Source organism: Vibrio sp. MMG023, from assembly GCF_021654215.1.
GTDB lineage: Bacteria > Pseudomonadota > Gammaproteobacteria > Enterobacterales > Vibrionaceae > Vibrio > Vibrio jasicida.
Genome location: NZ_JAKFZP010000002.1, coordinates 862,489 through 976,062 on the forward strand (window position 1 = coordinate 862,489; position 113,574 = coordinate 976,062).

Genomic DNA, 113,574 nt, shown 5'->3' on the forward strand with positions numbered 1-113,574 from the left:
AAGTGATGCGCTTTGACGAGACGCTTTCCGAAGCACTAATCAAAGGCGCATCCGTTCATGAATTAGAAAAACTTGCTATCAAAAACGGCATGCACACCTTACAAATGTCCGGTATAGAAAAACTCAAACAAGGCATCACCAGCTTTAGCGAATTGCAACGCGTTCTCTACTTCTGATCTTTACGTTTATTAGGCAATCATCGACTCTATGAAAACTAACGCCCCACAACTTAAAAGTTTCCGCTGGAAAGGCACGAACAGCTCAGGGAAGAAAACCTCCGGACAAGTGTTAGCCATGACAGAAATTGAAGTGCGAGAACGCCTGGATGCTCAACACATTAAAATTAAGAAGCTTAAGAAAAGCAGTATTTCTTTTATCACGAAACTGAGTCATCGAGTCAAAGGCAAAGACATTACGGTATTTACCCGTCAAATCGCTACCATGTTAATGACCGGCGTTCCCATCGTTCAAGCTCTGAAGCTTGTCTCAGAAAACCATAGAAAAGCTGAGATGAAATCAATACTGATGAGCGTAACACGAGCAGTAGAAGCAGGTACGCCAATGTCCAAAGCCATGCGCACCGCCAGCACGCATTTTGATCCACTCTATACTGATTTAATCGCAACCGGTGAGCAGTCAGGTAACTTACCTCAGGTATTTGAACGTCTTGCGACTTACCGAGAAAAAAGCGAACAATTGAAAGCAAAAGTTATCAAAGCACTCATCTATCCTGCGATGGTAGTTTTGGTCGCGCTAGGGGTCTCCTACCTCATGCTCACCAAAGTGATACCTGAGTTCGAAAAGATGTTTGTTGGCTTTGGCGCCGACCTGCCTGCATTTACTCAAATGGTCTTAAATCTTTCGGCATGGACACAAAATTGGGGGCCTTTTATTGGGCTCAGTGCATTAAGCTTATTTATTTCCTCCCGTATCATGGCTAAACGTTCGGATTCTTTCCGATTATTGTTGGCTCGATCGAGCTTAAGATTTCCGATACTCGGCCCCGTCTTATCCAAAGCAGCGATTGCGAAATTCAGCCGTACTCTTGCAACCAGTTTTACCGCCGGTATCCCCATTTTGACAAGCTTAAAAACCACCTCTAAAACATCCGGTAATATGCATTATCAACTTGCCATCGAAGAGGTCTACCGAGATACCGCAGCGGGTATGCCAATGTACATCGCAATGCGCAATTGCAACGTATTCCCAGAATTGGTGCTGCAAATGGTAATGATCGGTGAAGAATCCGGACGTTTAGACGATATGCTCAATAAAATTGCCGCGATCTATGAGTTTGAAGTGGATAACACCGTCGACAATCTGAGTAAAATTTTAGAGCCGTTGATCATTGTTTTTCTTGGGGTCGTCGTTGGCGGATTGGTCACAGCAATGTACTTACCAATCTTTAACTTAATGAGCGTATTGGGATAGAATGTTGCTTTAGCAAATTAATCCCATCAAAACAGCACTTTGCTATTTGATTCATCGTTCAAGAGACAGATATGGAAGTATTCCAGTACTACCCATGGCTATTCGTTGTATTTGCCACAATTTTTGGTTTGATCGTGGGTAGTTTCCTCAACGTGGTTATTTACCGCTTACCCAAGATCATGGAACTAGAATGGCGACGCGAGTGCGCTGAATCATTCCCTGAATACAAAATTGAAGCACCGAAAGAAACACTGACCTTAAGTGTCCCTCGTTCTTCCTGCCAACAGTGTGGAACGCCGATCCGCATTCGTGACAACATTCCTGTCATTAGCTGGCTGCTTCTGAAAGGCAAGTGCCATAACTGTAAATCCTCGATTAGTGCTCGCTACCCTCTCATCGAATTGCTTACTGCTTTTGGTTCGGGTTTTATCGCGTTTCACTTCGGTTTTAGTTACTTCACTGTTGCGCTGGTTTTCTTTACCTTTGTATTGATTGCCGCCACGTTTATCGACCTCGATACTATGTTGCTACCAGACCAACTAACGCTGCCATTAATGTGGGCAGGTATTGCACTTGCATTGTCTGGCGTTAGTCCTGTTAACCTACAAGACGCCATCATTGGCGCGATGGCTGGTTACTTGTGCCTTTGGAGTGTTTACTGGGTATTTAAGCTTCTGACTGGCAAAGAAGGCATGGGCTATGGTGACTTCAAACTGCTTGCTGCCCTTGGTGCATGGTTAGGCTGGCAATCACTGCCGATGATCATTTTACTGTCGTCGGTTGTGGGCGTTATTTTCGGCCTGATACAACTGCGTTTACAAAAACAGGGTATCGAAAAAGCGTTCCCCTTTGGCCCTTACCTTGCGATTGCAGGTTGGGTGAGCCTTATTTGGGGTAACCAGATTCTAAACTGGTACTTCACGTCGATTCTAGGAGTGTAAATGGCTTTTGTTATTGGCCTAACAGGCGGCATTGCAAGCGGTAAAACCACCGTTGCAAACTTATTCAAACAGCAATTCAAAATAGACGTTGTTGACGCGGATATTGTAGCCCGCGAAGTCGTAGAACCGGGCTCTACTGGGCTCAATGCGATCATTGAACATTTTGGTATTGATATTGTACGAGAAGACCAAAGCCTTGATAGAGCAAAATTAAGAGAGCAAATTTTCTCTAATCCGGACGAGAAAGCGTGGCTAAACGCCCTACTACATCCGATGATCCGCGAAAAAATGATCGAAGATTTAGAGCAAGTGGAGTCCGAGTATGCGCTACTGGTTGTCCCGCTCTTAATCGAAAACAAGCTTGATAGCCTGTGTGATCGAGTGCTTGTGGTTGATGTTGAACCGGAAACTCAAATCGCAAGAACGGTAAAACGTGATAATGTAAGTGAAGATCAAGCTCGTGCTATCTTAGCCTCACAAGCAACACAAGCGCAAAGACTCGCGATTGCGAATGATGTGGTGAGAAATAACCCAGATGACCCTGATCTTTTGCTTCAAATCACAGATTTACACGAAAAGTACCTAGCCATGTGTAAGAAAAATCTGCGAAAATAGGAATGAAACTCACCAAGGCTTATGTCGATGACCACGCACAAATTTGAACATCCGTTAAATGAGAAAACTCGCATCTATCTGAGAGTTGAGTCTTTGCTGCGTCAGGCTCACCTAGCCTCTGGTTTTGCCGATAATCACCAATATCAGTTGTTCTTCCGTGCGCTTTTCGACATGGTTGAAATCTTTGAGCAGATTCAATTGAAAAGTGAGTTGGCAAAAGATCTTGAGAAACAACGTTTGGCCTACCGAAATTGGCTGAACGTTGAAGGCGTCGATCAGCAAGCGTTAAGTGAGCTACTCAAAGAGATCGATGTGGTTCATAGCCAACTGATGACTGCTGAACGTTTCGGCCAAGCGTTGAAAGAAGATCGTTTTTTAAGCTCAATTCGCCAGCGCTTTAATCTTCCTGGTGGTTCTTGCTGTTTTGATTTGCCAGCCTTGCATTATTGGTTACACCTTCCTATCGAACGCAAAAAGCACGATGCAGCCCAATGGCAAGAGAGCTTAAAGCCGTTGTCCGATGCACTCGCTTTGTGGCTAAAACTGACTCGCGAAACAGGCCACTTTAAAGCACAAATTGCTCGTGCTGGCTTCTTCCAAAGCGACGCTGATGAAGCGAATATTCTTCGTTTACACATCCCTATGGAATATGGCGTCTATCCGATGATTTCGGGGCATAAGAACCGCTTTGCGATTAAGTTTATGTCATTTGAAAGCGGACAAGCTTGCACGCAAGACGTTGAGTTTGAACTCGCGGTTTGTAGCTAAAACCAACGCACACTATTATTTCTATACCCCCTTTGACACCTCAACATAATGGGACTCTTTAATCATGTCTAAAATTACTATCGTGCCATGCCCACAATGCGGTGCAGACGTAGAATGGGGAGAGCAAAGCCCTCACCGCCCTTTTTGTAGCAAGAAATGCCAAATGATTGATTTTGGTGAATGGGCTGACGAAGAAAACGCCATTGCTGGCGCACCGGATATGTCGGACAGCGATGGATGGTCTGAAGACCAGTACTAAAGAATTGAGAGGCTAGAGTCGAGAAACGAGAACTCTACACTTCGAGAATAGAGAGAGGGGTTGATGTGGAACATCAGCCCTTTTTATTTTTCGGGATTCGGTTCATTTTGTCTTTCTAGGGACAAGCTCTGCCAACAACCTTTCAAGGCCATACTTCTTGCACTAGCTCTTCAACAACACCTCTCGGTTCCTAAAGCGAAAAGCTCTCGAATCTCGTAGCGTTCCCGATTCTCGAGGGACAACGTCCGCTCCCTAAACCCAGCGTCTTTTTCCACGCATAAAAAAACGGAGCCCAATTGGGCTCCGTTTACTATGAGAACGCTAGTTATAGCATTACTTCTTAGCAAGTTTCTCTTTGATACGAGCAGACTTACCAGAACGCTCACGTAGGTAGTACAACTTGGCACGACGTACTGCACCACGGCGTTTAACTTCGATGCTATCAACGATTGGAGAGTGTGTTTGGAACGTACGCTCAACACCTTCACCGTTAGAGATCTTACGTACAGTGAAAGCAGAGTGTAGACCACGGTTACGGATTGCGATTACAACGCCTTCGAAAGCCTGTAGACGCTCACGCTCACCTTCTTTAACTTTAACCTGAACTACAACAGTGTCACCTGGTGCAAATTTAGGCAGGTCTGATTTCATTTGCTCTTCTTCAAGAGCTTTGATGATGTTACTCATTTTTTAAATTCCTAGAATAAACTGATACTAAATAAATTAGGTTACTTTGCGTTATGTTCAGTAATGAACTCAGCAAGTAATTGTTCCTGTTCGTCAGTCAGAGCTAGGTTTTCCAGGAGCTCTGGTCTTCTTAGCCAAGTTCGGCCCAGCGACTGTTTTAGTCGCCATTGACGAATATCCTTATGGTTGCCTGACATCAGTACCGCTGGCACTTCTTTATCATCCAACATTTCAGGACGCGTATAGTGAGGGCAATCTAACAAACCATTTGCAAAAGAATCCTCTTCTGCTGACGCAAAATCGCCTAGTACACCCGGAACAAACCGAGAGACTGAATCGATCAGTGTCATGGCTGGTATTTCACCACCCGTCATCACAAAATCTCCAATCGACCATTCTTCGTCGACTTCAGATTGAATGATACGCTCATCTACCCCTTCGTAACGGCCACAAATCAGAAGTAAATTCTCATTCGTTGCCAGTTCTTCTACTCCCTTTTGGTCGAGCTTGCGACCTTGAGGAGAAAGGTAAATGACTTTCGTCTTACCCGGTGAGGCTGCTTTCGCGGTATGAATGGCATCGCGCAAAGGCTGAACCATCATTAACATACCAGGACCACCACCGTAAGGTCGGTCATCGACAGTGCGATGTTTGTCGTGAGTGAAATCGCGAGGATTCCAAGTCTCAATTGACAAAAGACCTTTTTTAACCGCTTGACCTGTTACTCCAAATTCAGTAACAGAACGGAACATTTCAGGAAAAAGGCTAATAACGCCAACCCACATGTTTATCTCGCTCTGTAGTTTTGGAGATTAGAATCCAGGATCCCAGTCAACTTCGATCCGTTGAGCTGTGCGATCAACTTTAATGATCACTTGCTCTTCAAGGAACGGGATTAATCGTTCCTTCTGCCCGAAAGCATCTTTTAGATTTGCTTTAACAACCAGAACATCGTTTGAGCCAGTTTCTAGAATGTCATTAACGACACCCAGATCGTAACCTTTAGTGGTTACCACTTGCATCCCAAACAATTCACGCCAGTAGAATTCTTCTTCTGACAATTCAGGTAGTACCGCAGGGTCAATAGCAATTTCAAAGTTGGTCATCAGCTGCGCGTCTTCACGAACGTCCAACCCTGCTAGCTTGCATACATAGCCTTGACCATGACGCTTCCAGCTTTCTACTTTGTACTCAACCCACGTACCCTTTTGGTTAACAAACCAAGGGCTGTAATCGAAAATGCTTTCAGCATTGTCTGTGTAGGAAAAAACTTTAAGCCAACCACGAATGCCGTAAGTAGCACCAAACTTGCCTACAACAATCTTCTCGTTGCTCATCGTTTCTTTACCTTTCATCGACATAAACTAGTTTCTACTTCTTAAAAGAATTAAGCCGCTTTTTGAGCGTCTTTAACTAGCTTAGCAACGCGGTCAGATAGAGACGCGCCTTGACCAACCCAATGGTTAACGCGGTCTAGGTCTAGACGTAGACCTTCTTCTTGACCTTTAGCAGTTGGGTTGAAGAAACCAACTTTCTCGATGAAACGGCCAGTTGCAGCGTTGCGGCTGTCCGCTACTACGATTTGATAAAATGGACGCTTTTTAGCGCCGTGACGTGCCAAACGAATGGTTACCATGTCGTCCTCTTTGCTTTCTCAAAAATAAAATTAACCCCAATAATCATCCATAAAGCTGAACAATCTGGGGTCTCGTGCCAAAATAAAGCTCCGGAATTTTACTCTTATCCCGAAGCAATGCAAGGTATTTAGTTACTTTTTCACCAACATAAATTGAAATTCAAGTTTGTGATGTAGCTAACACCCTGAAACTAAAGTCTAGGCAATCGTTTAACGACCAAATGGATTGAAGCCACCGCCTCCACCCATACCTCCGCCCATCATGCCTTGCATGTTGCGCATCATGCCTTTCATGCCGCCCTTTTGCATTTTCTTCATCATCTTTTGCATTTGGGTAAACTGCTTAAGCAGACGGTTTACGTCTTGTACCTGAACACCCGAACCTGCTGCGATACGTTTTTTACGTGAGCCTTTGATGATTTCCGGGCGTTGACGTTCTTTCATTGTCATTGAGCTGATGATCGCTTCCATTTGCTTGAACATCTTGTCATCAACTTTGTCTTTCACGTCTGACGGCAATTGAGACATACCTGGCAATTTGTCTAGCATGCCCATCATGCCACCCATGTTTTGCATTTGACCTAGCTGCTCACGGAAGTCTTCAAGGTCAAAACCTTTCTTCTCTTTGAACTTTTTCGCTAGTTTTTCTGCTTTGTCTTGATCGACATTGCGTTGTAGGTCTTCAATCAGTGACAGTACATCACCCATGCCTAGAATACGCGATGCAATACGATCTGGGTGGAATGGTTCTAGTGCGTCAGTTTTTTCACCCACACCGAGGAATTTAATTGGCTTACCCGTGATATGACGAACCGATAGCGCCGCACCACCACGTGCATCACCATCCACTTTAGTCAGAATCACACCGGTTAGCGGTAGCGCATCACCGAATGCTTTCGCTGTGTTCGCCGCATCTTGACCTGTCATTGCATCAACAACGAACAGTGTCTCGACCGGGTTAATAGCAGAGTGAAGATCTTTAATCTCACCCATCATTTCTTCATCGATAGCCAAACGACCTGCGGTATCGACAATAAGCACGTCATAGAATTTCTTCTTCGCGTGGTCGATCGCGGCATTCGCAATATCAAGTGGTTTTTGATCCGGTGACGATGGGAAGAAGTCGACGCCGATGTCTGATGCTAGAGTTTCTAGCTGTTTGATTGCCGCAGGACGGTAAACGTCGGCTGACACAACCAAGACTTTCTTCTTATCACGCTCTTTTAGAAGCTTAGAAAGCTTACCTACCGATGTGGTTTTACCCGCACCTTGTAGGCCCGCCATTAAAAGAACGGCTGGCGGCTGCGCTGCTAGATTTAGGGCTTCGTTAGATTCACCCATTACACCTTCAAGCTCTGCTTGAACGATCTTGATGAATTCCTGACCCGGAGTCAGCGATTTAGAAACTTCTACGCCCACCGCTTTTTCTTTAACGCGGTTAACAAACTCACGCACAACAGGAAGGGCAACGTCCGCTTCCAAAAGCGCCATGCGCACTTCACGTAGGGTTTCTTTAATGTTGTCTTCGGTCAGACGACCTTTGCCACTGATATTTTTCAGCGTTTTGGATAATCGATCCGTTAAATTCTCAAACATCTTTGTCTCTTCGCTAAAATGGCGATTAATTAGTGTGAGTATACCTTAGCCAACGTCACAGTCATACCCGAACACTGCTCTTATCATTAACTTGAGGGCTAACTTGTTAATTTCAATATCTCATCTCTCGTGATTGATGAAGGATCTACCGTAGCCCCAAAGAGTAATGCAAGGTATAATTTTTAGCATCGTGCACAATAACTCTTAGGATTCATGGATAGCTTAATTGCCATCGCGGCCGCCATACTTTACGTTTTGGCGATAGCGACCATCATACCTGGACTCTCTCAGCAGTCTGGAATCAAAGTCAAAACCGTATTTGCCAGTGCGGCATGTGCGCTTGTTTTTCATGCTTGGATTCTGAGTGACCTGATATTTGACGGCTCAGGGCAAAACCTCAGTATTCTTAATGTTGCTTCGCTAATAAGTTTTATTATTTCTTTGGTCATGAGTGTGGCAATGCTTAAGAATCGCTTATGGTTCTTGTTGCCTGTGGTATACAGTTTTGCTGCTATCAATTTATCTGCAGCAACGTTTTTACCAAGCACATTTATTAGACATTTAGAAAACGACCCTAAGTTACTTATTCACATATCGTTCGCACTCTTCTCTTACGCCACGTTGACCATTGGTGCACTCTACGCACTCCAGTTAGCTTGGCTTGATCACAAGCTTAAAACGAAAAAATCACTCGCAATCAATCCAAACTTACCGCCACTCATGATGGTGGAGCGTCAGCTATTCAAAATTATCTTGATTGGTAACTTGTTGCTCACGGCAACGCTGATTACTGGTTTTGTGTTTGTACAAGACATGTTTGCTCAAGGTAAAGCCCACAAGGGAATTCTTTCTTTCATCGCATGGATTGTGTACTCAATTCTGCTTTGGGGTCACTACCGTAAAGGGTGGCGAGGCAAAAAAGTGACTTGGTTTGCGGTTGCAGGTGCGACTTTGTTGACCTTGGCGTACTTTGGTAGTCGCTTCGTGAAAGAGATCATCTTAAGTTGATACTTTCCATCGATTAAATGCAATTAATAAGGAGCCTTGTGCTCCTTATCCTTTATATTGCCGAGCAAATAAAATAGAGTACCCCTTATTCCATTGACTTCATGACCTAGCTCGGTCATAAATTAACCAAACACATAAAAGGAACTGCTGCGTTTTGGACGACATATCTACGGGTATCTTATTTGCGCTACTCGCGTGTCTTATCGTCATATCAGGTTACTTCTCCGGTTCAGAAACAGGGATGATGTCTTTGAACCGTTACCGCTTAAAGCACTTAGCCAATAATGGGCATAAAGGGGCGAAGCGAGTCGAAAAGCTTCTCGACCGCCCAGATCGCCTTATTGGCCTGATCCTTATCGGCAACAACCTCGTCAATATCCTCGCTTCCGCTATCGCAACCATTTTAGGTATGCGTTTGTATGGCGATTTAGGAGTCGCAATTGCAACTGGTGCTCTCACTATGGTGGTGCTGGTTTTTGCAGAGGTGACACCGAAAACTATCGCATCGCTCTATCCGGAGCGCGTCTCTTATGCGAGCAGCATCCTTCTTACTATTTTAATGAAGGTACTGTCACCACTCGTCATGTTGGTGAACTTTATTACTAACGGCTTTATCCGTTTACTCGGCGTAAAAGCCGATCACACCACAGAAGACCACCTTAGCTCAGAAGAGTTGCGTACCGTGGTAAATGAAGCTGGCGGCCTCATTCCTCGTCGTCACCAAGACATGCTGGTGTCTATTTTGGACCTAGAACACGTCACAGTGAATGACATCATGGTGCCTCGTAATGAGATCACTGGCATCGACATCAATGACGACTGGAAATCTATCGTTCGTCAGCTGACTCACTCTCCTCATGGCCGTATTGTGCTGTACCGTGACCAGATTGATGAAGTGGTTGGTATGCTGCGTCTGCGTGAAGCTTATCGCTTAATGCTAGAGAAGAACGAGTTCAACAAAGAGACACTGCTACGCGCAGCCGATGAGGTGTACTACATTCCTGAAGGCACGCCACTGAACGTACAGATGTTGAAGTTTCAACGTAATAAACAGCGTATCGGTTTGATTGTCGATGAGTATGGCGACATTAACGGACTAGTGACGTTAGAAGATATTCTGGAAGAGATCGTCGGTGAGTTTACCACCTCAATCGCACCGAGCTTGTCCGAAGAGATCACACCGCAAGGTGATGGTAGCTTCTTAATTGAGGGCAGTGCAAATATTCGAGACATCAACAAAGGTTTGAAGTGGAAACTGCCAACTGACGGACCAAGAACCCTCAATGGCTTGATCCTTGAACATCTGGAAGATATTCCTCAAAGCCATTTGAGTGTGCAAGTTTCTGGGCACCCAATGGAAATTGTTCAAGTAGAAGAGAACCGTATCAAGCTTGTAAAAGTGTATCCAAAGCTGAAGAAAAACAGCTAAGGGTGAACAAAATATCACGCCTTAAATCGCAAAGAAAAAGAGCCTGACACTGTCAGGCTCTTATGTTTTCAGCTATCTGAACGAAAAGCTAAGTTAGTCGATACGTAGCTCTTTCAGCATTGATTCTGGTAGTGCCAGCTCATCATTCTTATTCACCGCAACCCCCGCTTCTAGAATGTTCTTTGCAATTTGCTTCGCTTCATCCAGAGAGTGCATTGCCGCTGTACCACATTGGTACTCGTTCAGCTCAGGGATCTTGTTTTGGTTTTCTACTTTTAATACGTCTTCCATTGCTGCAATCCAAGCGTCAGCCACTTGCTGCTCTGAAGGCGTACCGATTAGACTCATGTAAAAACCTGTACGACAGCCCATTGGTGAAATATCAATAATCTCAACACTTTCACCATTTAGATGATTGCGCATAAAGCCCGCATACAGGTGCTCTAGCGTGTGAATTCCTCGTTCAGAAAGGATGTCTTTGTTCGGGGCAGTAAAGCGCAAGTCGAATACCGTGATGGTATCCCCTTTAGGGGTTTGCATCGTTTTAGCCACTCGTACTGCAGGTGCATTCATGCGAGTGTGGTCTACGGTAAAACTGTCTAATAAAGGCATTACATCTCTCCTGATTGTAACGACCAATACTCAAGAGTATTGGCATTGATTTCTATTCATTCCCCCAGTCCAAATGAATTCGTTAGGGGGTTAAAAGAACCAGCTGCTGTTGTCTTCTAGTTCCTGACGACATTGCTTCAGCTGCCAGCCATAAGTCTTTGCGGTTTGCTCAACGCGTCTTGCAACCTTTAACAAGCTTGGCTTGCTATTATAGGTTCCGCGCTTATATCCACCACGTCCTTCATGATAAGCAAGGTACTGCTTGTAAGGATCCCACAATGAGATGCCTAATTGACGACGAGTCTCATGGGTATACCAACCGACAAACATCATTGAGTCGTCGAAGTTAGTACGTGAACCACCTTGACCCGTCGCATCTTGAAAATCTTCCCAAGCAGGGTCTTGAGCTTGAGCATAACCGTAAGCGCTACTTACGCGCCCCCATGGAATAAAGCCGAGAACGTAATCCTTTGGTGGTCGAGCGTCATGACGAAAGCTACTTTCTTGCTTGATGATCGCCATCGCCACGTTTATCGGCGTACCCCACTCTTCTTCCATGTCTTTGGCATCTTCATACCAACCAGATTTTTCTCGGAATATTTCACATAGGTTGTCTTGTTGCTTTGGGGGCGCTGTCGCACAACCGGCTAACATTACGCTTCCAAGCACAGACACCACTAACGGCTTAATGTCCAATCCCTGCCCTTACTGCTGATTATTGTTTTAGATAAGCAAAGTAATCTTCTAAGAAGTCATCAAAGGATAACGTGTCACTTTGCTCTGCTTGTTTTTGTTTCTCTACCGATGTCGCGACTTCAGTTTCCATCGCATCTGCCGAGTATTGCTCATAGCTATGTGCTAGATTTTCTTCGCGGAACTTCATACCAAGCGCACACCCCACTTTACCCAAACCGCCGTGCTCTTTGGTCAGCTCAAGCAATTGACCAGAGATAGTAAGCTCAGGCTCATCAATCCAAGACTCCAGTTTGTCGCAAACCGCTTGGTACGCATTACCACCAGTCGCGGTGTCCATTTCAACCGCAATCTGACGAAGGTCAGCGAACACACGATGAGCCCAATCTTGCAGAGATAAACGTTCGCCTTGGCAGCCGATTTGCAGCATCAAGCCTTTCTCGCGGCCAGAAACAATGACTTTGTTCCAGTTGTCACGCCAGCATTCTAGCTCGCAGTTATCCATAGGGTCAGAGTCAGAAAGCGCTGCCCATGTTAGGAATAGGTCCAAGAATCGAACTTGTTCCTCACTCACGCCAACCGCACTGAATGGGTTTACGTCTAAAGAACGGACTTCAATGTATTCAACACCCGCTCGTGTCAGAGCTTCAGATGGTTTTTCACCACTTTGCGTGACACGCTTAGGACGAATTGGAGCGTATAGCTCGTTCTCAATTTGCAGAATGTTTGAGTTCAATTGACGGTATTCGCCATCCACTTTCACACCAATCTCTGCAAACTCATCCGATGGACGACGAATAGCGTCACTTAAGCCTTCAAGATACTGTTCAATGCTGTTAAAGCCAATCTTAAGCACGCTTTGCGCGCTGTTGGTGTAACCGAGATCACTCAGACGCAGAGAGGTTGCTTTTGGTAAGAAAAGCGTCCCGCCAATTTTCTCAAATGGCAGGTCAGTTTCACGTCCTTGAATGAACGAACCACACAATGCTGGTGACGCACCAAAGAAATACGGGATCATCCAACCAAAGCGATAGTAATTACGGATTAGAGCAAAGTACGCTGCGGATTTTGTTTCTTGACGAGCTTCTTCATCTTGCTCTCCATGTAGTGCATCCCAGAACGATTCAGGGAAAGAGAAGTTGAAGTGCACCCCCGAGATAATTTGCATTAAGCTACCGTAGCGGCGTTTTAAACCTTCACGGTAAAGCGTTTTCATTTTTGCTGAGTTTGATGAGCCATATTGAGCTAGCTGAATATCATCTTCAGTGCCTACATAACATGGCATCGAAAGTGGCCACATTTTCTCTTCACCCATTTTGGTTTGAGTGAAGTGATGGATGTCTTTCAACTGCCCGATCAATTCAGGGATATCATGTGATACAGGCGTAATGAATTCCAGTAGAGATTCTGAAAAGTCTGTCGTGATCCATTTGTTTGTGAACGCTGAGCCCAAACCCTCTGGATGAGGTGTTGTTGCTAGGTGTCCATCCTGACGATAGCGCAAAGTTTCTCGCTCAACACCGCGTCCAAACTGCTTAAATACTTCTGGGTTTGATGCAACTTGTTTTAGTCGCGCAGCAAAATCAGTCAAAATGAGGTTCGCTTATATTGGGAGCAGGACACTCGCCAAGCGTGGCAAGTGAAAGCTAAGTTATTGATATATAATCCATCTAGATAAATAACCCATCAAAAAGTCATTTATCTAGTTAGAAACGAATAGCGGAGAGTCTCCTCTCCGCTATTAAATGTGTACTCTATCGAATGATTTCAAGCTCTTCCACGTCTTTCCCTAACTTTTCTAGTTGAGGGCGAAGGGATTTTGCATCCCCGACAACCACGATTTGATAGTCGTTCGGGTCAAACCATTTTTCGGCTAGAGCGTTGAGAGTCTGCTTATCAACTTTCTCAACAATAGCGTTTCGTTGCTGTAAATAGTCTTTATCTAAGTCGTATTTCAAAATATCACTGATGAGTTTCGCTTTCTGTGTTGGCGTCTCATATTTCAGCGCATCTTTTTGACCGACCGCTTGGCGCATAAATTTCAATTCATCGTCAGTCATGCCCGATTGTGAGAACTCGTTCAACTCATTCTCCATCTCGATAATAGACGCAACTGTTGAATCCGCACGCACTTGTGCAGTGAAAACAACCGAGCCAGTTTCCGCATTACCGGAGAAATAACCATAAGCACCATAAGTGTAGCCTTTGTCTTCACGAAGGTTTTGGTTGATACGGCTATTGAAGTTACCCGCCAGATTAAAGTTCGCTAGCTGACCTAGGTAAAAATCACCAGTCGCATCGTAAGGCATACCTTGGCGTACGAGCATCACGACACTTTGTGGCGCTCCAGGCTTATCCACTAGGTGAATTTGTTGCTTACCCAAAGGGGTTACTTTTTGCGGAGAATACAACGGTGCAGCTTCTGCTTTCCAGTTAGACCAAAACGTCAGTTGTTTTTCTACGTCTGCTTTATTGATATCGCCCACCGCAATGATCTGCGCTCCTTGCGGTGTATAGTGCTTCGCATAGAAGTCTCGAACATCGTCTAGTGTTAGCGCCTTTACTCCGGCCTTGGTGCCTTCTTTTGGACGAGCAAAAGCTGAATCACCGTACAAAACTTGGCGGCTGGCTTGCGCGGCCATCCAGCTTGGTTTTTGATGTTCGTAAACTAAGCCTTCTAACGCTTGCATTTTCACTCGTTCAAAGTCTTCTTCTTTAAATGCAGGCGACAACAACATCTCTTCAACAATCTTGAGTGTTGGTGCTAGGTTTTTCTCTAGTGAGGACACACTGATGTCAGTCGTATAGCCCGTCGCATCAACAGAGATAACACTACCTAATTTATCAAGCTCAGCTTGAATCTCTTCCACACTGTGTTGCGTTGTGCCTTCTTGCAGCATCGCAGCGGTCAACTGTGCCAGACCTTCCTTGCCTTCTTCAACAAAACGCGTCCCTGCCGGGAGACTGAACTGCATCATCATGGTTGGCGTTTCATTGCTCACCGTACCAAGTAACTCTGAACCATTATTGAAATGGATGTCGTAAAGCTTGGGCATGGTTGCTTCGACTGGAGCACCAACCGGAGGCTGAACAGAACGATCGAAGTTGTCAGTCGCACGACGGTAGGCTAACTGGTCATCCGTGATCTTTTGATATTCAGGTAATGTGCGTTTTGGGGTGACAAATGTAGCAGGTTTCACTGCCAATTCTGTTTTCCCTCTTGGCACCACACTCAAAGTAACTTTGTTCTTCCCTTGGATAAAGTCGCTGTAAGCTTTTTCTACTGATTCTGGTGTTACTGCACGGATCTGCTCAAGCTGTTTCTCAATTAAATCAGGCTGGCCAAAGAACGTTTGGTTGGAAGCAAGTTGCGTCACCTTGCCTTTAACGCTTTCCAGTGCAAAGATCGCATTCGCTTCTTCTTGACCTTTTAGTTGGTCAAGACGGTCTTTTGTCACGCCATCTTTCGCAAACTTGTTCAGCGATACCATTAATTCATCATAAAGCTTTGACAGGTCCCCTTTGTCACCAGAATCGCCCATCGCGTAAACATAGAAGTTACAAGACAGCTCAGCACAATCATGGAATGCACCCGCATCCACTGCTTTTTGTGTCTTCACTAAATCTTGGTAGAGCACACTGTTGGTGCCGCTGCCTAATACGCTAGAAAGTGTGTCTAACGAAGTTTGGCTTGCTTCACCGCTGTAAGTGGTTGGCCAAGCAATCATTACCATTGGCTGTTGGATTCGGTCCTCCAGCGTGATGAACTTACTCTCTGCCAGCTTCGCTGGTTGTTTCGGCGCATTATCGACCTCAGGGCCGCGAGGGATAGAGCCAAAGTATTTGTTCACCCACTCAAGCGTCTGTTCAACATCAATATCGCCACCAATAGTCACCACAGCATTGTTTGGACCGTACCAACGCAAGAAGAAGGCTTTCAGATCGTTCACGTCAACACGATCGAGATCTTCCACATAGCCAATGGTTTGCCATGAATATGGATGACCTTCAGGATAAAGCGCTTCAGCCATACGCTCCCAAATCAAACCATACGGACGGTTGTCGTAGCGCTGGGCTCGTTCATTTTTTACTGTTGAGCGCTGGATCTCGAACTTGTGTTGCGAAACGGCATCAAGCAAAAAGCCCATGCGGTCCGATTCTAACCACAGCATTTTCTCAAGTTGGTTAGCTGGGACAGTTTCAAAGTAGTTAGTGCGATCACGGTTAGTTGTACCATTTAAAGTACCACCCGCTTCAGTAATGATCTTAAAGTGTTGCTGGTCACCAACGTTCTCTGAACCTTGAAACATCATGTGTTCGAAGAAGTGAGCAAAACCAGATTTACCAATTTCTTCTCGTGCAGAACCAACATGGTATGTCACATCAACGTGCACAAGTGGATCGGAATCCTCTGGTGCCAGAATCACCGTTAAACCGTTGTCTAGTTGATACTTCTGGTATGGAATTTTAACTTTGCCTTCTTCTGCTTTCGACGCTTCGACGAAAGTAACCCCATCAGGCAATGATGATACTGGGGCGTTTGATGCACAGCCCGTGATCACCAACAGTGAGCACGCGCTTACCCAAAACATTCTCATGCGCTTTCCTTAAAATAAACCGAGATAGATGGCGGCTAACAAGGAGTACCTTGCTGCTTTGCCTAAAAATATCAAAACCATACACGGCAGAAATTTCATCCTTAACCATCCTGCCGCTAAACATAGCGGGTCACCTATCACTGGTAACCAGCTAAAGAACAATCCCCAATATCCATACTTGGACAGCCATTTAAGTGCCGTATGGCCGTGTTTTTCATCTTTTGTCTTATTTGGAATCCAAAGCCCAAGCCAATAGTTGGTCAATCCACCAAGCGTGTTACCAATCGTGGCGACAATAATGATGGAAGTAGCGGAATACTGGTTTAACGAGAGGGTCGCGATCAATCCAGCTTCAGAGCCCCCCGGCAAGAGGGTAGCGCTAAGAAATCCAGTAATGAACAACACCCATAATGCGGAGTCAGAAAACCATAGTGCTAAATTTTCAAAGGCTGCATTAAATGCCTCTAGCATGTCATATCAAGCAATATCTTGCCTCGTGTCCGTCCGGATTCAACTTGTCGGTGGGCATCCACAACCTCGTTCATCGGATAAACATGTTGAATTTCTGTTTTTAGCAGACCAACCCCCACCATATAAAGTAAGGTGTCGAGCTGCTCACGATCCGGCTCCACCAGCATGCCACTGGCATCAAAACCAAGCAGTTTTGCTTTCTCACAAATCAACTCAGCCGTTATGGTCGGAACGGTGATCACTCGGGCGTTATCAGTCAAACATTTCAGAGCATCTAAAGCGGCGTCACCACCGACAAGATCGATCAACACATCCACATCTTCAACACGTTCTGACACTGGCGCAAATTGATAGTTCACTGCATGTGCTCCCAGCGTCGCGAGGTAGTCTAAATTCCGCTCACTGCAGGTGGTAAAGACTTCGGCTTTGGTTGCTACGGCGATTTGTACCGCTATGTGGCCAACACCACCTGCACCAGCGAGAATCAACACTCGGTCGCCTTCAGTAACATTAGCCTTGCTTAATGCTTGAGCCGCCGTTTGCCCTGCCAGAGGAAGTGCAGCCGCAGCTTCTAAAGTCACTGAATTGGGAATACGGCTGAGAGCTGACTCAGGAACACAAAGGTATTGGCTGTAACCACCACCACGAGCTGGAAATCCAATGAAACCAGCAACCTCGTCCCCGACTTCAAAACGTGATGTCCCTTCCCCACAAGACGCCACTTTGCCAGAAACGTCATACCCCGGAACCCAAGGAAGGTTATCTTTATTTTGTGCGGCCGCCCAACCTAACCCCGCGCGCGTTTTCACGTCGATAGGATTAATGCCTGAATAGGCGACTTTTATGAGGATTTCACCCTTTTGAGGTGAGGGTGTTGGTGCGGTTTGAATGGCGAGAACGTCTGCATCGCCAAACTTAGTAATCACTATCTGTTTGTGTTCCATAGCCCATTCCCTGCGAGAAAACAAAAAGGGATGCGAAAGCATCCCTTTGACTATAAACCATTTTGTTTACCGAAGTTAATCGTCAATTTGTAAATTGGTGGATAATTCTATGTCGTAGCGTATCCACCAAAAATCGAACAAGACGATTAGCCTACTAGCGCTAACAAGATACCAGCCGCGACTGCGGAGCCAAGTACACCGGCTACGTTTGGCCCCATCGCATGCATCAACAGGAAGTTTTGTGGGTTCGCTTCTAAGCCAACTTTGTTCACAACACGAGCTGCCATTGGTACCGCTGAAACACCCGCAGCACCGATAAGTGGGTTGATGTCTTCTTTCGAGAACTTGTTGAGAAGCTTCGCCATCAGAACACCTGCACCAGTACCGATACTGAATGCCACTGCGCCTAAACCCAGAATGCCAAGTGTTTCTAGATTCAAAAACTGTTCAGCTTGCAGTTTAGAGCCGACACCAAGACCTAAGAAGATGGTCACGATGTTGATCAGCTCGTTTTGAGCGGTTTTGGATAAACGATCCACTACACCCGCTTCGCGCATCAAATTGCCTAAACAGAACATACCAACCAAAGGTGTAGCCGATGGCAGGAATAGAATTGTCATCAGCAACACAGCAAGTGGGAACAGTACTTTTTCCCACTTACCGACATGACGCAGTTGAGCCATCTTAATTTGACGCTCTTCTTTGGTCGTAAGTGCTTTCATGATCGGAGGCTGAATAATCGGCACCAACGCCATGTAGCTGTATGCCGCAACGGCAATCGCACCAAGTAGGTCCGGAGACAGTTTACTTGCTAAGAAAATCGCCGTAGGTCCATCTGCACCACCAATGATGGCGATAGACGATGCATCAGCCATGGAGAATTCCATACCAGGAACGTAGTTAAGTAAAATCGCGCCAAATAGTGTCGCAAAAATACCAAACTGAGCAGCGGCCCCTAACCACAACGTTTTCGGGTTCGCAATTAAGGCACCAAAGTCCGTCATCGCACCGACACCCATGAAGATCAAGAGTGGGAAGACACCTGATTCGATCCCGATGTAATACACGTAGTAAAGCAAGCCACCTGGGTCAGTAAAGCCTGCATTTGGAATGTTAGCCAAGATGGCACCAAAACCAATAGGCAATAGCAACAATGGCTCAAAGCCTTTTTTGATCGCCAAAAACAGCAGCGCACAACCAACCAACATCATACAGATTTGGCCGAACTCAAAGTTCGCGATCCCTGTTTCTGACCATAAGGTCATCAATCCGTCCATGATACTCCCTTATGCTAAGCTCAGAAGCGGTGAACCAACAGTAACGGCATCACCTTCTTTCACATTCAGCTCTTGCACTACGCCACCACGAGCCGCGCGAACTTCGGTTTCCATCTTCATCGCTTCTAAGATAAGCAGAACATCCCCTTCAGCCACTTCAGCGCCTGGCTGAACATTCACTTTAAAGATGTTACCGGCAAGCGGTGCCGGTACTGCTTCCGCAGAAGTATTTGCTGGAGCTACGGGAGCACTTGGTTGTACTGGAGCTGCTGAAACATTTGGAGTAACAGACGCCAGCTGTCCTTGTGGACCGACTTCCACTTCGTACACTTGGCCATCCACACGAACGCTATAAGTCTCAACACCACCGGTTGCTACTGGCGCTACCGGAGCTGCTGGTTTCGCTGACTCTAGCGTTGGAGCAGGTTCAAACGCATCTGGGTTGTCACGGTTCTTAAGGAATTTGAGACCAACTTGAGGGAACAAAGCATACGTCAATACATCATCCACACGCTCACTTGCCAACTTGATACCATCAGACTGTGCTTTCTCCATCAAATCGACAGTAAGCGTCTCCATTTCAGGTTTCAATAGATCAGCAGGACGACACGTGATCGCCTCTTTTCCATCAAGAACTTTTGCTTGCAGATCGGCGTTCAATGCGGCAGGTGCTGCACCGTATTCACCTTTTAATAAGCCTGCGGTTTCTTTCGTGATGCTCTTATAACGTTCACCTGTCAGCACGTTAATAACGGCTTGGGTGCCGACGATCTGTGAGGTTGGTGTTACTAGGGGAATAAAACCAAGATCTTCACGCACGCGTGGGATCTCTTCCAGAACTTCATCAAGACGGTCTGCCGCCCCTTGTTCTTTAAGTTGGCCTTCCATGTTGGTTAACATGCCACCAGGAACCTGAGCAATGAGGATACGAGAATCCACCCCTTTCAATTGCCCTTCCCATTTCGCGTACTTCTTACGCACTTCACGGAAGTAAGCCGCAATAGGCTCAATTTGGTCCAGTTTTAAGTTGGTATCACGCTCTGTACCTTGCAACATCGCTACCACAGTTTCTGTCGGCGTATGGCCATAAGTACAACTCATTGAAGAGATCGCGGTATCAAGGATATCAATTCCGGCTTCTACGGCCTTTACAGCAGTCGCGGTTGATAACCCCGTCGTTGCATGACAGTGAAGCGCTAGTGGCACATCACAGGATGCTTTGATGCGAGTGATCAGCTCTTCTGCTTCATAAGGCTTGAGCAAACCAGACATGTCTTTGATACACAGAGAGTGACAACCGAGATCTTCTAAGCGTTTTGCTAAATCCACCCACGTCTCTGTGTTATGCACTGGGCTGGTCGTGTAAGACAGCGTACCCTGAGCATGTGCACCAACATCCACAGCAGCCTTAACAGCCGTTTGAAAGTTTCGTACGTCATTCATTGCGTCGAAAATACGGAACACATCCATTCCGTTAACGTGTGCACGCTCAACAAACTTCTCTACTACGTCATCAGCATAATGGCGGTATCCTAAAAGGTTTTGACCACGAAGTAGCATTTGCATCGGCGTGTTTGGCATTGCTTTTTTTAACTCACGTAGACGCTCCCATGGGTCTTCTCCCAGAAATCGAATACAAGAATCAAAAGTTGCGCCACCCCAGGTCTCTAATGACCAGTAACCAACTTTGTCCAATTCCGCTGCGATAGGCAGCATATCTTCGATACGCATACGCGTAGCAAACAGTGATTGATGGGCGTCACGAAGGACCACATCCGTAATAGCTAGTGGTTTAGACATGCTCTTAAACTCCTTTTTAATCCTATCTTTCGGCTACTTCGCGACAGAGGCGCGATGTTTATGAATCGCCGCCGAAATCGCCGCCACTACTTGTGGACTAACAGCTGAAGAGGTTGATTGAACGTTGGTGCGTGTTTTTGGTGCTGCGATCGGCTCAGGTACTTCTTCTGGTACCAATCTCGACAAAAGCCGAACGAGATAAACTAGAATGGTGAGGAAAATAAATACGACCGCCATCCCTGTTAGCATCAGGGTGGCCGCATCTACTAGCAGGCTTCCTATATTCGTCATGTTGCTTCCTTTCTTTGTCATCCTGACAATGCGCAGGACTCTAATAGCGTCAAATCCCGACCAATGGATTATCTCGATTGGTTAAATTTTGTCAATTTTGTTTAAGGAAGCTTTTAATTAATCTTTAATATTGATTATTTATTCACTACCCAGATCACAATTCGAGAGAAAATCATCGTTGAACATAAGAATGTTTAACTTATAACCACACTAAATTAAAGTGATTATAAAAACTGCGATTGGTATTTCAAAAAATCAATCTAAATGAAGGCAGAAAATAAAATAAAAACAGAAACCTATATCGATTTAACCAAATTAAAACAACTGATTTACAATTTATTTCTTAAGTAATCACACCAAAAGTAAAATGCGAATAAGGTGATACGAGCAAAGGTTTGCCCCTCGGGTTGTTAAACTAGCCGCTCTTGAATGAGCTTATGATTATTTACGCATTCTTTTTTGAGTACTTATTGTGCAGTTACCCCCCCGTTCATCCGCACTATCTTGATAGCATCATGACGGCAATGTACATCCAGTTTCTTGTACAACTTATAGATATGGCTTTTCACCGTACTCTCTGACAAAAACAACTGTGAAGCGATCTGCTGGTTTGATATTCCATAAGCCAGCAACTCTAAAATTTGCCTCTCACGACTGGTTAGCGAATCATGTTGGCATTCCATCGAAACATTCGAGTGTCTGTAGTTGTTGATTAACGTTTCTAAATACACCCTTGGTAACCACAATCCTCCTTGAAATATATATTCCACACTCTCGCTTATGTGGGACACAGAAGCACTTTGTAGCAAAATGCCTTTAAGTAGCTTCCATCGCAACAATTCATTTTCAACGCTCTCGCTTGGTACGTTATGAATCATTAGCGGCCAACCGAATAAATCGAAATCCGGGAGCAAACCTCTGGATTCAAGTCGCCTCATAAAGTCATAGTCAATAAACACAAGATCGATGCTCATGGTATGACTGCGAAAGACGGCCTCTTCTGGTAAACACGTTCTGACTTTTACATCAGGTGCGATTGATAATTGCCCCTCTATTAAACTGGTTTGAAGATTATTCTCCGCTAGAAGGAGAAGATGCTTGGTTCCCATAGTATCCACCACTGTTTGCTGACACCTTTACTACCTACCTCCATGTGCCAGTGTTTTCTGATCACCACATTGATGATCAATAAAATTATCAATAGAGAAAATATAGCAGTTCAGGCTGACTTTACGGGCACACCTACGACGTAAAATAACCAAAAGGATTGAGCATTTTTAAATGTAGAGACGACACCTTTCCACCCAACCTAATTTAACTGCTTGTTCTTACTGACACCTTCAATTCAGGGGTCTAAACATCGACTTAACCGCTGGAATTTTAGGCTGAGTCATCTGATGAGCAAAAACCTACTTTTTCAGCCTTATTAGTCAGATATTTTCATACTTGAAGCACCCTAATGAGAGCTATTCTCACTAAGTTGATGATAAAAATTAGCTTTTATCAGTAAGCCAACTAGCTTCTATTCTTCATTTTACTCACTACTGATAGTTTTCTCATTCATAAGAAACGCCCCCAAAAACCCTTACCTATAATTCTCTCGCTTCCGCAGTTAAGGAGGCAGCAAGAAGTTTACGTGCAGTCATTTTTAATTAGGAAATATCAGGAAATGGAGTAATCAACATGACTCTTAACAAAACAGGGCTTGCTATCGCAATGTCAGCGATTCTTTTTAGTGGTTCAGTATTAGCTGCTAACGGTATTGATGATGGCGATGACAATAAGCAATGGACGAACAGCGCAAACACGGCAACACAAACCACTACACAAACGAACAGCAGCACAAATGACGCCAGCAGTGCTGATGCAAATACAAATCGTAGTTACAACAACAACAGTACGAATAATGCGAACGACAGTTCTGATTCAAGCATGAACACGACTCGGAGTAACAACGACAACAGTGATAACAGCGACAGTAGCAATGCAAGTACTAACGGTAGCTACAATAACAGTAGTACCAATAATGCGAATGACAATTCAGATTCAAGCATGAACACCACGCGTAGTAACAACGACAACAGTGACCACAACGCGAGCACCAACCAAAGCAATAATGACAACAGCAGTAGCTATGCGAACGATAACTCCAACTCAAGTACGAATGGCAGTTACAACGACAACAGCGATAACCGTGACCAAGCAGACTACCGAGATCAATCAGATAACCGTGACCAAAGCGATAGCAGCGACAACAGCAGTAGTTACGCAAACGACAACTCTGATTCCAGCATGAACACTACACGTAGTAATAACGACAATAGTGATTCAAGCACAACCACTCGTCGTAGTAACAACGATAACAGTGATTCAAGCGTTAATGACAGCAACAACGACAATAGTGACAACCGTAGTTACGCTGACAATAACTCGGACAATCGTGATCAAAGTGATAATCGTGATCAAAGCGATAACCGAAGCTACGCGAACGACAACAGCGATAGCAGCACAAACGATAGCTACAACGACAACAGTGACTCAAGCACAACTAACACGGACAGCTTCAACCAAATCAACATGGATACAGATATGGTCGTAGCAAACTCGGAAGTGATGGGGCAAGTTCACTCAGCATCGGTCACTTACGATGCAGGAGAGAAAGACGCAAAAGTGAAAGTTGAAAACGTGAATAACCTTGGCGGTTTAGATAGTGCTGCGGGTATTACAACTGTGGCACAAAATGCCGGAGCGAACTCACTGATTCAACAGTCTGTTGCTACCAATGCCAGTGTGTTTACCGGTGGTGAGTAAAGGAAGCTAGGAGAAAGCGATGCGTTTGGCACTGTGTACCTTGGGTATGATAGTTGCTTTTTCCGCACACGCAGAAGACATAACGTTATCTGATGAAAGTGTCAGTCTAGAAACAATGAATGAAGCAAGAGGTGGCCAGAATGTTGAGCTAGACCTTGTTTATGCAGAATCAGATGTAGATGGCATTTCTTCAGATAACGTAGCGACCAATACCGTGAGCGGAAACAACATACTCTCACCAGGAGCGTTCGCAGACAGTTCAGGGATATCGAGCGTGATTCAGAATACTGGTAACAACGTTCTAATCCAGAACTCAACCGTCGTTAACCTGACACTCAAGTAAATATTGATATGAAAGTTTGGCAAAACTTACCTTGGCTGTTGCTGGCTCTGTCAGCTTCAGCCAATTCATTGGAGTTTCTCCCTCATCGGGGACATTTTTCTGTGCCTGTTAAAAGCTACAAAGAAATCGTATTTGGTGATGTATTTCGTCAACAGTATGATTTCAGTTGTGGTTCAGCAGCACTGGCCTCTCTATTGACCTATCACTATCAAACCCCTTCGTCAGAACAAGATATTTTTAAAAGCATGTACGACAAGGGAGATAAAAAGAAGATCAAAGAGAAAGGCTTTTCACTACTAGACATGAAAGTTTACCTCGATTCCATTGGACTTAACTCAGACGGCTTTCAAGTAGGATTAGAAAAGATTCGCAATGTAGGGGTCCCAGGGATCACACTCGTCAATTTTGATGGTTACATGCACTTCGTGGTGATCAGAGGAATGAACGCAGACTCCGTGATCTTAGGTGATCCATCTCGGGGCACCATGATCATGAAATACGAAGAGTTCCAGAAATACTATCAAGGGATTGTGCTTCTAATCCGTAACGAAGCTGAAGTTGGTCGATCTGGTTTTATTACTGACGATAAGTTTGCTATTTATCATTCCTCTCCCCTAGAAAGCGGTGTGCAAAGAGATTCTCTCGGTGTGTTTAGCATTACGCTCCCCGTCGCTGGAGAGAACTAGATGAGGTGTGGTTATGAGGCTACCTAAGTGGATTCTGACATGCAGTGTTTTGACTTCGACACTTTCTCTAGCGAATGAAGTGGATCTAACGGGGTTAACCCCACTTCCACCGAATTCGTTATCCGAACTTCGTGGTGGCTTTCAAGTCACTGACGATTACATCATCAACATCGGATTAAGTATTACCACCACAATCAATGGACAAGATATCCTAAATACCACCATTGCCAATTTAGTTATTGAGAATGGCCACCTTACCAATATTAGCGGCAGCAATAGCTCAGATGGTCTAGGTAACCCTCTCGATCAAGGCATCGTCAACATCATTCAATTTGGCGAAGGCAACTTTATAAGTGATAACCGCGCAAACTCACCAGATGTGACGAACCCGAATCAACCAAATATCATTAGCTCAGAGTTCATCAATTCCAGCATCATCAACATCATTCAAAACACCACAGATAACAGTGTGATTGGTTTAAGTACACTGGTCGACATCGATGCGCAAGTGAGTGGCGTAATGCAACAAATTCGTGCAAACCAGCAACTAGAAGACGCACTGTTGAATCACCTCCAATAATTGCCCACAATAAGCGCTTGTACAAAAAGGGGCTGTCATCACAACAACCCTTAAATTCCTCTGTATTCATCTACTACAGATTAAATGGCACACGAATCGTTAATTGAAAATCTGGGGTATCTTCGGTTAATCCAGCTTGCGCACTTACGTTGAGCGATGCTCTAGGGCTAAAGGCATAATTAACACCGAACGTCAGTGCATCCAATTGAAGTAACTTCGCGTCATCAGCCGAGCTGCCGTTCACTTTACTTTTCAAAATCGTTTTGTGGCTTAACCCTAACGAAAAAGACAAGTCTGGATTGACGGCAAAGCCCATCCCTCCCGCTAACGCAATGGTATCACCAAGATCAACGTCTGCTTTGGTATCTCCAACAGTAACATTCTCTTCCAAGTTATAGATGTAGCTCAGGCTTGCATACAGCACCGCTGGGTCTGTTGGATAGATCATTGAAATGTTGGGTTCAAAACTCCAAAAACCAGATCCCGTCGGCACATCACTAAAGGAATTGCTGCCTTCGTCTATAGAAACATCGTAAGGCGAACGCCCAGTATCGGATTTGACTCTTAAACCACCGACCCAATAAGGTGCACTATCAAAATTAAACTGGTGGCGAATCGCAAGCTCAACATCTCCCATCCCGCCACCATCGATTGTTGTATTGACCACGTCAGCATTCGAACCGTCCTGAATAGGGCGCGTTGCAATCTGGTCGTTTCGATAAACGTAGGGCAGCCGAACCTCCAATTCCGTAGCGTTGGTCAAACCATAGCGAGCGGTTAAGCCAACCGTAACTGTAGTTCTATCAGCATCACTGACCTCAATTCGTCCCACGATCAATGTTGGTAACACGGTATAACCAACCACAGAGACTTTATTTGAAGAGTTTTGCGTGTAGCTGAGTGATGTGTCGAATGACCACTGTCCTCGCGGCGTGAGCACTCCTGGGCGGTCTATAACATCACTGACGGTCTGAGCCCGTTGAGGAATATCATCGCCTTCCGAGCTATTTGCGGTTTGAGCTACACATACCAACCCAAGAGTGCAGCCAATCAGAGTCTTCCCTAACATCGAGTAATCCTTTCTTGTGGCGGTTATAAACGATTAGGTTAGATCTGAAGGTTTAGCAATGAGTTGATGGCAAGAAGTCGCACAATCTTAAAACAGAAACGCTGGAATGACTGAGGACAGTACCGATAAGAAAGGGGCCAGTTCTCAGATACAAAAAAGCCCCGCATAAGCGAGGCTTTTTCTAAAGAGTGGCGCGTCCTGGAGGATTCGAACCTCCGACCGCCTGGTTCGTAGCCAGGTACTCTATCCAGCTGAGCTAAGGACGCACGGTTTTTGATATCAGTATTCCCAATATCAGGAGTTCACTAGGAAACCCTAAAGAGTGGCGCGTCCTGGAGGATTCGAACCTCCGACCGCCTGGTTCGTAGCCAGGTACTCTATCCAGCTGAGCTAAGGACGCGCAGTTTTCGATATCGGTATTCCCAATATCAGGAGTTCACTAAGGAAACCCTAAAGAGTGGCGCGTCCTGGAGGATTCGAACCTCCGACCGCCTGGTTCGTAGCCAGGTACTCTATCCAGCTGAGCTAAGGACGCACGGTTTTCGATATCGGTATTCCCAATATCAGGAGTTCACTAGGAAACCCTAAAGAGTGGCGCGTCCTGGAGGATTCGAACCTCCGACCGCCTGGTTCGTAGCCAGGTACTCTATCCAGCTGAGCTAAGGACGCGCAGTTTTCGATATCGGTATTCCCAATATCAGGAGTTCACTAAAGAAACCCTAAAGAGTGGCGCGTCCTGGAGGATTCGAACCTCCGACCGCCTGGTTCGTAGCCAGGTACTCTATCCAGCTGAGCTAAGGACGCGCAGTTTTCGATATCGGTATTTCCAATATCAGGAGTTCACTAAAGAAACCCTAAAGAGTGGCGCGTCCTGGAGGATTCGAACCTCCGACCGCCTGGTTCGTAGCCAGGTACTCTATCCAGCTGAGCTAAGGACGCGCAATAATCTTTATTTTACTTTGTATAACCCGTTTATCAAACGAATTATTAAATAGTGGCGCGTCCTGGAGGATTCGAACCTCCGACCGCCTGGTTCGTAGCCAGGTACTCTATCCAGCTGAGCTAAGGACGCGCAATTCTTCTTGCTAGGAAGGTGTGAAGTACATCACATTTCATTTCTTACGAAACAAAAAAAAGGCCAACGGGCCAGTCAATGAATGGCGGTGAAGGAGGGATTCGAACCCTCGATACGGGATAAACCGTATACTCCCTTAGCAGGGGAGCGCCTTCAGCCTCTCGGCCACCTCACCGTTTTCATTGTTATATCTCAAAAGAGATATGGCGCGTCCTGGAGGATTCGAACCTCCGACCGCCTGGTTCGTAGCCAGGTACTCTATCCAGCTGAGCTAAGGACGCACTTTTTGTTGATAAATCAACGTTGCAAGAATGGCGGTGAAGGAGGGATTCGAACCCTCGATACGGGATAAACCGTATACTCCCTTAGCAGGGGAGCGCCTTCAGCCTCTCGGCCACCTCACCGTCTTGCGGAGGCACATATTACGTTTTACCGAAAATATGTCAAACACTTTCTTTGAAAAAAAACGCAAAAATCGCTTAACCGATGCGGATTTAATCAAAGTGATTATTAAACAAACTTTATCACTCTATTATGATGAAAAAAAGAGAATCTTCTCTTAAAAAATGACATTTATCTAAAACTAAAAAGGCCAGCCCAATGGCTAGCCTTTTTCATTCAAACTAAGCTCTATAAATAGGAGCAGCTTAGTAGTTACCAGAAGCAACGTTACCATTGCCTTTTTCAGCTTGAATGCGCATGTAGATTTCTTCACGGTGAACTGAAACCTCTTTCGGAGCGTTAACGCCGATACGTACTTGGTTACCTTTTACACCTAGTACAGTTACAGTCACTTCATCACCAATCATCAGTGTTTCGCCTACGCGGCGAGTCAAAATTAGCATTCTTTGCTCCTTGAGTAATCTCTAAATTTTCTTGCTACAAAGCTATTATCCAACAAAAGTTATATTTTCGTAAACTACCTTGTTACGGAAAATTAGCCTAAAAAGGCATGTTTTTGCTGAATGCTTAATGCTTCACTCGATCTAATGTAAGCATCATGGAGAATATTTGCTGCTGTATCCACACACTCTGGTGGTAAGACTAGCATCATAGTGAGTGCATTCGTTGAGCAGAAATTAATTGCAATATCTTGCTGTGCCAACAAATCGCATGCGTGCTCAACCATTCCATTGGCTTCAAGCCCCACTGCGGTCAACAGGCTTACTACTTCACTATTACGGATTTTATCGCTGAACACCAGATCCAACTTGGCACATGCATCTTGTTTTATCATGATACCTGTTCGTTCTGTTTCCTCGATCACATTCCAAATGTCGATGCCTAACATCTGACATTGCTTTGCGACACTAGACAGGTGGTCACTGTCGACTTCAATTATGGCAAGGTCACGTTGAATCGCTATACCGGAAACGGCTTGCTTACCCGCCTCCCCTTTCACCAAACTGCCTTCATTAATATCGAAGGTCGAAAGCACACGTAGTGGCACATTATTCTTCCATGCGTATTGCACAGAAGGTAGATGCAGTACCTTCGCTCCTCGGCTCGCCATCGCTTCCATAGAAGGAAAATCGATAACGTCCAATTTCTGAGCGTTTTTCACTACACGAGGGTCACAAGTATATATACCATCAACGTCGGTAAAGATTTGGCACTCATCAGCACTTAACGCGCCTGCAAGTGTCACTGCGCTCGTATCAGAGCCACCTCGACCTAATGTGGTGATATCCCCATTTTCATTCACACCTTGGAAACCTGCCACGATAACGATTTGATCTTGCTTAAGTAAGTCAAAGATCGTAGAAGTGTCAATGTGCTTAATCGTCGCGTCATTGTGTTGATTGTCCGTCACAATGTTCGCTTGTGCTCCGGTAAGTGAGCGAGCAGCATAACCCAATTTATTAAGGGTCATTGCCAGTAGTGCCATCGACACTTGCTCACCAGCAGAGAGCAAAACATCAAGTTCTCGAGCTGTTGGAACGCTATCTATTTGGTTAGCTAGATCCATCAATCGATTTGTTTCGCCTGACATTGCAGACACAACAACGACAACTTGATTACCATCATCTTTCGCCTTAATGATGTGTTCAGCGACTTGGTGGATTCTCTCAATTGAACCCACAGAAGTTCCGCCAAACTTTTGCACGATAAGGGGCTTTTTCACCAGTCTTCACCTTCCCAAGACCAAAGTCTCATTAGGACCACTTCATATTCTATTGATTGCAAAATTATATAAGCGGTAGTTACAACAAAAACCAAGTGACGTAAATGACCTGGTTAAAATACGGTCAATTAAACCACTTGGTTACTATAAAAAAATTACGCTCAATCAAATAACTTTGATTGAGCGTAAAGGATGTTAAAAGCTTATAAGCGCTCTTCTAGCCATGGCTGTACTGATTGAATCGCTTCTGGTAGTGCAGATACATCTGTACCACCAGCTTGCGCCATATCAGGACGACCACCGCCTTTACCGCCAACTTGCTCAGCAACCATCTTAACTAGGTCACCTGCTTTCACTTTACCGATAAGGTCTTTGGTTACGCCTGCAATCAGACCGATCTTGTCATCGTTCACGTTAGCAAGAAGGATTACACCGCTACCTACTTGGTTCTTGATGTCATCAACCATAGTACGTAGGTTCTTGTTATCTGCGCCTTCTAGAGCAGCAATCAGTACTTTAGTACCGTTGATATCCTGAACTTTACCCATGATGTTTGCGCTTTCTGCCGCAGCCATCTTGTCTTTCAGTTTCTGGATTTCTTTCTCTAGAGATTTTGCTTTCTGCGCTGATTCAGCCAGTTTCTCTTCGTACTTAGCCGCTTGAGCTTCGATTGCGTCTAGCGCACCTTCACCCGTTACCGCTTCGATACGACGGATACCTGCTGCGATACCACCTTCAGATGTGATCTTGAATAGACCGATGTCACCTGTGTTTGAAGCGTGGATACCACCACAAAGTTCAGTAGAAAAGTCACCCATAGACAGTACACGTACTTCGTCGTCGTACTTCTCGCCGAACAACGCCATTGCGCCTTTCTTCTTAGCAGACTCGATATCCATCACGTTAGTTTCAATCGTGTGGTTGCGACGAATTTGAGCATTTACTAGACGCTCAACTTCTTTTAGCTCAGCTGCCGTTACCGCTTCTAAGTGTGAGAAGTCGAAACGTAGGCTATCCGCTTTTACTAGAGAGCCTTTCTGCGTTACGTGCTCACCAAGTAATTGGCGAAGTGCAGCATGCAGCAAGTGCGTTGCTGAGTGGTTTAGAGAGATTGCAGCGCGACGCTCTGCGTCAACGATAGTGGCAACTTCATCACCTTTTGCTAGAACGCCTTCAGCCATTACACCGTGGTGTGCGATTGCGTTACCTAGTTTTTGAGTGTCTTCAACACGGAATACACCAGCTTCAGTACGGATCTCACCAGCGTCACCACACTGACCGCCTGACTCTGCGTAGAATGGTGTTTCACCAAGCACGATGATTGCTTTGTCGCCAGCAGATAGAGATTCTACTTCGTTGCCTTCAACGAACATCGCCGCTACAGAGCTAGAGCCTTTAGTACCTGTGTAACCACAGAATTCTGTTTGCGTATCAACTTTGATTGCTGCGTTGTAGTCAGTACCGAAGTTACCAGCTTCACGCGCACGTTGACGCTGCTCTTCCATCGCTTTCTCGAAACCTTCTTCGTCGATTGCAAACTCACGTTCACGTGCAACGTCATTAGTTAAGTCAGCTGGGAAGCCGTAAGTATCGTAAAGTTTAAATACGGTTTCGCCGTCTAGTACTTTACCGTCCGTTCCTTGCGAAGAAATGTTATCTAGTGCTTCGTTTAGAATCGCCATACCGCGCTCAAGTGTACGACCGAAGTTTTCTTCTTCGATACGCAGTACTTTTTCAACCACAGCTTGTTGACGCTTCAGCTCTTCACCAGCCGTACCCATGATTTCCGCTAGTACACCAACCAGTTTGTGGAAGAATGCACCTTGTGCGCCCAGCTTGTTACCGTGACGAACTGCACGACGGATGATACGACGTAGAACGTAACCACGACCTTCGTTTGAAGGCATAACGCCATCAACGATCAGGAATGAACATGAACGGATGTGGTCAGCGATAACGCGTAGCGATTGGTTTGATAGATCTTCGTAGCCAATCACTTCAGCAGCAGCTTTAATAAGAGCTTGGAATACATCGATTTCGTAGTTTGAGTGAACGCCTTGCATGATTGCAGAGATACGTTCGATACCCATACCAGTATCTACCGATGGCTTTGGTAGCGGTTCCATAGTGCCGTCTGCGTGACGGTTGAACTGCATGAATACGTTGTTCCAGATCTCGATGAAACGGTCACCATCTTCTTCAGGTGTGCCAGGACGGCCACCCCAGATGTGCTCACCGTGATCGTAGAAGATTTCAGTACATGGACCACAAGGACCTGTGTCACCCATTTGCCAGAAGTTATCTGACTCGTATGGTTTACCACCTTTCTTGTCGCCGATGCGAATAATGCGGTCTGCTGGAACACCTACTTTTTGGTTCCAGATATCGAATGCTTCGTCGTCTGTCTCGTAAACGGTTACAAGTAGACGGTCTGCTGGCAGCTTAAGGGTTACTGTTAGGAATTCCCAAGCGAACGCAATAGCGTCTTCTTTGAAGTAATCGCCAAAGCTGAAGTTGCCTAGCATTTCAAAGAATGTGTGGTGACGAGCAGTGAAGCCAACGTTTTCCAGGTCGTTGTGTTTACCACCAGCACGTACACAACGTTGAGCCGTAGTCGCTCGAGTGTAGGCTCGTTTTTCTAAGCCTAAGAAACAATCTTTAAATTGGTTCATACCCGCGTTTGTGAACAGCAGGGTTGGGTCGTTATGTGGAACTAACGATGAACTTTCTACGATTTGGTGTCCTTTGCTCTCAAAGAACTTGAGGAACGCGTTACGAACCTCATCAGTGCTCATGTACATGCAGCTCTTCCTGAAAATAGTCGAGTTAGAATTTTGCCGTATTGTAGATCATGCAATCAGCTACGACTAGTTTTCTTGCGGAAAAGAGGCATTAGAGGAAAAAATTTGAAGCAAAACAAAAAACAGTGTGAGCTACTGACCGCTAATCTTCGTAATCAAAGCTCAGCGCATAGCTGATTTGGTCAAAACTATAGCCACGATATTGCATAAATCGCACCTGTTTAGCGTATTCTTTCTGGTCTTTGGCTTTCATTCCTTTGAATTTCTTCTCAGCCGCCGTTCTTGCCAGTTCAAACCAGTCTTGTGGTTCCTCTTCCATCGCTGTTTCAATGATAGATTCAGCCACGCGTTTTTGATTCAACTCCTGTCGAATTCTCCTTTCACCATGCCCTTTATAAACGTGTTGACGAATCTGACTTTTGGCATAACGCAGGTCATCTAAGTAATTGTGGTCGAGGCAAAAGTTGATGGCCACTTCGATATCGGCCTCTTCATAACCTTTTAGAGCCAGCTTTTGATAGAGCTCGTATTGTCCATGATCACGACGGCTTAGTAGCTGAATCGCCGCTTCTTTGCTCGACAACGTCGGAGCTTGACGCTTTTGGTACATGATGATCCTAAAACTATTTTTGCTGTACAGACTCTAAAACAATCGTAGTAAATAACTGCTCACTCTAGCTTGTTGCTGTGCCAGTTCTGCTCACCTACTTACTGGGATTGATATTAATCTGCCCTTTATTTTTAACGGTTTTGATTTCAGCAGATACAACAAAGCCCCGCATCGCAGGGCTTTGTTAGATATTAATTGAAGAAAAGATTAAAACTCTTCTTCTTGCTCTGATTTTTCACCGGTTTCTGGCGCTTCAGGTAAAGCAGGAGAAAGTAGCATTTCACGTAGCTTAGCATCGATAGTCTTTGCCACTTCGGTGTGCTCACGTAGGTAGTTACAAGCGTTCGCTTTACCTTGACCGATCTTATCGCCTTGGTAGCTGTACCATGCACCCGCTTTTTCTACTAGCTTGTGCTTAACGCCTAGGTCGACTAATTCACCTTCACGATTGAAGCCTTGGCCATACATGATTTGCGTATTCGCTTCTTTAAACGGTGCAGCAATCTTGTTTTTAACCACTTTAATGCGCGTTTCGTTACCCACAACTTCATCGCCTTCTTTGATTGCGCCAGTACGGCGGATATCTAGACGAACAGAAGCGTAGAATTTAAGAGCGTTACCACCAGTAGTGGTTTCAGGGTTACCGAACATCACACCAATCTTCATACGAATTTGGTTGATGAAGATACACATACAGTTAGACTGCTTTAGGTTACCTGTAAGCTTACGCATTGCTTGAGAAAGCATACGAGCTTGAAGACCCATGTGGCTGTCGCCCATTTCGCCTTCAATTTCAGCCTTTGGAGTAAGTGCCGCAACAGAGTCGACAACCATGACGTCGATAGCACCAGAACGTGCAAGTGCGTCACAAATCTCAAGAGCTTGCTCACCCGTATCAGGCTGAGAAACAAGTAGAGCATCGATATCAACACCTAGTTTCTTCGCGTATACAGGATCTAGCGCGTGCTCCGCATCGATAAATGCACAAGTTTTGCCTTCACGTTGCGCTGCTGCAATAAGCTCTAGAGTTAGCGTTGTTTTACCTGAAGATTCTGGACCGTAAACTTCTACGATACGACCCATTGGCAGACCACCAGCACCCAAAGCGATATCAAGAGAAAGAGAACCCGTTGAGATGGTTTCTACGTCCATTGCGCGGTTATCACCAAGGCGCATGATAGAGCCTTTACCGAATTGCTTTTCAATTTGACCTAGCGCAGCGGCGAGCGCTTTCTGTTTGTTCTCGTCCATTACTTTCTCCGATTTATTCATCTTCTTTGGGCGATGAATCATAATTCATTTTTCTTGAGCAGAAGAACTGCTCATCAATGAAAGTCATTATACTGTTGATTCATACAGTGTCTATACCTGTATGAAAAAAATTTGGCAGACCTAAACCTACTATTTGCTCCAGCCCTTATCAAAACTGGGCTACGACAATTAAAGAAATTCTAGATCAAATACTGATGCAGTTGAGTCAGTGCATGCTCAATCGCTTTTTTGCGAACTTGCGCACGATCACCAGTAAAATGCATGGTTTCCACTTGCTGCCAATTCTGATTATCTGCAAAGGCAAAACAAACCGTCCCAACAGGCTTTTCTTCGCTTCCACCGCTAGGGCCTGCTATGCCACTTATCGAGACTCCAATAGTTGCATTTGAATGATTTAGGGCGCCCAGCACCATTTCAATCACGACTGGCTCACTCACAGCACCGTGCGCTTCTAATGTTGAAGCTTGTACACCAAGCATTTCCATTTTAGCTTCATTGCTGTAGGTCACAAATGCGCGGTCTAGCCAAGCAGAGCTACCTGCAATATCAGTGATTGCTGTTGCAACCCCACCTCCAGTGCAAGATTCTGCCGTCGTTAAAATATGCCCATGCTTAGCCAATAATGCCCCTAAATCGGCACTCAATTTTGTTGCTCTTTCCATAGCCAAAAATGCCCTTTGTCTCTTTTTACTTGATAGGGATTCACGTATCCTAAGCCGCTACGGAAATAAACAAAAGTACTTACCTGTGAAAGCTGAACAAAAACACACTCCGATGATGCAGCAATACCTCAAGCTAAAGGCTGAGAATCCTGAAATCTTGCTGTTTTACCGCATGGGCGACTTCTACGAACTCTTCTACGACGATGCAAAACGCGCATCTCAATTGCTTGATATTTCGTTGACTAAACGCGGTGCATCGGCAGGTGAACCTATCCCAATGGCTGGCGTTCCATTCCACGCCGTTGAAGGTTATCTAGCCAAACTTGTTCAGCTTGGTGAGTCTGTTGCGATTTGTGAACAGATTGGCGATCCTGCAACAAGCAAAGGTCCGGTTGAACGTAAAGTAGTACGCATCGTCACGCCAGGTACTGTGACCGACGAAGCTCTGCTATCTGAGCGTATCGATAACCTGATTGCAGCAATCTATCAGCACAATGGTAAATTTGGTTACGCGACATTGGATGTAACTTCTGGACGCTTCCAATTGGTTGAGCCTGAAACCGAAGAAGCGATGGCAGCAGAACTTCAACGTACGGCCCCACGAGAGCTACTTTTCCCTGAAGATTTTGAGGCCGTTCACCTCATGTCTAACCGTAATGGTAACCGCCGCCGCCCTGTTTGGGAGTTTGAGCTCGATACTGCGAAGCAACAGCTTAACCAACAATTTGGCACTCGTGACTTAGTCGGCTTTGGTGTTGAACACGCATCACTTGGTTTGTGCGCCGCTGGCTGTTTGATTCAATATGTAAAGGACACTCAACGTACTGCCCTGCCACACATTCGTTCACTCACCTACGACAGACAAGATCACTCTGTGATTCTTGACGCAGCGACTCGTCGCAACCTTGAGCTAACACAAAACCTATCAGGTGGCACTGATAACACGCTTGCGGAAGTCTTAGATCATTGTGCGACCGCAATGGGCAGTCGTATGCTCAAGCGCTGGTTACACCAACCAATGCGCTGTATTGATACCTTAAACAATCGCTTAGATGCGATCAGCGAAATCAAAGATCAAAGCTTGTTCACCGACATTCAACCAATTTTCAAACAAATTGGTGATATTGAGCGTATTTTGGCTCGCTTAGCACTTCGTTCTGCTCGTCCTCGCGATATGGCTCGACTGCGTTACGCAATGCAACAACTCCCAGAATTGGAAAGTGTAACGTCTTCTCTGGCGCATCCTTACCTAATTAAATTGGCTCAATTTGCCGCGCCAATTGATGATGTCTGTGATCTGCTAGAACGTGCAATCAAAGAAAATCCACCAGTGGTTATTCGCGAGGGTGGTGTGATTGCAGAGGGCTACAACGCTGAGCTTGATGAATGGCGTAAACTCGCAGATGGCGCAACCGAGTATCTAGAAAAGCTCGAAGCAGACGAACGTGAGCGCCACGGTATTGATACACTAAAAGTAGGCTACAACGCCGTACACGGTTTCTTTATTCAGGTTAGTCGTGGCCAAAGCCACTTGGTTCCACCACATTATGTGCGTCGACAAACACTGAAAAATGCAGAACGCTACATCATTCCAGAGTTGAAAGAGCATGAAGACAAGGTTCTAAACTCTAAGTCAAAAGCGTTAGCAGTAGAGAAGAAACTGTGGGAAGAGCTGTTTGATTTATTGATGCCAAACCTTGAGAAAATGCAAAACCTTGCGTCAGCGATTTCTCAGTTGGACGTTTTACAAAACCTTGCCGAACGTGCAGACACGTTAGATTACTGTCGCCCGACTCTAGATAAAGAAGCCGGTATCAGTATTCAAGCAGGCCGCCACCCTGTTGTGGAACAAGTAACCAGTGAACCATTTATTGCTAACCCAATAGAGTTAAGCTCAGACCGTAAGATGCTTATCATCACTGGTCCAAACATGGGTGGTAAATCGACCTACATGCGCCAAACTGCGTTGATTGCTTTGATGGCTCACATTGGTTCATACGTACCAGCCGAATCAGCTCATATCGGATCTTTGGATCGTATATTTACTCGTATTGGCGCATCCGATGACCTTGCTTCCGGGCGCTCTACCTTCATGGTAGAAATGACCGAAACAGCGAATATTCTTCATAATGCGACTCAAAACAGCTTGGTGTTAATGGATGAGATCGGCCGCGGTACCAGTACTTATGATGGTCTTTCTTTAGCATGGGCAAGTGCAGAATGGCTAGCCACACAAATAGGCGCAATGACCCTGTTTGCAACGCACTATTTTGAGTTGACTGAACTGCCAAACCAACTGCCAAATCTTGCCAACGTCCACCTAGATGCAGTAGAGCACGGTGACAGCATTGCCTTTATGCACGCAGTCCAAGAAGGTGCAGCAAGCAAGTCTTACGGCCTTGCCGTTGCTGGGTTGGCTGGAGTTCCAAAACCCGTGATCAAGAATGCGCGCAACAAACTGTCTCAGCTTGAGCAATTAGGTCAAGATAATGACTCTCCACGACCAAGTGCTGTCGATGTGGCAAACCAACTAAGCTTGATCCCAGAGCCAAGCGATGTAGAGCAAGCACTGTCGAATATTGATCCTGACGATCTAACGCCACGTCAGGCATTGGAAGAGCTTTACCGCTTGAGGAAGATGCTCTAATCTGACGCATCTTCAATAAAACGCAAAAAGGCTATGGTTTCCCATAGCCTTTTGTTTATTCTAAATTCACCTTTAAAGCAGGGCTGTCCTAGTCGACTTCCACGTTGAACAGGTTTTCCATGTTCAAACCTTGCTTAATCAAGATTTCGCGCAATCGACGTAAACCTTCAACTTGAATCTGACGTACACGTTCACGTGTTAGACCAATCTCACGTCCCACTTCCTCAAGCGTTGATGGCTCGTAGCCAAGTAAACCAAAACGACGAGCAAGCACTTCTTTCTGTTTTGGATTTAGCTCTTCTAGCCAGTCAATCAACGAGGATTTGATGTCATCGTCTTGAGTGGATACTTCGGGATCCGAATTGTTTGCATCAGGAATTATATCCAGTAGCGCTTTCTCGCCATCACCACCGATAGGTGTATCGACAGAGCTGATACGCTCGTTAAGGCGAAGCATTTTACTTACGTCTTCAACTGGAATATCTAGCTGAGCTGCAATTTCTTCTGCCGTTGGTTCATGGTCGAGCTTCTGAGAAAGTTCACGTGCGGTACGCAGATAAATGTTTAGCTCTTTAACCACATGAATTGGCAAACGAATGGTGCGAGTTTGGTTCATCAACGCACGCTCAATCGTTTGGCGAATCCACCACGTTGCGTAGGTTGAAAAACGGAAACCTCGTTCAGGATCAAACTTCTCAACCGCACGGATCAAGCCCAGATTGCCTTCTTCGATAAGATCAAGAAGTGCTAAACCGCGATTGCTGTAACGACGAGAGATCTTCACGACAAGACGTAAATTACTTTCGATCATTCGCTTACGGGCAGCTTCATCGCCACGTAATGCTCTACGAGCGTAAAGTACTTCTTCTTCTGCTGTGAGTAGTGGTGAAAAGCCAATTTCGCCTAAGTACAGTTGTGTCGCATCTAGACTTTTATTGCTCGCATCAAACTCTTCGCGAGCTGTTGCTTTGATTTTTTTAGATGTTTTTTCAAGTTCAGGACTTCCGCTTCCTGTCGTTGCGTTGTCATATTCGAACTCTTCAACTTTGGTGACTGTGTTGCTGATACTCATAACGCCTCCCCCTGGCGAGTTAGCAAACATAACAACTCAATATGTCGCTAAATGATGTCGCAAGTTGTTATTCAAAGTTTTAAGGTAAATATCGTTTTGGATTTACGGATTTACCTTGATAGCGAATTTCAAAGTGGAGCTTAACTGACTTAGAACCAGAACTACCCATGGTAGCGATTTTTTGTCCGCTCTTGACACTTTGTCCTTCTGATACCAGCAATCTGTCATTGTGTGCGTATGCGCTTAAATAATTGTCGTTATGCTTCACTATAATTAGGTTGCCATAACCTCGTAGCGCATTACCTGAGTACACAACAGTGCCGGCCGCGGTTGAAACGATAGGCTGACCACGCTGTCCTGCGATGTCTATGCCTTTATTTCCTTGTTCTCCCGCTGAGAAGTTCTTGATTACTCTCCCTTTTGTTGGCCACAACCACTTTGATACTTTATCGTTTTTCGCCGCAGTTACTGGTGGTTTCGGTTTAACATTCTGATTACCTTTTGACCCAACATACTCCTTTGGTTTGGATTGTTCAACCTTCTTTGGCGGCTGTTTTTGTGCAACTTTAGGCGTAGTGGTCGCAGGCTTTTGAGTAGAGCTTTTACTTGAATTTGACGGCTTTGACGCTGTTGATGTTTTAGTCACTGGCGCTGGTTTTGTCGCAACCACTGGAGGAACAACGGGTTCCACTTTATGACCATATTTTGGAGCAACATATTTCGGTGCCCAAAGTTTTAATCGTTGACCAGGGAAAATCGTATAGGGTGCGTTAAGTTCATTGTAACGAACAAGATCATTTACATTCTTATCTGTGACATAAGCTATGAAATAAAGTGTATCTCCTTTCTTTACTTCATAATAACTGCCTCTATAACTGCCTCGTTCAACACTAGAATAGTCTTTATTTAAGCTAGAAACAGGCGCAGGCGAATGAGCCGCGCAACCGACAAGTCCCGCGGCTATCAAGCAGCTAATACCAAAACGACGTAAGAACCTATTCACCTGATCTTTAACCCTTAAGCTAAATCGCCTGCAACTAATGGCACAAATCTTACCATTTCTACCACGGTAGAAAGGAATTGTTCACCCTTGCGTTCAATTTTCAACAATTGTTGCTCATCCTCACCAACAGGTATGATCATCTTACCGCCCTCTTTCAGCTGAGATAAAAGTGCTTGGGGAACACTTTCCGCAGCCGCAGTGACAATAATCGCATCGAACGGACCTTTCGCTTCCCATCCGAGCCAGCCGTCACCATGTTTGGTAGAGACATTATAAATATCCAGTTGTTTCAAGCGACGCTTAGCGTCCCATTGCAAAGACTTGATGCGTTCAACGGAATAAACATGATCAACGATTTGAGCAAGTACAGCCGTTTGATAACCTGATCCTGTTCCTATCTCAAGCACATTGCTGCTTTGTTTGAGATCGAGCAATTCTGTCATTTTCGCAACAATGTAAGGCTGAGAAATAGTTTGCCCCTGACCAATCGGTAACGCATTGTTATCGTACGCTTGGTGCATCATTGCCTGTGAGACAAAACTCTCACGCGGCAAACAGTACACGGCATCCAATACGCGTTGATCACTGATGCCACTGGAGATAAGAAACGCTATCAACCTGTCAGCATGTGGGTTACTCATTACTTCTCTTCCTTTAACCAACTGTCCATCGCACGCAAAGACTCATGAGCAGTGAGGTCAACTTGCAGTGGGGTGATTGAAACTCGACCATGCTCAATCGCATAAAAATCGGTGCCCTCTCCAGCATCTTGCTCTTTACCCGGAGGACCTAACCAATATATATCATGCCCACGTGGGTCCTGTTGCTTGATCATATTCTCGGCATGATGACGGGCGCCTAAACGTGTCACTTCAATCTCACCTAATTGTTCTAGTGGTAAATCAGGAACATTGACGTTCAGTAAGCGGTTAGTCGGGATCGGCCTAACCAAATGCTGCTCAACTAGCTGACGGGCAATTTTTGCCGCAGCTGCAAAGTTCTGTTTACCCACCAACGAAAAAGCAACAGATTGAACGCCAAGAAAGTGCCCTTCCATCGCAGCGGCAACCGTACCTGAATATAAGACATCATCGCCAAGGTTCGCGCCATGATTGATCCCAGTGAGAACTAAGTCAGGTAAATCGCCTTTCATCAATTCATTCAATGCAAAGTGAACACAATCTGTCGGGGTGCCTTGCACAGAGAAGGTGTTGGGTGCGATCTCATTTACTCTCAGAGGCTGCTCTAACGTCAGTGAGTTCGAAGCACCAGACCGGTTTCGATCTGGTGCCACAATCGTCACCTCAGCAATACTTTTTAGCTCATCAGCAAGCGCATGAATTCCTTGAGCATGAACGCCGTCGTCATTGCTGAGCAGTACTCTTAATGGCTTCGCGTTTGGTGAATCCATTTCCATTAATATTCTCTTTCTACTTTTTCCTCGATAATCAACTCGCGTACGATAGAGGTCGCAAACGAACCGGCATCTAGCGAGAAGGTCAACGTAATATTGTTGCCATCCACCGTCCAAGCTAAGTCTTGAGGTTTAAGTGCAATATCACGACGGTCGTGACGCATACGATTCCCACGAATTAATGCCATTAAATCGGGTTCTTCATCCAAAAAAGGCTGCTCCAAGGCTAATGCATCTGTTTGAGTTGGAAGTGCATTGTCTCCAGCTAGCGCTGCAGTAATAACTACTTCGCCCTGAGCAAATTGTGCCTGTAGATCAGCAATGTTGCTTGCATCAATCAACTGAGTACCAGAAGTTGTCTTCGCCACATCACCGTCGATGAACTTGTCAAACACGCCTTGCTCTAATCGAGCTGAAACGATGCGGTTGAAGATCCACGAACGAGCCGCCGACAAATACATGCTGCGCTTGTTTTGGTTACGAGTACGTACGTTCTCGCGCCCCCATCGACGTGCTTCTTCAAGGTTGTTGCCATCGTTACCAAAACGCTGACTACCAAAGTAGTTCGGCACGCCAACTTGTTTCACTTTTTCAAGGCGTTGCTCAACATCCGCTACATCTGTCACTTCAGACAAAGTAACCACGAACTCGTTCCCTACTAGGTCACCAGGGCGTAGTTTTTTATTGTGACGATCTGTTGCCAGAATTTCGATACTTGGGTATTGCGCCAAAAATGCTGAAAAATCTGGTGTTTCACCTTTCGGTAAATGAACACTTAGCCATTGTTCAGTCACAGCGTGACGGTCTTTAAGACCCGCCCAGCTAACGTCTTTCGACTTAACGCCACAGGCTTTTGCTAGCTCATTAGCAACAAAGCTGGTGTTCTCGCCCGTTTTACGGATACGAACCATTAAATGCTCGCCTTCACCCGTAAAGGCAAAACCTAAGTCTTCGCGAACCTGAAAGTGTTCTGGTTGCGCTTTGATTTTTGCTGATGCTACAGGCTTACCCGTAAGGTAAGCCAATGAAGATAAAATGTCTGACATGATGTTTTTCCACTGCTAACGCAGCATTGAGGAGCAAATTGCTAGGTTATTGCTTAAAGAGAAGTACAACTGCTTCCGTTGCAATGCCTTCTTTGCGTCCAGTAAAACCGAGACGCTCTGTCGTCGTCGCCTTTACGTTTATATTACTGATATCGGTTTCCAAGTCTTCAGCAATCGTGGCACACATTGCGTCGATATGTGGCGCCATTTTAGGCGCTTGTGCCATGATGGTGATGTCAGCGTTTCCTAATCGATAGCCTTGTTCTTTCACCCTGCGATAAACATCTTTAAGCAGTTCGCGGCTATCAGCCCCTTTCCACTTATCATCGGTATCTGGGAAGTGACGGCCAATATCTCCGGCAGCAATCGCACCAAGCAGTGCATCGCTCAATGCATGAAGTGCCACATCACCATCTGAGTGGGCAATCAACCCTTGTTCGTAAGGAACAGCGACACCACCGATAATCACAGGGCCTTCACCACCAAATTTGTGTACATCGAAACCATGACCAATTCGAATCATTTTCTATCCTTTGTTTACTCGCCGTGCTCACGGCTTAGGTAAAACTCGGCTAACGCGAGGTCTTCTGGCTGAGTAATTTTTATGTTATTCGCATTACCTTGAACCAAAGCCGGTGTTTCACCTAACCATTCCAAAGCCGAAGCTTCATCAGTAATGGTTGCACCTTGTTCTAATGCGTCAGTCAGTGCTCGTGTTAATTGTTGAGTTTTAAACATTTGTGGGGTAAGTGCATGCCACAATGCTTCTCTATCTACCGTATGATCGATATCTTGTGCCACGTTTGCTCGCTTCATTGTGTCTCTCACTTGAGAGGCAAGGATGCCACCTGTTGGGTGTGCGCTACAAACGTCGATCAAATGGTCAATATCGGATGTGAGAACACATGGTCTTGCTGCGTCGTGAACTAAAACCCACTCGCTCTCAAGATGTGTTCTTACATAGTTTAGCCCTGAAAGCACAGAATCCGCCCTTTCTTTGCCACCAGACACGCAAATCACGTCTGGGTGCTGAGCAATGTTCAATTCAGGGTAATAAGGGTCGCCATCGGTAATTGCGATCACGACTTTAGAGATCCTCGGATGAGAAAGCAGCTTCTCTACTGTGTGCTCTAATACCGCTTTTCCGTCAATTAAGAGATATTGCTTAGGGCGATCAGCCTTCATACGGCTACCAACACCGGCCGCAGGTACAATCGCAACATGAGATGAAAACAACTTTGGCATGTTATTGCTCGTCCTCGTCAATAATACGATAGAAAGTCTCGCCATCTTTGACCAAACCTAACTCATGACGCGCACGTTCTTCAATCGCATCAAGACCTTGTCTCAGGTCATCAATTTCTGCGAACATCTCATTATTACGAGCTTGCAGCTTGCTGTTCACTTGTTGCTGCACTTCAATTTCATCTTCTACTGTGTAGTAGTCAGTCACCCCGTTTTTGCCAAACCATAGGGTATATTGGAGCCAGCCAAACAGTAACGTAAGGGCTAAAACAAAGATTCGCATATCGCTGCTAACATTCTGTACCGGAAGGGATTAGATAAGGTGACATATATAGCATAAATGCGTGGTTGGCTCTAGGGCAGAAAAAGAGACTCACACGCTCCTTACAGGAAAAAAGCAGCAAAATGAAACAAAGAGATTTCCGACTCCCTCCTTCGTCGTTCTAGGGAATGACAAATGAACGTGAACGACAGACATCAAAAAGCAAAGTTAGCTCCCGCCTATCTAAGCGATGCGTTTACGTATCTCAGATACAAAAACGCCCCGCAAATGCGAGGCGTATTTTTAAAGCGTTAAGCTAATAATTTAGAAACCTAAATTATTGACCTTTAACTTCTTTAAGACCGTTGAAAGGAGCGCGCTCACCTAGAGCTTCCTCGATACGGATAAGTTGGTTGTACTTAGCAACACGGTCAGAACGGCTCATAGAACCAGTTTTGATTTGACCTGCAGCTGTACCTACCGCTAGATCAGCGATAGTTGCATCTTCAGTTTCGCCAGAACGGTGAGAGATTACTGCTGTGTAACCAGCGTCTTTAGCCATCTTGATTGCAGCTAGAGTCTCAGTTAGAGAACCGATTTGGTTGAACTTGATAAGGATAGAGTTAGCTACGCCTTTCTCGATACCTTCAGCAAGGATCTTAGTGTTAGTAACGAATAGATCGTCACCTACTAGTTGAAGCTTGTCACCTAGTAGTTCAGTTTGGTGCTTGAAGCCAGCCCAATCAGACTCGTCTAGACCGTCTTCGATAGAAACGATTGGGAATTGGTTAGCTAGCTCAGCTAGGTAGTGGTTGAACTCTTCAGAAGTGAAAGTTTTACCTTCGCCTTTCATGTTGTAGATGCCAGCTTCTTTGTCGAAGAACTCAGATGCAGCACAGTCCATAGCTAGAGTAACGTCTTTACCTAGTTCGTAACCAGCAGCTGCAACAGCTTCTGCGATAACTTCTAGAGCTTCAGCGTTAGACTTAAGGTTAGGAGCGAAACCACCTTCGTCACCAACTGCAGTGCTGTAGCCTTTAGACTTAAGAACTTTAGCTAGGTTGTGGAATACTTCAGCACCGATACGTAGACCTTCTTTAAGAGTCTTAGCACCAACTGGTTGGATCATGAACTCTTGGATGTCAACGTTGTTATCTGCGTGCTCACCACCGTTGATGATGTTCATCATTGGTAGAGGCATAGAGAACTGACCAGCTGTACCGTTTAGCTCAGCGATGTGCTCGTATAGAGGCATGCCTTTAGCAGCAGCTGCTGCTTTAGCGTTTGCTAGAGAAACAGCTAGGATAGCGTTCGCACCGAATTTAGATTTGTTTTCAGTACCGTCTAGGTCGATCATTACTGCATCGATTGCAGCTTGATCTTTCGCGTCTTTACCAACTAGAGCTTCAGCGATTGGGCCGTTTACAGCTTCGATAGCTTTAAGAACACCTTTACCTAGGAAACGTGCTTTGTCGCCGTCACGTAGCTCAAGAGCTTCGCGAGAACCAGTAGATGCGCCAGATGGAGCAGCAGCCATACCTACGAAACCGCCTTCTAGGTGTACTTCAGCTTCTACAGTTGGGTTACCACGTGAATCGATGATTTCACGACCTAGAACTTTAACGATCTTAGACATTGAATGTTTCCTTCTCGTTGAATATATAATGTCAAAATTAAAGGCAGCAACACAGCTTACGTTACTGCCTGTATTCCTTACTTACTTCTCGAAATCGCCACGCTGGTATTCGCCAGCTGCTTTCACGAAACCTGCGAACAATGGGTGACCATCACGCGGTGTTGATGTGAACTCTGGGTGGAATTGAGCCGCTACGAACCATGGGTGAGCTGGGTTCTCAATTACTTCTACCAGTTTCTTGTCTGCTGACAAGCCAGATACTTTAAGGCCTGCTTTTTCGATTTGCGGACGAAGATTGTTGTTCACTTCATAACGGTGACGGTGACGCTCATGAATTGTCGCGTTGCCGTATAGTTCACGAGCTTTCGTACCTTTTTCTAGGTGACATAGCTGTGAACCAAGACGCATAGTACCACCAAGATCAGACTTCTCGGTACGTTCTTCAACTTTACCTTCGCCATCAACCCACTCTGTGATTAAACCTACCACAGGGTACTTCGTCTCTTTGTTAAATTCTGTTGAATGTGCACCTTCCATACCCGCTACGTTACGCGCGTATTCGATCAGTGCCACTTGCATGCCTAGACAGATACCTAGATACGGAACGTTGTTTTCACGAGCGTATTGAGCTGCGCGAATCTTACCTTCGATACCACGGTCACCGAAACCGCCAGGAACAAGGATTGCGTCTAGACCTTCTAGGATCTCAACACCTTTGTTCTCTACATCTTGAGAATCAACGTACTGAATCTTAACGCTCAGACGGTTCTTAAGACCAGCATGTTTCAACGCTTCGTTTACTGATTTGTATGCATCTGGTAGTTCAATGTACTTACCAACCATACCAATCGTCACTTCTGCCGTTGGGTTAGCTTCTTCGTAAATTACTTGTTCCCACTCAGACAGGTTAGCTTCTGGCGCATTGATGCCAAAGCGAGCACAAACAAGATCGTCTAGACCTTGAGCTTTGATTAGCTGAGGGATCTTGTAGATAGAATCTACATCTTTCATTGAGATAACTGCTTTTTCTTGTACGTTACAGAAAAGAGCAATTTTCTTACGTTCGTTAGCAGGGATCATACGATCGCTACGACAAACTAGAATATCTGGTTGGATGCCGATAGATAGCAGCTCTTTAACAGAGTGCTGAGTTGGCTTAGTTTTCACTTCGCCCGCAGCAGCTAGGTAAGGAACTAGCGTTAGGTGCATGAACATTGCGCGTTCACGGCCTAGTTCTACAGCAAGCTGACGAATAGCTTCCATAAATGGTAGTGATTCGATATCACCTACCGTACCACCGACTTCAACGATAGCAACATCATGGCCTTCAGAACCTGCGATTACGCGGTCTTTGATAGCGTTAGTGATGTGAGGGATAACCTGAATGGTTGCACCTAGGTAATCGCCGCGACGTTCTTTACGTAGTACGTCTGCATAAACACGACCTGCAGTGAAGTTGTTACGCTTAGTCATCTTGGTGCGGATGAAACGCTCGTAGTGACCAAGGTCAAGGTCAGTCTCTGCGCCATCTTCCGTAACGAACACTTCACCGTGTTGAGTTGGGCTCATTGTGCCTGGATCAACGTTGATGTAAGGGTCAAGCTTCATCATAGTCACTTTAAGACCACGAGCTTCTAGAATAGCGGCAAGAGATGCTGCTGCAATACCTTTACCTAGAGAGGATACAACCCCGCCAGTAACAAAAATGTAATTTGTCGTCATGTTTAACCTGAAATTGGTTGAATGAGGGAAATGGAGTGCTTCTGGACGGGACGTAAATATACCAGAAGCTCCTTAACGCCACAACGTGAAATCTATCACACCGGAATTTTTTATTTTTTGCTTCAAATCAAAGTCGAGTATTCATGCAATTTCAGCTTTGCTCTTCTCGTTTCACTTCATCCCACATCGAATCGAGTTCATCTAGAGTAAAGTCTGTGAGTTGCTTACCGTGCGCTGCAACTTTAGTTTCCACGCCTTTAAAGCGTCTTGAGAACTTTAGATTTGCTTTGGCCAAAGCGACTTCAGGGTCTTTGCCTAAGTGACGAGATAGGTTGACGGTCGCAAATAATAAGTCCCCCAACTCAAGCTCTACCTTGGTTTCATCGGGGTTGACTTGAAGCGCCTCTTCCATCACTTCTTCAATTTCCTCTTGTACCTTCCCGACTACAGGACCCAGAGAGTCCCAATCAAAACCATATTTAGCGCATTTCTTTTGAATTTTTGTAGCACGAGAAAGCGCAGGTAGAGAGTTCGGTATTGAGTCTAGAATACTTTCCTCAGCTTTGCCTACTTGTGCTTTTTCTTTGGCTTTTTCCGCTTCCCAATTAGCGGTAATTTCTTCATCAGATTCAAACTCAACATCAGAAAAAACATGAGGATGACGACGAGTCAGTTTTTCATTCACGGTTTCGACGACGTCAGAAAAATCAAACAGCCCCTGTTCTTTTGCCATTTGGCTGTAGAAAATCACTTGGAACAATAAGTCACCCAACTCTTCTTGTAAGTTCGGCCAATCACGGTTTTGAATCGCATCCACCACTTCATAAGTTTCTTCAATGGTGTGCGGAACAATGGTGTCGAAGGTCTGCTTTAAGTCCCATGGGCAACCGCCGTCTGGGTCACGCAACTTCGCCATGATTTGTTCTAACTGTTCAATTGGATGACTCATTTTCTCTGTTCCTTTAAACCTTTCTATCTAAAGAAAAAGGTGAGCAGCCAAAACCACTCACCTTTAATTTGTTTTCTAACTATTTTTACTAAGTAGTTGGTTCTTCTGGCAAGGCAGCAAACTTATGAGGCCCATGAGCATAGCTTGTCTATGAGATGGGGCTGGGCCGGCATTCCGGATATAAGTGCAGCTAACGCCGCTAGAAAGCCAAATACGACGTAAAAATTAGCCTAAGCGTTTCACCGACATGACATCCTTAATCTGCTCAACACGTTTCGAAACTCGTGAGAACACTTCAAGGTTGGTCACTTCAAGGTCAAAGTCCATTATCGACATTTGCGTGCGGTAATCGACGCGGCTCTTCATACTGGTGACTTTGATTTTCTCGTTCGCAAACAGAGTTGTGATGTCTTTAAGTAGACCGCCACGCTCCATTGCTTCAACACGAACCGTCAAGATGTAAGAACCGACAAAGCCGCTGCCCCAGACGGTATCGATGATACGTTCTGGTGCGTGATGGCGAAGCTCCTCTAGTTGCTCACAGTCACTGCGGTGGACCGAAATACCGCGACCTTGGGTGATGTAACCGGCAATCTCATCACCTGGGATCGGCTGACAACAACGCGCTAGGTGTGTCATTAGGTTATCGACACCTTCAACTACGACTGCATCTTTCTTCGGACGACTTTGTGCTGGCGCGCGATTTTCTGCTTCTTGCAGTTTTTCTAGCGCTTGTTGGTCTTCCTCTTCGGCGGTTGGTTTGTTTACCAAGGCGTTGATGTGGTTGATGATTTGGTTGATACGCAAGTCACCACTACCAATACCAACATACAATTCATCGGCACTATTAACGTTAAAGCGTTTCAGCGCGTAGTTATCAGCATCTTTCAGTGTCGCGCCGATTTTCGCCAGTTCGTGCTCTAGAATTTCACGACCCGCTTCTAGGTTCTTCTCACGACTTTGCTTGCGGAACCATGCGTTGATCTTCGCACGCGCTCGGCTTGACGTCACAAAGCCAAGCGATGGGTTTAACCAGTCTCGTGAAGGGTTTGGTTCTTTCTGGGTGATGATTTCCACCTGATCGCCCATTTGCAGTTTATGGGTGAACGGTACGATACGACCTGCCACTTTAGCACCGATACAACGATGCCCTACTTCTGAGTGAATGTGGTAAGCGAAGTCTAATGGGGTTGCGCCCATCGGTAGGTCGACGACATCACCACGTGGGGTAAAGGCATACACGCGGTCGTCAAATACCTGACTACGCAGCTCGTCCAACATCTCGCCAGAGTCGGACATTTCTTCTTGCCAGTCGAGTAGCTTACGTAGCCACGTGATCTTCTCATCGTAACCGCTGCGGCTGCTTGCGCCTTCTTTGTATTTCCAGTGCGCTGCAACACCCAGCTCCGAGTCTTCGTGCATCTCTTTAGTACGAATCTGGATCTCGATGGTCTTGCCTTCAGGGCCAAGAATCACGGTATGGATAGACTGGTAACCGTTTGGTTTCGGGTTCGCAACGTAATCGTCGAACTCACTTGGTAAGTGTTTGTATTTGGTGTGAACCACACCCAGAGCGGCATAACAGTCTTGAAGTTTGTCAGCGATGATACGTACCGCACGTACGTCAAACAATTCATCAAACGCCAGACTCTTCTTCTGCATTTTACGCCAAATGCTGTAGATGTGCTTTGGACGACCACTGACTTCTGCGTTGATGCCGCATACGGTCATTTCTTGGGTAAGGTCGTCGACAAAGTCTTTGATGTATTGTTCACGGACAATACGACGCTCAGCCAATTGCTTCGCGATTTGCTTGTAGGTTTCTGGTTGTTGGTAGCGGAAAGCGTAATCTTCGATTTCCCATTTCAGCTGACCAATACCAAGGCGGTTTGCCAGAGGCGCATAAATGTTTGCACACTCTTTTGCCGCAGCGCGACGCACTTCGTCCGGCGCTTTTTTTACTTCAATCAGGTTGCAGATACGTTCCGCCAGCTTAATGACGACGCAGCGGAAATCATCCACCATGGCCAACAACATACGACGAACGTTATCCACTTGAGACGAGGCAGCACCACCATCCATTGTTACATTCAGTTGACCAATTGCCGCCATTTCGTCGACGCCATCGATCAGCTTAATGATTTCTTTGCTGTATTTTTCCTCAAGGAGTTCTCTATCAAAAGCACCGCTTGAGACCAAAGGAAACAGTTGCGCCGCGACAAGTGTCGCTTTGTCCATCGACAAGGTGATCAAAATTTCGATCATCTCTCGTCCACGCCACAACAAAAGCTCCGCCTGCTCGTGGTTCGCCAAAATCGACTGGCAATCACGATACACTTCAATTAAGCGTTTCGCTGTGTTCTTCTCTTGCCCTAGGCTAGCCACCCAGGTTTCGAGTTCAAACTGTTCATCTTGGTTTAAATGCGCGCTTCTTACCGCAACCATCTCATCATCCTAATTATTATATTTGTGTGGTTTGACTAACACCATCCAGGTTAGTTCTTATGCCAAGCCTTAAACGTTGGCTTATTGACCACCCACCACGTGTAAGTGATCAACAAAGTCCCAATTATCAGGACTTTTCAAACAGCGCCATCGATTCTAGATGGCTGGTATGAGGGAACATGTCCAGCATACCTAATTTGGTCAATTGGTAGCCTTGCTCCAGCAAGCTCTGACTATCCCTTGCAAGGGTAGCAGGATTACACGAAACATAAACTACACGCTGTGCGCCAAGCGCAGAAACTTGATCGATGATCCCACTCGCGCCTGCACGTGCCGGATCAAGCAGCACTTTGTCGAATTGTTCAGCCGCCCAAACTTGCCCTTCAAAATCCTGCTCAAGGTTAGCGTGATAAAACTGTGCGTTATTGATTTGGTTCAAGGATGCATTATTTGCTGCCTTTTCTACCATTTCTGCCACACCTTCTACGCCAACCACATGTTTTGCACGTTTTGCAATTGGCAAACTGAAGTTACCTAGACCACAGAACAAATCTAACACTCGCTCGTCACTTTGTGGGTCTAACCACGCCACTGCCTGAGCGACCATTTTCTGGTTCACCGCTTGGTTCACTTGAATAAAGTTGTTTGGCGTGAATGGTACGGTGACACCGGCTTCTTGATAGAAAGGCACTTCACCTTCAATCAAATCAAGTTGATCCGTTTCTGGCATCAGGTAGAGCGATGCATGATGACGCTTCGCCAATTCCACCAAAGTGTTAGTTTCTTTTTCAGTCAGTTTGCTTAGGTGGCGCAATGTAATACAAGGACCATTGTCGCCTAAGACCAACTCTACGTGACCCAATTGCTCTGGCTTCTTAAACGCTTTTAGCGTCGAGTAGATTTCTGGCAGTAACACATTCAACTCAGGTGCAAGCACGGGACAGTCCGTCACTTGTGCGATTTGCTTACTTTGTTTCTTACGGAAACCAAAGTGCAGCTGACGGGTCTTTTTATCCACAAATAAGCTCACGCGAGCACGGCGACGGTAGCCATGAGAGTCACCCAACACAGGTGCATCCAACTCGATATCACTGCCGGCAAATTTTCTCATCAACTGACGAAGCGTGTGCTGCTTATGCGTCAATTGTTGGTCATAGTTCAAATGCTGAAGGTCACAACCACCACATTCATGGTAATGCGGACAAAAGGCGTCAACGCGTGTTTCACTCGGTTTAAGGATTTTAATCAACTTACCACGAGCGAATTTGCTCTTTTCTTCCACCAATTGGGTTACCACTTCCTCACCCGGTAGCGCACCATCAATAAACAATGGTTTCTTCTTGAGGTAAGCAATGCCTGCGCCGTGGTGATCCAAACGCTCCACTTGTACCGCTTGGTGACGAGTATTTAATTGCGTTTTCTTTTTAGGTTGAAAGATACGTGCCATGCTCTGTGCCTGATTTGTGTCTAATTGCTCTACGGCTTCACTATTCTTGGTTGCAGCCGTTGTGTGATTCGAGTGACTTGATTATGCTTACCGTTTATCCGGTGACGTCACTTCTTTACTCAAGGCTTTATCGCGCGCTTGAGAAATAATGCGTTATTTTCCCATATCCAGACTCCGATGTAATTAGATAACATGACCAGATATGGCTTACGAGCACGTGTAATTACACTAACTCTCGCTCCCACACTCATTATTGGTTTATTACTGAGCGGCTTTTTCTCATTTAACCGCTACCAAGACCTCGAAAAACAAGTCATCACGACAGGTAATAGCATTATCGAACCACTTGCTATTGCCAGCGAAACGCACCTTCTTTCTGAAAGTCGTGAAGCCGTCCGTCGCCTGATCAGCTACGCCCACCGTAAAAACTCGAAATTGGTTCGTAGTATCGCGGTGTTTGATGAAAACCATGAGCTTTTTGTCACCTCTAACTTCCACCCAAATTTTGAAGCGCTGATGTTCCCGAAGGACAAACCGATTCCTCAATTAGGGAACTCAGAAATCTTCGAGAACTCGCTTATTCTGCGTGTGCCGATTCTATCAGAAGGCCATTATCTTTCTGAGCTTTCAAATGAGAATCAGGGAACAAAAGCCATTGGCTACATCGCGGTGGAAATGGATCTTTCGTCACTTCGTTTGCAGCAGTACCAAGAGGTCTTCTCAGCATTCTTGGTGTTGATTCTCGGCCTTGGTCTCGCGAGCGTGTTCGCCTCTCGCCTCATGCATGACGTTACCCAGCCGATCACCCACATGAAGAACGTTGTGGACCGAATTCGTCGTGGCCACCTTGACGTGCGTATCGAAGGCAAAATGCACGGTGAGTTGGACCAACTGAAAAACGGCATCAACGCCATGGCGGTCTCGTTGTCGGAATACCACGTTGAGATGCAGCACAGTATAGACCAAGCGACATCGGACTTGCGTGAAACCCTCGAACAGCTAGAAATTCAGAACGTAGAGTTAGACATCGCGAAGAAACGCGCGCAAGAAGCGGCGCGAGTGAAATCTGAATTCTTAGCCAATATGTCACACGAGCTTCGTACGCCACTGAACGGTGTGATTGGCTTTACGCGTCAGATGCTTAAAACTCAGTTGTCGAACAGCCAAACGGATTACTTGCAAACCATTGAGAAGTCGGCAAACAACCTACTCAACATCATCAACGACATCCTCGACTTCTCGAAACTGGAAGCGGGTAAGCTAGCCCTAGAAAACATTCCATTTGAATTCAGAGAAAGCTTGGAAGAAGTTATTAACTTACAAGCGACCAGCGCACATGAGAAAGGATTGGAGATCACCCTAAAAGTGGATCCGAAGATTCCGCCAGGCTTGGTCGGTGACCCACTGCGTATCCAGCAAATCCTTACTAACTTGGTCGGTAACTCGATCAAATTTACCGAGCGCGGCAACATCGACATCAGTGTTGAAATGCGTTCCCAATCCAGTGATTCCATTGAACTGCAATTTATGGTTCGCGATACGGGCATTGGTATTTCGGAGCGCCAACAAGCACAATTGTTCCAAGCCTTTAGCCAAGCAGATGCAAGTATTTCACGCCGATACGGCGGTACTGGTTTAGGTCTGGTTATCACCCAAAAACTGGTTAGCCAAATGGGCGGCGAAATCAGCTTAACCAGCCGTCTCCACCAAGGTTCTACCTTCTGGTTTACGCTGCGCCTACATTCAACAGAAATGCCAATGAGCGATCTAATTGAAGTAGAACTGCTATCTGGTAAGCAGCTGCTGCTGGTTGAACCAAACATGCAAGCAGCATCAGTGACTCAACAAGTCTTGAGTCAAGAAGGCATTCTAGTGACCTACCGCTCATCGCTACCAGAGAACGATGAACACTACGACTACGTATTGTTGAACTTGGGCGCAAACCAAACTTACGACGACCAATCCGTCTCAGCGTGGATTGAACAGGCGAAGCGTATGGCTCCAAGTGTCATCATGGGTACGCCAAGTACGGAGCTAGCATTAGCAGACCAAGTGATGAACGATCATCAGATCCAATGTCTGACCAAGCCATTATCGCGTCGTAAACTGCTACAGAGCCTGATCACTGACCATATAGAAATGCCTCCGGTTGCCCTGCCTCCGGTTGAACCTGTAGAGAGCGAAAGACTGCCATTAACTGTGCTTGCGGTTGATGATAACCCTGCCAACTTGAAGCTGATCTCCGCGCTATTGAGAGAGCGTGTCGAAACAGTAACGGCATGCAGCAACGGTCAACAAGCAGTGAACCTCGCAACAGAGAAGAAATACGATCTGATCTTCATGGACATTCAAATGCCATTGATGGACGGCGTGACCGCTTGTCAGTACATTAAAGAGCTAGAGCTGAACAAAGACACCCCTGTAATTGCAGTGACCGCACACGCAATGGCTGGTGAGCGTGACCGACTGCTGGCAGCGGGAATGGATGATTACCTAACCAAGCCAATTGAGGAACATGTGTTGCAACAGGTTTTGGTTCATTGGAACCCAAATACTTGTACTGACAGTGTCGATAAGATCGCACCATCTTACGTGGAACCTGCAGTGGAAGTTGCACCACCAGCGCCGGAAAAACCGCAGCAAGATATGATCATCGACTGGCAAGCGGCCTTAAAACAAAGCGCAAACAAAGAAGACCTAGCGAAGGACATGCTGCGCATGTTGATCGACTTTATTCCAGAAGTGGAAGAAGTGGTCGATCAAGCCATAGAGCAAGAAGACTTTTCGCGTGATGACCTTATCCATGTGGTGCATAAACTTCACGGCAGTAGCTCTTACTGTGGCGTACCGAGGTTGAAGTCACTGTGTGCAACCTTGGAACAGGCGCTACGTTCAGGAGCGAGTATTGAAGACATCGAACCGGAAATGTTCGAACTGCAAGATGAGATGATTAAAGTCACCACGACGGCGAAGTTCTATCTTGAGCAGTAGAGAATAATTCGGGAAATCAAAACAATAAAAAAGCCAGAGCATCGACTCTGGCTTTTTCGTATTCGGTTATTAATCCGTAATCAGACAAATTAGGATTCAAAAATCACCGTCGCGACCGCGTAATGACGCTCATCAGAAATCGATAGATGAACATGATTCACCCCCATCGACTCGGCGATTTGCTTTGCCACGCCAGAAAGCGTCAGCATCGGTTTACCGAACTCATCATTCGAAACGGTAAAGTCATGGAAGGTCACGCCTTTCGCAATGCCCGTGCCTAGCGCTTTTGATGCTGCTTCTTTTACCGCGAAGCGCTTTGCTAGATAACGACCTTTTTGTTTCAGTTCGTCAAATTTTGCCATTTCTTGAACCGAGAGAATGCGCTTTGCAAATGGCTCACCACTACGTTCTAGTGCTTTCTCTATTCGCCCAATCTCGGCGATATCGGTTCCTAATCCTAAAATTGCCATGATTGAAACGGATTACTTACGTGCAGCGACCATCAGGGCTTTCATTTCTGCCACTGATTTTTCTAGGCCATCAAATACCGCACGACCGATGATCGAGTGACCAATATTCAGTTCGTAAATTTCAGGCAATGCAGCGATTGGCGCAACGTTGTGGTAAGTCAGACCGTGACCAGCATTAACGATGATACCTAGGTCATCAGCGTAGCTTGCACCTGCAGCAATCTTCTTAAGCTCGTCTTGTTGGTCTTCCTCAGTCTCCGCATCCGCATAGTGACCAGTGTGAAGTTCGATATACGGTGCACCACATGCTTTTGCCGCATCGATCTGTTGACGGTCAGCATCAATAAATAGAGAGACTTTGATGCCCGCTTCCGTCAGTTTTTGCGTTGCCGCTTTCACTTTCTCAAGCTGACCTACAACGTCAAGACCACCTTCTGTTGTCAACTCTTCACGTTTTTCAGGAACCAGACACACGAATTCAGGCTTAGTCTGTAGTGCAATCTCAACCATCTCGTCTGTTACTGCCATTTCAAGGTTCATACGAGTTTGAATGGTCTCACGTAGAATACGCACGTCACGATCTAGAATGTGGCGACGGTCTTCACGCAGGTGAATAGTAATACCGTCTGCGCCAGCACGCTCTGCGATCTCAGCAGCATGAACTGGATCTGGGTATTTAGTACCACGCGCATTACGTAGAGTGGCAATATGGTCGATATTAACGCCTAAATAGATTGAGCTCATTTTCCATTACTCCGTGCTCTGTATGTCTGAATGAATAATTCACGACTTTTTAAAGGTTTGCCGCCAAGATACGGCTTTAAGGCCATACGTGTAAAGCGTTTCGCCGCTTTTAATTGCTCTTTAGTGACGAATCGCCGTTCACTAATCGCAATCAATTCATTCCCCAAAAAAGTGAGGTTATCTCGCCTTACTGATGCGGTGAATCCTTTTTGTTCGCGATAGCGGTAAGTCATGTCAGGATCAACGGGTTCACCAGTACCAGCACAATGCAAAAAATCGACGCCATACCCCATAGAAGACAGCAGGGCCAATTCAAAACGACGCAAGCCCGGTTCAGGGTTATCACTCTGAGCTAGTTCCGTTAGTGCATGCAGATAATCATGAAACAGCGCAGGCATCGGCACTTCTGCCATCAACACCCTTCCAATCAATTCATTTACGTACATGGCGGAGTAAAGGTTTATTCCTGTCAAAGGCAAACCTAAGCTGATGGGCTCTGCTTGACGTAACGTCTTCATCGAGCCTTTCCCTGACCATTTCAGCAATAAAGGGGTAAAGGGCTGCAATGCGCCTTTAAGATTGGAGCGTTTACCGCGGGCACCTTTTGCCATCAATGTAATTCGACCATACTCCTCGCTGAATACATCAAGGATTAAGCTCGATTCACTGTAAGGGCGTCGATGCAATACAAAGCAGCGTTGAAAGCCTTCTGAAGACTGGTTGCTCATCTCGTCAGTGTGCCTAAGAAGTGTGAATAAAAAATAAGGAGCCAATTGGCTCCTTATTCTAATCGATATTTAGTTTTTATCGATGTTGGAACGAAGTGTCTTCGTTACCAAACTTACAAGCAACCAAACTTATAGGTCGTCGATGTAACCAAGTGAACGCAATGCACGTTCGTCGTCTGCCCAACCAGATTTCACTTTTACCCAAGTCTCTAGGTAAACCTTACGGCCGAACAACTCTTCCATATCTAAGCGCGCTTCACGACCAATGGTCTTGATCTTCTCACCGCCTTTACCAATGACCATTTTCTTTTGACCGTTACGTTCAACAAGAATTAAGGCATTGATGTGGAAGCCATCATTTTCTGGGTTGTAGTCAAAACGTTCAATTTCAACCGTTACCGAGTAAGGCAATTCTTCACCAGTAAAACGCATCAGCTTTTCACGCACGATTTCAGACGCCATGAAACGCTGAGAACGGTCTGTTACGTATTCTTCAGGGAAGTGATGCGTTGCTTCTGGCAAGTGATCGCGAACGTGCTTACGTAGTACGTCGATGTTCTTGCCTTGTTTCGCAGAGATTGGCACAACGTCAACAAAATCCATTTTCTTAGACATGTCGGCCATGTGCATCATCACTTCGTTACGATCTTGCACGTTGTCTACCTTGTTCACACAAAGTACTACAGGGAAGTTCGACTTTTGAAGCTTAGTCAGCACCATCTCGTCGTCTTTGGTCCAGTGCGTACCATCAACCAAGAAGAATACTAGGTTTACATCACTGAGCGATGAGTTCGCCGCACGGTTCATCAAACGGTTGATCGCACGCTTCTCTTCAATGTGAAGTCCAGGTGTATCTACGTAGATCGCTTGGTAATCGCCGTCAGTGTCCACACCCATGATGCGGTGACGAGTCGTTTGCGGTTTACGAGATGTAATCGAAATCTTCTGACCAAGAATTTTGTTTAGAAGCGTCGATTTACCAACGTTTGGGCGACCAACAATCGCAATAAAGCCACAGTGCTGGTTTTCTGGTGAACTTACTTCACCGTTTGATGCAAAAAATGCATCGATATCGAATTCGTTATCAGCCATTTGTTAATTGCTCAAGTGCTGTTTCAGCAGCCGCTTGTTCTGCCTTGCGGCGGCTGGTGCCTTTACCAATGACAGGCTTATCCACACCTGCTACGTCACACTCAACCGTGAACTCTTGGTTGTGCGCTTCACCTTTAATATTAGTCACTGTGTAGACAGGCAGTGGTTTTCTTCTGCCTTGCAGGAACTCTTGTAGGCGAGTTTTTGGATCTTTTTGTGATACGCCAGGCTTGATGGCTTCAAGACGCGAGTTGTACCAGCTCAGTACAATACCGCGCACGGCTTCAATATCACTATCAAGGTAAATCGCACCAATAATGGCTTCTACCGCATCGGCTAGAATAGAGTCTCGGCGGAATCCGCCACTCTTCAATTCACCTGGACCTAATTTTAAATAATCTCCTAGATCGAATTCACGACCCAGTTCCGCCAATGTGTGCCCACGTACCAAAGTAGCGCGCATACGGCTCATGTCACCTTCGTTCACTTTCGGGAAACGATGGTACAGATCATCAGCGATGACAAAACTTAAAATTGAATCGCCCAGAAACTCAAGACGTTCATTATGCTTACTGTTGGCGCTGCGGTGAGTCAGCGCCAAGTTGATAAGCCCAGCATCCTTAAATTGGTAGCCGAGCTTTCTCTCTAGTTTATCAATTGGAGAATTCATACTCTCTCGATATGTAATGGTTAGTGAATACCACCGACGCGGTTAAAACGCACACCAGTTGGAATCCATGAAGGTAGAACGCTGTCTGCGCCACGATCAAACTCGAAGCTAATCCAAATCGCGACAGCTTTACCGACTAAGTTTGCTTCTGGAACAAAGCCCCAGTAACGGCTATCAGCACTGTTATCACGGTTATCACCCATAACAAAGTACTGACCTTGTGGTACAACCCATTCGTTAACTCCTGGACGTGGCTGGTAGTTCTGCACACGGTCACGAGCTAATGGGTTAACCAAGATTTGGTGTTCCACTTCACCCAGTTTTTCATTCATCTGAATCAGAGGAATACCGTTTTGGATGAACGGACTTTCTTCAACATTGCTCAATTTAACTGGCTTACAAACCGAATCACCTTGCGATTGAATACACACTTGCTTGTCACTTGAGTAACGAACCGTATCGCCAGGTAAGCCAACAACACGTTTAATGTAGTCAATATTTGGTTGAGGTGGGTATTTGAATACCACAATATCACCACGCTCTGGTTTGCCAGTTTCCACTAGCTGATGACGCCAAACAGGATCTTTCAATCCGTAAGCGTATTTCTCCACCAGAATAAAGTCGCCCACTAGTAGGGTAGGCATCATTGAGCCTGAAGGAATTTGGAACGGTTCATAGATAAAAGAACGCAATACAAGAACGAATGCAATTACAGGGAAAATAGACACGCTATTCTCAATCCACCATGGCTGACGTTCTACTTTCTGTAGTGTTACCGCGTCCAGGCCATTAGCTGTCTGTGCTTGAATCTCTTCTACTTTCGCTTGACGTTTTTTTGCAAACACCAGCTTTTCCAGTAGCCAAACTACGCCAGTTACCAAAGTCACGATAACTAGAATCAGTGAGAATGTATTCGCCATTAAATTCCCTTATCTAAAAATACGAAAGTGAAAGAGCCGAAACCCTTTCACTTATTTTACTATCTAACGTCTTATGACAGACAAGAGTAAGAGATAGTTCAACTCTAGTCTTTACCAACGTGAAGAATCGCTAGGAACGCTTCTTGAGGCAGCTCTACGTTACCGATCTGCTTCATACGTTTCTTACCTTCTTTCTGTTTCTTCAGAAGTTTCTTCTTACGACTCACGTCACCACCGTAACATTTCGCGATTACGTTTTTACGTAGCTGTTTCACAGTAGAACGCGCAATGATGTGGTTACCGATTGCCGCTTGGATCGCGATATCAAACATTTGGCGAGGGATGAATTCTTTCATCTTCTCAACCAACTGACGACCACGAGTCTGAGACTGATCTTTGTGCGTAATCAGTGCTAGCGCATCAACTTTGTCGCCATTCAGAAGTACATCTACACGTACCATGTTCGATGTTTCAAAGCGTTGGAAGTTGTAATCCAAAGATGCGTAGCCGCGTGAAGTTGACTTCAGACGGTCAAAGAAGTCCAGAACAACTTCTGCCATTGGGATATCGTACGTCACAGCAACTTGGTTGCCGTGGTAAACCATATCAACCTGAGTACCACGCTTTTCTACACACAGTGTGATTACGTTACCAAGGTAATCCGATGGCACAAGAATATTACAACGTGCGATAGGCTCGCGAATTTCTTCAATGTCGTTTACCGCTGGCAGTTTGGCCGGGCTATCAACATAAAGTAGCGTACCGTCAGTTTCTACGACTTCGTAGACTACAGTAGGCGCTGTTGTAATCAGGTCTAGATCGTATTCACGCTCTAAACGCTCTTGGATGATTTCCATGTGCAGCATGCCAAGGAAACCACAACGGAAACCAAAGCCTAGTGCCGCTGAGTTTTCTGGCTCATAGAACAACGATGCATCGTTCAGGCTCAATTTGCCTAACGCGTCACGGAAGTTTTCGTAATCATCAGATGATACTGGGAATAGACCCGCGTATACCTGAGGTTTTACTTTTTTAAAGCCAGGTAGAGGGCTCTCACTGCCGTTTTTCGCTAGGGTTAGCGTATCACCGACAGGAGCACCAAGGATGTCTTTAATACCACAAACTACCCAACCTACTTCACCAGTATTAAGAACATCAGTATCGACTTGCTTAGGTGTGAAGATACCTAGACGGTCTACACCCCAAGTTTGGCCAGTGCTCATTACTTTAATCTTGTCGTTTTTCTTCAGTGAGCCGTTTTTAATACGAACCAAAGAAACAACGCCAAGGTAGTTATCGAACCATGAATCGATGATCAATGCTTGAAGTGGTGCTTCAGGATCACCTTCTGGTGCTGGAATTGCTGATACGATGTTTTCTAGAACGTCATCTACACCGATACCTGTCTTAGCAGAACAGCGAGTAGCTTCCATTGCATCGATACCAACGATTTCTTCAATTTCTTCTGCTACGCGCTCAGGATCAGCGGCAGGTAAGTCAATCTTGTTAAGGATTGGCACAACCTCTAGATCCATTTCGATCGCGGTGTAACAGTTAGCAAGCGTTTGAGCCTCTACACCTTGACCTGCGTCAACCACCAATAGCGCGCCTTCACAAGCGGCTAGAGAGCGTGATACTTCGTACGCAAAGTCAACGTGTCCCGGAGTATCGATGAAGTTCAGCTGGTAGGTTTCACCGTCTTTAGCAGTGTAGTTTAACGTTACACTCTGAGATTTAATGGTGATACCACGCTCACGTTCAAGATCCATAGAATCCAGAACCTGTGCGGCCATTTCACGATCGCTTAATCCTCCACATACTTGGATTAGACGGTCTGATAGGGTCGACTTACCATGGTCGATGTGGGCGATAATCGAAAAGTTACGAATGTGCTTCATAGATTTAGGGTGACTAACTCTTTACAAATAGGGACAGTAAGAAAGCCATCAGCTGACGGCATTTCAATCAAGTTGGCAGATTCTACCCAATTTCGTTAACGGGCGCACCTTATTTAAAGTATATACCTTAGCAACCTCGAGGTACGTACTTATTGGATAGGCTCACCGAGAACTCTAATGAGGGTGACTTGGCGTTTTGATTCATCTTCTAAAGGCCGTGACACACGTTTAGCGAGCCACATACCACCAGCAGCGAACAAAACCGAAGCTAGGATGGTAATGCCCTCGCCGCCTGCAGTTAAAGGCACAAGAAGGAAGTTGCCAATCACGGCACCAAAAATCAGACCAAACAGAGGAAGAAGGTAAACCGCCATTGCGGATTTGATCAGGCTCGACTCAGGAAAGCCGATTTCTACCACCTGACCAACTTTGACGGATGTTTTTGTACGCAGATGCCATGCTAATGTTTTGTTACCAATTGCTTTAGTAACCACGCCAGTGCCACAGCTTTTTTGCGAAGAACAGCTGCTACAACTGGTCTGTTGCTCGCAGCTTAAATCGATATCGTATTGCTGACCGTGACGGTGGACACCCGTCACGGTTGCTAATGCGGTCATCATTGCGCTTTACTCTTTGCTGCATCAAACGTAACAGATTGTGCAATACGCTGAGCAGTTGCCGGTGGAATATCACCCACAACAGAGATTTCATGATTACCACTTACAAAGCTATGCAAAGTACGACGACCTTGACGAACCAGCTGACCTTTCAGCGAATGCTCATCTTTGCTGGCGACATAAACAGAGAAACTGAATAAACCATCCGAGTAAAGTTGGCTTTCAACCATTTGGTCGGTCACTGCCATTCGGTAGCGATTTAGCTCATTTGGGTGGAAACCTTCAGGAATCCAACCTACGTTCCAGTCACTCGTACCGATATCACCTTTAGGCATCGTCAATACTGCTGGCAACTGCACATCCGCCAAACCACTCATCAACTCGCCAATTTTTGGATTCACCGAGTATGAGATCGTACGGTATTGCTCTAGCATTTCTCCATCACGGTCAACCAAATCAGCACGCAGTGGTAACTTACTTTTCTCATCAATCCAAAGTACGTACGAATAACGCAAGCCGTCTTTAGGCACAATACGTAACACCTGAGTCGGAACGCCAGCTTCACGAGCACGACCGACTTTGACGTAATCGTAATAGAGGTTCAATTCATCGATATTGGTGTTCAGCATCGGCATGATTGGTGCGACCATCTTGCCAGATTCAATCGTAAACGGCTCTGCGCCGGTTTCGATATAGCTCACTTCAGTACCACGACGAATTACTTCACGAACTGGACCACTCAAATACACAAGATGTGCGTACTGATCTTTATCGTGAGTCGCATGACGGTACAGCAAAGGTTCAATGCTGTTCTTTTTGATGAGGATATAAGAGAGTTCGTAGCTTAAATTTTTGCTCGCCTCGCTCATTTGATGCAATAAAGCCTCCGCTGGTTTGTCACCAGCAAAGGCTTGAGTAGACATCAGACTGAACAGAGCGCAAGCGCTGAACAGAAATTTTTTCATTCAATATCCGGAGTCAGATTTGCATCTTGCTGAGACGCATCACTGTTAATTCTTAACTGCAATTCGTAGTCACGAAGCATAGCATGAACACGTTTACGTTGCTCTTGCATATTTGCTTCGCCAACCGAGCGCTCAACGGACTCACGAGTCAAACTTACTGGTTCTGCACTGCCAGCAAATGGCACTGTTTGAAGCACAGGAAGTTGATCGGCTTGTGGCGACATTGGGTCGCTACCACCGTATTGTTGCACACCTAAAATCACGGCAAGTGACACACACGCAGCAACGGCAACCTGACCAAACTGAGTTAGCCATGCAGGCAACTGGCGCTTGGCTTTTTGTGGCTCTGGTTGCGACTCTTTTGGCGCGTCATTAATTGAAATAACGTTAGCACTGCGTGAATCGATAGCACGATGCACAGGCTCGTCTTCTAACGCTAACGCCACGCTTTCAGCAATATTCCACTCAGGTTTTGCTGGCGCTTCGCCTCGCATCACATCACCAATAAGATGATAGTTCTGCCAAGCGTCACGGCTTTCTTGGTCTTGCTCTAATTCTTGAATTAAAGCCTTATCGACCAATTCTCCATCCATGAGAGCTGAAAGTTTTTCTTTGTCAGCCATTGTTTTCACCATAGTTATCACTTGTACTAGCGCTGTAAAAGAGGTTTGATTTTCTTTTCCACCGCCTCACGAGCACGGAAGATACGTGATCGTACCGTTCCCACCGGGCAATCCATTACTTCAGCAATTTCCTCATAGCTTAAGCCATCAAGCTCACGCAGAGTCATTGCCGTTTTTAAATCTTCAGGTAAGGCTTCGATTGCGCTGAACACTACCCGTTGCAATTCTTTGGACAACGTTAAGTTCTCAGGGTTCGAAATTTCTTTCAATGCATTACCTGTTTCGTAAAATTCAGCATCTTCAGCATCAACGTCCGTCGCAGGCGGTCTACGACCCTGAGCAACGATATGATTCTTCGCAGTATTCACTGCAATGCGATACAGCCAAGTGTAAAACGCACTCTCCCCGCGAAAGCTAGGGATAGCTCGGTAAGCCTTGATAAACGCTTCTTGTGCTACATCTGGAACATCGCCAGGATTACTTACGTATCTGGAAATAAGATTACATACCTTGTTCTGATACTTCGTTACCAGCAGGTTGAATGCTTGCTTATCTCCATTCTGAACTCGCTCAATCAATACTTGATCGGTCAGCTGCTCGTTCATTCGAGCGGATACTCCTATTTGTTATGCCCCTACTCTTCTCAGATATGGGTACTAATTATGCAAAACGTAGTATTGACACCACTGCTTACTTGAGCACTATTGTGACTCCGACGTGAATGAGAAAGTTCCATGGTTTCTCAAATTTTTTGTCATTGTTTTTTCACAGTGTGATGTCACTAGCCAAATCCCTCGCCACGTCTGAATTACGTCTCGTTTTGACAAGCGAGCATAGTGATGGGGAAATGGGTATAATGGATGATCTCTGTCCCAGATTGTGCTGGGTAGAGCCTAGAAAAGCAATGGCATTGACAAACTATTACTTTTTGTTGGCACGGCTAATGGCTATCTGAACAACGCGTTTAAAATAAAACTCAGGAAGCATGCGCATGTCATCGACATGCAAAAATAAGAGTGGCACAAGTCACCAGAGTTGCGGTGATTTAGATACCTCCCAACTTAGCCCTTAGCGACGGATGTCGCGTTAATGGATGCACATGGTGTGCAAAATATACACAAGGTAGCCTTGTTACCTTAGCTTGGGATTGTAAAAGTTATATGAACACGAATCGTGAACATGAATGTGATGTGTTAGTGGTAGGGAGTGGCGCCGCGGGCTTGTCGTTAGCTTTGCGCGTAGCAAACCACTGTAAAGTGATGGTGTTGAGTAAAGGCCCGCGCAGCGAAGGCGCGACGTTTTACGCGCAAGGTGGTATCGCTGCGGTCTTCGATGAATCTGACACCATCGAGTCTCACGTTGAAGACACACAAATTGCTGGTGATGGCATTTGCGATGAAGAAACGGTTAAGTTTATCGCTGAGAATTCAAAAGAATGCGTGCAATGGTTGATTGATGGTGGTGTACCGTTTGACCGTGAGGACGATGACTCTGATGAAGAACCTCGTTACCACTTAACTCGCGAAGGTGGTCACAGTCGACGCCGAATTTTGCATGCTGCGGATGCAACAGGTATGGCGATGCAAACCTCACTGCAAGACAACGCCCACAGCCACCCAAACATTCATGTTCTTGAACGTCACAATGCTCTGGATTTAATCACTGAAGATAAAGTCGGCGGCGACAAAAACAAGATCATTGGCGCTTATATTTGGAACCGAAATGAAGAACAGGTAGAAACCGTTCGCGCTAAATTTGTTGTTCTTGCGACTGGTGGCGCTTCCAAAGTTTACCAATATACGTCAAACCCTGACGTTTCCTCTGGTGACGGTATCGCGATTGCTTGGCGCGCAGGCTGCCGTGTCGCAAATATGGAATTCAACCAATTCCACCCTACTTGCCTGTTCCACCCAGAAGCACGTAACTTCCTACTCACAGAAGCCTTGCGTGGTGAAGGTGCCTATCTGCGACGCCCTGATGGCTCACGCTTTATGCCGGATTTTGATGAGCGTAAAGAACTTGCGCCGCGTGATGTCGTCGCACGTGCCATCGACTTTGAAATGAAGCGCCTAGGTGCAGACTGCATGTATTTAGACATCAGCCACAAACCTGCGGAATTCATTACCAAGCACTTCCCAACCATCTACTCTCGTTTGATGGATCTTGGCATCGATATGACCAAAGAGCCGATCCCAATTGTTCCAGCCGCACACTACACGTGTGGTGGCGTGATGGTCGATCAAAACGGCAATACGGACTTGAAGAATCTATATGCCATTGGCGAAGTCAGTTACACCGGTCTACACGGTGCAAACCGCATGGCTTCAAACTCACTACTTGAGTGTGTGGTCTACGCATGGGCAGCCGCCAAAGATATCCTAAAGCACCACACGAAGGTCGAATTAGCCCCCCGAGTACCTTGTTGGGATGAAAGCCAAGTCACCAACAGTGATGAAGAGGTTATCATCCAGCATAACTGGCATGAGCTCCGCTTGTTTATGTGGGATTACATGGGCATTGTTCGCACGGACAAACGTTTAGAACGCGCACTACGCCGTATTCAAATGCTTCAGCAAGAAACGCATGAGTACTACAGCCACTTCCGTGTTTCAAACAACTTGCTAGAACTGCGTAACCTACTTCAAGTAGCTGAACTGATGGTGCGTTGTGCGATGCAACGTAAAGAAAGCCGCGGTCTACACTACACCTTGGATTATCCAAACCAACAAGAGAATAGCGGACCGACGATCCTAACACCAAACAAGTAAATCTGACGCCAAGTAAGAAAGAGTTAGACACGATATCAAATGGGAGCTTCGGCTCCCATTTTCCATTGACGCAATATCATATTCAATTGACGATACGACACATCATCACAACTGTCTCGCCAAACGGTCACCTTATCCCCAGATACCAACTTGAACGTCACCTTGAAAACAGAAGCGGAAAGATCGACTCCTGATAACAGTGAAGTTTGAGCGTCATTTCGAACCGTTCCATCACGATGAAAATACCAATTCCCGACAGTTGACGGCATGACGAATCCACCTTGGGTATGGCAACGATAGATCAGTAGTAACAGATAACTAGATAAGACGAGTGGAATATCAGAGAAGATAACCGCCCAAGCTAAACCGAAAAGAATCAAGTAATGCAGCGCTTGGGCGTTTAGAGATTTAGAAACAGTAAGGTTAACGAACCTTGCTGAGGTTGTGTGCGACAATTTTATCAACCATCGAAGCGTGACCAAGGTTTTCGCTGCGACCATGCCCCATGACCCAAGTAAACAAATCTGGATCATCACATTCTAACAACGAAACAAAATCACGTTGCTCTTGCTCACCTAGTGCATCGAAGCACTCTTCAAAAAACGGCATAATCACCACGTCAAGCTCAAGCATGCCACGACGACAAGCCCATTTAATACGCGCCTTTTCTTCCGCAGTGTACATTCAGTATTCCTTCATAGATGTCTTGTTCTTAGTGCGGAGTGTAACAAGGGATGTTCTACGCCACTAGTGTGCGGGTCACAATATGTAGCCAAGTCACTGCAAATCCTGATCGCATTTAATAAACAAACGTTCAGTTGAGCCAAACACCTTAAAATTGAGTGGATATATTGAGTGCTGACAAATGTCTAATCTGCAATTAACATAGCTGAAAAATATCTTCAAAAGGCATCGTACTCATGGAATGGCAAACTCGCTTTTCACCACTGAACCTATCGACACAAGACGCGCTACCAGAGCTGTCTATCTCGCTATTGGATAACCTGGGCATGATCACCATGGTCGGGGACGACAAAAAGTCATACCTACACGGTCAAGTTACCTGCGATGTGGTTTCTCTTGAGAAAGACCAATCAATGTTGGGAGCACATTGTGACGCGAAAGGTAAAATGTGGAGTGTCTTCCGCCTATTCCACCATAACGATGGCTACTCAATGGTTCAGCCGAAATCAGCAATTGAAGTGGAACTGAAAGAAATTAAAAAGTACGCAGTGTTCTCGAAAGTGACCATCGAAGAGTCAAGCGACGTGGTACTGGGTGTTGCGGGTAAGAATGCAGATGCATTCATCTCAACGCTAAATGCTGATTCTGGCGACGTGCGTGCGATTGAAGGCGGCACTGCGGTCAAAGTCGCTCTGAATCGCTGGTTGCTTGCGCTTACAGCAGAAGCAGCACAATCATTAGTGGAAGATAGCCAAGCAACACTGACAACCCACGAGCTTTGGACCCGTTTCGATATTGAGGCAGCACTGCCATACGTGGCAGCAGACGCGCAAAACGTACACATTCCACAAGCACTAAACGTACAAGCGCTTGGTGGTATAAGCTTTACGAAAGGCTGCTACACGGGTCAAGAAACTGTAGCGCGCGCGAAATATCGCGGCACCAACAAACGTGCAATGTACATTGTTAAAGGTGTAACCGTTGAAACCTTAAGTGAAGGTGCGATCGAATTGGAACGTAGTGTCGGTGAAAACTGGCGTTCAGTAGGCGCCTTGCTCACGCATTACCAATTCAGCGACAACCAAGCGATGGGTCTCATTGTATTGCCAAACAACCTAGATGATGACACTCGTCTGCGCTTGGTTGACCAACCAGAATGTGAATGGGAAATCGCAGCACTGCCGTACAGCCTTGACGATGAGTAATACCATTCATACCCCTTTGATGCAGTTTTTGGCGGACCAAAACATCGAGTACCGCCTTCTTCCTCATCAAAGGCCAGCAACAACCATTGAGGATGCCGCGCAACAACGCGGCATTCGCCCTTCTCAAATGGTCAAAGCGATTCTTTTGCGTGATATGGGAAACCAATATGCGCTTGCTTGTGCACCAGGTGATCGTAGCGTTGATCCAAAGAAGGTGCGCGCATTACTGCAGTGCCGTCGCATGACGTGTGTTGATCAAGCCGACGTAGAAGCGATTACCGGATACAAGATTGGTACTGTCACGCCACTACTCTTAAAACGCTACATGCCGATCGTATTTGACCCAAGTTTGCTTGAAGAAAAAGAAATCACTATCAGCAGTGGTGATCGTATGGCTGGATTAGCATTATCTATCGATGATTTACTGCAATTGTGCCAACCAACCTTGGCCGATATCTGCCGTTAACCTTCGTAAAAATGTAATAACATGCAGGCTTTCTCACACCTACGTGATCTCACTCATATCTCCCAACATACAAAGTGGAATTTTTAATCATTTTTAAAACATAAATAGTCACGCGTAATAAACTCGTATATGCTGAATTTGTTGGTTAAGTTTTCAACAACGACTTAATCAACATAAAGTGAAACTGCTGACTGAATTGGCCTCTGCCACACGGTCAGTCGTCCACTTTTGTGTAATGCATCTGTGACTATTCGCCCGCCGAAGCGGGCTTTTTTTTATACGGAACTTTTCTGCGCCTCTTCCCTCTAACTCGATGAAAGCCATGTATTAAGCCCTTAATCCGGCGAAACGATAAAAATGCAATCAATTGAGTAAAAACATTTAGCAAACAATTATTTTCCTTCTATTCTTAATTCTGTAACAAAACAGTTGCTTAATGCACTACGTAACAACAGAAGGAGATAAGGAACGGTTCCTTCGCTAGTGTTTTTTTGAGGTAATCCTCACGCTATTTGAGATATGACCCTGTCAATTTGTCTATGGCAGCACAAATCTCTAAAGCGATACAACTCATCTGTACTTAATACCATTGCTGTCACAATAATTTTTACGCCAAAAACGTAAGATAACTGAGCTAGGTAAGAGATAAGGAAAAGTAAATATGAGACTGTTTAAGCGCTATACACCAGGTATGATTGCTAAACACATAAGTCGTCTTTTTAAAGGAAGAATTTATATTTACGGAGTCGGTAAATTTGAGTTTGATAATGGAAAATTAATGCTGCCAGAGAAAGCGGAAAGACGCCACTTTCAAGCGGTTAAAGAAATTAACCAAGAGATTATGAAGCTCAGATGCGCATACGCTTAGCGACAACATCGATGTAAAGGAAAGGCTGGATTAACCAGCCTTTTTTGTGTCTTCTATTCGTCGAGCAATAAGCTCGTTATTGACGCGCAAGTTCCGGCAAATTGCCTTTCAAACCCAATGCGTGTTTCATTATCTCGTCTTTTGCTCCTGGTAGCTGGCTAGCTAAACTCAAACCAATTCCACGTACCAGCTTTTTAGCAGGATTCTCACCAGAGAACAGGTCACGGAAGCCTTGCATCGCCGCTATCATCTTCGCCGCCTCAGCTTTGCGCCAACGTTCATAACCACGTAGGTTACGTTTGGTGCCAATGTCCTGCCCTTGTTTCCACAGCGCCAACACTTCTTGCGCTAAGCTCGCAGCATCCAATAAACCAAGGTTCACACCCTGTCCTGCTAGTGGATGAATTGTGTGTGCTGCATCGCCAACTAACGCCACGCGTTCAACCACAAAGTCACGCGCATAACGCATCTTAAGTGGGAACGCCGCACGTTCACCAACTACTTCACACAAACCTAAACGCACATCAAATTCGCTAGTTAGTGCCTTATTGAACTCTTGCTCATTCATCGCCAGCAGTTGCTCGGCACGATTTGGTTCGGTAGACCAAACAATCGAACACATGTGCGGATCAGACATCGGAAGGAAAGCCAATGGACCTTGCGGTGTAAAGATCTGACGCGCAACGCTGTTGTGTGGATCAGCGGTTTTCACGTTCGCGACAAGCGCACTATGGCCGTAATCCCAATGCGTTAGTGGGATATCCATTTGATTACGCAGCCAAGAGTTTGCACCATCGGCGCCAACAACCAACTTAGCAGTCATGGCCTGACCATTGTCTAGCGTTAGCCAACTTTCTTGCTCACCCACCGCAAGCGTTGCACAACGAGCAGGCATAAACAGTGTTACGTTATCCAGCTTTTGTACTTGTTCTAGCAGCGCTAATTGAATCACGCGGTTTTCAACGATATGACCAAGGTCTGGTTGAGCCATGCTTTGTGCATCAAATGCGATGTTAGCGAAACTGTCTTGCTCCCACACTTCCATCGCATGGTACGGTGAAGCACGACGCTGCTCGATACCTTGCCAAGCACCAAGGTTGCGAAGGATAGTTTCACTTGAACGGCTCAACGCCGATACGCGTACATCTGGCAGTTCATTTAGGGTGTCGTTTGGCACTGCGCCTTCGATAACGGCTACTCGCAGGTCACTGTCCTTAAAAGCGGCCGCCAATGCTAAACCTACCATTCCACCACCGATGATGGCGATATCTACACTTTGCATCATTGCTTTTGTTACCTAATTCGTTGCCGTTTATCGTTTCACTAGACCAAGCGTATGGCGTAGCAGCGGCTGCTTAAAAGTAGAAAGGTTATCCATCGTTGCGAGAGCAAGGTTACGCCCAATTCGCATCGCCGGTAAATCATTTGAAAAAATATGCACGAGAGAACTGGTTAGCCAAATTGTTTCGCTGCGATCATCTTCACGGCGCTGGCTAAATCGCATTAAGCCTTGGTAACGACCCGCGTCTTCAGTTTGCTTAACAACCTCTTCCGCTAACGATGCCACATCACGAATACCAAGGTTGAAGCCTTGTCCAGCAATCGGGTGAAGTGTTTGTGCAGCATTGCCGACAATAGCAAAGCGGTGCGAAATGTTCTGCTTACGATGACGCAGAAGAAGCGGATAGCTCGCGCGTTGTCCGACTTTCTGCATCGCACCTAGTCGCCAACCAAAATCGTTCTGCAAACGCTCAAGGAACTCCGCATCAGATAAGTTCACCACGGTTTGCGCTTCTTCAGGACGCAGACACCATACTAACGACATGCGGTTGTCACTCATCGGCAGCAGTGCGACTGGACCATTCTCGGTAAAGCGTTCAAAAGCGCGACCTTGATGAGGCTCTTGCGTCACGATATTCGCAATCACTGCCACTTGGTCAAAATCATGCTCAGACAACTCTAAACCGATTTGCTGACAGCATTGCGATACTGCGCCATCGGCAGCAACGAGCAACTTAGCTTCCAGCTTCTCACCGCTCGTCAGCTCAATGTGTGCTTTGTTTTGCTCACGCTCGATGTTCACGACCGAATCCGGACAAAACAGACTGATCGCCTCACTCTTATCTAAGAGCTCTTGATAGACGCGACCAACATCGGCGAGTTCCACTACGTAACCAAGTGCTTCAACACCAACTTCGTGCTTGGTAATCTCAGTCATCCCCGCATGAGAACGATCGGACACATGAATGTGCTCTATTGGAGTTGCAAAAGGCTCAACCGCCGCCCACAACTGCAAATGGCGTAAGGTGTTGACGGTCCCGTAGGATAAGGCAATGGAACGAGAGTCAAAACCAGGGTGCTCATTAGATTGCGCTTTAAACGGCTCAACAACGGCAACACGAAGTTGTCCTTTCGATAAGCGATCTATCGCTAAAGCAAGTGTGGCTCCCGCCATGGCTCCACCAGCAATTACAACGTCATATTGCCTCATGCTAACCTCTAGAAACTATTCAATTAATGGTACCGACGATCAGTGAATCGTCGGTTTACTATCGTTGCTTTCAGGACGAGCGCCAAACTCGGCATGAATAGTTAATACGCATGCTTTGACGTGTTCGATTACTTGCTCTAGCAATTGAGCTTGCTCACCTAGGTCGTCATCTTCATCAATGCCTAACTTAGCGATCTCTTCAAGATCTGCTAACGCCTCTTTCACATCGTCAGACGCTTTATTCATGGCGATACCAGCTAACCCCAAACCTGAGATAAAATGGTTAACGAAATCAGATAGGCCATCAGCCAATGCGAACAAGCCTTCTTCACCTGGCTCATCAGGCAACAACAGAGACAATTCCATCGAGGTGCCTGTCAACTCATTTACCGTCACTTTAAAAATGCTTTGTGCAAAAGCCAGTGCAGTAGTTGGCCACCCCATGCCATCATTGGTGTAATCAAACAAAATTGGTTGCCAGGTTTGATCGTTAATCGCCAATCCACCACTTAGCATGCCGACAAGTAACCCGTGTAACTCAGCAGGCGTCACTGCAATGCTTGCGGATTTAAGTTCAACAGCAATAGATTGATATTCTGGAAGGGTGATTTCACTCATAACTGGGCTCATTCTTGCGTAATAATGTATCGTTCTATCCTACCATCAAGCCTACTCGGCTGAAACGGCTATCAAATTCAAATTTGGACAGCATTTACTCAATTTGTCCAATTCCTGTGTGATCACTTCACCATTTTTCTATCTAGGGTGGGAAATGCTTGAATCTTAATAGCGGTTTTCCTATAGTTTCCTCCTCGGTAGTTGTACAAAGCAATACCTTAGATAGCGCGAATATAGAGTTTATTCATCATGAGCAATCAAGCGGTCGACGTTGAAATCCTTGGAAAAATGACACGAGTGAATTGTCCACCGGGTCAAGAAGAGTCACTGATTACAGCGGCTAAAGATCTCGATCGTCGATTGAAAGAGATGACAGACCGTACTAAGGTAACCAATGAAATTCAGCTACTAACTTTTGCTGCATTAAATATTTGTCATGAATTGCATACCAAGTCATACGAATCAAACGGTCAGCAACAAGAAATTACGGAGCGAATGGAAAAGCTCACTGCGTCGCTAGAGAACGCACTTAAGAATGTAACGCAAGGACAGCAGTAGATACCAAATTTACCCTGGGGTGTTCGTCAGTTGGATTTAAGTCCCTGAGCCGATAAGCAATACCGAAGGGTTAGTACTTGATAACTATTGAGCAAGCTTGGCATGCACCGAGAAGCCTACGGTTATCATTGCTGATCCGCCTTGAACCAGCTGGTTCAAGGGCCACAATCCTCAACGGCACCCTGGGGTATCCTCTCTATGTCAAACCTATCTCGACAAGAATTCCGTAAACTCATCCGTGAAAAACGTAAAGGCCTGTGCAGTGATACTCAGTTTCAAGCAGGGCTCGATCTAATTAAACAGTTTTCACAGTTGCCAGAAATCCAAGTTTCAGATCACATCGCCATTTATCTTTCCGCCGACGGAGAGCTCGATACAAAACCGTTAATTGAGTGGCTATGGCAACAAGGTAAGTCGATTTACCTACCAGTGATTCACCCATTCTCGCAAGGCCAATTGTTGTTTCTTCATTACGTAAACGATGACCAGTTGGTGTTTAATAAGTATGGAATCTTAGAACCCAAACTCGATATCACCTACCTAAAGCCCGTTCGAGATCTCGACTTGATCTGCACACCATTAGTTGGTTTTGACAGTACCGGCCATCGCTTAGGTATGGGCGGAGGCTACTATGACCGGACACTCTCACGCTGGTTTAGTACTGGCGAGGGCGCCAAGCCAATCGGCATTGCTCATGATTGTCAGCATGTCGAACGCCTTCCAACAGAGAGTTGGGACATCCCATTACCTAAGATCGTGACTCCAAGCCAGATCTGGCAATGGGAAAAGTAGAACTTACCCGCTATAATCACGCCGCAAACGTTAACGAACATCTATTCAGGAGATTGGCATGACTCAAGATGAAATGAAGAAAGCGGCTGGTTGGGCAGCACTTAAATATGTTGAGAAAGACAGCATTGTCGGTGTTGGTACTGGCTCTACCGTGAATCACTTCATCGATGCCCTAGGCAGTATCAAAGACGATATCAAAGGTGCAGTGTCTAGCTCTGTTGCTTCTACTGAGCGCCTAAAAGAGCTTGGTATTGAAGTATTCGAGTGTAACGACGTAGTGAAGCTAGATGTCTACGTTGATGGTGCAGATGAAATCAATGCAACACGCGATATGATCAAAGGCGGCGGTGCTGCATTGACTCGTGAAAAAATCGTTGCAGCGATTTCAGACAAATTCGTATGTATCGTTGACGGCACAAAAGCAGTTGACGTACTGGGCCAATTCCCACTTCCTGTAGAAGTTATCCCAATGGCACGCTCTTACGTAGCTCGTGAATTGGTAAAACTAGGTGGTGACCCTGCATACCGTGAAGGCGTAACGACGGACAACGGCAACGTGATCCTAGACGTACACAACATGCAAATCACTAACCCAAAAGAGATGGAAGATAAGATCAACGGCATCGCGGGTGTTGTGACTGTGGGTCTATTCGCTCACCGTGGTGCAGATGTGGTTATCACTGGCACACCAGAAGGTGCAAAAATAGAAGAATAAGTCACTAGTTGACTTAAATTTTCTGTTATTTCATTACAGACGGCGCCCTAGGGCGCCGTTTTTTCTTTCTTTTTCTAAGAAAAGCATGCCTTATTCCGTAATTTTCTTACCCAAAGCAAAAATTTTTTGTTACTTTATTGAACAGAAGACGCACAGGGAAACGTTTGTCTTCCAACAAAACTGTTAATTATCCCCTTTTTAATGGTTTTGCTTTATGTGCGCCACATTAGCCCACCTTTCCATTTTAAGGACGAGAAAAATGGCCAAAGTTTCACTGGAAAAAGAAAAGATTAAGATCCTCTTGCTAGAGGGACTCCACCCTTCTTCAGTTGAAGTTCTTCAAGCAGCTGGCTACAGCAACATTGAATATCACAAAGGTTCCCTTTCTGAGGAAGAACTGATTGAAGCAGTAAAAGACGTACACTTCATCGGTATCCGCTCCCGAACAAACCTATCGAAAGACGTGATCAATGCGGCGAACAAGCTAGTTGCGATTGGCTGTTTTTGTATCGGTACCAACCAAGTAGACCTCAACGCTGCTTCGGTGCGTGGTATCCCTGTATTCAACGCACCTTTCTCAAACACGCGCAGCGTCGCAGAGTTGGTTCTAGGTCAAATCCTGTTGCTTCTTCGTGGCATTCCAGAAAAGAACGCACTCGCGCACCGTGGCATTTGGAAAAAGAGTGCAGACAGTTCTTACGAAGCTCGCGGGAAACGTCTGGGCATCATTGGTTACGGTCACATTGGTACGCAATTAGGTATCATTGCCGAAAACCTAGGCATGCGCGTTTACTACTACGACATTGAAAACAAACTGTCTCTAGGTAATGCGACACAAGTGCTCACCATGAGTGAGTTACTAAATAAATGTGACGTCGTTTCTTTGCACGTACCAGAGACGCCAGAAACCAAGAACATGATGGGTGAGGAAGAGTTCGCGCGCATGAAGCCGGGCGCTATCTTTATCAATGCGGCGCGCGGTACTGTTGTTGATATTCCGGCTCTATGCCACAGCCTAGAATCAGGCCATATTTCTGGAGCAGCTATCGACGTATTCCCTGTAGAGCCAAAAACCAACGCCGATGCGTTTGAGTCTCCACTACAGAAGTTCGACAACGTTATCCTAACGCCACACGTCGGTGGCTCAACACAAGAAGCACAAGAAAACATTGGTGTAGAAGTTGCGGGTAAGTTGGCGAAGTACTCAGACAATGGTTCAACACTGTCGAGCGTGAACTTCCCAGAAGTATCACTGCCAGAGCATCGTGAATGTTCACGTCTACTCCACATCCACAAAAACCGTCCTGGTATCCTGACGCAAATCAACACCATTTTCGCAGAAGACGGCATCAACATCGCCGGCCAGTACCTACAAACCGCAGCTGAGATAGGCTACGTAGTGATTGACGTAGAAACCTCTCGCGCAGCAGAAGCATTAGTTAAATTAAAAGGCATCGAAGGCACCATTCGTGCCCGAATCCTTCACTGATCACTGACTTGCAAATACAAAAAAGGCAGGGACTTCCCTGCCTTTTCTCATTCTATGAATCGTAATGTTATCTATACTATTTAAGCCTGTATACGACGTCCACTTGGTCACGAATCACCAACGTTGAATCTTGATAGCTATTTGAACTCTCTCTTGCATCCATCGCCACAGAGCGCATCAATACTGGGCGTGCGTGCATTTGGTTGTAGTTAATCTGCCACACATCACCTAACTTTTTATCAAAACCTGTCGCTAAAGAAGCCGCTTTGCTTTGTGCATCTTTAATCGCTGCCATGCGTGCTTTTTGTTGGTACTCAGATTGGTTGCTTACTTTAAGCTGAATGTTGTCAACTTGGTTGATGCCCGCCTTTAGCGCCATATCCAAGTACTCATTCAAGTTCGCCAAATCACTCACAGTCACATCAATACTGCGTGAAGCTCGATAACCCACAAGTTCCGCTTTACCCGATTTAGGATAGTGGTACTGAGGAGCAAGGTACAGATTTGAGCTAGTAATATTGTCTTTCGACAAACCGGCATCAGCTAAGCTCTTAAGAAACTCATCAACCGTATTATCGACAGATTGCTTCGCCTGTTCTGCCGTCATGGTCGTATCAACAACCTTTACAGAAAAAGCCGCCATATCTGGCGTCGCGACAACTTCACCGTAGCCAGTGGTTGATAAATGGGCAAAATTCGGCACATCATTCGCAAACACAGAAATACTGGTAAGGCTTAGGGCTGAAGCAAGTAAACATGAAGACAGTTTCATTCGACAAATCCATCCGTATTGAAAGACTAAGATCACTCCAGTTGCCTGAGTTCAAGGCGAGAGACTCGATGAAAGCCATGGCAGATAAGTTGCTGTCTTGAATTCGCAAATAGATAAAACAGCAATGAACAGGAGTGTATATAGACTCATCATAGAAACTTCTGGCAATTATCCAAGCACCTTAAGCGACTTCTAACACAACTTTGACTGTGTAACTTCATGGTAATTTCGACTCAAAACGCGAGCGAAGTGGGAACTTATTGCGGTAAGTGTTTTTGAGCGTAACTCACAATTGCTTGCGATATCTCTTGCAGCACTCCAGTTTCCAACTGCCAGTGATGCCAATAAATGCGATAAGACATCAAAAAGCCAGGTGTGATATCGATAAGCTCCCCTTTCTCCAGTTCATCGGTGATCTGTAGTCGAGGAATCAAACAATAAGCGACTCCAGCTAACGCCATTTTGAGGAAAGCTTCAGAACTACTAATGTTGTGATGGATGACACTATCCGGTCTGACGTTGAAGTGCTCCGTTAAAAACTTCTTATGCAGATCATCGTACTGATCATAGGAAACCGCTGGTGCTTTAGCTAACGTTTGATTGTTCACGCCTTCGGTAAAATAGCGCTGATAGAACTCAGGGTTAGCGACACAAACATAATCGATGCGCCCTAGGTAATCCGCTCGACAACTCGGTATGGCTTGTGATTCTAAACTTATAGCCCCTGCTACCTCACCACTTCTGAGCTTTTCAATCGATCGTGATTCTCCGTAGATCGTCAACTTAAGTTCAACTTGGCGATGCTTCATCACATCTTGTAAAGCCGGTAGTAACCACGTTGCTAAGCTGTCGGCGTTAGTCGCGAGTGAGAGCTGAACGGGACGAGTTGTGGTGTCGTTTTTTAGCTCAGGAAGGATTTCATGCTCAAGCAACCTGACGCGACGATAAAGCCCGAGTAGCTTCTTACCAATTGGGGTTGGCTTTGGCGGTTGCTCACGTATAAGTACCGGTTGGGCAAGGTACTTCTCAAGCTGTTTGATACGTTGGGAAATGGCTGATTGCGAAACAAAAAGGTGCTCAGCAGCTCGGTCAAAACTGCCCTGATGAACTACCGCATCTAACGCTTCTATCCATTTATAATCCAATCCTCGCACGTGTTTTTCCTCCCTAATAAACGCCAACAGCACTAAATAAGTAACGCTAATAATATATTAAAACCATTAATTATACTTATTTAATGAAAAGCTTTATCTTCCCCTCCTCTGTTGTTCTATTACTAATGTTGAGGTGTGTTGTGAGCTTTTGGGTGTTATTACAAGGATTCGGTTTAGGTGCGACCATGATCATTCCAATCGGTGCGCAAAATGCGTATGTACTTAACCAAGGCATTAAGCGTCAACATCATCTAACGACTGCGACCATCTGTAGCATCCTAGATATGATTTTTATCTCGCTCGGTATTTTTGGTGGCGGCGCGATTCTCTCGCAAAATGAAATCCTACTTACCTCAGTAACTTTAGGTGGTATTGCCTTCTTAAGTGTTTACGGTTTACTGTCACTAAAAAGTGCATTCAAAGCAGCAAACGCCTCTGAATCGAATGGTGAAGTCGTCGCACGAGGCCGTCGTACCGTAATTCTTGGCGCACTTGCCGTCACAGTGTTGAACCCGCACCTGTACTTAGATACCGTAGTGATCTTAGGTTCAATTGGTGGTCAGTTTGAAGGTAATGATCGCATCGTATTCGCTATGGGCACCATCATGGCTTCCTTTGTATGGTTCTACACGCTCTCATTAGGTGCGGCAAAATTGGGGCCAACGCTCTCAAAACCAAAAGTGAAAAAAGGCATCGATATTGCGGTTGCTACTATGATGTTTACTATCGCTTTTGTACTTGCGAATGAGTTAGTCACCAAATACTGGTAAAGATAAATAGGAAAGAAACACGACATGGAGTCACTGGAAAAAATCCATCAAATCAATCGAGAGCGATTCAACGCGCTCTCCATCCCCTTTCGAGAGTGGCAACATGAAGCCATTCTCGACTTCGAAACCGATGTCAAAGTTGCCGCACAACTCGGCTGGACTGGCACTCATACTAAGAGCCTTTTTCTCAAGCTAAAAGGACAAGGTTACGCAGTATACCTGACTGACAAAGACTCTCGTTTAGACTCCAAACAAATCAAAATTATGACTGGTAAAAGGCCTTCTATTTGCAGCGACGATGAAATGATTGAGCAGCTAGGTTGTGTACCTGGCGCAGTTTGTCCTATTGGCTTACCTGAGCATGTCACCATTATCGTCGACACGGCGCTCTACCAGCATGATGAGTTGCTTTATACGCCAGGTTTACCCGAATTAACCTTTGGCTTTGCAGGTAGCGAACTTAAACGTCTGCTCCTCGCTGGCAGTAACACTCTGTTAGAACTTTAGAAAATCCGGATATAAAAAAAGCGAGGCCATTGCCTCGCTTTTTCATGTTCTCAATCGAAGGGATTAAGCTTCTACTTTGTTCAAATGAACATCCATTTGTGGGAATGGAATTTCGATGCCTGCTTCGTCCAACGCTTCTTTGATTGCTTGAGTTGAATCGAAGTAAACATCCCAGTAATCAGACGTTTTACACCATGGACGAACCACGAAGTTCACTGAAGAGTCTGCTAGTGCTAGGACACCGATTTGGATTGCAGGATCTTTCAGGATACGCTCATCTTTTTCTAGCACGTCACGGATAACTTGCTTAGTTTGCTTAAGATCAGCGCTGTAAGAAACACCGATAACTAGGTCCACACGACGCGTAGCGTGGCGAGAGTAGTTAGTGATTGCGCCGCCGATAACTGATGAGTTCGGCACAACAACCATTTTGTTGTCAGGTGTCTTTAGTACAGTTTGGAAGATTTGAATTGCTTCAACACTACCAGCTACACCACCGATTTCCACATAGTCACCAGACTTAAATGGACGGAATGCAACGATTAGCACGCCAGCAGCAAAGTTAGATAGTGAGCCTTGTAGAGCAAGACCAACAGCAAGACCAGCCGCACCAATTACCGCAACTACAGATGCAGTTTGAACACCTACACGACCTAGTGCCGCAATCAATACAATAACAAATAGAAGGTAACGAACTAGACCGTTGACAAACTCAACAACCGCTTTGTCCATTTGTTTCTTTTCAAGCACTTTTGAAACGCTGTTTGCTACCGCTTTAACGATAATGTTACCGATAAATAGGATCAGCAGTGCAGAAATGATGTTTACACCGTACTGAATAAGAAGATCTGAGTTGTTATTTAGCCACGTTTCCGCTTTGCTCAAACCATCCGTTAAAGAGGTATCGATACCCATCGATTCACCTGCCATAATTCGTATCCTCAAAATAAAGATATAAAAATCTAATTGCCGTTAACTTATGAACCTTGTTTTTTATAGGTTCTTATTCACAACAACATCCCTATTGTTTTCCTGAACAGTGTCAGATTTTTGGCACAATATCTCAAAACTGAAATTTTGCAAAGTCAGAGTTTCGCAAAGACCTACAAAACAAAGCTTTATCAGAATTTTCCGATATTGGCATGTTACAGAGTACGCAATGGATTTACATTTCGCCACACTTTTTAATTGCTTTTATGCCACTTGGTGCGGAAATGCGCTGGGTTTCGAAATTTGCGCCAAAACTGAAGGGATATGAAGTGCGGTGATCATATAGCAGTTGATTGAGTTATCAATTGCTAAAAGAAAGAGAATGGTCGCTGTCTCATTGATTAGACATAAAAAAACCCGCTCGAAGAGCGGGTTTTTAGAAACTCAAATAAGACGAATTATAGTACGTCGATTGCGTTTAGGTCAGAGAATGCTTTCTCTAGACGAGCTACCATTGAAGCTTGACCAGCACGCAGCCATACACGTGGATCGTAGTACTTCTTGTTTGGCGCAGATTCGCCAGTTGGGTTACCGATTTGACCTTGCAGGTAATCAAAGTTTTCTGCAGAGTAAGTACGGATACCATCCCAAGTTGCCCACTGTGTATCAGTATCGATGTTCATTTTGATAACACCGTAGCCGATAGACTCTTGGATTTCAGCTTCAGATGAACCTGAACCACCGTGGAACACGAAGTTTAGAGCGTTTGGTGCAATACCGAACTTCTCTGCACAGTATGCTTGAGAGTCACGTAGGATAGTTGGAGTTAGTACAACGTTACCTGCTTGGTAAACACCGTGTACGTTACCGAAAGATGCTGCAATAGTGAAACGTGGGCTAATAGCGTTTAGTTTCTCGTATGCGTAAGCAACGTCTTCTGGAGAAGTGTAAAGCTCTGATGCGTCCATGTGAGAGTTATCAACGCCGTCTTCTTCACCACCAGTACAACCTAGTTCGATCTCTAGAGTCATACCCATTTTCGCCATGCGAGCTAGGTATTTGCCAGAGATTTCGATGTTCTCTTCTAGAGACTCTTCAGAAAGGTCGATCATGTGAGAAGAGAATAGTGGTTTACCAGTTTGAGCGAAGAACTCTTCACCAGCGTCTAGCAGACCGTCGATCCATGGAAGCAATTTCTTAGCAGCATGGTCAGTGTGAAGGATTACTGGAACGCCGTAAGATTCAGCAACTGCGTGTACGTATTTTGCACCTGCTACAGCGCCAAGGATTTGTGCACCTTGACCTTCAAGTTTCACGCCTTTACCAGCGAAGAAACCAGCACCGCCGTTTGAGAACTGAACAACAACAGGAGCTTTAACTTTCGCTGCAGCTTCTAGAACACCGTTGATTGAGTCAGTGTTAACAACGTTAACTGCTGGAAGAGCAAATTTGTTCTCTTTTGCTACTTCAAATACTTTCTGAACGTCATCGCCAGAGATAACACCTGGTTTTACGAAGTCGAAGATCTTAGACATGGATGTAATCCTATTTATCTGTCGTTTTATAAACAAAACTTGTTAAATTGAAAATCTTGCAAACGTTTGCTCACAACTGAGGCTATTTTAGCAGAGTTCCTCTCGCGTTGCAGCAAACAAGAAAGCGGGAGAGAACTCCCGCTTTACTGAATATTACTTAGCGCGTGCTTCTAGCATTTCAACTGCTGGAAGAACTTTACCTTCTACGAACTCAAGGAAAGCGCCGCCGCCAGTAGAGATGTAAGATACGTCAGCTTTGATACCGAACTTGTCGATAGCCGCTAGCGTGTCACCACCACCTGCAACAGAGAAGCCTTCAGAAGATGCGATAGCGTCAGAGATACCTTTAGTACCTGCTTCAAAGTTCTTGAATTCGAATACGCCTACTGGACCGTTCCATAGGATAGTCTTAGCGTTCTTCAAAATTTCTGCTAGTTCAGCAGTTGAATCTGGACCAAGGTCGAAGATCATGTCGTCGTCTTGTACTTCAGAAACGTGCTTGATTTCAGCTTCTGCGTTCTCGTCGAATGCTTTCGCACATGCAACGTCAGTTGCTACTGGAATTGCACACTCGTCCATTAGCTTCTTAGCTGTTTCAACTAGGTCTGCTTCGTATAGAGACTTACCAACGTTGTGGCCAGCAGCTGCGATGAATGTGTTAGCAATACCACCACCAACAACTAGTTGGTCAGCGATTTTAGATAGAGACTCAAGAACCGTTAGCTTAGTAGAAACTTTTGAACCACCTACGATCGCAACCATTGGACGAGCAGGCTTGTCCATTGCTTTACCTAGTGCTTCTAGTTCGTTAGCTAGTAGAGGACCCGCACATGCTACGTCTGCGTGCATGCCTACACCGTGAGTAGATGCTTGTGCACGGTGAGCTGTACCGAATGCGTCCATTACGAAGATGTCACATAGAGCAGCGTATTGCTTAGACAGTTCTTCTTCGTTTTTCTTCTCGCCTTTGTTAAAGCGAACGTTTTCAAGAACAACTAGCTCACCAGCGTTTAGTTCTAGACCGTTTAGGTAATCTTTCGCTAGTTTAACTTCGCAATCTAGTGCGTCGTTTAGGTAGTTAACTACTGGTTGTAGAGAGAACTCTTCAGCGTATTCACCTTCAGTTGGGCGACCTAGGTGAGAAGTAACCATTACTTTAGCGCCTGCTTCTAGACAGTGCTTGATAGTTGGAAGAGATGCGATGATACGTGCATCAGAAGTTACTTTACCGTCTTTTACTGGCACGTTTAGGTCAGCACGGATAAATACACGTTTACCTGCAAGATCCAGGTCAGTCATCTTGATTACAGACATGATGTGTCCTCTCAAATATTAAATAATTAAAGTTTTTAAAAACTCGGCAATCCTGCCAAGCCCGTTAATTCTTCAAACTGGTTATTGATATGGAGATACGTCAGATTTATTTCAAGGCTTAAAATAAAAAATTTCTCCATCGCTTCCTCACCATTAAGGCTCCACTTGTGAAGAAGCTTGCATTGCTAAAGCGGTATCCAGCATCCGGTTAGCAAAGCCCCATTCGTTATCGCACCAAACAAGCATTTTTACGAGTTGCCCGTTGCTCACTCGAGTCTGAGTTCCATCCACAATGGCACTGTGGGGATCATGGTTAAAGTCGATGGAAACGAGCGGCGATTCAGTATAGTCAACAATGTTACGTAATGTACACTGAGATGCGTTAACAATGGTTTGATTTACGTCATTAACTTTCACATTTGTACTAATTGTGACACTTAAATCCATCGCGGTGACGTTAACTGTCGGAACTCGAACCGAAATGGCTTCGAATTTGTTGGAAAATTTCGGGAAGATTCTTTCAATTCCCTTATGCAACTTAGTATCGACAGGAATGATGGATTGACTGGCAGCACGAGTACGACGTAAATCATTATGATAAGCGTCAATCACCTGCTGATCGTTCATTGATGAATGGATAGTAGTAATGGTGCCCGACTCAATGCCAAAGGCTTCATCTAAGACTTTAATGATAGGAACGATACAATTCGTCGTACACGAGCCATTAGAAACAATGCGATGCTCGCCTTTTAGCGTTTCATGGTTCACGCCATAAATGATGGTGTTGTCGAGGTCATTTGCACCAGGGTGAGAAAACAGGACTTTCTCTGCACCTGCTTCAATATGAGCTAAGCCATCCGCTTGTGAGCCAAATACGCCAGTGCAGTCTAAGACAATATCGACCTCTAGATCGCGCCATGGCAACAGGTCGATTTCAGCGAGGTGAAGGATTCGAATGGGGTCATATTCACCACTATCATGATGAACATAAAGATGCTCTTGATCGTGAGAGATTTTCTTTCCGAAGCGGCCATGACTGGTGTCATATTGCAGAAGATGGGCCATTGCTTCTGGTTGTGCAAGCTCATTAACAGCGACAACCTTAATTTGTTGGTGTTTACCGCTCTCATATACTGCTCGCAGTACATTACGACCGATACGTCCAAATCCATTGATCGCAACCTTTAGCATTTCTCCCTCGCCTCACCAAAAATTCGTGTCACAGATAGTACCTGATACGAAGGCAGAACGCATTAAGTAAGTGATCTCACTCGCGGTAAACTATCTTTTCACTTCACGATACATTCACATTGCCAATATATTCATTTCTGACCTCGCGTATTTCACTTGGCACTTTAACTCCTTGTTTGATCACCAAAAGGAAATGCGTATGTCAGGTTTTCCCGCTGCTCACTTTTGTCAGCGATGCAATAGAGAAACACCACACTCTGAAGTGCTGGTCCGTAAGCCAAGTCGTTATGATACGGATAAATCGATTCTTGGAACGTTAAAACTTTGGGCTCATACCTTGCTAAATGGCGGCCACTATTACGATATGGATCGCTATGTCACTTGTAAGGAATGTGGGCACAAGGAGAGAGACAACTGGGGAAAAGAATTTGAATAGGCACAAAAAAACCGAGCATTAACGCTCGGTTTTTCATTTATAACGCGAAATTACGCTAGCAATTCTTGTGCTGTGTTCACTACGTTTTCTACAGTGAAACCAAACATTTCAAACAGCTGGTCAGCCGGCGCAGACTCACCGAAGGTTGTCATACCTATGATGCGGCCGTCGAAACCAACGTACTTGTACCAGAAGTCAGCAATACCCGCTTCTACCGCGATACGTGCCGTTACGTCTGATGGTAGTACAGATTCACGGTAAGCAGCGTCTTGCTTGTCGAATGCATCTGTTGATGGCATTGAAACAACGCGTACTTTCTTACCTTCAGCCGTTAATTGCTCAGCAGCTTTCACTACTAGCTCAACTTCAGAACCTGTCGCGATTAGGATTAGCTCAGGCTTACCATCGCTGTCTTTCAGGATGTAAGCACCTTTTGCGATGTTCGCAACTTGCGCAGCATCACGATCTTGTTGCGCTAGGTTTTGACGAGAGAAGATAAGTGCAGTTGGCGCATCTTTACGCTCAATCGCCAGTTTCCATGCTACTGCAGATTCAACTTGGTCACATGGACGCCATGTACTCATGTTTGGAGTCAGACGTAGTGAAGCCATTTGCTCAACCGGTTGGTGAGTTGGGCCATCTTCGCCAAGGCCGATAGAGTCGTGCGTGTAAACTTGGATGTTCTGAACTTTCATCAGAGCAGCCATACGCATAGCGTTACGAGCGTATTCCATAAACATTAGGAATGTTGCGCCGTAAGGAACGAAACCACCGTGTAGCGCGATACCGTTCATGATCGCAGTCATACCGAATTCACGTACACCATAGTGGATGTAGTTACCAGAGAAGTCGTTCGCTTCTAGAGACTTAGAACCTGACCACATGGTTAGGTTAGAAGGCGCTAGGTCAGCAGAGCCGCCCATGAATTCTGGAAGCATTTGACCAAACGCTTCTAGAGCATTTTGAGATGCTTTACGTGATGCAATGTTCGCTGGATTAGATTGAAGATCCGCAATAATTTGGCTCGCTTTTTCTTCCCACTCTGCAGGAAGTTCGCCGTTTAAACGACGTTTAAGCTCTGCCGCTTCTGCTGGGTAAGCCGCTGCGTATGCTTCAAACTTCGCATTCCAAGCTGCTTCTTTCTCAGAACCTGCTGGTTTTGCATCCCACTCAGCGTATACGTCTGCTGGAATTTCAAATGCTGGGTGTTCCCAACCTAGGAACTCACGTGCTGCTGCGATTTCGTCTGCACCTAGTGGCGCACCGTGACAGTCGTGTGAACCTGATTTGTTTGGAGAACCAAAACCGATGATGGTTTTAGTACAGATCAGCGTAGGACGAGGGTCTGCTTTTGCCGCTTCAATAGCAGCATTGATCGCTTCAGAATCGTGACCATCTACAGCAGGGATTACGTGCCAGCCGTAAGATTCAAAACGCTTAGGAGTGTCATCAGAGAACCAACCTTCTACGTGACCGTCGATAGAAATGCCGTTGTCATCCCAGAATGCGATCAGTTTGCCAAGGCCTAGTGTACCAGCAAGAGAACAAGCCTCGTGCGAGATACCTTCCATTAGACAGCCATCGCCCATGAACACGTAAGTAAAGTGGTCAACGATGTCGTGACCTTCTTTATTGAACTGTGCCGCTAGCGCTTTCTCAGCCATTGCCATACCAACCGCGTTGGTGATGCCTTGACCTAGAGGACCAGTCGTTGTTTCGATACCTGGTGCGTAGCCGTACTCTGGGTGACCAGGAGTCTTAGAGTGAAGCTGACGGAAGTTTTTAAGATCGTCGATAGACAGCTCGTAACCGCTCAGGTGCAGTAGAGAGTAAATAAGCATAGAGCCGTGGCCGTTAGACAGTACGAAACGGTCGCGGTCTGCCCACTCTGGGTTAGCTGGGTTGTGGTTTAGGTGAGAACGCCAAAGAACTTCAGCGATATCAGCCATACCCATAGGTGCGCCTGGGTGGCCAGAGTTAGCTTGTTGAACACCATCCATGCTAAGAGCGCGGATTGCATTTGCCAGATGTTTACGAGAAGACATGTCTGCTCCTGAGTGCATTAAGCGAATTGATAAAGGAATGTGGGCGCTTTTATCTTACTAAGAAGGGATAAAAGCGCCGCAATATTCTCTCAGAGCCAAATTCTGACTGCAAACGTTTTACTCACCATTTTTGAGGTTTTAACTCAATCTTTTCGCTGATTGTCTGCATTTTTCTATAAATTCATCACCCTTCAAGCAAACGATTGGGTAATAAGTCAGATGAATTGGATTGGAAAAAGAACTTGTAATTCGAACACGGCAATTTAAAATAGACGTCTAGATGTAGAAACACCTACAAACTGTATTGTATTTTTCGTGGCAAGCTTGCGTTAGTTGGCCATGAGTAAACCTTAAGATTGGAGCTATCATGGCTAAGCACCTGTTCACTTCTGAGTCGGTATCAGAAGGTCATCCAGATAAAATCGCAGACCAAATCTCTGACGCAGTTCTTGATGCAATTCTTGAGCAAGACCCAAAAGCACGTGTTGCTTGTGAGACTTACGTTAAAACCGGCATGGTTATGGTTGGCGGCGAAGTAACAACGTCGGCATGGGTTGATATTGAAGAAATCACTCGTGAAACTGTTCGTGAAATTGGTTACGTTCACTCTGATATGGGCTTCGACGCGAACTCGTGTGCGGTTCTAAACACCATCGGTAAGCAGTCTCCAGACATCAACCAAGGTGTTGATAAAGCAGACCCTAAAGAGCAAGGCGCCGGCGACCAAGGCATCATGTTCGGTTACGCAACAAACGAAACTGAAATCCTAATGCCAGCTCCAATTACATACTCTCACCTACTTGTTAAGAAGCAAGCTGAAGTTCGTAAGAGCGGTAAACTAGACTTCCTTCGTCCAGATGCGAAATCTCAAGTAACGTTCCAATACGACCAAGGCAAGATTGTTGGTATTGATGCGGTTGTTCTTTCGACTCAGCACTGTGATTCAGTAACAACACCAGACCTACGTGAAGCAGTGATGGAAGAGATCATCAAGCCAGTATTGCCTTCAGAGTGGATCACTAAAGACACTAACTTCTTCATCAACCCAACCGGTCGCTTCGTTATCGGTGGTCCAATGGGTGACTGTGGTCTAACTGGTCGTAAAATCATCGTAGATACTTACGGCGGTGCAGCTCGTCACGGTGGTGGTGCATTCTCAGGTAAAGATCCATCGAAAGTAGACCGCTCAGCAGCTTACGCGGCACGTTACGTAGCGAAAAACATCGTAGCAGCTGGCATGGCTGACCGTTGTGAAATCCAACTTTCATACGCTATCGGTGTTGCTGATCCAACGTCTATCATGGTTGAAACGTTCGGTACTGAGAAAGTATCACACGAAATCATCATTGAAGCGGTTCGTCAAAACTTCGACCTACGTCCATACGGCCTACAAGAAATGCTTAACCTGCTTCAACCTATCTACAAGCAGACAGCAGCATACGGTCACTTCGGTCGCGAAGAGTTCCCATGGGAAGCTACAGATAAAGCAGCTATCCTACGCGATTTCGCTGGCATCAAGTAATCGAGCCACACAAGAATCGATAAAGCCCTCGCCTTTGGCGGGGGCTTTTTATTCCCTCCTCCCTTTTTCTTTCCTATCTCTTTCTTGAACAAAAATTCAGCATTTATTTGTAAATTGCCCTAACTCCGCCAATAGTTAACATAATGTTAAATGCACTTTCCGATGCATATAACGTATAGAGATAAGGTGCGGACTCACGTGATGAAAAAAGTAATGAAAACGTCAGTCAGGCATCCTTTATGGCCTAGGTGCCACCGTGGGAATAAATCAAGGAGGAGTTATGCCTCGTACCGTGAATCCGTCTGACTTCCAAAATAAACGAAAGGAAGTCCCAGATAACGAATATGCCAGAACCATTCCGTGCAATACCGTGAATCTTTCGGCCCCATTCCATTGGCTCTCACTGGGTCTGCACGATTTCGTTCGTATGCCAGTCATTAGTGCCTTTTACGGCATCTGCTTTATGGCCGCCGCTATTGGTATCGTGCTTCTGGTTCAATGGCAAGGCACACACTTAGTGGTGATGCCGAGTCTGATTGTCTACATGCTAATCGGCCCATTCCTAGCACTAGGCTTATATGACGCCAGTTGGGAGAGAGAGCGTGGACACAAACAAAGCTTGTTCCATTCAATGAAAGCCATTGGACGAAATTCGACTTCTCAATGGGCATTCGCTGTAATGCTCGCGGTATGTATGATTTTCTGGATGCGAATTGCCGCTCTGCTTCATGCACTTTATCCGTCCGTTCAAGGCGCGCCACTGACTGACTTCTTGCCTTTCCTAGTGATTGGCTCTCTAGTTGGCTTGGTATTAGCGTGCATCGTGTTCAGTATTTCTGCTTTTTCTATTCCTTTAATGATGGAAAGGCGTGTAGACATGATGACCGCCGTCTTTACCAGCTTTAACGCTGTGAAGTCGAACATTCCTGCGATGATCGTATGGGCAGCCATCATTTGTGGCGGTATCTTAATTGGCTTTGCAACGTACGGCATAGGTATGCTCTTCACCATGCCAATCCTCGGTTATGGTACTTGGCATGCTTACCATGCAACGATCAAGAAAAAACACACGCCTTAGAAAACTGATGTTATGATCCTGCCCTCGCAAACGCGGGGGCTTTTTATTAAATATAATGAGGTAAGTGTGGATATAGAGCTGAGCTACAAAGCCAAACAAGTGATGGCAGTTTGCATCACGAAGGCGGAGCAAGCATTCAAACGTTCTTTTCCGATGCCCGCAGTCACATTTAATGTTCGTGGTAAAGCGGCAGGCAAAGCTTATCTGCAATTGAATGAAGTTCGTCTAAATCCAAAGCTTTTTAAAGAAAACCCGCAAGCTTTTCTAAAAGAAGTGATACCACATGAAGTAGCGCATCTCATTACGTACCAAGTATACGGTCGTGTTCGCCCTCACGGTAAAGAATGGCAAGGTGTGATGGAAGCCATTTTTAACGTGCCAGCTAAAACAACTCACAGCTTCGATATCGCCTCTGTGCAAGGTAAGACCTTTGAGTACCGCTGCGCTTGCACCGCCTATCCGCTCTCAATTCGACGCCACAATAAAGTCATGCGTAAAGAGGCCGTCTATTCCTGCCAAAAGTGTCGAAAACCATTAAGCTTCACTGGCACTCAGCTCTCTTAACTCTCCTCAATAGAAATATTCAGATTCCTAAAACAGAGATTGTCGTTCTCAAACGGCTTCTTTTTGCCCATTATTGTTAACACACTCATCACTAAAGCTAATTTCTGCGTGTTAGAATGAATAAAGTCATACTTTATAAAGACTTTAATCATGAAATACCTGTTCTCTTTATTCCTGTTTGCGCTTTCTAGTGCCGTAATTGCTGCGCCACCGACCTCTTTCTCTGCGGCAAAACGTGAAGCGGTTAAAATATACAAAGATCACCCAACCAGTTTCTACTGTGGCTGTGATATCAACTGGCAAGGTAAGAAAGGTGTACCGGACCTTGCTTCTTGTGGCTACCAAGTGCGTAAACAAGAAAAACGTGCTTCTCGTATCGAGTGGGAGCACGTGGTCCCAGCTTGGCAATTCGGCCACCAGCGTCAGTGCTGGCAAGATGGCGGACGCAAAAACTGCACAAGAAACGACAAAGTTTTCAAATCAATGGAAGCCGACCTTCATAACCTGACACCAGCTATTGGGGAAGTGAACGGCGATCGTTCTAATTACAATTTCAGTCAGTGGAATGGTATGGACGGTGTCAGCTATGGCCGCTGTGAAATGCAGGTTAACTTCAAGCAACGTAAAGTCATGCCACCAGACCGCGCTCGTGGCTCGATTGCTCGCACCTACCTATACATGAGCAAAGAGTACGGCTTCAAACTGTCTAAGCAACAAACTCAGTTAATGAGTGCGTGGAACAAAACCTACCCTGTCGACAAGTGGGAATGTGAGCGTGACGAGCGCATTTCAAAGGTTCAAGGCAACCATAACCCATTTGTACAAGAGGCTTGTCGAGCACTGTAATTCCCCTCGAAAATACAGCGGCAAACTTGTGCTAATTGAGGCGTAACTATTTACTGCAAATGGAAACGCCTCTTGCCCCTTGTTTTTTCGGTGGAAAGCATCCATGTTAGTGTCTAAACACTCGCGTATGCAGGAAATCGAAACACGATGCGTATCCCTCGAATTTATCATCCAGAAACCATTCAACAACTTGGCGCACTCGCTTTAAGTGAAGATGCAGCAGGCCACATTGGCCGAGTCCTTCGCATGAAAGAGGGACAAGAAGTCCTCCTTTTCGATGGCAGTGGCGCAGAATTTCCAGCCGTGATTAGTGAAGTCACGAAAAAGAATGTGATGGTTGAATTAACCGAGCGTGTAGAAAGCAACATTGAGTCACCTTTAGATCTGCATCTTGGTCAGGTTATTTCTCGCGGCGATAAGATGGAATTCACGATCCAAAAGTCTGTTGAGCTTGGTGTTAATACAATCACACCTCTTATCTCTGAACGTTGTGGCGTAAAGCTAGATCAAAAACGCTTCGAGAAGAAACTCGCTCAATGGCAAAAAATCGCAGTGAGCGCTTGTGAACAATGTGGTCGCAATGTCGTGCCTGAGATCCGTCCAATCATGAGTTTGGAAGAATGGTGTCAAGAAGCGTACGACGGTTTAAAACTGAACCTTCACCCACGAGCGAAGTACTCAATCAATACCCTGCCAACGCCTGTCGAAAAAGTACGGCTATTGATTGGCCCTGAAGGCGGTCTATCTTCAGAAGAAATCGGCATGACACGCGAACATCAATTTGAAGAAACGCTACTCGGTCCTCGCGTATTGCGCACCGAGACTGCGGCTCTTACCGCAATTACAGCCTTACAAGTTCGTTTCGGCGATCTTGGTTAAAACGGAGAAAAACAATGATCAAACTCGGTATTGTTATGGACCCAATCTCGTCCATTAACATCAAGAAAGACTCTAGCTTTGCCATGATGCTTGAAGCGCAGCGCCGCGGTTACGAAATCCACTACATGGAAATGAATGATCTTCACCTAGACCATGGTAAAGCAATTGCGGATACCAAAGTGGTTGAATTAAAAGAAGATCCAACTGGCTGGTACGAATTCAAATCAGAGCAAACTATCGAGCTTTCTGAGTTAGATGCGGTTCTGATGCGTAAAGATCCTCCATTCGACACTGAGTACATCTACGCGACTTACATCCTTGAACGTGCTGAAGAACAAGGTGCACTGATCGTTAACAAACCACAAAGCCTACGCGACTGTAACGAGAAACTGTTCACGGCTTGGTTCCCTGAACTCACACCAACTACTATCGTGACGCGAAAAGCAGAGAAGATTAAAGCTTTTCGTGAAGAGCATGGTGATGTGATCCTAAAACCACTTGATGGCATGGGTGGTGCATCTATCTTCCGCGTAAAAGAGAACGATCCAAACGTATCTGTGATCATCGAAACGCTGACTAACCACGGCCAAAACTACGCAATGGCGCAAACCTTCGTACCTGACATCAGCAATGGTGACAAGCGTATTCTTGTGGTTGATGGTGAACCAATGCCTTACTGCCTAGCTCGTATCCCTGCAAAAGGCGAAACGCGCGGCAACTTGGCTGCTGGTGGTACCGGTGAAGCTCGTCCACTGAGTGAAACTGACATGAAAATCGCACAAGCCGTCGCACCAACATTGAAAGAAAAAGGTCTTATCTTTGTTGGCCTTGACGTGATTGGCGACAAGCTAACAGAAATCAACGTCACCAGCCCAACGTGTATTCGTGAAATTGAAGCAGCATTTGATATTTCTATCACTGGTAAGCTCATGGATGCGATCGAACGTCGTATCAAAGGCGAATAACTCAAACTGTAGTACAGTTAATAGAGAGCGTTGTGGATTAACTTAAGCAAACTCATGCACATACTCGTAGGGGTAAAAGCATGATGTTTGCTTAAGTGTTTTTAATAGCCTTATAAGGTCGAGATGAGAATGAACCTCACAAACCATTTCTTAGTTGCCATGCCGGGAATGAAAGATCCCTACTTCCAGAATAGCGTTATCTACGTCTGTGAACATAACGAAGAAGGCGCTATGGGGTTGATGATCAACGCACCTGTCGACATCACGGTAGGCAGCATGCTCAATCAAGTCGAAGTGCAACCTGTGCACCCTCGCCTGTTTGAAGCAAGCTTGGATAGACCGGTATACAACGGCGGTCCTGTTTCTGAAGATCGTGGTTTTATCCTGCACAAACCAAAAGACTACTACGAATCAAGCATTCAAATGACCGACGAACTGACGGTAACTACGTCTAAAGACATCTTGTCAGTACTGGGGACAGAGGCTGAACCAAGTGATTATTTAGTAGCACTGGGATATTCAGGCTGGAGTGCGGGTCAATTAGAAACCGAGCTGGCTGAGAACTCTTGGCTGACCATCGAAGCAACACCAGAGATCATTTTCGATACACCGATTATCGATCGCTGGAAAAAAGCAGTCGAAAAGCTTGGCATCGATCCGAGTCAACTGTCCGCGGATGCTGGCCACGCTTAAAGGCGTACACAACCACCACTTTCATTTATTTAGATTCGAGACTCCTTATGTCACGTACAATCATGGCCTTCGATTTCGGCACCAAGAGCATTGGTAGTGCCATCGGGCAAGAAGTCACAGGCACAGCCTCACCGCTAAAAGCATTCAAAGCGAATGACGGCATTCCAAACTGGGATGATATCGAAAAGCAAATTAAAGAGTGGCAACCAGACCTATTGGTGGTGGGTTTGCCGACAGACTTACATGGTAAAGACCTAGAGACCATCACGCCGCGAGCGAAGAAGTTCGCCAACCGTCTGCACGGTCGTTACGGTTTACCCGTTGAATTGCATGATGAACGCCTATCAACGGCAGAAGCACGTGCAGAACTGTTCAGTATGGGTGGCTACAAGGCGCTATCAAAAGGCAATATCGACTGCCAATCCGCGGTGGTGATTCTTGAGAGCTGGTTTGAAAACCTTTGGGGTGAGTAGACATTTCAGGCGCAAATAAAAAAGGTTGGCTTCTGCCAACCTTTTTCGTTTCTGGAGTCGATTATACCAATCACAGTAAATAAGTGATCAGAAATAGCGTAGGGAAAATGCTTGAGAACAAGGCGCAATTTTTCGATAAGTAGTTATTCTACAATCAAAAATTGCAACGCAGTTATCGAGTATTTTAACAAGCTAGAATGACTAGCTATTTACTACGATTGGTATTAATCCATATCGATCTTAACATTCGCCAGCGTGCCTGTAGAGAAGGCTTCACCACGTTGCGTCTTCAACATCAAACGCAGATCGTTGGCTGAATCTGCACTGTGCAATGCATCCTCTTCGCTGATCTTACCTTGCATCACCAACTTGTAGAGCGATTGGTCGAAGGTCAACATCCCGAACTCGTTAGAGCGAGCCATGGTCGATTTCAATTCATGCAGATCACCTCGACGGATCAGATCAGAAACACGCGGACTGTTTAATAAGATCTCAAACACGCCATGACGCCCCTGACCGTTCTTATCACGGATCAACTGCTGACCCACCACACCTTTTAAGTTCATCGACAGATCAAATAAGAACTGATCTTTCTGATCTTTCGGCACTAGGTGCAAAATACGCTCCAGCGCTTGGTTTGCGTTGTTGGCGTGCAGTGTCGCCATACACAAGTGACCAGTCTCAGCAAAGGTCATCGCGTATTCCATCGTTTCTCGGCTACGGATCTCACCAATCAAAATCATATCTGGCGCCTGACGTAACGAGTTTTTCAACGCCACTTCATAGCTGTCGGTGTCTAAGCCAACTTCACGCTGTGTCACGATGCAACGCTTATGTTCGTGCACAAATTCAATCGGGTCTTCTACCGTCAGGATATGACCCGTTTTGTTGCTGTTGCGGTAACCCGTCATCGCCGCCATAGTGGTCGACTTACCAGAACCAGTGGCACCAACCACCAGCACTAAACCACGCTTGGCAATAGCAAGATCTTGCAGTACCAAAGGTAACTTAAGTTGCTCAAACGTCGGAATATTGGTTTCAATACGACGAATAACGGCTCCCGGTAATTCACGTTGGAAAAAGGCACTGACACGGAAACGACCGCAATCACGGACAATGGCAAAGTTAGACTCACGGCTTTTACGAAACTCCTGGCGTCGCTCTGGTTCCATGGCACTGTCGAGTAACAAGGCGACATCATTTTCAGTCAGCTTATCGCCTTGCGGACGCAATTCGCCATCCACACGAAACAAAATCGGAGCACCGACAGTGATGTAGAGATCCGACGCTTTTAACGCCAACATGCCTTCGAGAAATTTATTCAGATCCATCGTCCGTATTCGCTATTTCCTAAGTAATTCGTTACGAGAATTGCTGCGCTTCAATTTCAACTTTCTTATCCACTTCTTCACGCGATACCATGCCTTGCGCCATCAATTGACGAGCATTCTGCTCCATGGTCTGCATACCATGCGCCGCACCAGTCTGAATGATCGAATACATCTGCGCGACTTTGTCTTCACGAATAAGGTTACGGATCGCAGGCGTAGCCATCATGATTTCGTGACACGCGATTCGACCGCCGCCGTTACGTTTCAGAAGTTTTTGCGCGATAACCGAACGCAATGATTCAGACAGCATCGAACGCACCATGTCTTTGTCGCTACCAGGGAAGACGTCAATAATACGGTCGATGGTTTTCGCTGCCGAGCTAGTGTGCAGCGTACCGAAAACAAGGTGACCCGTTTCAGCAGCCGTCAGCGCCAAACTGATGGTTTCTTTATCACGCATCTCACCAACTAGAATCACATCCGGGTCTTCACGCAGCGCGCTGCGCAGCGCGTTTTGGAAGCTGTGTGTATCACGGTGTACTTCACGTTGGTTGATCAAACACTTATTGTTGTTGTGAACAAATTCAATAGGATCTTCAATTGTAAGAATATGCTTGTTGTGATTACGGTTAATGTAGTCAACAATGGCAGCCAAGGTTGTCGATTTACCCGAACCTGTTGGACCGGTAACCAGTACTAAACCTTTTTCTGCGTTAGCAATCTTTTTGAAGATCTCTGGCGCTTCTAGCTCTTCCAGTGTTGGAATGCTACTTGGGATGGTACGGAACACCGCCGCACAGCCACGAGATTGGTTGAAGGCGTTGACACGAAAACGGCCAACATTGTGCAATTCAAATGAGAAATCGACTTCGAGTTTTTCTTCGAATTCACTGCGCTGCGCATCGTTCATGATTTCAAAAACCAAACGGTGCACTTCTTGGTGTGTAAACGCTGGAATGCCCAGTTTTCTCACATCACCATCAATACGAACCATTGGTGGTACACCTGCAGAAAGATGTAGATCCGAAGCATTATGTTTTACACTAAAATCCAGTAACTCAGTGATATCCATTTAAAATCCTTAAGTCTAAAGTACAGCTATGAGTAGTATTCAACAAAACATTGAACATATCACCTCTCAAATTCGACACGACGAACAAAAATGTGGCCGTTCTCCAGAGTCAGTGCAACTTTTAGCAGTAAGCAAAACTAAACCTGTCGAGGCGGTTCTCGAAGCCTACCAATCAGGCCAAGTGGCGTTTGGTGAAAACTACGTCCAAGAGGGCGTCAGTAAAGTTCAGCACTTTGCCGAGCATTATCCAGATTATCGAATCGAATGGCACTTCATTGGGCCAATTCAGTCCAATAAATCACGTCCTGTCGCTGAACATTTCGATTGGGTTCACACCATTGATCGCGCTAAGATCGCTCAACGTTTAAATGACCAGCGCCCAAGTGAGCTAAAACCGTTACAAGTGCTGATTCAAGTAAACACCAGTGGTGAAGATTCTAAATCTGGCGTCAACGATGCAGAAATATTCGAGCTGGCTGAGTTGATTTCTCGCCTTCCAAGCCTCACGTTAAGAGGGTTGATGTCGATTCCTGCTAACGTGCCAGATTACGAATCACAACTGCGAGCGTTCAAACAATTATCTGAACTTAAGCACAAGCTAGCTCAGCAGTACCCAGATGTCGACACGCTCTCTATGGGCATGAGTGGTGACATGGATGCTGCTATAGAAGCGGGCAGTACTATGGTTCGCATCGGCACCGCTATTTTTGGCGCACGAGACTACGGCAAACAGCAATAAAAGCGTATTGTTGCCAGACACTGTGAACTTGAGTCTGACGGCCTTTCTTTGGGCAGTCAGAGCAAAGTGGTGCGATTATACACCCGTGCGCACAATAAATTGTAAGAATTTATATTTGGAAATCAGACATATGGAACATAAAAAGATTGCCTTCATCGGCGCAGGGAACATGGTGAGAGCCATTGTCTCGGGTCTCGTCGCTAATGGCTACCCTGCTCAAAACATTGTCGCAACCGCGCCATCTGAGACGCGCCGCCAGCCTCTTGAGCAAGACTTTGGTATCCGTACCACCAGCGATAACATCGCAGCTGCAACGGAAGCGGACGTGGTGGTATTGTCTGTGAAGCCACAAATGATGGAGGAAGTGTGTACACCACTGCAATCTATCGACTTCAGCAACAAACTGGTTATCTCTATCGCAGCAGGTATCAACTGTTCACGTTTGGGTGACATGTTAGCGAATAAGCTCAACTTGGTTCGCGTGATGCCAAACACACCATCCCAACTTGGTTTGGGTATGAGTGGTCTATATGCGCCTGAATCTGTTTCAGAACAAGACAAAGCCTTCGCAACAGAACTAATGCAAGCATGCGGTAAGGTGTGTTGGGTTGGGCAAGAATCGGGCATCAACAACGTTATTGCAGCAGCAGGCAGTGCACCGGCGTACTTCTTCCTATTTATGGAAGCGATGCAAGCTGAAGCGATTGCTCAAGGCTTCGATAAAGACACCGCACGCATGTTAGTTCAGCAAGCAGCACTTGGCGCTGCAAGCATGGTAGTGGAAAATCCAGAAACTGAACTTTCAACGCTACGCGAGAACGTGACATCAAAAGGTGGCACAACGGCAGAAGCGCTACGTACGTTCAACGAACATCAACTGTCTGATATTGTGGCGAAAGCAATGCAAGCTGCGGTTGCTCGCGCTGAAGAAATGGAAAAACTGTTTTAATTATCTGAACGGCACAACTAGGGCGTGTCGTTCTTTACTTGTTAAGGGTACCTTATGAATTCAATGAGTTTTCTCATCTCAACCCTATTTGACCTGTACATCATGGTCGTCATTTTGCGTATTTGGTTGCAAGCTGCCCGTGCAGATTTCTACAACCCATTCTCGCAGTTTATCGTTAAAGCAACACAGCCAGTTGTGGGGCCATTACGTCGAGTCATCCCTTCTGTCGGTGGTATCGATCTAGCGACAGTGCTTTTTGCTTACGTACTGTGCGTACTTAAGTTCGTTGCATTGATCCTGATTGCATCAAGTGGTTCGGTTTCTTTCAGTGCCGATTTCCTATTCCTAGGTTTGTTATCATTAGTTAAAGCCGCTGGTGGCTTGCTGTTCTGGGTTCTATTGATCCGTGCCATTCTAAGCTGGGTAAGCCAAGGTCGCAGCCCAATCGAGTACGTATTCCATCAATTAACAGAACCAATGCTCGCACCAATTCGCCGTATCCTACCTGCGATGGGTGGTTTTGATTTAAGCGTACTCGTATTGTTTATCGGTCTGCAATTCGCGAACTTCCTAATGGGTGACGTGATTGGTCCAATCTGGTACCAACTATAATGTCAGCCGCCGTTTGGCTCGATGGCGAGGATGTCATTCTCAAACTCTATATTCAACCAAAAGCGAGCCGCGACAAGGTCGTCGGCTTGCATGGTGAAGAGCTTAAAATTGCCATCACCGCACCGCCTGTCGATGGTAAAGCGAATGCACACCTAACTAAGTTTTTGGCGAAACAATTCAAAGTTGCTAAGGGCTTGGTTCACATAGAAAAAGGTGAACTGGGACGTCATAAGCAAATTCGGATAGAATCTCCAATACAAATACCAAGCGAAATTAAAGCCATCATTTGATGGCTTTTTATTTACGATTTTCGTATCAAATTAAATAACGAATATCGATTCGAGGAAGTAATAATGAGCAAATGGATTACCGCCCTATTGATCAGCCTTTTATCTTTACCAAGCATGGCAGGTCAGTTCAAAACCATGAAAGACATCGAAGTTCACTATGTTGCGTTTAACTCTACCTTTCTGACGTCAAAGATCGCTCGTAGCTACGACATCAAGCGTAATGGCTATAATGCAGTAGTGAACATCAGCGTATTAGACAGCGCCTCACTAGGTAAACCAGCAGTTGACGCAAAAATCACTGGCCAAGCGAAGAACTTGATTGGCCAAACGCAGAAACTCACCTTCCGAGAAGTAAAAGAAGGTAATGCGATTTACTACTTAGCTGAACTTGGCATTACCAACGAAGAAACTTTTACCTTCGATATTGACGTTAAAGCTGGAAACAAAGGCTCAGGTAAGCTTAAATTCACCCAGAAATTTTATGTCGAAGAGTAATTGGGTTGTGATGATCTAAAAGCTTTTAGAACATCATAACCCCAGAACCAATTTAATCAGGGAGAACACTACGTTCTCCCTTTATCGCTACAGAAAGAGACGACCATGAAAAAGATAGTGCTAGCAACAGGCAACCAAGGCAAAGTTCGTGAGATGGCAGATCTGCTGTCTGACTTCGGTTTTGAAGTATTGGCGCAAAGTGAATTCAACGTATCCGAAGTAGCAGAAACTGGCACGACTTTCATCGAAAACGCGATCATCAAAGCTCGCCATGCAGCACAAGAAACGGGTCTTCCTGCGATTGCGGACGACTCTGGCTTAGAAGTCGATTTTTTGAAAGGTGCTCCGGGCATTTACTCTGCACGTTACGCAGGTGAAAAAGCCTCTGACCAAGAGAACCTAGAGAAACTACTTAAAGCAATGGAAGGCGTACCAGAAGCAGAGCGCACCGCTCGTTTCCACTGCGTATTGGTTTTGATGCGTCACGAGAACGATCCAACCCCTATCGTTTGTCACGGTAAATGGGAAGGTCGCATTCTAACTGAAGCACACGGTGAAAATGGCTTTGGCTACGACCCAGTCTTCTTCGTTCCTGAAGACAACTGCGCGTCTGCCGAGCTTGAGCCAGCACGTAAAAAACAACTGTCTCACCGCGGTAAAGCACTCAAGTCGTTATTTGCTCAACTGTCTGAGCAAGTGTCTCAGTAATCGCGAGCGAATTAGACCATGTTAACGCCCCCAGCACTGAGCTTGTATGTACACATCCCGTGGTGTGTACAAAAGTGCCCATATTGCGACTTTAACTCTCACGCACTTAAAGCCGAGATCCCAGAAGAAGAGTACATCAATGCCCTTCTTGAAGACTTGGATACCGACATTGAGAAATACCGTCTTAACGAAGCGCCACGTCCACTGCATTCAATCTTCATTGGTGGTGGTACGCCGAGTTTGATTTCGGCAGAAGGCATCGAGCGTCTACTTAAAGGCATTGAAGCGCGTATTCCGTTCAAGCCTGAAATAGAAATCACCATGGAAGCCAACCCAGGCACCATCGAAGCAGAACGCTTTGCTGGTTACCGCAGGGCTGGCGTAACACGCATCTCTATCGGTGTGCAAAGCTTTGAGCAACAGAAGCTTGAGCGTTTGGGGCGTATTCACGGCCAAGACGAAGCCGTCAATGCAGCTAAGCTGGCGCACCAAATCGGTTTGAACAGCTTTAATCTCGATCTCATGCACGGCTTACCTGATCAAAGCATCGAACAAGCCTTAGCTGATTTGGACAAAGCGATTGAGTTGGCGCCGCCACACCTGTCTTGGTATCAGTTGACCATCGAGCCCAACACCATGTTCTACTACAAGCCACCGACTCTGCCAGATGACGATGACTTGTGGGATATCTTCGAGCAAGGGCATGAGAAACTTGCTGCGGCAGGTTACGTTCAGTACGAGATTTCTGGTTACAGCAAGCCGGGCTATCAGTGCCAGCACAACCTGAACTATTGGCGCTTTGGTGACTACCTTGGCATTGGTTGTGGCTCACACGGCAAGCTGAGCTTTGCAGATGGCCGCATCGTTCGCACCACTAAGGTCAAGCACCCGCGTGGCTATCTGATGGCATACCAAAATATGGTGAAGCCGTACTTGGATAGTGAACAGCTTGTGGCTGATGAAGATCGTCCGTTTGAGTTCTTTATGAACCGTTTCCGCTTAATGGAAGCGTGCCCGAAACAAGACTACATCGATACGACAGGTCTGCCGTTGAGCTCAATTCAAGAGACTATCGATTGGGCGCTTGAGATGGGTTACCTGAGTGAAACAGAGACTCACTGGCAAATTACCGAGAAAGGTAAGCTGTTCCTGAATGACTTGCTTGAAGCCTTTATGGTGGAAGAGGAATAAGAGCAGATTCGAGATTTGGGAACGGACTGTGTCCTAAAGAACGCTTCACTCCGAGAGATTCGCTGAAACGGCTATGGATATATTCGACCAAGCCAATACAGCCTTTGTCTCTGCTATAAATAATAAAGGGCTGGCGCACAAACGCCAACCCTTTCTTTTATTCGTTGTAACACTTCTTTCTCTAAAGCCTCTAAAACGAAGCGATTCCAAAGGACGCGACCCGTTCTCGCTTCTCGTCTCTTTTCCTTAGAAAATCGAACGACCAATACGCTCTGAAAGTAACTCAAGCGCTTTAGTACCTGCCAACGAGTTACCCGAAGCATCAAGCTCCGGAGACCATACTGCAATCGTCATCTCACCTGGGACAATAGCGATGATGCCACCACCGACACCAGATTTACCCGGCATACCAACGCGGTATGCAAATTCACCAGCACCATCGTACAAACCACACGTGGCCAATAGCGCATTCAACTGTTTTGTCTGCACCGCCGAGACCACTGATTTACCCGTTTGTACCGATGTGCCTTTATTCGCTAAGTAGCTAAAGGTCTTTGCCAAGTCCACACAACTCATCTTTAAAGCGCAGGCATGGAAGTAGTTTTGCAATACCGGAATAACCTCGTTTTCAAAGTTACCAAATGAGCGCATCAGGTAAGCAATCGCAGCGTTGCGGTCGCCATGCATCATTTCTGAAGCCGCTACGACTTTGTCATACACGATATGAGTATCACCAGATAACTGACGAGCAAATTCCAATAGACGCTGACGCGGCGCTGAGAGACGACTTTGCAGCAAATCAGCAACCACAATAGCACCGGCGTTAATGAATGGGTTACGTGGGATGCCCAGCTCCATCTCTAACTGGATCATCGAGTTAAACGCCTGACCAGAAGGCTCTTTACCTACACGAGACCAGATCTCTTCTTGCTTGTATAAGCACATAGCCAGAGTCAGGCTCAACGCTTTTGAGATCGACTGAATCGAAAACGACTCTTCTGCATCGCCCGCTTTAATCACTTCACCTTCATTGGTGTATACCGCAATACCCAGTTTGGTATTGGGTACTTTTGCCAATGCGGGAATGTAATCGGCGACTTTTCCTTGACCAATTAAAGGGCGAACTTCCGCTAGAATGTCTGTCAAAATTTGCGCTGTAGGTTTCATCTTCTACCTTCTTGTCACAAGAACCCAAATGGCTGAGTTCAGAGGTAAAAAAAGCCAACGCGGACGTTGGCTTTTCCATGGAATTTATTCGACTCAAGTCGATTATGGTTTTATTGCCACAATGATGTTGCGGTTGATGGACTGATCAACACGGTGAAGATAACCGATGTAAGGCTCTTCTGAAAGTACCTTCCACCCTTGCTCTTCAAATAATGCCGCCACGTCCTTCCATTTCAGAGTGAACTCATTGAAAGACAGCACGACCGAACCTTGCTTTTTCAGCACCACTTTCCATGCAGGCAGAGCTTCTTGTAGCAGCTCCAGAGGGCTACGATTCAATTTGCTGTCTTTTGCGTTTTTGCTACCGTGTTGCACACCGTAAGGCAAATCAGACACCATCACATCAACAGAGTTCTTCTTAACCACTTGATCGGCAATTCGCGTGTCTGCTGAATACAGCTTCATCGTCTGAAGATTACCTTTGTTGTACTCTTCTTTCTCTGACGCGGCTTCAACCACGAAACCATCGGCCACCTTCTTACCACCAGAAGTGCGCTTTTCTTTGCTCACTTTGTGCTTGAAGCGACCGTTCTTCATAAACTTAACGATGAAGGTTTGGATCTCTTGTACCCATTTCTGGTTGATCTCCACACCCACTACATTCAAGCCGTGGATCAAACCTTCAAACAGAGTTGTACCCTTACCACACATTGGATCCATCAGCGTTAATTGAGCACTATCCGTATTGGACGCACTCACGCCTAAGTTCACCATCAAACGCGTAAACTGTTCATTCGTTTTACCGGTGTAACGTAGGATCTGGCTCATGCTCTCAGGGAAAGTATTGAATGCAGGCGCCTGAATCGGACGTAATAAGCCATCTTCACGCACTTCAAATAGCGCATAGTAGATAGATGACGCGGCAATTTTACCGGATTGCTGATCGTTTAACGCGTCTTCACAAGAGAACACGAGCGCAGCAGGTAAGCCGACGTCTTTGTTACCAATTTCAGTCACTTCAACACCTTCAGAAGCCAAAATTGCTTTTAGCTCGGAACATGCAATGGTCATTGCGCTATCAAAGTAAATTCGGTTGTGACCCGGATTCGCTAATATCGCGTAGTGGTACATCTACTGGCTCCTTAGTTATGCAGTGCGCTTGAATTTAATATCCCATACACCGTGACCTAGACGGTGACCACGAGCCTCGAACTTAGTCAGTGGACGCTCTTCAGGGCGAGGGATGAAATCGCCGCCTTCTGCAATGTTTTCGAAACCAGGTGCTTGGTTCATGATTTCAATCATGTGTTCAGCGTAGTTTTCCCAGTCAGTCGCCATATGGAAGATACCTTCGTTAGGGATAAGCTTCTGGCGAACCATTTCAGCGAACTCAAGTTGTACGATACGACGCTTGTGGTGACGCTTTTTGTGCCATGGGTCTGGGAAGAACAATTGCAGCGTTGCTAGGCTACCATTTGGGATCATGTGTTCGAATACTTCTACCGCATCGTGACACATTACGCGTAGGTTCGTGATACCCGCTTCGCGTGCATCAGCAAGACAAGCACCAACGCCTGGACTATGAACTTCAATACCGATGAAGTTTTTCTCTGGCGCGTTCTTTGCCATTTCAACCAATGAAGCGCCCATACCAAAACCGATCTCAAGCACTACTGGGTTATCGTTACCAAATACTTCTTTCCAATCAAGAAGTTCTGCTTTGTAATCGATACCCATTGTTGGCCAGCATTCGTTCATCGCATTTTCTTGGCCCTTGGTTAGACGACCTTCGCGACGCACGAAACTGCGGATTTTACGGATCATTTTTCCGTCTTCGTTGTATTCGTTAGTGGTTACTTCACTCATTGATTTTGCCTGCACATTGATTAATCAAAGCGGGGATTATCCAAAGAATTCACTTAGGTGCAAGTATTTGTTGAGCTATCGGACTATGGCAGCCCAAAAGCAAACAAATCAGACACAATATCCCCACAGTTTATCTGTTGTACTTACACCACAATCTGTGGTGCAATTTTGCTCCTAACCAATAATAGAATACAGAGCAAGTCGTGACACCTTTCGCAAACGCCATCTTAGAATGGTATGACGCATATGGAAGAAAAGAGCTTCCATGGCAACAAAACAAGACCGCGTATAGTGTCTGGTTGTCTGAAATCATGCTTCAGCAAACTCAGGTCACTACGGTTATTCCTTATTACCAGCGTTTTTTAGAACGCTTTCCGACTGTCGTCGATCTCGCGAATGCTGAGCAAGATGAAGTACTGCACCTTTGGACCGGCTTAGGTTATTACGCACGTGCTCGCAATCTTCATAAAGCGGCTAAAGAAGTCGCCCATAAATATAATGGCGAGTTTCCATTAGATATTGAGCAAATGAACGCACTGCCGGGTATTGGTCGTTCAACCGCAGCCGCAGTACTCTCCTCTGTCTATAAACAACCACATGCGATATTGGACGGCAACGTAAAGCGCACGCTTTCACGCTGCTTTGCTGTTGATGGATGGCCGGGACAAAAGAAAGTCGAAAATCAATTGTGGGAAATCGCAGAAACGCACACGCCACAAACAGACGTCGACAAGTACAATCAAGCCATGATGGATATGGGTGCCATGATGTGTACCCGCAGCAAGCCTAAGTGCACCTTGTGTCCGGTCAACGAACTTTGTATAGCAAAGAAACAAGGTAATGTGCTTGATTATCCGGGTAAGAAGCCGAAAAAAAACAAACCGGTTAAGCAAACACGTTTCGTTATGCTGCATCACAAAAATGGTGATAGTCACGAAGTATGGCTAGAACAAAGACCGCAGACGGGTATTTGGGGCGGACTCTTTTGTTTCCCACAAACTGAGCATATTGATGTAGAGAGCGATATTGAATTACTACTGGAACAACGTGGTATTCAAACTGACGATATTAGACATCAAGAAACTCTGATTACGTTTCGTCATACATTCAGCCATTATCACCTCGATATCACGCCGATTTTGATTGACCTGTCAAAGCAACCCAATGTGGTGATGGAAGGTAACAAAGGTCTTTGGTATAACTTATCTAAACCTGAAGAAGTCGGTTTGGCTGCGCCAGTAAAACTGCTACTGGAAGCGCTACCCCACGAACTTCGTTAATTAATTGCAAGGAGTCATTATGAGCCGCACTGTTTTTTGTGCTCGACTAAAGAAAGAAGGCGAAGGTCTAGACTTTCAACTTTACCCAGGTGAACTAGGTAAACGCATTTTCGATAACATCTCGAAAGAAGCTTGGGCTCAATGGCAACAGAAACAAACGATGTTGATCAACGAGAAGAAGCTCAACATGATGGATCCAGAGCACCGTAAACAGCTTGAAACAGAAATGGTGAACTTCCTTTTCGAAGGCAAAGAGGTTCACATTGAAGGCTACACGCCACCAAGCGAATAAATCAAACTTGTTTTAAAACAATGACATCACAACCAAACTTGTGATGTCATTTTTGTATTCGAGCCGAAAAAGCTACCTAAATAATTATGAAAAAAATTGCCTTTGTCGTTACTGCCCTTTTAATGGCAGGTTGCAGCCGTGAGTTTGTCGAAAAAATTTATGACGTTGATTACGAGCCGACGAACCGCTTTGCGAACAACCTAGCTGAGCTGCCAGGACAATTCGAAAAAGACACCGATGCTTTAGATGCGTTGATCAGCAGCTTCTCAGGAAACATCAAAAAGCGCTGGGGCCAACGCGAGGTAAAGGTTGCAGGTAAAAGCAATTACGTAAAATACATCGATAACTACTTAAGTCGTGCCGAGGTCGATTTCCAAAAAGGTGTGATAACCATCGAAACGGTTTCTCCGACGGAGCCACAAAAGCACCTGAAAAACGCCATCATCACGACACTTTTAACTCCAGATGATCCAGCCAATGTCGATCTATTCTCTTCTAAAGAGATCAAATTAGAAGGACAGCCATTTCTTTACAATCAGGTCGTTGATCAAGACAAAAAGCCCATTCAATGGTCATGGCGCGCGAATCGCTTTGCCGATTACTTGATTGCTAACCAAGTAAAAACCAAAGACGTTGACTTTAAAAAAGCCTACTACGTTGAAATTCCAATGGTGGAAGACCATTTCTCACAACGCAGTTACCAATATGCAGATATCGTGCGTCGCGCCTCGAAGAAATACGACATCCCTGAAGATTTGATTTACGCCATCATCAAAACCGAAAGTAGCTTTAACCCGTACGCGGTAAGTTGGGCAAATGCGTATGGCTTGATGCAGGTTGTTCCAAAAACGGCTGGTCGTGACGTATTCAAGCTAGTGAAGAATCGTTCTGGGCAGCCAAGTCCAGAATATTTATTTAACCCAGAGAACAACATTGATACCGGAACGGCTTACTTTTACATTCTAAAAAATCGTTATTTGAAAGATGTCCAGCATCCAACATCTTTGGAGTACAGCATGATTTCCGCTTACAATGGCGGAACTGGTGGTGTTTTGAACACTTTCCATCGCACCGATCGCAAACGTGCAATGAAAGATTTAAATTCTTTACAGCCAAATCAAGTTTATTGGGCGTTAACAAAGAAACACCCGAACGCTGAAGCACGCCGATACCTAGAAAAAGTTACAAATTTCAAAAAGGAATTTAACGCAGGGTAAACTTTTTCTCGACAGTTGAATAAAAAGCGTTCGAACAACCACTTTTTTGAAATTATTTAAAAAAAGTGGTTGACGCAAAGCGGGAAAATCCGTTTAATAGCGCTCCGTTGCCCGGATAGCTCAGTCGGTAGAGCAGAGGATTGAAAATCCTCGTGTCGGTGGTTCGATTCCGCCTCCGGGCACCACAATTTAAAATTGTTGGTGCTTAGCACGAACAGTTAAAAAGAAAACGGTACGCCGACTTAGCTCAGTAGGTAGAGCAACTGACTTGTAATCAGTAGGTCACCAGTTCGATTCCGGTAGTCGGCACCATTCTTTTGCCTCGATAGCTCAGTCGGTAGAGCAGAGGATTGAAAATCCTCGTGTCGGTGGTTCGATTCCGCCTCGAGGCACCATATTTGGTGCGCTTGCTTAAAGTAAGACACAAACAGAATAGTTCCTCCTTAGCTCAGTTGGTAGAGCGACGGACTGTTAATCCGCAGGTCACTGGTTCAAGTCCAGTAGGAGGAGCCAACTTCTAGAATTTCATGTAAATGAGATTCTAAAAATGAAGAGTCTAACTCTTCTAAAAAGAATAAAGTGTGCCGACTTAGCTCAGTAGGTAGAGCAACTGACTTGTAATCAGTAGGTCACCAGTTCGACTCCGGTAGTCGGCACCATTCTTTTGCCTCGATAGCTCAGTCGGTAGAGCAGAGGATTGAAAATCCTCGTGTCGGTGGTTCGATTCCGCCTCGAGGCACCATATTTGGTGCACTTGCTTACAGTAAGACACAAACAGAATAGTTCCTCCTTAGCTCAGTTGGTAGAGCGACGGACTGTTAATCCGCAGGTCGCTGGTTCGAGCCCAGCAGGAGGAGCCAATTTAGAAAGCCAAGTCTTCGGACTTGGCTTTTTTCTTATCTGCAATATCCAAAACTCTCCCCCTATTTTCTAGTTCCGTCGAAACTTCTCCCTCAACGCCTTCAAGAAACAACCCTATTAACGTCTAGTTCATTTGATATAAAACACTTATTTCACGCTAAAAATTTAATCCAAATCATAGTTTCATCACTCGCAGATAGGCGCGTGTATACAAGTTCAATAATATGAATTTATTATTACGCCCCTTTATAAGCTATGCATTGCATAGTACGAACACGCTTTGTGAGCTAACTATGAAATTAAAAACTCAAGCCTATTTATTATCGGCCATCATATTGATTGCCCTGCTTGCATTAACTGCAACGGGTCTTTGGACACTTCGCGTCGCAAGTAACCTTGATAACAAAGCTCGAGTGACTGAGCTATTCAAGAGTGCTTATAGCATTCTAACTGAAGTAGAGAAAATGGCGGTAGAAGGCAAAATGCCTGAAGATGAGGCTAAAGCACTCGCGACTCGCCTACTTCGCAACAATATCTACAAAGACAACGAATACGTCTATGTTGCTGATGAGAACATGTTATTTGTGGCAGCCCCTTTAGACCCTCAATTGCATGGCACTAGCTTCCATGACTTTCGAGACGGTGATGGCAATAGTGTCGGTCAGCTGATCTTGGACGTGCTAGGTCGTAAGACAGGTCAAATCGTTGAATACACCTGGACACAAAAATTGCCTGACGGCACCATCGAAGAAAAGCACTCTATCGCCGAGAAAACACCGCATTGGAACTGGGTTGTCGGTACTGGTATCGGCTTTAATGAAGTCAACGCACGCTTCTGGTCAACAGCGCAATGGCAGCTAGCATTGTGTCTGGCGATTGCTGGCGCGATTCTAGGCGGCTTAATCATCTCTATCCGCAAGATGCTTAACCTTCTTGGTGGTGAGCCGAATGACGTTCGTGAGGCGGTTCAGGCCGTCGCTCAGGGTAATATCCAAACCAGCTTTGAATACACAGCCCCTAAAGACAGTATCTATGGTGCGGTGCAAGAGATGAGTCAATCGTTAGCTAAGATGGTCACCAATCTAGACGCGTCAATGCACGCATTACGTTCAGAGCTATCAGCGGTAGAATCGCGCTCTAACTCTATTGCTGATTTGACCATGTCTCAGCAGCAATCGACGGCGATGATCGCAACAGCGATGACAGAAATGGCTTCTTCAGCCAACCATGTTGCAAGTTCGGCAAGTGACACGGCACATAACACCGATGAAGCAGACAAGCAGAGCCAACACACGCAATCATTGATCCACAGTACGGTAGATAATATTCAAGGCTTGGCGACCCAGCTCAATACAGCCAGTAAAGCCGTTGCGGATCTTGACCAAGATGTTAACAGTATTGTGAAAGTTCTCGACGTAATCGGCGACATTGCTGAGCAAACTAACCTACTGGCGTTGAATGCCGCCATTGAAGCAGCTCGTGCGGGTGAACAAGGTCGAGGCTTTGCGGTAGTAGCAGACGAGGTTCGCAACCTAGCAGGACGCACACAAGACAGCACAAAAGAGATTCAACAGATGATTTCTAACCTTCAGGAAGGTTCGCGTAACGCTATCCATACGATGGAGATTTGTGCCGAAACTAGCGAAAGCACAGTAACCGAGTCTATGAACGCCTCAGAAGCGCTACAACAGATAGTAACTGCATTAGAGTCCATCACGGCCATGAGCCAGCAAATCGCAACAGCAGCCGCTGAGCAGACTCAGGTAAGTGATGATATTGCGCATCGCATTAACCTTATCGAAGAAAGCGGTAGCCAGCTCAACACGGTAGTCACAGAAAGCCAATCAAGCACACAGACATTGGCGTCTTTAGCGAATGAGCTTGAAGGTTGGGTGAACAAGTTCTCAGTAAAGCACTAGTTTAAAGTCAATTGTTCAATAAAAAGCACGTTTTCGGACGTGCTTTTTTGTTTTTATGGTATTTATTTAGCAAGCGAACTCATGCTCCTATCATAATCAAGGCTTAAAATATGGTGCATTCCTGTTAAAAACGCATAAAAACAGCCCACTCCGAGCACAAATTCATCAAACGATATTTTATTTTAATTTTATTGTTGACGTGAAAGCGGAAAAGCCTTTTAATACACCTCGTCGCCCGGATAGCTCAGTCGGTAGAGCAGAGGATTGAAAATCCTCGTGTCGGTGGTTCGATTCCGCCTCCGGGCACCACAATTTAAAATTGTTGGTGTCTTACACGAACAATAAAAAGAATAACGGTACGCCGACTTAGCTCAGTAGGTAGAGCAACTGACTTGTAATCAGTAGGTCACCAGTTCGATTCCGGTAGTCGGCACCATTTATTCTTAAACAAGATAATTCCTCCTTAGCTCAGTTGGTAGAGCGACGGACTGTTAATCCGCAGGTCACTGGTTCAAGTCCAGTAGGAGGAGCCATCTTTCAGTTAGTAAGTCGATTACTTATTAACGAAAATGTGCCGACTTAGCTCAGTAGGTAGAGCAACTGACTTGTAATCAGTAGGTCACCAGTTCGATTCCGGTAGTCGGCACCACTTAATAAAATCTGTTCCTCCTTAGCTCAGTTGGTAGAGCGACGGACTGTTAATCCGCAGGTCACTGGTTCAAGTCCAGTAGGAGGAGCCATATTATAAAAAGCCGCATCACTTGATGCGGCTTTTTTGCATCTGAAGAAAACTCACAGCTCCCCTCTTCATCTACCTTTATCTCAATAAACAAAAAGCCAGGTGATATACCCAGCTTCCGTCTTTGTCTCGTGAGAAGGTTAGCTCAAACCTCCAAGGCAGATATACTTCGTCTCTAGGTACTCATCGATACCTTGTTTAGCACCCTCACGACCAATGCCAGATTCTTTGATACCACCAAACGGCGCAACTTCCGTAGAGATAATCCCTTCGTTTATCCCTACCATGCCGTATTCCAAACCTTCACTAAATCGGATAATGCGTTTCAAGCTATCGGTATAGAAGTAGCAAGCTAAACCATACTCGGTGTCATTAGCCATCGAGAGCACTTGTTCATCGTCATCAAAACTAATGACTGGCAAAACCGGACCAAACAACTCTTGTTGCACGATCGCCATACCTTGTCCGACATCATCTAAGATAACAGGCTCCATAAAGCGCCCAGTGAGTTTTTGAGGCTGGTTAAGTATTGTTGCTCCTTCTTGTACTGCCTGATCGACTACCGCCTCTAGACGATGCTTAGAAGCCATAGTGATAACAGGGCCAAGAGTTGTATTTTCCTCAAGACCATTACCGACCGCCAGGCTTGCCACTTTATCAAGAAGCTTAGTTAAGAACGCCTCTTTCACACTCTGATGTACATACAAGCGGTTGGTACACACACAGGTTTGTCCAGCATTACGAAACTTGGAAGCAATTAAGCCATTCGCTGCAGCTTCTAAATCTGCATCCTCAAAAACAATAAAAGGTGCGTTACCACCCAATTCCATAGAAGCGGCTTTAACCGTATCACTTGCTTGTTTCATTAAGATCTTACCGACACGTGTCGAACCAGTGAAAGAGATCTTCTTAATACGAGGATCGGTACTTAATACCAAACCGAACTCAGCCGCCTGTTCAGAAACAACGGTAGACAATAGAGCTTTGGGGATACCAGCCCGATGAGCAAGCTCCACCACAGCCAGAGCAGTCAAAGGCGTTAATTCAGAAGGTTTAATGATCATCCCACATCCCGCAGCCAGAGCAGGAGCCGCTTTTCGAGTGATCATTGCAATAGGGAAGTTCCATGGTGTAATCGCTGTACACACGCCGACAGGTTGTTTGATGGTAGAGAGGCGTCTATCTACCGCTGGGGCTGGAATAACCTCACCATAAGTGCGTTTAGCCTCTTCTGCAAACCATTCAACAAAAGATGCGCCGTATGCGACTTCTCCACGACTTTCAGTAAGGGGTTTACCTTGTTCTAAGGTAATGATGTTCGCGATGTCTTCCGTATGCTCTACAAGCAATTGGAACCACTTTTTTAGGGAAGCGGAACGTGCTTTAGCGCTGAGTTTTGCCCACTCAACTTGAGCCGATTTGCACGCTTCTATTTGCACATCTAACTCATCCAAAGAGCTAGGCTTTAAGCGAATCAGTTCTTGCTCAGTCGCAGGGTTAATAACGGCAATCCCATCTTGAGAAGACAGGCTTTCGAATAAGACTCTTAGCGTTTCACTTTCTATCTGCTGCATCATTAGGTTGTACTCCCATAAGAACCTTTACTAGGTTAATCCTTCTGACAAATAAGAGTAAAGCAAACAAAGTTTTATTCAGCGTAAATATGAGAAGTGATGACCCAGTAGGGTTAGCCGGTGATACCGATAAGAGAACACAAACAAAGATAGCTATTATTGAAGAAGGTAACCATTTGATGGGTCATAAGATTGGTGTTATTGAATGCCCCATTCCTTGATAGATAAAGCATTAGAGGGAATCTCTAACGTAACCAAATGACAGAGTAGATTTTCAATAAGGGTGGATAGACTAGGGGCGTATATCTGAATAAATAGTTGGGCTTGTAGGCTATAGACAAACCTTGCGAGCCTTACTTTCCTATAAACGAAAATCATATTCCCTAAAACGCAAAAACCAGTCCGAAGACTGGGTTTCTGAATAAGTGGTGGAATGGCTGGGCTTGCTCGTAATTGGACTCGCACACGAGCAGGACTCATTGGTCGTAGACCAAAATAACATCGCAAATACAAAAAGACCTCAGCATTTCTGCTGAGGTCTGGAATAAGTGGCGAGTCGGCGGGGACGCCTAGTTCGGGGTTGCGGGCAACCGGGACTCATTCCCTGAAAGGGAACATTTTTGAGCTTTAAAACGACAAAACCCAGTCCGAAGACTGGGTTTTTAAATAAGTGGCGGAGTGGCTGGGCTTGCACACAAGCGGGACTCGTTGGTCGCAGACCAAAATAATATCGTAAATACAAAAAGACCCCAGCATTTCTGCTGAGGTCTGGAATAAGTGGCGGAGCGGACGGGACTCGAACCCGCGACCCCCGGCGTGACAGGCCGGTATTCTAACCAACTGAACTACCGCTCCGCACTGGTTAGACTCTGGAGTCTAAATAAGAACCTGGCGATGTCCTACTCTCACATGGGGAAACCCCACACTACCATCGGCGCTACTTTGTTTCACTTCTGAGTTCGGAATGGAATCAGGTGGGTCCAAAGCGCTATGGTCGCCAAGCAAAATTCTTTACGTTTTGTTTTAAGCTTTGATTTAAAGCGTAAAACAAACAGTAAATGGTGCTGATACCCAGAATCGAACTGGGGACCTCATCCTTACCAAGGATGCGCTCTACCGACTGAGCCATATCAGCACATTATCTGTGTCCGTGAGGACTAAAAAAGCCCGCTTTTTCAAACGGGCTCTCTTAACTTTTGTCTTCACCTTCTTAAAAAGGCAAAAACTAAATTTAAAGCCTGGCGATGT

The 113,574-nt window shown here is 45.6% G+C and carries 108 protein-coding genes, 24 tRNA genes, 1 rRNA gene and 1 other RNA gene (1 of these 134 only partly in view); 57 read left to right on the top strand and 77 right to left on the bottom strand.

All coding sequences use genetic code 11. From position 1 onward, the window contains the following. The 6 genes from pilB to yacG form a co-directional block, all read left to right on the top strand. Positions 1-176: the 3' end of a type IV-A pilus assembly ATPase PilB gene (pilB, locus tag L1076_RS09025; RefSeq protein ID WP_237303524.1), read on the top strand. It extends 1,510 nt beyond the left edge of the window; the window shows 176 of its 1,686 coding nt (coding positions 1,511-1,686); the start codon falls outside the window, past its left edge; it ends in the stop codon at positions 174-176. A gap of 31 nt (positions 177-207) precedes the next feature. After that, complete coding sequence (locus tag L1076_RS09030; protein ID WP_038870485.1) at positions 208-1,431, top strand: type II secretion system F family protein; 1,224 nt, start codon at positions 208-210, stop codon at positions 1,429-1,431. Between the two features lie 71 nt (positions 1,432-1,502). Further along, positions 1,503-2,372, top strand: coding sequence for an A24 family peptidase (locus L1076_RS09035; protein WP_038870483.1), 870 nt, complete (start codon positions 1,503-1,505; stop codon positions 2,370-2,372). After that, a complete protein-coding gene (gene coaE, locus L1076_RS09040) occupies positions 2,373-2,987 on the top strand; it encodes a dephospho-CoA kinase (RefSeq protein ID WP_054756385.1) in 615 nt (204 codons plus the stop codon). Positions 2,988-3,014: 27 nt separating this feature from the next. Next, entirely contained in the window at positions 3,015-3,755 is a 741-nt protein-coding gene (zapD, locus tag L1076_RS09045) for a cell division protein ZapD (RefSeq protein WP_038870479.1), read from the top strand. A 64-nt stretch (positions 3,756-3,819) separates the two neighbouring features. Further along, the gene (gene yacG, locus L1076_RS09050; RefSeq protein ID WP_038870477.1) at positions 3,820-4,014 is read left to right on the top strand and encodes a DNA gyrase inhibitor YacG; all 195 of its coding nucleotides are present in this window, start codon (positions 3,820-3,822) and stop codon (positions 4,012-4,014) included. 333 nt (positions 4,015-4,347) lie between these two features. On the opposite strand, the gene rplS is transcribed toward yacG, so the two are convergent. From rplS to ffh, 5 genes are all read right to left on the bottom strand, one after another. Beyond that, positions 4,348-4,701 (bottom strand): 50S ribosomal protein L19, encoded by a 354-nt coding sequence (gene rplS / locus L1076_RS09055; protein ID WP_038870475.1) that lies wholly within the window; start codon positions 4,699-4,701, stop codon positions 4,348-4,350. A gap of 41 nt (positions 4,702-4,742) precedes the next feature. Next, positions 4,743-5,486, bottom strand: coding sequence for a tRNA (guanosine(37)-N1)-methyltransferase TrmD (trmD, locus tag L1076_RS09060; protein ID WP_038870473.1), 744 nt, complete (start codon positions 5,484-5,486; stop codon positions 4,743-4,745). A gap of 27 nt (positions 5,487-5,513) precedes the next feature. Continuing rightward, positions 5,514-6,062, bottom strand: a complete 549-nt coding sequence (gene rimM, locus L1076_RS09065; RefSeq protein ID WP_038870471.1) for a ribosome maturation factor RimM — start codon at positions 6,060-6,062, stop codon at positions 5,514-5,516. A gap of 26 nt (positions 6,063-6,088) precedes the next feature. Then, the gene (gene rpsP, locus L1076_RS09070; protein ID WP_005438039.1) at positions 6,089-6,337 is read right to left on the bottom strand and encodes a 30S ribosomal protein S16; all 249 of its coding nucleotides are present in this window, start codon (positions 6,335-6,337) and stop codon (positions 6,089-6,091) included. Positions 6,338-6,547: 210 nt separating this feature from the next. Continuing rightward, positions 6,548-7,933, bottom strand: a complete 1,386-nt coding sequence (gene ffh, locus L1076_RS09075; RefSeq protein ID WP_038870469.1) for a signal recognition particle protein — start codon at positions 7,931-7,933, stop codon at positions 6,548-6,550. A gap of 213 nt (positions 7,934-8,146) precedes the next feature. On the opposite strand from ffh, the gene L1076_RS09080 reads away from it, so the two are divergent. Next, positions 8,147-8,941: an inner membrane protein YpjD gene (locus L1076_RS09080; protein ID WP_038870467.1), complete on the top strand. Its 795-nt coding sequence runs from the start codon at positions 8,147-8,149 to the stop codon at positions 8,939-8,941. A gap of 154 nt (positions 8,942-9,095) precedes the next feature. Then, positions 9,096-10,370 carry a CNNM domain-containing protein gene (locus tag L1076_RS09085; protein WP_038870466.1) on the top strand — a complete coding sequence of 425 codons (1,275 nt, stop codon included), beginning with the start codon at positions 9,096-9,098 and terminating at the stop codon, positions 10,368-10,370. 93 nt (positions 10,371-10,463) lie between these two features. Here the strand turns inward: L1076_RS09085 and luxS are convergent, their stop codons facing one another. The 10 genes from luxS to L1076_RS09135 all read right to left on the bottom strand — a co-directional run bounded on the left by luxS (position 10,464) and on the right by L1076_RS09135 (position 22,165). After that, a complete protein-coding gene (gene luxS, locus L1076_RS09090; protein ID WP_038870464.1) occupies positions 10,464-10,982 on the bottom strand; it encodes an S-ribosylhomocysteine lyase in 519 nt (172 codons plus the stop codon). A gap of 90 nt (positions 10,983-11,072) precedes the next feature. Beyond that, positions 11,073-11,678: a hypothetical protein gene (locus L1076_RS09095; protein ID WP_164492027.1), complete on the bottom strand. Its 606-nt coding sequence runs from the start codon at positions 11,676-11,678 to the stop codon at positions 11,073-11,075. 19 nt (positions 11,679-11,697) lie between these two features. Continuing rightward, positions 11,698-13,266, bottom strand: coding sequence for a glutamate--cysteine ligase (gene gshA / locus L1076_RS09100; RefSeq protein ID WP_039975489.1), 1,569 nt, complete (start codon positions 13,264-13,266; stop codon positions 11,698-11,700). 163 nt (positions 13,267-13,429) lie between these two features. Then, complete coding sequence (locus L1076_RS09105; protein WP_039975488.1) at positions 13,430-16,273, bottom strand: pitrilysin family protein; 2,844 nt, start codon at positions 16,271-16,273, stop codon at positions 13,430-13,432. Positions 16,274-16,282: 9 nt separating this feature from the next. Next, on the bottom strand, positions 16,283-16,744 hold the full coding sequence (locus L1076_RS09110) for a YqaA family protein (protein WP_038870456.1): 462 nt from the start codon (positions 16,742-16,744) through the stop codon (positions 16,283-16,285). Then, positions 16,738-17,688, bottom strand: a complete 951-nt coding sequence (locus L1076_RS09115) for an NADP-dependent oxidoreductase (RefSeq protein WP_039975486.1) — start codon at positions 17,686-17,688, stop codon at positions 16,738-16,740. The genes L1076_RS09110 and L1076_RS09115 overlap by 7 nt, the downstream gene beginning before the upstream one ends. 146 nt (positions 17,689-17,834) lie before the next feature. Beyond that, entirely contained in the window at positions 17,835-18,965 is a 1,131-nt protein-coding gene (locus tag L1076_RS09120; RefSeq protein WP_038870452.1) for a sodium ion-translocating decarboxylase subunit beta, read from the bottom strand. A gap of 9 nt (positions 18,966-18,974) precedes the next feature. Continuing rightward, positions 18,975-20,765 (bottom strand): sodium-extruding oxaloacetate decarboxylase subunit alpha, encoded by a 1,791-nt coding sequence (gene oadA / locus L1076_RS09125; RefSeq protein WP_054756375.1) that lies wholly within the window; start codon positions 20,763-20,765, stop codon positions 18,975-18,977. A gap of 33 nt (positions 20,766-20,798) precedes the next feature. Beyond that, on the bottom strand, positions 20,799-21,056 hold the full coding sequence (locus L1076_RS09130; protein ID WP_038870443.1) for an oxaloacetate decarboxylase subunit gamma: 258 nt from the start codon (positions 21,054-21,056) through the stop codon (positions 20,799-20,801). 467 nt (positions 21,057-21,523) lie between these two features. Further along, entirely contained in the window at positions 21,524-22,165 is a 642-nt protein-coding gene (locus L1076_RS09135; RefSeq protein WP_237303525.1) for a response regulator transcription factor, read from the bottom strand. A 574-nt stretch (positions 22,166-22,739) separates the two neighbouring features. On the opposite strand from L1076_RS09135, the gene L1076_RS09140 reads away from it, so the two are divergent. Genes L1076_RS09140 through L1076_RS09155 form a run of 4 tightly spaced genes read left to right on the top strand, consistent with a single transcriptional unit; the run spans position 22,740 to position 25,476 of the window. Then, complete coding sequence (locus tag L1076_RS09140; protein WP_038870445.1) at positions 22,740-23,867, top strand: hypothetical protein; 1,128 nt, start codon at positions 22,740-22,742, stop codon at positions 23,865-23,867. A gap of 19 nt (positions 23,868-23,886) precedes the next feature. Beyond that, a complete protein-coding gene (locus tag L1076_RS09145; protein ID WP_038870446.1) occupies positions 23,887-24,210 on the top strand; it encodes a hypothetical protein in 324 nt (107 codons plus the stop codon). Positions 24,211-24,218: 8 nt separating this feature from the next. Beyond that, positions 24,219-24,896, top strand: coding sequence for a C39 family peptidase (locus tag L1076_RS09150; protein WP_005534088.1), 678 nt, complete (start codon positions 24,219-24,221; stop codon positions 24,894-24,896). Positions 24,897-24,909: 13 nt separating this feature from the next. After that, positions 24,910-25,476, top strand: a complete 567-nt coding sequence (locus L1076_RS09155) for a hypothetical protein (protein WP_237303526.1) — start codon at positions 24,910-24,912, stop codon at positions 25,474-25,476. A 73-nt stretch (positions 25,477-25,549) separates the two neighbouring features. Here the strand turns inward: L1076_RS09155 and L1076_RS09160 are convergent, their stop codons facing one another. The 17 genes from L1076_RS09160 to pncC form a co-directional block, all read right to left on the bottom strand. Further along, entirely contained in the window at positions 25,550-26,545 is a 996-nt protein-coding gene (locus tag L1076_RS09160; RefSeq protein ID WP_038882253.1) for a transporter, read from the bottom strand. Positions 26,546-26,734: 189 nt separating this feature from the next. Next, positions 26,735-26,811 (bottom strand) — tRNA-Arg (locus tag L1076_RS09165). Between the two features lie 57 nt (positions 26,812-26,868). Continuing rightward, positions 26,869-26,945 (bottom strand) — tRNA-Arg (locus tag L1076_RS09170). A gap of 58 nt (positions 26,946-27,003) precedes the next feature. Continuing rightward, positions 27,004-27,080 (bottom strand) — tRNA-Arg (locus L1076_RS09175). Positions 27,081-27,137: 57 nt separating this feature from the next. After that, positions 27,138-27,214, bottom strand: a tRNA-Arg gene (locus L1076_RS09180). A gap of 58 nt (positions 27,215-27,272) precedes the next feature. After that, positions 27,273-27,349 (bottom strand) — tRNA-Arg (locus tag L1076_RS09185). A gap of 58 nt (positions 27,350-27,407) precedes the next feature. After that, positions 27,408-27,484 (bottom strand) — tRNA-Arg (locus L1076_RS09190). Between the two features lie 56 nt (positions 27,485-27,540). Further along, a tRNA-Arg gene (locus L1076_RS09195) sits at positions 27,541-27,617 on the bottom strand. A gap of 86 nt (positions 27,618-27,703) precedes the next feature. Then, positions 27,704-27,795 (bottom strand) — tRNA-Ser (locus L1076_RS09200). Between the two features lie 29 nt (positions 27,796-27,824). Beyond that, positions 27,825-27,901, bottom strand: a tRNA-Arg gene (locus L1076_RS09205). Between the two features lie 31 nt (positions 27,902-27,932). After that, a tRNA-Ser gene (locus L1076_RS09210) sits at positions 27,933-28,024 on the bottom strand. A gap of 243 nt (positions 28,025-28,267) precedes the next feature. Then, positions 28,268-28,465, bottom strand: coding sequence for a carbon storage regulator CsrA (gene csrA / locus L1076_RS09215; protein WP_004415691.1), 198 nt, complete (start codon positions 28,463-28,465; stop codon positions 28,268-28,270). A 92-nt stretch (positions 28,466-28,557) separates the two neighbouring features. Beyond that, entirely contained in the window at positions 28,558-29,745 is a 1,188-nt protein-coding gene (locus L1076_RS09220; RefSeq protein WP_038870262.1) for an aspartate kinase, read from the bottom strand. A 203-nt stretch (positions 29,746-29,948) separates the two neighbouring features. Next, on the bottom strand, positions 29,949-32,546 hold the full coding sequence (gene alaS / locus L1076_RS09225; RefSeq protein WP_038881218.1) for an alanine--tRNA ligase: 2,598 nt from the start codon (positions 32,544-32,546) through the stop codon (positions 29,949-29,951). A 142-nt stretch (positions 32,547-32,688) separates the two neighbouring features. After that, a complete protein-coding gene (recX, locus tag L1076_RS09230) occupies positions 32,689-33,156 on the bottom strand; it encodes a recombination regulator RecX (protein WP_039976452.1) in 468 nt (155 codons plus the stop codon). A gap of 207 nt (positions 33,157-33,363) precedes the next feature. Then, positions 33,364-34,407 carry a recombinase RecA gene (gene recA, locus L1076_RS09235; protein ID WP_237303527.1) on the bottom strand — a complete coding sequence of 348 codons (1,044 nt, stop codon included), beginning with the start codon at positions 34,405-34,407 and terminating at the stop codon, positions 33,364-33,366. Positions 34,408-34,607: 200 nt separating this feature from the next. Continuing rightward, positions 34,608-35,090, bottom strand: a complete 483-nt coding sequence (gene pncC / locus L1076_RS09240) for a nicotinamide-nucleotide amidase (protein ID WP_038870269.1) — start codon at positions 35,088-35,090, stop codon at positions 34,608-34,610. An 85-nt stretch (positions 35,091-35,175) separates the two neighbouring features. Between pncC and mutS the strand changes: the two genes are divergently transcribed. Continuing rightward, a complete protein-coding gene (gene mutS, locus L1076_RS09245) occupies positions 35,176-37,737 on the top strand; it encodes a DNA mismatch repair protein MutS (protein WP_237303528.1) in 2,562 nt (853 codons plus the stop codon). 88 nt (positions 37,738-37,825) lie between these two features. Here mutS and rpoS read toward each other — a convergent pair whose 3' ends face one another. From rpoS to rlmD, 13 genes are all read right to left on the bottom strand, one after another. After that, positions 37,826-38,809, bottom strand: coding sequence for an RNA polymerase sigma factor RpoS (gene rpoS, locus L1076_RS09250; RefSeq protein ID WP_237303529.1), 984 nt, complete (start codon positions 38,807-38,809; stop codon positions 37,826-37,828). Between the two features lie 79 nt (positions 38,810-38,888). Further along, positions 38,889-39,812 (bottom strand): peptidoglycan DD-metalloendopeptidase family protein, encoded by a 924-nt coding sequence (locus L1076_RS09255; RefSeq protein ID WP_038870272.1) that lies wholly within the window; start codon positions 39,810-39,812, stop codon positions 38,889-38,891. 14 nt (positions 39,813-39,826) lie between these two features. Further along, a complete protein-coding gene (locus tag L1076_RS09260; protein ID WP_038870274.1) occupies positions 39,827-40,453 on the bottom strand; it encodes a protein-L-isoaspartate(D-aspartate) O-methyltransferase in 627 nt (208 codons plus the stop codon). Continuing rightward, positions 40,453-41,229: a 5'/3'-nucleotidase SurE gene (gene surE, locus L1076_RS09265; protein ID WP_038870275.1), complete on the bottom strand. Its 777-nt coding sequence runs from the start codon at positions 41,227-41,229 to the stop codon at positions 40,453-40,455. Before surE ends, L1076_RS09260 begins: the two co-directional genes overlap by 1 nt. Then, positions 41,229-42,272 carry a tRNA pseudouridine(13) synthase TruD gene (truD, locus tag L1076_RS09270; protein ID WP_039976444.1) on the bottom strand — a complete coding sequence of 348 codons (1,044 nt, stop codon included), beginning with the start codon at positions 42,270-42,272 and terminating at the stop codon, positions 41,229-41,231. The genes surE and truD overlap by 1 nt, the downstream gene beginning before the upstream one ends. Before the next feature lie 46 nt (positions 42,273-42,318). Further along, complete coding sequence (gene ispF / locus L1076_RS09275) at positions 42,319-42,795, bottom strand: 2-C-methyl-D-erythritol 2,4-cyclodiphosphate synthase (protein WP_038870279.1); 477 nt, start codon at positions 42,793-42,795, stop codon at positions 42,319-42,321. A gap of 14 nt (positions 42,796-42,809) precedes the next feature. Further along, positions 42,810-43,517 carry a 2-C-methyl-D-erythritol 4-phosphate cytidylyltransferase gene (ispD, locus tag L1076_RS09280; RefSeq protein ID WP_237303530.1) on the bottom strand — a complete coding sequence of 236 codons (708 nt, stop codon included), beginning with the start codon at positions 43,515-43,517 and terminating at the stop codon, positions 42,810-42,812. A gap of 1 nt (position 43,518) precedes the next feature. Beyond that, positions 43,519-43,800 carry a cell division protein FtsB gene (ftsB, locus tag L1076_RS09285; protein WP_038870281.1) on the bottom strand — a complete coding sequence of 94 codons (282 nt, stop codon included), beginning with the start codon at positions 43,798-43,800 and terminating at the stop codon, positions 43,519-43,521. A gap of 316 nt (positions 43,801-44,116) precedes the next feature. After that, complete coding sequence (gene eno / locus L1076_RS09290) at positions 44,117-45,415, bottom strand: phosphopyruvate hydratase (protein ID WP_038870282.1); 1,299 nt, start codon at positions 45,413-45,415, stop codon at positions 44,117-44,119. A gap of 81 nt (positions 45,416-45,496) precedes the next feature. Continuing rightward, positions 45,497-47,137, bottom strand: a complete 1,641-nt coding sequence (locus tag L1076_RS09295; protein ID WP_038870283.1) for a CTP synthase — start codon at positions 47,135-47,137, stop codon at positions 45,497-45,499. Positions 47,138-47,288: 151 nt separating this feature from the next. Further along, positions 47,289-48,086 (bottom strand): nucleoside triphosphate pyrophosphohydrolase, encoded by a 798-nt coding sequence (gene mazG / locus L1076_RS09300; RefSeq protein WP_045397762.1) that lies wholly within the window; start codon positions 48,084-48,086, stop codon positions 47,289-47,291. 225 nt (positions 48,087-48,311) lie between these two features. Further along, positions 48,312-50,531 (bottom strand): GTP diphosphokinase, encoded by a 2,220-nt coding sequence (gene relA, locus L1076_RS09305; protein WP_038870285.1) that lies wholly within the window; start codon positions 50,529-50,531, stop codon positions 48,312-48,314. Between the two features lie 127 nt (positions 50,532-50,658). Continuing rightward, a complete protein-coding gene (gene rlmD / locus L1076_RS09310) occupies positions 50,659-51,978 on the bottom strand; it encodes a 23S rRNA (uracil(1939)-C(5))-methyltransferase RlmD (protein ID WP_045405493.1) in 1,320 nt (439 codons plus the stop codon). Positions 51,979-52,170: 192 nt separating this feature from the next. On the opposite strand from rlmD, the gene barA reads away from it, so the two are divergent. After that, positions 52,171-54,969 carry a two-component sensor histidine kinase BarA gene (gene barA / locus L1076_RS09315; protein WP_045405490.1) on the top strand — a complete coding sequence of 933 codons (2,799 nt, stop codon included), beginning with the start codon at positions 52,171-52,173 and terminating at the stop codon, positions 54,967-54,969. An 89-nt stretch (positions 54,970-55,058) separates the two neighbouring features. Here barA and acpS read toward each other — a convergent pair whose 3' ends face one another. The 11 genes from acpS to rpoE all read right to left on the bottom strand — a co-directional run bounded on the left by acpS (position 55,059) and on the right by rpoE (position 64,301). Continuing rightward, entirely contained in the window at positions 55,059-55,439 is a 381-nt protein-coding gene (gene acpS / locus L1076_RS09320; RefSeq protein ID WP_038881196.1) for a holo-ACP synthase, read from the bottom strand. Positions 55,440-55,451: 12 nt separating this feature from the next. Beyond that, positions 55,452-56,183, bottom strand: coding sequence for a pyridoxine 5'-phosphate synthase (gene pdxJ / locus L1076_RS09325; RefSeq protein WP_038881194.1), 732 nt, complete (start codon positions 56,181-56,183; stop codon positions 55,452-55,454). After that, on the bottom strand, positions 56,180-56,911 hold the full coding sequence (gene recO / locus L1076_RS09330; protein WP_045405489.1) for a DNA repair protein RecO: 732 nt from the start codon (positions 56,909-56,911) through the stop codon (positions 56,180-56,182). The genes pdxJ and recO overlap by 4 nt, the downstream gene beginning before the upstream one ends. Positions 56,912-57,040: 129 nt before the next feature. Beyond that, positions 57,041-58,003 carry a GTPase Era gene (gene era / locus L1076_RS09335; protein ID WP_038881191.1) on the bottom strand — a complete coding sequence of 321 codons (963 nt, stop codon included), beginning with the start codon at positions 58,001-58,003 and terminating at the stop codon, positions 57,041-57,043. After that, entirely contained in the window at positions 57,996-58,673 is a 678-nt protein-coding gene (rnc, locus tag L1076_RS09340; RefSeq protein WP_005436448.1) for a ribonuclease III, read from the bottom strand. The genes era and rnc overlap by 8 nt, the downstream gene beginning before the upstream one ends. Positions 58,674-58,693: 20 nt before the next feature. After that, positions 58,694-59,593 carry a signal peptidase I gene (gene lepB / locus L1076_RS09345; protein WP_038881188.1) on the bottom strand — a complete coding sequence of 300 codons (900 nt, stop codon included), beginning with the start codon at positions 59,591-59,593 and terminating at the stop codon, positions 58,694-58,696. Between the two features lie 104 nt (positions 59,594-59,697). Continuing rightward, positions 59,698-61,491, bottom strand: coding sequence for a translation elongation factor 4 (gene lepA / locus L1076_RS09350; RefSeq protein WP_045397750.1), 1,794 nt, complete (start codon positions 61,489-61,491; stop codon positions 59,698-59,700). A 149-nt stretch (positions 61,492-61,640) separates the two neighbouring features. Next, positions 61,641-62,111 (bottom strand): SoxR reducing system RseC family protein, encoded by a 471-nt coding sequence (locus L1076_RS09355; protein WP_045466052.1) that lies wholly within the window; start codon positions 62,109-62,111, stop codon positions 61,641-61,643. After that, entirely contained in the window at positions 62,108-63,073 is a 966-nt protein-coding gene (rseB, locus tag L1076_RS09360) for a sigma-E factor regulatory protein RseB (RefSeq protein WP_237303531.1), read from the bottom strand. Before rseB ends, L1076_RS09355 begins: the two co-directional genes overlap by 4 nt. Then, positions 63,070-63,696 carry a sigma-E factor negative regulatory protein gene (locus L1076_RS09365; RefSeq protein ID WP_038870308.1) on the bottom strand — a complete coding sequence of 209 codons (627 nt, stop codon included), beginning with the start codon at positions 63,694-63,696 and terminating at the stop codon, positions 63,070-63,072. Before L1076_RS09365 ends, rseB begins: the two co-directional genes overlap by 4 nt. A gap of 26 nt (positions 63,697-63,722) precedes the next feature. Next, the gene (gene rpoE / locus L1076_RS09370) at positions 63,723-64,301 is read right to left on the bottom strand and encodes an RNA polymerase sigma factor RpoE (protein WP_005436461.1); all 579 of its coding nucleotides are present in this window, start codon (positions 64,299-64,301) and stop codon (positions 63,723-63,725) included. Positions 64,302-64,856: 555 nt separating this feature from the next. Here rpoE and nadB point away from each other — a divergent pair. Beyond that, entirely contained in the window at positions 64,857-66,464 is a 1,608-nt protein-coding gene (nadB, locus tag L1076_RS09375) for an L-aspartate oxidase (protein WP_042602357.1), read from the top strand. 35 nt (positions 66,465-66,499) lie between these two features. Here nadB and L1076_RS27055 read toward each other — a convergent pair whose 3' ends face one another. Next, a complete protein-coding gene (locus tag L1076_RS27055; protein ID WP_039976429.1) occupies positions 66,500-66,733 on the bottom strand; it encodes a hypothetical protein in 234 nt (77 codons plus the stop codon). 154 nt (positions 66,734-66,887) lie between these two features. Next, positions 66,888-67,148 (bottom strand): succinate dehydrogenase assembly factor 2, encoded by a 261-nt coding sequence (locus L1076_RS09385; RefSeq protein WP_038870312.1) that lies wholly within the window; start codon positions 67,146-67,148, stop codon positions 66,888-66,890. 236 nt (positions 67,149-67,384) lie between these two features. Here L1076_RS09385 and ygfZ point away from each other — a divergent pair, with 236 nt between their 5' ends. The 3 genes from ygfZ to L1076_RS09400 all read left to right on the top strand — a co-directional run bounded on the left by ygfZ (position 67,385) and on the right by L1076_RS09400 (position 69,687). Then, positions 67,385-68,353, top strand: a complete 969-nt coding sequence (gene ygfZ / locus L1076_RS09390; RefSeq protein ID WP_237303532.1) for a tRNA-modifying protein YgfZ — start codon at positions 67,385-67,387, stop codon at positions 68,351-68,353. Next, entirely contained in the window at positions 68,346-68,819 is a 474-nt protein-coding gene (locus L1076_RS09395) for a YbaK/EbsC family protein (RefSeq protein ID WP_038870314.1), read from the top strand. The genes ygfZ and L1076_RS09395 overlap by 8 nt, the downstream gene beginning before the upstream one ends. Positions 68,820-69,480: 661 nt before the next feature. Next, positions 69,481-69,687, top strand: coding sequence for a DUF1107 domain-containing protein (locus L1076_RS09400; RefSeq protein WP_038881174.1), 207 nt, complete (start codon positions 69,481-69,483; stop codon positions 69,685-69,687). 76 nt (positions 69,688-69,763) lie between these two features. On the opposite strand, the gene L1076_RS09405 is transcribed toward L1076_RS09400, so the two are convergent. From L1076_RS09405 to L1076_RS09415, 3 genes are read right to left on the bottom strand one after another with little or no spacing between them, the layout of a single operon-like run. Beyond that, complete coding sequence (locus L1076_RS09405; protein ID WP_237303533.1) at positions 69,764-70,972, bottom strand: FAD-dependent 2-octaprenylphenol hydroxylase; 1,209 nt, start codon at positions 70,970-70,972, stop codon at positions 69,764-69,766. A gap of 27 nt (positions 70,973-70,999) precedes the next feature. Then, on the bottom strand, positions 71,000-72,178 hold the full coding sequence (gene ubiH, locus L1076_RS09410; protein WP_038870317.1) for a 2-octaprenyl-6-methoxyphenyl hydroxylase: 1,179 nt from the start codon (positions 72,176-72,178) through the stop codon (positions 71,000-71,002). Between the two features lie 39 nt (positions 72,179-72,217). Then, positions 72,218-72,796, bottom strand: a complete 579-nt coding sequence (locus tag L1076_RS09415; protein ID WP_038870319.1) for a YecA family protein — start codon at positions 72,794-72,796, stop codon at positions 72,218-72,220. Between the two features lie 249 nt (positions 72,797-73,045). On the opposite strand from L1076_RS09415, the gene zapA reads away from it, so the two are divergent. From zapA to serA, 5 genes are all read left to right on the top strand, one after another. Next, positions 73,046-73,354 (top strand): cell division protein ZapA, encoded by a 309-nt coding sequence (gene zapA, locus L1076_RS09420; RefSeq protein WP_038870320.1) that lies wholly within the window; start codon positions 73,046-73,048, stop codon positions 73,352-73,354. An 8-nt stretch (positions 73,355-73,362) separates the two neighbouring features. Then, positions 73,363-73,547: non-coding RNA, 6S RNA (gene ssrS / locus L1076_RS09425), on the top strand. A 5-nt stretch (positions 73,548-73,552) separates the two neighbouring features. Next, a complete protein-coding gene (locus L1076_RS09430; protein WP_237303534.1) occupies positions 73,553-74,146 on the top strand; it encodes a 5-formyltetrahydrofolate cyclo-ligase in 594 nt (197 codons plus the stop codon). A gap of 58 nt (positions 74,147-74,204) precedes the next feature. Then, complete coding sequence (gene rpiA / locus L1076_RS09435) at positions 74,205-74,861, top strand: ribose-5-phosphate isomerase RpiA (RefSeq protein WP_237303535.1); 657 nt, start codon at positions 74,205-74,207, stop codon at positions 74,859-74,861. Positions 74,862-75,120: 259 nt separating this feature from the next. After that, entirely contained in the window at positions 75,121-76,350 is a 1,230-nt protein-coding gene (serA, locus tag L1076_RS09440) for a phosphoglycerate dehydrogenase (RefSeq protein WP_038870325.1), read from the top strand. Positions 76,351-76,426: 76 nt separating this feature from the next. On the opposite strand, the gene L1076_RS09445 is transcribed toward serA, so the two are convergent. Together L1076_RS09445 and L1076_RS09450 are read right to left on the bottom strand one after the other, a co-directional pair. Continuing rightward, positions 76,427-77,122: an oxidative stress defense protein gene (locus L1076_RS09445; RefSeq protein ID WP_038870326.1), complete on the bottom strand. Its 696-nt coding sequence runs from the start codon at positions 77,120-77,122 to the stop codon at positions 76,427-76,429. A 257-nt stretch (positions 77,123-77,379) separates the two neighbouring features. Then, positions 77,380-78,276: a LysR family transcriptional regulator ArgP gene (locus tag L1076_RS09450; RefSeq protein ID WP_038870328.1), complete on the bottom strand. Its 897-nt coding sequence runs from the start codon at positions 78,274-78,276 to the stop codon at positions 77,380-77,382. A gap of 140 nt (positions 78,277-78,416) precedes the next feature. Here L1076_RS09450 and L1076_RS09455 point away from each other — a divergent pair, with 140 nt between their 5' ends. Further along, positions 78,417-79,046, top strand: a complete 630-nt coding sequence (locus tag L1076_RS09455; RefSeq protein ID WP_054757094.1) for a LysE family transporter — start codon at positions 78,417-78,419, stop codon at positions 79,044-79,046. 24 nt (positions 79,047-79,070) lie between these two features. Beyond that, positions 79,071-79,553, top strand: coding sequence for a YbaK/EbsC family protein (locus tag L1076_RS09460; protein ID WP_038870332.1), 483 nt, complete (start codon positions 79,071-79,073; stop codon positions 79,551-79,553). A gap of 63 nt (positions 79,554-79,616) precedes the next feature. On the opposite strand, the gene mscS is transcribed toward L1076_RS09460, so the two are convergent. From mscS to epd, 4 genes are all read right to left on the bottom strand, one after another. Beyond that, positions 79,617-80,483: a small-conductance mechanosensitive channel MscS gene (mscS, locus tag L1076_RS09465; protein ID WP_038870334.1), complete on the bottom strand. Its 867-nt coding sequence runs from the start codon at positions 80,481-80,483 to the stop codon at positions 79,617-79,619. Positions 80,484-80,941: 458 nt separating this feature from the next. After that, positions 80,942-82,018: a class II fructose-bisphosphate aldolase gene (gene fbaA / locus L1076_RS09470; RefSeq protein WP_038870335.1), complete on the bottom strand. Its 1,077-nt coding sequence runs from the start codon at positions 82,016-82,018 to the stop codon at positions 80,942-80,944. Between the two features lie 153 nt (positions 82,019-82,171). Next, positions 82,172-83,332: a phosphoglycerate kinase gene (locus tag L1076_RS09475; protein WP_038870336.1), complete on the bottom strand. Its 1,161-nt coding sequence runs from the start codon at positions 83,330-83,332 to the stop codon at positions 82,172-82,174. Between the two features lie 153 nt (positions 83,333-83,485). Continuing rightward, positions 83,486-84,523, bottom strand: coding sequence for an erythrose-4-phosphate dehydrogenase (gene epd / locus L1076_RS09480; RefSeq protein ID WP_038870338.1), 1,038 nt, complete (start codon positions 84,521-84,523; stop codon positions 83,486-83,488). A 199-nt stretch (positions 84,524-84,722) separates the two neighbouring features. On the opposite strand from epd, the gene L1076_RS09485 reads away from it, so the two are divergent. Continuing rightward, the gene (locus tag L1076_RS09485) at positions 84,723-84,959 is read left to right on the top strand and encodes a hypothetical protein (protein ID WP_038870340.1); all 237 of its coding nucleotides are present in this window, start codon (positions 84,723-84,725) and stop codon (positions 84,957-84,959) included. A gap of 50 nt (positions 84,960-85,009) precedes the next feature. On the opposite strand, the gene tkt is transcribed toward L1076_RS09485, so the two are convergent. Then, positions 85,010-87,004 (bottom strand): transketolase, encoded by a 1,995-nt coding sequence (gene tkt, locus L1076_RS09490; protein WP_038881148.1) that lies wholly within the window; start codon positions 87,002-87,004, stop codon positions 85,010-85,012. Between the two features lie 367 nt (positions 87,005-87,371). Here tkt and metK point away from each other — a divergent pair, with 367 nt between their 5' ends. The 8 genes from metK to ruvX all read left to right on the top strand — a co-directional run bounded on the left by metK (position 87,372) and on the right by ruvX (position 94,024). Then, entirely contained in the window at positions 87,372-88,526 is a 1,155-nt protein-coding gene (gene metK, locus L1076_RS09495) for a methionine adenosyltransferase (RefSeq protein ID WP_005436492.1), read from the top strand. 280 nt (positions 88,527-88,806) lie between these two features. Further along, on the top strand, positions 88,807-89,604 hold the full coding sequence (locus tag L1076_RS09500; protein WP_237303536.1) for a DUF2189 domain-containing protein: 798 nt from the start codon (positions 88,807-88,809) through the stop codon (positions 89,602-89,604). A gap of 66 nt (positions 89,605-89,670) precedes the next feature. Further along, complete coding sequence (locus L1076_RS09505) at positions 89,671-90,168, top strand: SprT family zinc-dependent metalloprotease (protein ID WP_038868139.1); 498 nt, start codon at positions 89,671-89,673, stop codon at positions 90,166-90,168. 150 nt (positions 90,169-90,318) lie between these two features. Then, a complete protein-coding gene (endA, locus tag L1076_RS09510; protein ID WP_038881140.1) occupies positions 90,319-91,014 on the top strand; it encodes a deoxyribonuclease I in 696 nt (231 codons plus the stop codon). Positions 91,015-91,161: 147 nt separating this feature from the next. Further along, positions 91,162-91,893, top strand: a complete 732-nt coding sequence (rsmE, locus tag L1076_RS09515) for a 16S rRNA (uracil(1498)-N(3))-methyltransferase (protein WP_038868134.1) — start codon at positions 91,162-91,164, stop codon at positions 91,891-91,893. A gap of 14 nt (positions 91,894-91,907) precedes the next feature. Further along, positions 91,908-92,858 (top strand): glutathione synthase, encoded by a 951-nt coding sequence (gshB, locus tag L1076_RS09520; protein WP_237303537.1) that lies wholly within the window; start codon positions 91,908-91,910, stop codon positions 92,856-92,858. A gap of 129 nt (positions 92,859-92,987) precedes the next feature. Beyond that, a complete protein-coding gene (locus L1076_RS09525) occupies positions 92,988-93,551 on the top strand; it encodes a YqgE/AlgH family protein (RefSeq protein WP_038892068.1) in 564 nt (187 codons plus the stop codon). 47 nt (positions 93,552-93,598) lie between these two features. After that, the gene (ruvX, locus tag L1076_RS09530) at positions 93,599-94,024 is read left to right on the top strand and encodes a Holliday junction resolvase RuvX (protein WP_038892069.1); all 426 of its coding nucleotides are present in this window, start codon (positions 93,599-93,601) and stop codon (positions 94,022-94,024) included. Between the two features lie 224 nt (positions 94,025-94,248). Here ruvX and L1076_RS09535 read toward each other — a convergent pair whose 3' ends face one another. After that, positions 94,249-95,355, bottom strand: coding sequence for a PilT/PilU family type 4a pilus ATPase (locus L1076_RS09535; protein ID WP_103412677.1), 1,107 nt, complete (start codon positions 95,353-95,355; stop codon positions 94,249-94,251). 31 nt (positions 95,356-95,386) lie between these two features. Beyond that, on the bottom strand, positions 95,387-96,427 hold the full coding sequence (locus tag L1076_RS09540; RefSeq protein ID WP_038873181.1) for a type IV pilus twitching motility protein PilT: 1,041 nt from the start codon (positions 96,425-96,427) through the stop codon (positions 95,387-95,389). A gap of 28 nt (positions 96,428-96,455) precedes the next feature. On the opposite strand from L1076_RS09540, the gene L1076_RS09545 reads away from it, so the two are divergent. The 7 genes from L1076_RS09545 (at position 96,456) to hemW (ending at position 101,411) form a co-directional block, all read left to right on the top strand. Beyond that, complete coding sequence (locus L1076_RS09545; protein WP_237303538.1) at positions 96,456-97,166, top strand: YggS family pyridoxal phosphate-dependent enzyme; 711 nt, start codon at positions 96,456-96,458, stop codon at positions 97,164-97,166. A 130-nt stretch (positions 97,167-97,296) separates the two neighbouring features. Continuing rightward, the gene (gene proC, locus L1076_RS09550) at positions 97,297-98,115 is read left to right on the top strand and encodes a pyrroline-5-carboxylate reductase (protein ID WP_237303539.1); all 819 of its coding nucleotides are present in this window, start codon (positions 97,297-97,299) and stop codon (positions 98,113-98,115) included. A gap of 54 nt (positions 98,116-98,169) precedes the next feature. Continuing rightward, positions 98,170-98,727: a YggT family protein gene (locus tag L1076_RS09555; RefSeq protein WP_038873187.1), complete on the top strand. Its 558-nt coding sequence runs from the start codon at positions 98,170-98,172 to the stop codon at positions 98,725-98,727. Further along, positions 98,727-99,017: a DUF167 family protein YggU gene (gene yggU, locus L1076_RS09560; RefSeq protein WP_038873189.1), complete on the top strand. Its 291-nt coding sequence runs from the start codon at positions 98,727-98,729 to the stop codon at positions 99,015-99,017. Before L1076_RS09555 ends, yggU begins: the two co-directional genes overlap by 1 nt. A 63-nt stretch (positions 99,018-99,080) precedes the next feature. Beyond that, entirely contained in the window at positions 99,081-99,512 is a 432-nt protein-coding gene (locus tag L1076_RS09565) for a DUF4426 domain-containing protein (protein WP_038873192.1), read from the top strand. A gap of 105 nt (positions 99,513-99,617) precedes the next feature. Further along, positions 99,618-100,220, top strand: coding sequence for an XTP/dITP diphosphatase (locus L1076_RS09570; RefSeq protein ID WP_009697579.1), 603 nt, complete (start codon positions 99,618-99,620; stop codon positions 100,218-100,220). 18 nt (positions 100,221-100,238) lie between these two features. Then, positions 100,239-101,411: a radical SAM family heme chaperone HemW gene (gene hemW / locus L1076_RS09575; RefSeq protein WP_237303540.1), complete on the top strand. Its 1,173-nt coding sequence runs from the start codon at positions 100,239-100,241 to the stop codon at positions 101,409-101,411. A 246-nt stretch (positions 101,412-101,657) separates the two neighbouring features. Here the strand turns inward: hemW and glsB are convergent, their stop codons facing one another. From glsB to trmB, 3 genes are all read right to left on the bottom strand, one after another. Next, entirely contained in the window at positions 101,658-102,578 is a 921-nt protein-coding gene (gene glsB / locus L1076_RS09580; protein WP_038873199.1) for a glutaminase B, read from the bottom strand. 102 nt (positions 102,579-102,680) lie between these two features. Next, on the bottom strand, positions 102,681-103,709 hold the full coding sequence (locus L1076_RS09585; RefSeq protein WP_045405475.1) for a DNA methylase: 1,029 nt from the start codon (positions 103,707-103,709) through the stop codon (positions 102,681-102,683). 15 nt (positions 103,710-103,724) lie between these two features. Continuing rightward, entirely contained in the window at positions 103,725-104,444 is a 720-nt protein-coding gene (gene trmB, locus L1076_RS09590; protein WP_042606429.1) for a tRNA (guanosine(46)-N7)-methyltransferase TrmB, read from the bottom strand. A 203-nt stretch (positions 104,445-104,647) separates the two neighbouring features. On the opposite strand from trmB, the gene mutY reads away from it, so the two are divergent. The 16 genes from mutY to L1076_RS09670 all read left to right on the top strand — a co-directional run bounded on the left by mutY (position 104,648) and on the right by L1076_RS09670 (position 110,753). After that, positions 104,648-105,724, top strand: coding sequence for an A/G-specific adenine glycosylase (mutY, locus tag L1076_RS09595; protein WP_045494124.1), 1,077 nt, complete (start codon positions 104,648-104,650; stop codon positions 105,722-105,724). A 19-nt stretch (positions 105,725-105,743) separates the two neighbouring features. Then, a complete protein-coding gene (locus L1076_RS09600) occupies positions 105,744-106,016 on the top strand; it encodes an oxidative damage protection protein (RefSeq protein ID WP_005436530.1) in 273 nt (90 codons plus the stop codon). An 86-nt stretch (positions 106,017-106,102) separates the two neighbouring features. Beyond that, positions 106,103-107,233 carry a membrane-bound lytic murein transglycosylase MltC gene (gene mltC, locus L1076_RS09605; protein WP_045405473.1) on the top strand — a complete coding sequence of 377 codons (1,131 nt, stop codon included), beginning with the start codon at positions 106,103-106,105 and terminating at the stop codon, positions 107,231-107,233. 109 nt (positions 107,234-107,342) lie between these two features. Next, a tRNA-Phe gene (locus L1076_RS09610) sits at positions 107,343-107,418 on the top strand. 51 nt (positions 107,419-107,469) lie between these two features. After that, positions 107,470-107,545, top strand: a tRNA-Thr gene (locus L1076_RS09615). Between the two features lie 7 nt (positions 107,546-107,552). Then, a tRNA-Phe gene (locus tag L1076_RS09620) sits at positions 107,553-107,628 on the top strand. 42 nt (positions 107,629-107,670) lie between these two features. Further along, positions 107,671-107,746: transfer RNA gene (locus tag L1076_RS09625), tRNA-Asn, on the top strand. 70 nt (positions 107,747-107,816) lie between these two features. Then, positions 107,817-107,892 (top strand) — tRNA-Thr (locus tag L1076_RS09630). 7 nt (positions 107,893-107,899) lie between these two features. Next, a tRNA-Phe gene (locus L1076_RS09635) sits at positions 107,900-107,975 on the top strand. 42 nt (positions 107,976-108,017) lie between these two features. Then, positions 108,018-108,093: transfer RNA gene (locus L1076_RS09640), tRNA-Asn, on the top strand. Between the two features lie 294 nt (positions 108,094-108,387). Continuing rightward, positions 108,388-110,013, top strand: a complete 1,626-nt coding sequence (locus L1076_RS09645; RefSeq protein WP_042605284.1) for a methyl-accepting chemotaxis protein — start codon at positions 108,388-108,390, stop codon at positions 110,011-110,013. Between the two features lie 233 nt (positions 110,014-110,246). After that, positions 110,247-110,322, top strand: a tRNA-Phe gene (locus L1076_RS09650). Positions 110,323-110,373: 51 nt separating this feature from the next. Further along, positions 110,374-110,449: transfer RNA gene (locus tag L1076_RS09655), tRNA-Thr, on the top strand. A 21-nt stretch (positions 110,450-110,470) separates the two neighbouring features. Then, positions 110,471-110,546 (top strand) — tRNA-Asn (locus tag L1076_RS09660). A gap of 40 nt (positions 110,547-110,586) precedes the next feature. Continuing rightward, a tRNA-Thr gene (locus L1076_RS09665) sits at positions 110,587-110,662 on the top strand. A gap of 15 nt (positions 110,663-110,677) precedes the next feature. Then, a tRNA-Asn gene (locus L1076_RS09670) sits at positions 110,678-110,753 on the top strand. A gap of 139 nt (positions 110,754-110,892) precedes the next feature. Here L1076_RS09670 and L1076_RS09675 read toward each other — a convergent pair. From L1076_RS09675 to L1076_RS09690, 4 genes are all read right to left on the bottom strand, one after another. After that, positions 110,893-112,329 (bottom strand): NAD-dependent succinate-semialdehyde dehydrogenase, encoded by a 1,437-nt coding sequence (locus L1076_RS09675; RefSeq protein ID WP_080774398.1) that lies wholly within the window; start codon positions 112,327-112,329, stop codon positions 110,893-110,895. Positions 112,330-113,104: 775 nt separating this feature from the next. Further along, positions 113,105-113,181 (bottom strand) — tRNA-Asp (locus L1076_RS09680). 31 nt (positions 113,182-113,212) lie between these two features. Further along, a 5S ribosomal RNA gene (gene rrf, locus L1076_RS09685) occupies positions 113,213-113,328 on the bottom strand. Positions 113,329-113,385: 57 nt separating this feature from the next. Next, positions 113,386-113,461 (bottom strand) — tRNA-Thr (locus tag L1076_RS09690). Between the last annotated feature and the right edge of the window lie 113 nt (positions 113,462-113,574).

Excerpts from the sequence above, each read along its gene's own strand:
- L1076_RS09030 (WP_038870485.1), top strand. The coding sequence starts at position 208 with ATGAAAACTAACGCCCCACAACTTAAAAGTTTCCGCTGGAAAGGCACG.
- L1076_RS09035 (WP_038870483.1), top strand. The coding sequence starts at position 1,503 with ATGGAAGTATTCCAGTACTACCCATGGCTATTCGTTGTATTTGCCACA.
- coaE (WP_054756385.1), top strand. The coding sequence starts at position 2,373 with ATGGCTTTTGTTATTGGCCTAACAGGCGGCATTGCAAGCGGTAAAACC.
- zapD (WP_038870479.1), top strand. The coding sequence starts at position 3,015 with ATGACCACGCACAAATTTGAACATCCGTTAAATGAGAAAACTCGCATC.
- yacG (WP_038870477.1), top strand. The coding sequence starts at position 3,820 with ATGTCTAAAATTACTATCGTGCCATGCCCACAATGCGGTGCAGACGTA.
- rplS (WP_038870475.1), bottom strand. The coding sequence starts at position 4,701 with ATGAGTAACATCATCAAAGCTCTTGAAGAAGAGCAAATGAAATCAGAC.
- trmD (WP_038870473.1), bottom strand. The coding sequence starts at position 5,486 with ATGTGGGTTGGCGTTATTAGCCTTTTTCCTGAAATGTTCCGTTCTGTT.
- rimM (WP_038870471.1), bottom strand. The coding sequence starts at position 6,062 with ATGTCGATGAAAGGTAAAGAAACGATGAGCAACGAGAAGATTGTTGTA.
- rpsP (WP_005438039.1), bottom strand. The coding sequence starts at position 6,337 with ATGGTAACCATTCGTTTGGCACGTCACGGCGCTAAAAAGCGTCCATTT.
- ffh (WP_038870469.1), bottom strand. The coding sequence starts at position 7,933 with ATGTTTGAGAATTTAACGGATCGATTATCCAAAACGCTGAAAAATATC.
- L1076_RS09080 (WP_038870467.1), top strand. The coding sequence starts at position 8,147 with ATGGATAGCTTAATTGCCATCGCGGCCGCCATACTTTACGTTTTGGCG.
- luxS (WP_038870464.1), bottom strand. The coding sequence starts at position 10,982 with ATGCCTTTATTAGACAGTTTTACCGTAGACCACACTCGCATGAATGCA.
- L1076_RS09105 (WP_039975488.1), bottom strand. The coding sequence starts at position 16,273 with ATGAGAATGTTTTGGGTAAGCGCGTGCTCACTGTTGGTGATCACGGGC.
- L1076_RS09110 (WP_038870456.1), bottom strand. The coding sequence starts at position 16,744 with ATGCTAGAGGCATTTAATGCAGCCTTTGAAAATTTAGCACTATGGTTT.
- L1076_RS09115 (WP_039975486.1), bottom strand. The coding sequence starts at position 17,688 with ATGGAACACAAACAGATAGTGATTACTAAGTTTGGCGATGCAGACGTT.
- L1076_RS09120 (WP_038870452.1), bottom strand. The coding sequence starts at position 18,965 with ATGGACGGATTGATGACCTTATGGTCAGAAACAGGGATCGCGAACTTT.
- oadA (WP_054756375.1), bottom strand. The coding sequence starts at position 20,765 with ATGTCTAAACCACTAGCTATTACGGATGTGGTCCTTCGTGACGCCCAT.
- L1076_RS09130 (WP_038870443.1), bottom strand. The coding sequence starts at position 21,056 with ATGACGAATATAGGAAGCCTGCTAGTAGATGCGGCCACCCTGATGCTA.
- L1076_RS09135 (WP_237303525.1), bottom strand. The coding sequence starts at position 22,165 with ATGGGAACCAAGCATCTTCTCCTTCTAGCGGAGAATAATCTTCAAACC.
- L1076_RS09140 (WP_038870445.1), top strand. The coding sequence starts at position 22,740 with ATGACTCTTAACAAAACAGGGCTTGCTATCGCAATGTCAGCGATTCTT.
- L1076_RS09145 (WP_038870446.1), top strand. The coding sequence starts at position 23,887 with ATGCGTTTGGCACTGTGTACCTTGGGTATGATAGTTGCTTTTTCCGCA.
- L1076_RS09150 (WP_005534088.1), top strand. The coding sequence starts at position 24,219 with ATGAAAGTTTGGCAAAACTTACCTTGGCTGTTGCTGGCTCTGTCAGCT.
- L1076_RS09155 (WP_237303526.1), top strand. The coding sequence starts at position 24,910 with ATGAGGCTACCTAAGTGGATTCTGACATGCAGTGTTTTGACTTCGACA.
- L1076_RS09160 (WP_038882253.1), bottom strand. The coding sequence starts at position 26,545 with ATGTTAGGGAAGACTCTGATTGGCTGCACTCTTGGGTTGGTATGTGTA.
- csrA (WP_004415691.1), bottom strand. The coding sequence starts at position 28,465 with ATGCTAATTTTGACTCGCCGCGTAGGCGAAACACTGATGATTGGTGAT.
- alaS (WP_038881218.1), bottom strand. The coding sequence starts at position 32,546 with ATGTACATGAGCACTGATGAGGTTCGTAACGCGTTCCTCAAGTTCTTT.
- recX (WP_039976452.1), bottom strand. The coding sequence starts at position 33,156 with ATGTACCAAAAGCGTCAAGCTCCGACGTTGTCGAGCAAAGAAGCGGCG.
- recA (WP_237303527.1), bottom strand. The coding sequence starts at position 34,407 with ATGGACGAGAACAAACAGAAAGCGCTCGCCGCTGCGCTAGGTCAAATT.
- pncC (WP_038870269.1), bottom strand. The coding sequence starts at position 35,090 with ATGGAAAGAGCAACAAAATTGAGTGCCGATTTAGGGGCATTATTGGCT.
- rpoS (WP_237303529.1), bottom strand. The coding sequence starts at position 38,809 with ATGAGTATCAGCAACACAGTCACCAAAGTTGAAGAGTTCGAATATGAC.
- L1076_RS09260 (WP_038870274.1), bottom strand. The coding sequence starts at position 40,453 with ATGAGTAACCCACATGCTGACAGGTTGATAGCGTTTCTTATCTCCAGT.
- surE (WP_038870275.1), bottom strand. The coding sequence starts at position 41,229 with ATGGAAATGGATTCACCAAACGCGAAGCCATTAAGAGTACTGCTCAGC.
- truD (WP_039976444.1), bottom strand. The coding sequence starts at position 42,272 with ATGTCAGACATTTTATCTTCATTGGCTTACCTTACGGGTAAGCCTGTA.
- ispF (WP_038870279.1), bottom strand. The coding sequence starts at position 42,795 with ATGATTCGAATTGGTCATGGTTTCGATGTACACAAATTTGGTGGTGAA.
- ispD (WP_237303530.1), bottom strand. The coding sequence starts at position 43,517 with ATGCCAAAGTTGTTTTCATCTCATGTTGCGATTGTACCTGCGGCCGGT.
- ftsB (WP_038870281.1), bottom strand. The coding sequence starts at position 43,800 with ATGCGAATCTTTGTTTTAGCCCTTACGTTACTGTTTGGCTGGCTCCAA.
- eno (WP_038870282.1), bottom strand. The coding sequence starts at position 45,415 with ATGTCTAAGATCGTTAAAGTTCTAGGTCGTGAAATCATCGATTCACGT.
- L1076_RS09295 (WP_038870283.1), bottom strand. The coding sequence starts at position 47,137 with ATGACGACAAATTACATTTTTGTTACTGGCGGGGTTGTATCCTCTCTA.
- mazG (WP_045397762.1), bottom strand. The coding sequence starts at position 48,086 with ATGAGTCATCCAATTGAACAGTTAGAACAAATCATGGCGAAGTTGCGT.
- relA (WP_038870285.1), bottom strand. The coding sequence starts at position 50,531 with ATGGTTGCGGTAAGAAGCGCGCATTTAAACCAAGATGAACAGTTTGAA.
- rlmD (WP_045405493.1), bottom strand. The coding sequence starts at position 51,978 with ATGGCACGTATCTTTCAACCTAAAAAGAAAACGCAATTAAATACTCGT.
- barA (WP_045405490.1), top strand. The coding sequence starts at position 52,171 with ATGACCAGATATGGCTTACGAGCACGTGTAATTACACTAACTCTCGCT.
- acpS (WP_038881196.1), bottom strand. The coding sequence starts at position 55,439 with ATGGCAATTTTAGGATTAGGAACCGATATCGCCGAGATTGGGCGAATA.
- pdxJ (WP_038881194.1), bottom strand. The coding sequence starts at position 56,183 with ATGAGCTCAATCTATTTAGGCGTTAATATCGACCATATTGCCACTCTA.
- recO (WP_045405489.1), bottom strand. The coding sequence starts at position 56,911 with ATGAGCAACCAGTCTTCAGAAGGCTTTCAACGCTGCTTTGTATTGCAT.
- era (WP_038881191.1), bottom strand. The coding sequence starts at position 58,003 with ATGGCTGATAACGAATTCGATATCGATGCATTTTTTGCATCAAACGGT.
- rnc (WP_005436448.1), bottom strand. The coding sequence starts at position 58,673 with ATGAATTCTCCAATTGATAAACTAGAGAGAAAGCTCGGCTACCAATTT.
- lepB (WP_038881188.1), bottom strand. The coding sequence starts at position 59,593 with ATGGCGAATACATTCTCACTGATTCTAGTTATCGTGACTTTGGTAACT.
- lepA (WP_045397750.1), bottom strand. The coding sequence starts at position 61,491 with ATGAAGCACATTCGTAACTTTTCGATTATCGCCCACATCGACCATGGT.
- L1076_RS09355 (WP_045466052.1), bottom strand. The coding sequence starts at position 62,111 with ATGATGACCGCATTAGCAACCGTGACGGGTGTCCACCGTCACGGTCAG.
- rseB (WP_237303531.1), bottom strand. The coding sequence starts at position 63,073 with ATGAAAAAATTTCTGTTCAGCGCTTGCGCTCTGTTCAGTCTGATGTCT.
- L1076_RS09365 (WP_038870308.1), bottom strand. The coding sequence starts at position 63,696 with ATGGCTGACAAAGAAAAACTTTCAGCTCTCATGGATGGAGAATTGGTC.
- rpoE (WP_005436461.1), bottom strand. The coding sequence starts at position 64,301 with ATGAACGAGCAGCTGACCGATCAAGTATTGATTGAGCGAGTTCAGAAT.
- nadB (WP_042602357.1), top strand. The coding sequence starts at position 64,857 with ATGAACACGAATCGTGAACATGAATGTGATGTGTTAGTGGTAGGGAGT.
- L1076_RS27055 (WP_039976429.1), bottom strand. The coding sequence starts at position 66,733 with ATGCCGTCAACTGTCGGGAATTGGTATTTTCATCGTGATGGAACGGTT.
- L1076_RS09385 (WP_038870312.1), bottom strand. The coding sequence starts at position 67,148 with ATGTACACTGCGGAAGAAAAGGCGCGTATTAAATGGGCTTGTCGTCGT.
- ygfZ (WP_237303532.1), top strand. The coding sequence starts at position 67,385 with ATGGAATGGCAAACTCGCTTTTCACCACTGAACCTATCGACACAAGAC.
- L1076_RS09395 (WP_038870314.1), top strand. The coding sequence starts at position 68,346 with ATGAGTAATACCATTCATACCCCTTTGATGCAGTTTTTGGCGGACCAA.
- L1076_RS09400 (WP_038881174.1), top strand. The coding sequence starts at position 69,481 with ATGAGACTGTTTAAGCGCTATACACCAGGTATGATTGCTAAACACATA.
- L1076_RS09405 (WP_237303533.1), bottom strand. The coding sequence starts at position 70,972 with ATGATGCAAAGTGTAGATATCGCCATCATCGGTGGTGGAATGGTAGGT.
- ubiH (WP_038870317.1), bottom strand. The coding sequence starts at position 72,178 with ATGAGGCAATATGACGTTGTAATTGCTGGTGGAGCCATGGCGGGAGCC.
- L1076_RS09415 (WP_038870319.1), bottom strand. The coding sequence starts at position 72,796 with ATGAGTGAAATCACCCTTCCAGAATATCAATCTATTGCTGTTGAACTT.
- zapA (WP_038870320.1), top strand. The coding sequence starts at position 73,046 with ATGAGCAATCAAGCGGTCGACGTTGAAATCCTTGGAAAAATGACACGA.
- L1076_RS09430 (WP_237303534.1), top strand. The coding sequence starts at position 73,553 with ATGTCAAACCTATCTCGACAAGAATTCCGTAAACTCATCCGTGAAAAA.
- rpiA (WP_237303535.1), top strand. The coding sequence starts at position 74,205 with ATGACTCAAGATGAAATGAAGAAAGCGGCTGGTTGGGCAGCACTTAAA.
- serA (WP_038870325.1), top strand. The coding sequence starts at position 75,121 with ATGGCCAAAGTTTCACTGGAAAAAGAAAAGATTAAGATCCTCTTGCTA.
- L1076_RS09445 (WP_038870326.1), bottom strand. The coding sequence starts at position 77,122 with ATGAAACTGTCTTCATGTTTACTTGCTTCAGCCCTAAGCCTTACCAGT.
- L1076_RS09460 (WP_038870332.1), top strand. The coding sequence starts at position 79,071 with ATGGAGTCACTGGAAAAAATCCATCAAATCAATCGAGAGCGATTCAAC.
- mscS (WP_038870334.1), bottom strand. The coding sequence starts at position 80,483 with ATGGCAGGTGAATCGATGGGTATCGATACCTCTTTAACGGATGGTTTG.
- fbaA (WP_038870335.1), bottom strand. The coding sequence starts at position 82,018 with ATGTCTAAGATCTTCGACTTCGTAAAACCAGGTGTTATCTCTGGCGAT.
- L1076_RS09475 (WP_038870336.1), bottom strand. The coding sequence starts at position 83,332 with ATGTCTGTAATCAAGATGACTGACCTGGATCTTGCAGGTAAACGTGTA.
- epd (WP_038870338.1), bottom strand. The coding sequence starts at position 84,523 with ATGCTAAAGGTTGCGATCAATGGATTTGGACGTATCGGTCGTAATGTA.
- L1076_RS09485 (WP_038870340.1), top strand. The coding sequence starts at position 84,723 with ATGTCAGGTTTTCCCGCTGCTCACTTTTGTCAGCGATGCAATAGAGAA.
- tkt (WP_038881148.1), bottom strand. The coding sequence starts at position 87,004 with ATGTCTTCTCGTAAACATCTGGCAAATGCAATCCGCGCTCTTAGCATG.
- metK (WP_005436492.1), top strand. The coding sequence starts at position 87,372 with ATGGCTAAGCACCTGTTCACTTCTGAGTCGGTATCAGAAGGTCATCCA.
- L1076_RS09500 (WP_237303536.1), top strand. The coding sequence starts at position 88,807 with ATGCCTCGTACCGTGAATCCGTCTGACTTCCAAAATAAACGAAAGGAA.
- endA (WP_038881140.1), top strand. The coding sequence starts at position 90,319 with ATGAAATACCTGTTCTCTTTATTCCTGTTTGCGCTTTCTAGTGCCGTA.
- rsmE (WP_038868134.1), top strand. The coding sequence starts at position 91,162 with ATGCGTATCCCTCGAATTTATCATCCAGAAACCATTCAACAACTTGGC.
- gshB (WP_237303537.1), top strand. The coding sequence starts at position 91,908 with ATGATCAAACTCGGTATTGTTATGGACCCAATCTCGTCCATTAACATC.
- L1076_RS09525 (WP_038892068.1), top strand. The coding sequence starts at position 92,988 with ATGAACCTCACAAACCATTTCTTAGTTGCCATGCCGGGAATGAAAGAT.
- ruvX (WP_038892069.1), top strand. The coding sequence starts at position 93,599 with ATGTCACGTACAATCATGGCCTTCGATTTCGGCACCAAGAGCATTGGT.
- L1076_RS09535 (WP_103412677.1), bottom strand. The coding sequence starts at position 95,355 with ATGGATCTGAATAAATTTCTCGAAGGCATGTTGGCGTTAAAAGCGTCG.
- L1076_RS09540 (WP_038873181.1), bottom strand. The coding sequence starts at position 96,427 with ATGGATATCACTGAGTTACTGGATTTTAGTGTAAAACATAATGCTTCG.
- L1076_RS09545 (WP_237303538.1), top strand. The coding sequence starts at position 96,456 with ATGAGTAGTATTCAACAAAACATTGAACATATCACCTCTCAAATTCGA.
- proC (WP_237303539.1), top strand. The coding sequence starts at position 97,297 with ATGGAACATAAAAAGATTGCCTTCATCGGCGCAGGGAACATGGTGAGA.
- L1076_RS09555 (WP_038873187.1), top strand. The coding sequence starts at position 98,170 with ATGAATTCAATGAGTTTTCTCATCTCAACCCTATTTGACCTGTACATC.
- yggU (WP_038873189.1), top strand. The coding sequence starts at position 98,727 with ATGTCAGCCGCCGTTTGGCTCGATGGCGAGGATGTCATTCTCAAACTC.
- L1076_RS09565 (WP_038873192.1), top strand. The coding sequence starts at position 99,081 with ATGAGCAAATGGATTACCGCCCTATTGATCAGCCTTTTATCTTTACCA.
- L1076_RS09570 (WP_009697579.1), top strand. The coding sequence starts at position 99,618 with ATGAAAAAGATAGTGCTAGCAACAGGCAACCAAGGCAAAGTTCGTGAG.
- hemW (WP_237303540.1), top strand. The coding sequence starts at position 100,239 with ATGTTAACGCCCCCAGCACTGAGCTTGTATGTACACATCCCGTGGTGT.
- glsB (WP_038873199.1), bottom strand. The coding sequence starts at position 102,578 with ATGAAACCTACAGCGCAAATTTTGACAGACATTCTAGCGGAAGTTCGC.
- L1076_RS09585 (WP_045405475.1), bottom strand. The coding sequence starts at position 103,709 with ATGTACCACTACGCGATATTAGCGAATCCGGGTCACAACCGAATTTAC.
- trmB (WP_042606429.1), bottom strand. The coding sequence starts at position 104,444 with ATGAGTGAAGTAACCACTAACGAATACAACGAAGACGGAAAAATGATC.
- L1076_RS09600 (WP_005436530.1), top strand. The coding sequence starts at position 105,744 with ATGAGCCGCACTGTTTTTTGTGCTCGACTAAAGAAAGAAGGCGAAGGT.
- mltC (WP_045405473.1), top strand. The coding sequence starts at position 106,103 with ATGAAAAAAATTGCCTTTGTCGTTACTGCCCTTTTAATGGCAGGTTGC.
- L1076_RS09645 (WP_042605284.1), top strand. The coding sequence starts at position 108,388 with ATGAAATTAAAAACTCAAGCCTATTTATTATCGGCCATCATATTGATT.
- L1076_RS09675 (WP_080774398.1), bottom strand. The coding sequence starts at position 112,329 with ATGATGCAGCAGATAGAAAGTGAAACGCTAAGAGTCTTATTCGAAAGC.